This is a genomic window from Streptomyces sp. A 4/2, from assembly GCF_940670765.1.
Classification (GTDB): Bacteria; Actinomycetota; Actinomycetes; order Streptomycetales; family Streptomycetaceae; genus Streptomyces.
The window spans coordinates 56,782-172,124 of sequence record NZ_CALNVW010000050.1; the positions used below are offsets into that span (position 1 = coordinate 56,782).

Sequence of the window (115,343 nt, forward strand, 5' to 3'; positions counted from 1 at the left end):
CCGCGCCCGCCGAGGCGACCTCGTGAGCGCCGCACCCGAGCAGCCGGTCGTCGGCCGGCTGTCCTTCCTCGACCGGTACCTCGCCGTGTGGATTCTCGCCGCGATGGCTCTCGGCCTCGGTCTCGGCCGCGTCGTGCCCGGTCTCGGGGACGCGCTCGCCGAGGTCACCGTGACCGGTGTATCGCTGCCCATCGCGCTCGGCCTGCTCGTGATGATGTACCCGGTCCTCGCCAAGGTGCGTTACGACCGGCTCGACACCGTCACCCGCGACCGGCGCCTCCTGCTGCCCTCGCTACTGCTGAACTGGATCGTCGGCCCGGCGCTCATGTTCGCGTTGGCGTGGCTGTTCCTGCCCGACCTGCCCGAGTACCGCACGGGCCTGATCATCGTGGGGCTGGCGCGGTGTATCGCCATGGTGATCATCTGGAACGACTTGGCCTGCGGTGACCGCGAGGCCGCCGCCGTACTGGTGGCGCTGAACTCGGTGTTCCAGGTCATCGCGTTCTCGGCCCTCGGCTGGTTCTACCTGTCCGTGCTGCCCGGCTGGCTCGGTCTCGAACAGGCCGGCCTCGACGTGTCCGTGTGGGAGATCACCCGGAGCGTGCTGATCTTCCTGGGCATCCCGCTCGCCGCCGGGTACCTCACGCGCCGGATCGGCGAGAAGGTCAAGGGCCGTACCTGGTACGAGGCGCGGCTGATCCCGCGGATCGGGCCGTTCGCGCTGTACGGGCTGCTGTTCACGATCGTTGTGCTGTTCGCGCTGCAGGGCGACGCGATCACCTCTCAGCCGCTCGACGTCGTCCGCATCGCACTGCCGCTGCTCGTGTACTTCGCGGTCATGTGGGCCGGTTCGATGGCGGTCGGCCGCGCCGTGGGACTCGGCCACCCACGCGCGACGACGCTCGCCTTCACCGCCGCGGGCAACAACTTCGAGCTGGCGATCGCGGTGGCCATCGCCACGTTCGGCGCCACTTCCGGTCAGGCCCTCGCAGGCGTGGTCGGACCACTCATCGAGGTGCCGGTGCTGATCGGCCTCGTCCACGTCGCGCTGTACGCCCGCCGCTACTTCACCGCCCCCGCACCTCTGACCGGGGAGGACCCCGCCCATGTCTGACGCCGCTCCGCCCTCCGTACTGTTCGTCTGCGTCCACAACGCCGGCCGCTCCCAGATGGCCGCCGCGTTCCTCACCCACCTCGCGGGCGACCGCGTAGAGGTACGGTCCGCCGGGTCCGCCCCCGCCGACGCGGTGAACCCGTCCGTCGTCGAGGCGATGGCCGAGGTGGGCGTCGACGTCTCGGCCGAGGTGCCGAAAGTGCTCACCGTCGAGGCCGTACAGGCGTCCGACGTCGTGATCACGATGGGCTGCGGCGACGCCTGCCCCGTCTTCCCCGGAAAGCAGTACCTCGACTGGCAGTTGCCCGACCCCGCCGGGCAGGGCGTCCGAGCCGTACGCCCCATCCGTGACGAGATCAGGGCGAGGATCGAAGCGCTGATCGCACACGTGCTGGGTTCTCAGGGCACGGCACCCCCGTCGGCCGACAGGGCGCGAAACGGCAGGGCGCGAAACGGCGGGGCGTGAAACGGCGGGGCGTGAACGGCGCGGCCCGTGTCAGGATGCCAGGCATGTCCGGTCGCGCGCTGAGCTTCGGAGTGATGGCGGAAGCCTACGAACGGTTCCGGCCGGGATATCCCGTGGAACTCTTCGACATGGTGACGGCCTACGCGGCTCAGCCGGTTCGAACTGCCCTTGAAATTGGCGCGGGGACCGGCAAGGCGACCCGCCTGTTCGCCCAGCAGGGCGTCACGGTCACCGCGACCGAGCCCGACGGGGCCATGCTCGCCGAACTGCGCAAGCATGTGCCGGCAGGCGTCAGGACGGTGCGAGCCGCCTTCGAGGACGTGCCACCGGGCGAGAGGTACGAACTGGTCTATGCGGCAGCAGCGTTGCACTGGACCGCCCCGGAGAGCCGGTGGTCGCACATGGCCTCACTGCTCGAACCGGGCGGGGTGTTCGCCTCGTTCGCCGGGCCGGTCCAGCTGGCCGACCCGGCCGTGGAGGAAGCCGTCCGCACTGCACGGGCGCCGTTCCTGGACAGCGACGAGGTCCCGTCCCCGGACGGGACACCTCCGGGGCATCACCTGCAGTGGCCGGGTACGGAGCTGCAACGGTCCGAGTGGTTCACCGACGTCCAACAGTCCGTGATCGAACGGCACTTGACGATGAGTGCGCGCGACTTCGTCGGCCACCTCTCGACCGTCTCGGCCTACCTCGTGCTGCCCGCCCCGGTGCAGGAACAGGTATTCAGCGAGATCCTTCAGGTCCTTCCCGGGGCGGTCGAGCTCGCCGCCGACATCACCGTCCATCTCGCGCGTCGGCGTGACGAGCCGTAACACCCGGAACACCGCTTGCCGGACACCGGGTCACGGCCCCGGACGGCGAGCACCCTGGCGACGGCGGCCGGGACGGCTGCCGTCGCCACGGGTGTCCTGACGGATCAGCCCTTTCCGGCGGTAGCGATCCGGCCGGCGTAGCGCTGCGTCCAGGTGGTGTCGGTGTCGACGGTGACGACCACGTCGTAACGGCCCTCCTGCGTCGGCCACATGACGACCTTCGTCTTGCCGTGGGCCACGGTGACCTTCTGGGTCCGGCCGAGGTAGTCGTTGGCGGTGAGCGTGTAGTGCACCGGCTTGGTGCCGTCGTTGTGCAGCGTGAGTCTCACCTGCGCCTCGCGCTTGGCGCCCTCACTCCTCAGCAGGTCGACCTCCGCGCGCGGGAGCCCACCGCCCTTGTTGCCGGCGGGCGCGACCTGGCCGGCGAAGGAGCGGACGAAGCCGTCGTTGGAGTAGATCGAGAAGGCGTACTTTCCGTCGGTGGCCTTGGTGTCCCAGGTGTGGTCGCGCGGCTTGCGCGCGGTGACGGTGTACGGCGTGTTGGAGAACGCCTGGTACTTGTCGGGGAACACCTGGAAGCTCAGGGCCTTGTCGTTCGGGCCGCCGGTCAGCGTCATCCGCGCGGTGACCGTCCCCGATGCGTGGTCCTCCGAGAGCGTCGCGTGCGGATGGAAGCTCAGCGGGCGGGGCTTCATGTGGTCGGCGGCGACCGGCTGCGCGTGCTCGGCGAGCGGGTCCGGGAAGTCGGCCGGTCCGGGTTGCGGGTGGGTGAAGTCGAGTGCGCTGGTCAGATCGCCCGCGATCGAGCGCCGCCAGTCGCTGATGTTGGGGCAGCGGAACGGCTTGCCGAGGTGGGCCGCCCACGTCTCCAGGAACGTGATCGTCGAGGTGTGGTCGAACACCTCCGAGGCGACGTACCCGCCGCGGGTCCACGGCGAGACCAGCAGCATCGGTACCCGCGCACCGAGGCCGAGCGGGTAGTCACCGGCGTACTCGCGGGCCGTGCCCGGCTCGGGCCACGGCGGCAGCACGTGGTCGAACTTCCCGTCGTTCTCGTCGTAGTTGAGAATGAAGAGGGTGTGGTTCCAGATGTCGGGGTTGCTCTGCAGGCTGTCGAGCACCTTCTTGACGTAGCGCTCGCCGTGCCGGGTGTCCGCGCCCGGGTGCTCGGACCAGCCGTACGGCGCCACGAGCCAGGAGACCGCCGGCAGGGGGTGTTCCGCACCCGGCTGGCAGGCGTCATGGAAGTTCTTGAGGACCGCGTCGAGGTTCTCGTCGGAGTCGTCGTCCGGCGTGGTGGCGCCCGCGTAGTACGTGGCGTTGGCACGCCAGATCAGCCCGGTGCCGGGCTTCAGCTTCGGGTCGTCGGCGCTCAGTCCCTCCGGCTCGAACCCCTTGAAGTACTTCAGCTCGTTGTCGCCGTAGTCGCCGATCCAGGAGCTGATGTACCCCTGCCGCCCGTTGCCGCTGTTGTCGGAGTAGAGCCGCCAGTCGATGCCGGCCTGCTGGAGCTGCTCGGCCACCGTGATCCAGGAACGGGAGTAGTTGGACTCATCGGTGTTGCCGGTCTCGCTGTTGGCGGTGCCGCTCCACAGGTACTTCCGGTTGGGGTCGGTCGGCCCGAATTCAGAGCAGAAGTTCTGGTCGGCGACGGTGTACTGGGCGGCGACGGAGTGGTAGAAGCCCATGTAGTCGTCGCTGTGGTAGTTCATGCAACTGGCGCCGCTGTGCTGCGCCCACAGATCCCACTTGCGATGCTCGACATCGCCCCAGGCTCCGTGGTCGTTGCCCCAGGCGCCGTCATCGGCCTGCGGGGTGACGATCGTGCCGTCGCTGTTCTTCTGCTGGAAGACGGTGGTGCCGTCCTGGAAGCGCAGCGCCTGCTTGTCGTTGAAGCCGCGTATGCCGGGGAACGTGCCGAAGTAGTGGTCGAAGGACCGGTTCTCCTGCATGAGGATCACCACATGCTTCAGGTCCGATATATCGCCCTTGAAGCCCTTCGGTACGACATACCTCGGCTGCTTCGGAGCGGCGTACGCGCCGCCCGCGCCGGCGGTCGCGCCGAACACCAGCGCCCCGGCAGCGATCCCGCCGCCCTGGAGGAACCGGCGACGGGAGGCGCCGGTGGCCGTGTCGGTCTTGTCGCCGAGCCCGGACTCGGGTGCCGGAGTGATCGGATCGGGGTCCATGGAAAGCTCCTCGCGCAGATAAGCACAGGTATGCATAGGTATGCACAGATAGGGACGGGTACCGCAGCCTGCTCATCGAAGCGAGTGAACACCAACTCCGTGTAAACACCAACCAAACGGTGATCAGGCTGATCAACTTCAGGCTTGCCAGCTTCTGCTGCCCTTATCCCGGCAATCGAACCCGCCTTGCGGCGCCGGGACATCGACATGCGACACGGTTCCGTCGGCCTCGGGCGGCGTGGGTTCCGGCAACCTCAAATGAAGCTCTGAATCTGCCGCCCGGTGGATTCACCGCGCCCCTCCGGGGTCATCAGCCCCGCACGGGCCGGAACCGCGGGGGCGGCGGAGGGGGACACCATGGGGCAGCTGGGGATCGGCATCGGATGGCGGCCGGAGATCGCCGGGGCGGTGGAGGGGCTGCCCGGGATCGACTGGGTCGAGGTGGTCGCGGAGAACATCTGCCCCGGTCATCTCCCCGACTCGCTGCGGCGACTGCGCGAGCGCGGGGTGACCGTGGTGCCGCACGGGGTGTCACTGGGCATCGGCGGCGCCGGGCGGCCCGCCGATGACCGGCTGGACGCGCTGGCCGAGCGGGCCCTGTTCCTGGGGTCGCCGCTGGTCACCGAGCACCTCGCGTTCGTCAGGGCCGGGGGTCCGCTGACCGCGTCCACCGAGCTGGAAGCGGGACATCTGCTACCGGTCCCCCGTACCTGGGACGCGCTGCACGTGCTGTGCGAGAACGTCCGCATCGCCCAGGACTCGCTGCCCGTCCCGCTCGCCCTGGAGAACATCGCCGCGCTGATCTCCTGGCCGGGCGAGGAGCTGACGGAGGGCCAGTTCCTGGCCGAGCTGGTGGAGCGTACCGGCGTCCGCCTGCTGATCGACGTGGCCAATCTCCACACCAACCACGTCAACCGCGGCGAGGACCCGGCGACCGCCCTGGACGAGCTGCCGGTGGAGGCCATCGCGTACGTCCATGTCGCGGGCGGTGTGGAGAAGGACGGCGTCTGGCACGACACCCACGCCCACCCGGTGACCGGGCCGGTCCTGGACGTACTGGCGCAGCTCCGCGCCCGGGTGGACCCGCCCGGCGTGCTGCTGGAGCGGGACGACGACTTCCCGCCGGCGGAGGCACTGGCGGGTGAACTGGACGCGATCCGGAGGACTCTGACGGTCCGGCACCTCACGGCCGACGCCGGGCGGACCCCCCGGGCCCCCTCCCCCGCTCCGCGCCCGCCCGCGGCCCCGACGACCTCCGACACCACCCGCACCCGTCAGCGGCTCGCCCTGGCCGAGACCTCCTTGCTGTCCGCGCTGGTCGCGGGTACCCCCGCGCCCGAGGGGTTCGACGCCGGCCGGCTCGGCGTCCAGAGCCGGTCCCTGGCCGCCAAGCGCGCCGATGTCGTGTCGAAGGTCGCCCCGGAGCTGCCCGTCCTGCTCGGCACCGGCTACCGGAGCGCGTTCCTCGCGTATGCCAAGTCCCGTCCGATGAGCGGCGGTTACCGCCGTGACGCGCTGGACTTCGCCGAGCAGCTGCTCCGCGCGGGGCAGCCCGCCGATGCCGCCGCCCGGCGCCGTCTCAGCCTCTGGTGGCAGGACCGGGCGGCCCCGCACCCCCCGACCAGGGCCGGCCGCATCGCGCGCGCTGTGCGCACCCGGTTCAGGGGCCGTCCCGCGCATCGGGGTCAATGAGTCCGACACCGTCGGACGGTCCTTTACAACGCCAACTGCCGCACCAAGTATCCCTTTTGTTCAGTAGCCGCACGAAGGGACACCGATGAAGGCAGTCGCGCTGTACGGAACCGCCGGGGTTCTGGTCCTGTCCGGCCTGTCCGCGCTGGGCGCCGCGCCGCCGGGCGACGTCGGTACGGACACCGCCGCCACCGCAGAGGCCGCGGGCACCGCGGTCGCCGCCGCGCGGGCGGCGGCGACCGGGATCACCTTCGGCGCCTGCCCGAAGCCGGAGGGGCTGCCCGCCGCCGTGAAGTGCGGCACCGTGCGGGTCCCGCTGGACTACGCGGACCCCTACGGGAAACAGATCTCCCTGACCGTCAGTCACGCGCACGCCACCGGCAAGCCCGCCGACCGCCAGGGCGCCCTGATCTACAACCCCGGCGGCCCCGGCGCCTCCAGCATGTACTTCCCGATGGCGACCGCCGTCACCGCGTGGAAGCCGCTCGCCGCCGCCTACGACCTGGTGGGCTACGCCCCGCGCGGGGTCGGCCGCTCGGCGCCGCTGTCCTGCGAGGATCCCGCCACGAACGCCGAGGAACCGACAGCGGCGCCGATCCATCCCTCGGAAGCGTTCAAGCGGAAGAAGATCGCGCAGGCGAAGGCGTACGCGGCGGGCTGCGCCCGCAAGGCGGGCCCGGCGCTGCGGCAGTACAACTCGCTGAACAACGCACGGGACCTGGACGTCCTGCGGGCGGCGCTCGGCGAGCGGAAGATCACCTTCATGGGCGCGTCCTACGGCACCTACTTCGGCGCGCTGTACGCGACGCTCTTCCCCTCGCACGTCCGCCGGATGGTCTTCGACTCGGCGGTCGACCCGGACCCCCAGCAGATCTGGTACGGCAACAACCTCGCGCAGTCGCTCGCGTTCGAGAGCCGGTGGGCGGACTTCCGTACCTGGGTGGCGAAGCACGACAAGACGTACCACCTGGGCGCCAACGAGTCGGATGTGCTGGCCAGTTACGAGACGGCGCGCGCCCGGCTCACGGACAAGCCCGCGGGCTCCACCGTCGGTCCCGCGCAGCTTCAGGCCGCGTATCTCCAGGCGGGCTACTACGACGACGTGTGGCCGGCCGACGCCTACGCGCTCTCGCAGTACCTGAAGGGCAACGCGAAGCCGTTGATCAAGCTGGCCGCACCGGACCGCGCGGCGGCGAAGGAGAACGAGAACGGCACCGCCGTCTACACGGCGGTCGAGTGCAACGACGCCCCCTGGCCGACGGACTGGCGGGTCTGGGACGCCGACAACACCGCGCTCGCCCGGCGGGCGCCGTTCGAGACGTGGGACAACGCCTGGATGAATCTGCCGTGCGCCTACTGGCAGGCACCGCAGCAGCAGCCGCTCGACGTCCGTACCGCGGAGGGCGCGCTGCCCCCGACGCTGATCCTGGCCGCCGAGCGGGACGCGGCCACCCCGTACCCGGGGGCGCTCGAACTCCAGCGGAGGCTTCGGGGGTCGGTGCTGGTCACCGAGCGGGACGCGGGTACGCACGGCATCGGCGGTGGCCGCAACACGTGCGTCAACAGGTACCTGGACGACTATCTGCTGACGGGACGGACGCCGGTGCGGCGCGCTTCGTGCGCGCCGCACCCGCAACCGGACCCGGTGTCGCTGGAGAAGCGGACGCTGCCGCAGCCGCGGCCCGCTCTCTGATCTTCCGGGTCATGGAGAGCCGGGTTCACCCCGGGGCTCGTCCGGCCGGTCGGTCGGCCGGACAGCTCCTAGGCGAGCCCGGCCACCAGATCGGCGACCGACTTGCGCCGGCCGGTGTAGAAGGGGACCTCCTCGCGTACGTGCATACGCGTCTCGGAGCCCCGCAGGTGACGCATCAGGTCGACGATGCGGTACAGCTCGTCGGCCTCGAAGGCCAGCAGCCACTCGTAGTCACCGAGCGAGAACGAGGCGACGGTGTTGGCGCGTACGTCCGGGAAGCCCCGGGCCATCTTCCCGTGCTCCGCGAGCATCCTGCGACGGTCCTCGTCGGGCAGCAGGTACCAGTCGTAGGAGCGGACGAAGGGGTAGACCGAGACGTAGTCGCGGGGCGTCTCGTCGGCGAGGAACGCCGGGATGTGCGACTTGTTGAACTCGGCGGGGCGGTGCAGCGCCATGTTCGACCAGACCGGCACCAGCGCCCGGCCGAGGCGGGTGCGGCGGAAGAGGTTGTACGCGGACTGGAGCTCGTCCGCGGTCTCCGCGTGCCACCAGACCATCACGTCGGCGTCCGCGCGCAGCCCGGAGACGTCGTACGTACCGCGGACGGTGATGTCCTTGGCCGCGAGCTGGTCGAACAGCTCCTGGACCTCGTCGGCGACAGCGGCGCGGTCCGTGTCGCCGGGCAGCACGTCGCGCAGCTTGAAGACGGACCACAGCGTGTAGCGCACGACCTCGTTGAGGTCCTTGGCCTTCTTGCCCGCGTTCGGGGCCTTGGGGGACTTCACGGTCTCCGGAGCATCAGTCATGCGGCTATTGTCCCGCGCCGCTCGCGGTGCCCGACGCCAGGGTTGCTGTGATCTCGTTCGCAGCCCGCTCGGCGCTCGCGATGCAGGCCGGAATGCCCACACCGTCGTAGGCCGCACCGCAGATCCGCAGGGACGGCAGCCCGGCGACGGCGTCCCGCACGCGAGCGACCCGGGCCAAGTGCCCGACCGGGTACTGCGGCAGTCCGTCGATCCACCGGGTCACCACGGTGGCCACCGGCTTCGCGGTGAGTCCGGTCGCCTCGCCCAGGTCGCTCAGCGACAGGTCGACCAGGTCCGCGTCCTCACGGTGCAGATGTTCCTCGTCGCCGTAGCGCCCGAGCGAGGTGCGCAGCACGGCCAGCTCCGGGTCGGCGTCGGACCAGGCCCACTTCTGGCTGGAGAAGGTGGACGCCTTGATGGTGTGGCCGTCCACGGGCGGTACGAGGAAGCCGGAACCCTCGGGGAGGTCCAGCTCCGTACGGCGGAAGGCGAGGGTCACCAGCGACATCGAGGCGTACTCGACGGCGGCCAGTTCGGTGGAGGCGGCCGGTGACTCGTCGGCGAGCAGCGCGGACGCGGCCCAGGCAGGGACCGCGAGGACCACGGCGTCGGCGTCGAGTGGGCCCTCGTCGGTACGCAGCCGCCAGCCCCCCTCCGTACGCCTCAGCTCGTGCACCTGCTGGTGCAGCCGGATGTCACCGCCGCGGGCGCGGACCGCGTCGGCGACGGCGAGCGGGAGGGTGCCGATGCCGCCGTCGATTCCCATGAAGACCGGTGCCGTCGAGGGTGTGGCCCGCTGCTGCAGGGCGCGCACCGCGGCGCCGAGGGTGGCGTGTTCGCGTGCCGCCGCGTGGAGCGCGGGAACCGCGGCCCGCATGGAGGTGCGGTAGACGTCGCCCGCGTAGACGCCGCCGAGGAGCGGTTCGACGAGGCGGTCGACGACCTCGCGGCCCATCCGGGCGGCCACGTACGTACCGAGTGCGATGTCCTCGCCGACCTCGGTGGGCGGCAGTTCGCTGTCCTGGCCGATCCGGCGCAGGCCCTCGGCGGAGAGGACGTCGCCGAGCCCGGCGGCGTCGGCGGGGACGCCCATCACATGGCCCTTGGGCATCGGCGTCAGCACGCCCCGGTTCCAGAGGCGGGCGCTGCTGGTGGCGGGCGGCTGGAGCGCCGCGTCGAGACCCACCTCACGGGCCAGGGCCACGGCTTCGGGGCGCCGGGCGAGCATCGATTCGGCGCCGAGGTCGACGCGTACGCCTTCGATCTCGCCCGTGTGGAGCTTGCCGCCGACCCGGCCCGAGCCTTCCAGGACCGTCACCCGGGCTCCGGTGGCGAGCAGCCGGTGCGCTGCGGCGAGACCCGAGATCCCGCCTCCGATGACGACGACATGAGCCGTACGCGTGTCCGCATTCATGCCCCTACTCTCTCAAACCCGTTCCGAGGCCCGAACGTGACCGCTTCGGAACCGCAATCGGGCAACCCGCCAGGCCTCCCCGGACGTCAAACCGTCACCGTCCAGCGTCATGTCCCCGGGGGGAACGTCCATGCGTGCAGCCAGAGCCCTTGCGGCTCTCCTTCTCACCACATCGGTCGCCGTCGCGGGGTGCGGAGCGGCCGGTGACAGCGGCGGCAAGTCGGCCGCCGCCGCCCACCCCGCCGTGCAGCCGGCCGAAGGCAGTGGCGCCGCCGGTTCGGGCTCCGGGTCGGGTTCGGGTTCCGGTTCCGGTTCCGGTTCCGGTTCCGCTGCGAAGCAGTCGGGCGGCAAGGCACCGTCGGCCGTGCAGAACAAGATCGTCCGAACCGCCGAACTCACCGTGGAGGTCAAGGACACCGAGAAGGCCCTCGACCACGCCCGCACCGCGGCCGAGGACGCCGGAGGCTTCGTCGGAAGCGAGTCCACCGAACGGACCGCGGACGGCCTGGTGCGCTCGACCCTCGTGCTGCGCGTCCCGCAGAGCGCGTACGACGAGGTCCTGGCCGGACTCCAGGGCTCGGGCAAGCTGCTCGACCGCAAGGCGGACGCCAAGGACGTCACCAGCGATGTCGTCGATGTCGAGAGCCGGATCGCCTCGCAGCGGGCGAGCGTGGCCCGCGTCCGCACCCTGATGAAGCAGGCGTCCCAGCTCAGTGACGTGGTCTCGCTGGAGGGTGAACTGAGCACGCGGGAAGCCGCGTTGGAGTCGCTGCTGGCCGAGCAGGCGTCGCTCAAGGACCGCACCGACCTGGCGACCATCACCCTGCGGCTGTCCGAACCCGCGGCCCCGCAGGACGACAGCGGGAAGACGGCGGAGAAGGACGGCGGCCCGTCCTTCCTGGGCGCCCTGGCCGGTGGCTGGGACGCGTTCGTGGCGGTGGTGAGGTGGATCGCGATCGTGATCGCCGCGGTGGCCCCGTTCGCCGCCGTGGCCGCGCTGGGTTACGCGGTCTGGCGGCTGCTGCGCCGGAGGCTTCCGGAGCGGGGCGCCTGGCGCCCCGTGTCGTGGGGGAAGGCGCCGTGGCGGAAGGTGTCGCCGCAGAGGGCGCCGTCGGGGCAGATGCCGACCGGGCAGGTGTCGCCGGGAGAGGTAGCGCCGCCCGCACACGTACCGTCCCAGGAGGAAGCGCGGCACGAGCAGGAGTGACCCGATCGGTACGGGAGGAACGCAATGGCAGCGGAACGACTGGTGGTCATCGGCGGTGACGCGGCGGGCATGTCCGCCGCGTCCCAGGCCCGCAGGCTCAAGGGCCCGGCGGAGCTGGGGATCACCGTCTTCGAGCGCGGCCACTTCACGTCCTTCTCCGCGTGCGGAATTCCGTACTGGGTGGGCGGTGAGGTCGGCGAGCGGGACGACCTGATCGCCCGGACACCCGAGGAACACCGCGCCCGCGCCATCGACCTGCGGATGCGCACCGAGGTGACGGAGATCGACGTCGCCGGACGACGGGTGCACGCCCGCGACCTGGAAACCGGCGACGGCGCCTGGACCCCGTACGACAAGCTCGTCGTCGCCACGGGCGCCCGGCCGGTGCGGCCCCCGCTGCCCGGCATCGACGCGCCTGGGGTGCACGGGGTGCAGACGCTCGACGACGGCCAGTCCCTCATCGACGACCTGCACCGGACCGAGGGCGGCCGGGCGGTGATCGTCGGCGCGGGGTACATCGGCGTGGAGATGGCCGAGGCGCTGCTGCACCGCGGCTACCAGGTGACCGTCCTGACGCGCGGCGCCCAGCCGATGGCCACCCTCGACCCGGACATGGGGCGGCTCGTCCACCGGGCGATGGACGGCCTGGGCATCACCACCGTGACCGGGGCCGAGGTCACCGGGATCCGCACGGGCGCCGACGGCCGGGTACGGGCGGTCGTCACCGACGCGGCCGAGTACCCGGCGGACGTCGTGGTCCTGGGCATCGGCGTGGAGCCGCAGACCGCGCTCGCGGGCGCGGCGGGGCTCCCGCTGGGCGCGTACGGCGGGCTGCTCACCGATCTGTCGATGCGGGTACGCGGTCACGACAACATCTGGGCGGGCGGCGACTGCGTCGAGGTGCTCGACCTGGTCGCGGGCCGGATGCGGCACATCGCGCTCGGCACCCACGCCAACAAGCAGGGCCAGGTCATCGGTTCGAACGTGGGCGGCGGGTACGGGACGTTCCCCGGGGTCGTCGGTACCGCGGTGAGCAAGGTCTGCGATCTGGAGATCGCCAGGACCGGGCTGCGCGAGAAGGACGCGCGCGCGGCCGGACTGCAGTTCGTCACCGCGACGATCGAGTCGACGAACAGCGCGGGCTACTACCCCGACGCGGCGCTGATGACGGTGAAGATGCTCGCCGAGCGGCGCTCCGGGAAGCTGCTCGGTGTGCAGATCGTGGGGCGTGAGGGCGCGGCGAAGCGGGTGGACATCGCGGCGGTGGCACTCACCGCGGGGATGACGGTGGAACAGATGGTCTCGCTCGACCTGGGGTACGCGCCGCCGTTCTCACCGGTGTGGGATCCGGTGCTCGTCGCCGCGCGCAAGACGGTGGCGGCGGTGCGGAAGGCGGGCCTGTAGGCCTGCGCCCGGCCTGCGGCGGGTTCGTATGGTCGAGCCCGCCGCAGGCCGGGGTGTGTCAGCGCTCCGTGCGGGTGTGGACGTACTCCACCAGGCGGCTCAGCGCGTCCGGGTCGGTCGTGGGCGGGACCCCGTGGCCGAGGTTGAAGATGTGGCCCTCCAGCCCTGCGGCTGCGGCCAGCACCTCGTCCGTCTTGGCCTCCACGGCCTCCGGCGTGGCGAACAGCACGGCCGGGTCCAGGTTGCCCTGGAGCGCGCGGCCGGGGCCCACGCGACGGGCCGCCTCGTCCAGCGGGACCCGCCAGTCGACGCCCACGACGTCCGCGCCCGCCTCGCCCATCAGCCCGAGCAGTTCGCCCGTGCCGACACCGAAGTGGATGCGCGGGACCCCGTACGGGGCGACCGCGTCGAAGACCTTCGCCGACGCGGACATCACCGAGCGCCGGTAGTCGGCGGGGGCCAGCGCGCCCACCCATGAGTCGAAGAGCTGGACGGCGCTCGCGCCCGCCTCGATCTGGATCTTGAGGAAGGCGGCGGTGATCTCGGCGAGCCGGTCGAGGAGGTCGGCCCACAGCTGCGGGTCGCCGTACATCAGGGCCTTGGTGTGCTCGTGGTTACGGGAGGGGCCGCCCTCGATGAGGTAGCTCGCGAGCGTGAACGGCGCACCCGCGAAGCCGATGAGCGGGGTGGACCCCAGCTCCGCGGTCAGCAGGCCCATCGCCTCGGTGACGTACCAGACGTCCGCCGGCTCCAGATCGCGCAGCTGCGCGAGATCGGCGCGGGTACGGATAGGCCGGGCGATGACGGGACCGACGCCCGGCTTGATGTCGAGGTCGATCCCGATGGCCTTGAGCGGTACGACGATGTCGCTGAAGTAGACGGCGGCGTCCACCTTGTGGCGGCGCACCGGCTGGAGCGTGATCTCGGTGACCAGGTCGGGCCGCATGCACGAGTCCAGCATCGCCGTCCCCTCGCGCACCTTCTTGTACTCGGGGAGTGAGCGTCCGGCTTGCCGCATGAACCAGACCGGCGTGTGCGGAACCGGCTCGCGTCGGCACGCCTTGAGGAAAGCCGAGTCTGCGGCGGGATTTGTCTGCTTCTGGGCGCCCGTGGGGCGGTCGTTGGCACTCACGTCGAGAAGTTTCGCATGTGCGGGGGAAGCGGTTGCCCCGGGCCGGGTGTCCTTCCCTGCACGGGAGGCTCGTTCCGCCTAGTGTTCCCCGCATGGCTGCGGCTCAGGGACGATTTTCAGATGGCGCTGACGGTACGAACAGTGCGGAGACGGACTCCGTCCCGCCCGCGTTCCGGGAGGCGGTCGAGGCGTTGCAGTCGGCCCGTCTGCGGCCGGAGATGGAGATCGACCCGACCAAGGCCCCACGCCGCCTCGCTCCGTACGCGTACGCCCTGGAGGCCGCGGTCGTCGAGAACGACAACGATCTGGCGGACGGCAGGCTCGTCCTGCTCCACGACCCTGCCGGGCACGACGCCTGGCAGGGTTCCTTCCGGCTGGTGACGCTCGTACGGGCGGAGCTGGAGCCGGAGATGGCAGCGGACCCGCTGCTGCCCGAGGTCAGCTGGTCCTGGCTGACGGGCGCGCTGCACGGGCGCGGGCTGTCGTACGGGGAGCCGAGCGGCACGGTGACCCGCGCGGGTTCGCACTACTTCGGCGGCCTCGCGGAGCGCAAACCGGCGACGCAGATCGAGATCCGGGCCTCCTGGACACCGAGCGAAGGCCGGGGCGGGGTGCCCGACACCGCGGCGCATCTGGCCGCCTGGTGCGATCTGCTGTGCCAGATCGCGGGGCTGCCGCCGGTCGGCCCGCCGGACGCCGCGGTGGTCTCCCTGCCGCAGCGGCGCGGACCCCGGGTGCAGTAACCGTGCGGGCGTCTTCTCCGCACGCGCGGCACCCGGCACGCGTCACGGGTCACGGGCCACCGCGGAGAGCGCCGCGAGCCGCAGCAAGGCTGTCATACGGCAACAAATCCGGCGCAGATGAAGCCGCAATTGGGCCACGAACAGAACCTCCGCGGACACGACCATCTTTCGAATGATCGAGCGCGCGTCCTATTTGCCCGAATTGTTACTCACTAAATCGTGATCATTCTCTAAAGCCGGGCGGGTTTGCTGCCGAAGAAGTCTGTGACCCTTCAAGCACGGTTCGCCCCGGCTCCTTCCCCCGGCCGGCACCGTTCCGCACCTTCCCAGGAGGCCTGGTGTCCGTTCTCCTCGAGCAGCCCGCAAGCCTGGTCGCCTACCGCCCGAACAAGCCGACGGCCATGGTCGTCGTGGCCGACCCGCGCGTCCGCTCCACCGTCACCCGCCATCTGTGGGCGCTCGGAGTCCGTGACGTCATCGAGGCGTCGTCCATCGCGGAGGCCCGTCCCCGCGTCGGTAAACCACGTGACATCTGCGTGGCCGACGTCCACCTGCCCGACGGTTCCGGGCTGACCTTGTTGTCCGAAACCCGGGCCGCAGGCTGGCCCAACGGCCTGGCACTCTCCGCCGCCGACGACATCGGCGCCGTACGCAACGCCCTCGCGGGCGGCGTCAAGGGATATGTCGTCACCGGCACCCGTAACAACGTCGGTCACCCGACCCGGCCCGGCGCCGCACCCATCGGCGCCGCCCGGATGCAGCGCCGCCCCCCGGGCACCCCGAGCCACCCGGGTGGTTACCGCGAGCTCTCCGGCCGCGAGGTCGAAGTGCTGCGGCTGGTCGCCGAAGGTCAGTCCAACAAGGCCATCGGTGTCTCCATGGGGCTCTCCGCCCTGACCGTGAAGAGCCACCTCGCCCGGATCGCGCGCAAGCTCGGCACGGGCGACCGGGCCGGAATGGTCGCGGTGGCCCTCCGTACCGGAATCATCCACTGACTCAAATACGCCCCCTCAGCACCCGTCGACGGATCGTTCCGTCGACGGGTGCTGTGTGTTCACCGATACCCTTGACGAGTGACCGACGCTCAAGAGACCGCAGCAGAGACAGCACTGCGAACCACCGGGGGCGCTCCCCCGGACGACGTCGAACAGGCGCCGATTCCCTTGCTGGAGCCCCGCGAGGGCATTCCTCCGGTGATTGCCACCGATGAAGCACTGGCCGATGTCGTCGCGGCCTTCGCGGCGGGCACCGGCCCGGTGGCCGTCGACGCCGAGCGGGCGTCCGGCTACCGCTACGGGCAGCGCGCCTATCTCGTGCAGCTGCGCCGCGAGGGCGCGGGCAGCGCACTGATCGACCCGGTCGGCTGCCCCGATCTCTCCGGCCTCGGCGCGGCCGTCGCCGACGCCGAGTGGGTGCTGCACGCCGCGACCCAGGACCTTCCGTGTCTGCGGGAAATAGGCATGGTTCCCACCCGGATCTTCGACACGGAGCTGGCCGGACGGCTGGCCGGGTTCCCCCGGGTCGGCCTCGGCGCGATGGTGGAGAGCGTCCTGGGCTTCACTCTGGAGAAGGGGCACTCCGCGGTCGACTGGTCGACCCGCCCGCTGCCCGAGCCGTGGCTGCGCTACGCCGCGCTCGATGTCGAGTTGCTGGTGGATCTGCGGGACGCGCTGGAGAAGGAGCTCGACCGGCAGGGCAAGCTGGGCTGGGCGATGGAGGAGTTCGACGCCATCGCGTCGGCGCCGCCCGCGCCGCCCCGCAAGGACCCGTGGCGCCGCACCTCCGGGATGCACAAGGTCCGCAGGCGCCGTCAGATGGCCGTCGTACGGGAGCTCTGGACCGCCCGCGACAAGATCGCGCAACGGCGTGACGTGTCGCCGGGGAAGGTGCTCGGCGACGGCGCGATCGTCGAGGCGGCCCTCGCTCTCCCGGTGAACGTCCAGGGGCTGACGGCGCTGACCGGATTCGGTCACCGCATGGGCAAGCGTCAGCTCGAACAGTGGCAGGCGGCGGTCGACCGGGCGAAGGCGCTCCCCGACATCGAGCTCCCGCAGCCCGGCCAGCAGGTGGCGGGGCCGCCGCCGCCCCGCGCCTGGGCGGACAAGAACCCGGCAGCCGCGGCCCGTCTCTCCGCGGCCCGTGCGGCCGTGTCGGCTCTCGCCGAAGAGCTGAACATGCCCCAGGAGAACCTGATGACGCCGGACACCGTGCGCCGGGTCTGCTGGGAGCCGCCCCGGGAGCGGACGGAGGACAAGATCTCAGCCGTTCTTTCGGAGCTGGGCGCCCGGCGCTGGCAGGTCGAGCAGGTGGCGCCGCTGCTGGTGAGCGCGCTTCAGGACGCTCCGCAGCAGAGCTGACGAACCGGGCCTGCGGCGCCGTCGCCGCAGGCCCGAAGTCCCGGACCGCATCCCTGACACACTGCACCGGCTCCGGGCCGTGGGCCGTACCGGGCTCGTTCGGCAACGCTTCCTTGCGATCATTGATTGACATGTGCACGCCATCGAATGACGGCCGGGGGCGGCGGGCCGATGCCGCTCACGGGCACGGCCCGGCGGGCGACGGCGCCACTGGACGGCGCTCCGTGCCCATGTGACCTTCGACGCTCCCGCCCCAAGGACTGGGCAGCATGGTTACCCGTGGGTAGCATGACCTTGTGCAGCGCGCCCCGGCGTGCCCGCGCAGCAGCAGTGCCACCCCGCACCCTGGAGGAGAGCCATCGTGCCTCGTACCATCCGGGACGTCGTCTTCGTCGACGGCGTCCGCACCCCGTTCGGCAAGGCGGGCCCCAAGGGCATCTACCACGAGACCCGCGCCGACGATCTCGTCGTGAAGGCGATCCGGGAGCTGCTGCGCCGCAACCCGGATCTGGACCCCGCGAAGATCGACGAGGTGGCCATCGCGGCGACCACGCAGATCGGCGACCAGGGGCTCACCCTGGGCCGTACCGCGGGCATCCTCGCCGGGCTGCCGCAGTCCGTTCCCGGCTTCTCGGTCGACCGGATGTGCGCGGGCGCGATGACCGCCGTGACGGCGACCGCGGGCTCGATCGCCTTCGGCGCGTACGACATCGTCCTCGCGGGCGGCGTCGAGCACATGGGGCGCCACCCCATGGGTGAGGGCGTCGACCCGAACCCCCGGTTCGTCTCCGAGAAACTGGTCGACGAGTCCGCCCTGTTCATGGGCATGACCGCGGAGAACCTGCACGACCGCTACCCCACGATCACCAAGCAGCGCGCCGACGAGTACGCCGTGCGCTCTCAGGAGAAGGCCGCCAAGGCGTACGCCAACGGCAAGATCCAGCAGGACCTGGTGCCGGTCTCCGTACGCCGCACCAACCCGGAGGCCGGGGAGACCGGTTGGGGTCTGGCCACCGCCGACGAGCCGATGCGCCCCGGTACCACTCTGGAGTCGCTCGCCGGTCTCAAGACTCCGTTCCGTGCGCACGGCCGGGTCACGGCCGGGAACGCCGCCGGCCTCAACGACGGTGCCACCGCGTCGCTCCTCGCGTCCGAGGAGACCGCGCGCGAGCTGGGCCTGCCGGTCAGGATGCGGCTCGTCTCGTACGCCTACGCGGGCGTCGAGCCCGAGGTGATGGGTTACGGCCCGATCCCGTCGACCGAGAAGGCGCTCGCCAAGGCGGGGCTGTCCATCGACGACATCGGCCTCTTCGAGATCAACGAGGCGTTCGCGGTCCAGGTGCTGGCGTTCCTGGAGCACTACGGCATCGCCGACGACGACGCCCGCGTCAACCAGTACGGCGGCGCGATCGCCTTCGGTCACCCCCTCGCGTCCTCCGGTGTGCGTCTGATGACGCAGCTGGCGCGGCAGTTCGAGGAGCAGCCGCACGTCCGCTACGGCCTGACCACCATGTGTGTCGGCTTCGGCATGGGCGCCTCGGTCATCTGGGAGAACCCTCACTTCGACACCACTGCCGGAGGCACCAAGTGAGCACCACCACCTCTGAGCTCCTGAAGGGCGCGGCCGAGCTGTTCCCCGGCGAGGTCGTCACCCAGGCGCACGTACGCCACCTCGATCTGCCGGGCGGCGCGGGCAGGTTCGCCCTGATCACGCTCGACAACGGCCTGGACCACACCAAGCCGACGACCTTCGGACCGCAGTCGCTGGCGAATCTCGACGCCGCCGTCGACCAGGTCGAGAAGGAGGCCGCCGAAGGAGCGATCGTCGGTGTCGGCATCACCGGCAAGCCGTTCATCTTCGCGGTCGGCGCCGACCTCAAGGGCGTCGAGCTGCTGACGAACCACGCGGACGCGCTCGCCATCGGCAAGGGCGGCCACGAGGTCTTCAAGCGGCTGTCCGGACTCGCGGTGCCCACCTTCGCGTACTACAACGGCGCGGCCATGGGCGGCGGGGTGGAGGTCGGTCTGCACTGCGCGTACCGCACGGTGTCCGCGTCCCTGCCCGCCTTCTCGCTGCCCGAGGTCTTCCTGGGTCTCGTACCGGGCTGGGGCGGCTGTGTACTGCTGCCGAACCTGATCGGTGCGGACCGCGCGGTCTCGGTCATCATCGAGAACTCCCTCAACCAGAACCGCCAGTTGAAGGGCAAGCAGGTCCACGAGCTCGGGATCGCCGACGCGATCTTCGAGGGCGCCGACTTCCTGGAGCAGTCGCTGATCTGGACCTCCGCCGTCCTGCGGGGCGAGATCGAGGTCGTACGTCCGGAGATCGACCGCGGCGATGCCTGGGACCAGGCCGTCGCCCGCGGCAAGGCGATCGCCGACTCCAAGGTGCACGGCGCCGCCCCGGCCGCGTACCGCGCGCTGGACATCATCGGGGCCGCCAGGAACGGTGACCTGCAGCAGGGCTTCGACGCCGAGGACCAGGCACTCGCGGACCTGATCATGGGCGGCGAGCTGCGCTCCGGGATCTACGCCTTCAACTTGGTGCAGAAGCGCGCCAAGCGCCCGGCCGGCGCCCCGGACAAGAACCTGGCCCGCCCGGTCACCAAGGTCGGCGTGGTCGGCGCCGGGCTGATGGCCTCGCAGCTGGCGCTGCTCTTCCTGCGCCGCCTGGAGGTCCCGGTCGTCCTCACCGACATCGACCAGGAGCGTGTCGACAAGGGTGTGGGCTATGTGCACGCCGAGATCGACAAGCTGCTGCTGAAGTCCCGCATCAACCAGGACAAGGCGAACCGTCTGAAGGCCCTGGTCTCCGGTGTGCTCGACAAGGCCGAGGGCTTCTCGGACGCCGACTTCGTCATCGAGGCGGTCTTCGAGGAGATCGGCGTCAAGCAGCAGGTGTTCGCCGAGGTCGAGGCGGTCGCTCCGGCGCACGCGATCCTCGCCACCAACACCTCCTCGCTCTCGGTGTCCGAGATGGCGTCGAAGCTGAAGCACCCCGAGCGGGTCGTCGGCTTCCACTTCTTCAACCCGGTCGCGATCCTCCCGCTGCTGGAGATCGTGCGCGGCGAGCAGACCGACGACGCCGCGCTGGCCACGGCCTTCGGTGTCGCGCGGAAGCTGAAGAAGACCGCGGTACTGGTGAAGGACGCCCCGGCGTTCGTCGTCAACCGCATCCTCACCCGCTTCATGGGCGAGATCCAGAACGTCATCGACGAGGGCACCCCGGTCGCGGTCGCCGAGAAGGCCGTGGAGCCCCTCGGCCTGCCGATGTCCCCGCTGGTGCTGCTGGAGCTGGTAGGCCCGGCCATCGGTCTGCACGTCTCCGAGACCCTGCACCGCGCCTTCCCCGAGCGCTTCACGGTCTCCGGGAACCTGGCCGCCGTGGTCGAGGCGGGCAAGCGCGGCTTCTACGTCTACGATTCCGGCAAGCCGGAGCTGGACCCGGAGGTCGCCGCTCTCCTCAAGCAGGGCGATTCGGTCCTCTCCGAGGAGCAGACCCGCGACCGGGTCCTGGACGCGGTGGCGCAGGAGATCGGCCTGATGCTGGACGAGGGTGTCGTGGCAGAGGCGCAGGACATCGACCTCTGCCTGATCACCGGTGCGGGCTGGCCCTTCCACCTGGGCGGCATCACCCCGTACCTGGACCGCGAAGGTGTCTCGGAGCGGGTGAACGGCAAGAAGTTCCTCGCGCAGGGCGTGGCGAGCGTCCCGGCGTAACCTGTCCGACCGAGGCGAAGACGCCCGTCCGCACCCCTGGACCTGTCCGGGTGCGGGCGGGCGTTCGTCGCTCCCCACAGGGTCAGGAACGGCAGGCACGGAAGCAATGGTGGACAACGGGAGGCGCGGCGTCAGCCGCAGGACGCTGCTGATCGCGGGCGGAGCCGGGGCCGCGGCGGTCGCCACGGGTGGTGTGCTGGCCACCACCCGGGACCCGCGCCCGCCGGTGTCACATCTGCGGAAGCGGCGCGCGGCGGGGGACTTCGTCATCGCGTCACCGTCGCGCGTGCTCGGCCGCACCGCCCTGTACGACACCACGGGCGCCCAGTCCTTCGCCTTCGACGACGCCCACGGCCATCTCTACACGGTCCAGCAGGTGCAGGACGGTCTGCGGCTGCCCGGCGAACCGCGGGCCGTCCGGTACGCCGACCGGCTCCGCCGCGGTGACATGTGCGTATCGAAACTGTCCCTGGCAGGGGCACTTCTCGGCCATATGTATCTGCGTGGGTTCGGGCACGGGATATCCATGGGCGTCGAACCCTCCGGAGCCGGGGTCCAGCTGTGGGTGGAGTCCCGGGCGCACCCGGAGACCGGGTACGGGCGCGCGGTGGCGCGGGTGCCGTTCACCGACGGCACGGTGCTCGACAGCGATTCGCCCGCCGTACGCCATCACACCCCGCTGCCGGGGACCGTGCGCAACCATCCCGCGCTGGATCTCGTGGGCCGCCGGGTGCTGATCAGCCACTGGGCGGGCAAGCACCACCGTTACGCGGTCTACGGCATGGACGACTTCCTCGCGGGACGCTACGAGCCCCTGTACACGATGCGCGAGACGGCCCGTCACAAGGGCGAAGCCCTTCAGGGCTGCGCTCTCCATGGGGACTACATCTACCAACTCACCGGAAATCCCTACACCGATGGGAGCGGGAGCAATCCTCCCGAATCCGGGGGAAATACTTTTGCCTCCGCCATCGCCCTCGGAACCGGAAAGACAGCGGGCCGCCGGCGGATCACCGCCGCCCCTTCCCTCCCATTCCGCGAGCCGGAGGGAATAGCCGTCCAGCTCTCGCCGACCCCCCGGCTGTGCACGGGTTTCTCGACGAAGACAGCCGGACGCAGAGAGCTGAGTGTGTACGGCTTCACGGAATGACCGCACCGCGTGTCATCAGTAACACGTAATCAGCGACCGTTGATCAGCGTTACGTGATCGACCGATCACCTTGCGTGGCGTTCCGGTGAAATCCCCCACGGGAGATCACGTCCCAGCAATGACCGCATAACTGTTGCGCATCCAGATGCGGAGGATTTCACTTTTCTCTCATTGAAAGTTCACTCAAGAGCACATCAATGACTAAGATGCACCGGGTACTTCACACATTCCCCACAGCTTTCGCTGCCTGCCCGCCCCAACCGTGCGCAGCCGCCGATGTGATGAGGCCCCGCACCACCAGCACGACACCCCCCCCCCCAACGCCGGCCGAACGCCGGGCATCGCACGACGCCGCGTCGAAGGAGGGCCTCACCGGCCATGGGCAAGCAACACCGTCAGGCTCTGCTGGGGATTCTCATATCGACCGCGCTGGTGGCCTCCTTCGTGGCCATGATGGCGGCCGTGGTGATCCCGTCACTGCCGCTCTTCGTGGGCGCCGCGGCCGTCAGCTATCTGGCGGACCTGCTCCTGCACACCGCCCAGTCGTCGACGCTGGACCGGCTGAGGGACTCACGGTTCGGCCTCACCATGCGGTTCCTGATCCGGCAGTTCCTGCTGCTGGCGCTGTGCGGCTCGATCGCCGACATCGACTCGTTCGTCGTGAAGATCACCACGGTGGGGCTGCTGCTGCTCTTCGTTCTCCAACTGGCGTACGGCGGTGTGCTGAAGCATGTGCGCAGCACCAGGGCCGCCCTGCCCTTCACCACCCGCGGCCTCGATCTGGACGCGCTGGACATCCGGCGCATGCCCCATCCGTTCCTGATGTCCAAGCATGTCCGCAAGATGCTGCACCTCGATCTCCCGCTGGTGGGCGGTGCGCTGGCCACGATGGCCACCGACGACTGGCGGTACGTGAGCTTCGGCGGAATCATCACCGTCTGGGTCGCCTGTGTGGCACTGCTCGTCGTCATGCCCGGTGCGCGGAACGCACTCGTCCTGCCCTCCGCCGACGAGGCCATCGACGAACTGAACCGTCAGCTCACCGTCTACCGGCCGCAGGTCGCCCTCTACTTCACCTTCGCCGCGGTCTCCCGTGACTTCATGTACCAGGTGAACATGTGGCTGGAGTCGCTGGAATCGCTGGATCTGCGGCCGATCATCGTGCTGCGCGAGCGGGCCACTCTGCGGTTCCTGGACGCCACTTCGGTCCCGGTGATCTGTCTGCCCAAGGCCGAGTACCTGGCGCGCGTGGAGATGCCCGAGCTGCGGGTGACGCTGTACCCGGGCAACGCGGGCAAGAACGTCCACATGCTCCAGCGGGCCGAGGTGAAGCACGTGTTCATCGGGCACGGCGACAGCGACAAGCTGGCCAGCAGCAACCGCGTCAGCAAGGTCTTCGACGAGATCTGGGTGGCCGGACGGGCCGGACGCGACCGCTACGAACGCATCAAGCACGCCGTCAACGCCCACGAGATCGTCGAGGTGGGACGTCCTCAGCTGATGCCCCTGCACCGGTGGACGGGCGCGGTCAGCAACAAGATCCCCACCGTGGTCTACGCCCCCACCTGGGAGGGCTGGACCGACGACGCCTGCTACACCTCGGTCATTCCGGCCGGTGAGAAGCTGGTCCGCACCCTGCTCGCGCACGAGCGGCAGATCCGGGTCATCTACAAACCGCACCCGCTGACCGGCACCCGCTCCCCCGCCGCCGCGGCGGCGCACCGGCGCATCATCTCTCTGCTGCAGGCGGACAACGCCGAGCGGTTCGGCCGCAAGCTCATGGACTCCAGGAGTTCGGCCCGCAAGCTGGCCCGTATCGACCAGCGCATCGCGCAGCTGTCGGAGCGCGGCGTCCGGTCCAAGTTCCCCGATCTCACCGAGGAGGAGCGCACCGCGCGCATCCGCCGCAGCCGCAACCAGGCGGGCGCCCTGTACTGGAGCGCCATCCCGGACGAGGCACACCATGTGGTGACCGAGCGGGTGCCGTCGCTGTACGAGTGCTTCAACCACTCCGACCTGCTGATCGGTGACATGTCCAGTGTGGTCTCGGACTTCGTGGCGACCCGCAAGCCGTACGCGATCTTCAACCTGGACGGTCTCCCGGACGACGAGTTCAGGAACGAGCAGCGCACCGCGTACGCGTCCTACCTCCTCGACGCGGAGTGCAACGGCCTCGACGAAGCGCTGCACGCGCTGCTCTTCCCGGAACGCGACGTGATGGCGCCGTACCGCGAGCAGCTGAAGGAGTATCTGCTCGGCCCCGACTACCCGCCGTCCATCGTGCGGTTCAACGACGCGGCGAACAGTCTCTACGCCCGGGGGCTCCAGGACTTCCCGGTCGAGTACCCGGAAGTGCCGCAGCTCATGGCGTAACGACCCGCACACCCCGGTCACCCAGCAGGAGGCAGGAACCCTTGTCCCAGCACGCATCACGCCGTCGCACCGTCGCTGTCGTCCTCGCCGGTGGCACCGGGGAGCGGGTCGGACTGTCGATCCCCAAGCAGTTACTGAAGATCGCGGGGAAGTCGATCCTCGAACACACCCTGTGGGCCTTCGAGAACGCTCCCGACGTCGACGACGTACTCGTCATGATGGCCCCCGACCACACCGCGGCGGCCGAGCGGATCGTCGCGCGGGCCGGGCTGCGCAAGGTGGTGAAGGTCGTGGCGGGCGGCGCGACGCGCAGTGCGACGACGCGCCTCGCGATCGAGGCGGCCGGAGCGCTTCCCACCGCGGGCGAGGACTGCAACCTGCTGCTCCACGACGCGGTGCGCCCGCTGGTCTCGCAGCGCGTGATCAAGGAGTGCGTCGGGGCGCTGGACCGCTACCGGGCCGTCGACGTCGCGATCCCCTCGTCGGACACGGTCGTCGTCACCCGTACCCACGGCGGTGACGGGGAGTTCGTGACCGCGATCCCCGACCGTTCACGGCTGCGTCGCGGACAGACCCCGCAGGGCTTCCGGCTCTCGACCATCCGCCGGGCCCACGAACTGGCCGCGGCCGACCCGGCCTTCCACGCGACCGACGACTGCGCGGTCGTGCTGACCTATCTGCCGGACGTCCCCGTCCATGTGGTGCGGGGCGACGAGTCCAATACGAAGGTCACCGACCCCGTCGACGTGTTCATCGCCGACAAGCTCTTCCAGCTGGCCACCTCGACCACCCCCGACGAGGGCAGCGAGGAGTTCTACCGGGAGCGCCTGGCGGGCAGGACCCTGCTGGTCTTCGGCGGCTCCTACGGCATCGGCGCCGACATCGCCCGGCTCGCCGAGGGGTACGGTGCCCGGGTCCACGCGCTGGGCCGCTCCACCACGGGCACCCATGTCGAGCGGCCCGACCAGGTCGACGACGCGTTCGCGCGCGCCTACGCCGAGACCGGGCGCATCGACTACGTGGTGAACACCGCCGGGGTCCTGCGCATCGGCCGGCTCGACGAGACCGGCGACGACGCCGTCCGCGAGGCGTTCGAGGTCAACTACCTCGCGCCGGTGAACATCGCCCGCACCGCGTTCAAGTACCTCAGCGAATCGCGCGGACAACTACTGCTGTTCACCTCCAGCAGCTACACGCGCGGGCGGGCCGAGTACAGCCTCTACTCCTCGACCAAGGCCGCCATGGTCAATCTGACCCAGGCGCTCGCCGACGAATGGGCGGCCGACGGGGTGCGGGTCAACTGCGTCAACCCGGAACGCACCGCTACCCCCATGCGCACCAGGGCCTTCGGCCGGGAACCCGAGGGTTCGCTGCTCACCTCGGAGTCGGTCGCCCGCAGTTCGCTGGACGTGCTGCTCTCCGGGATGACGGGCCATGTCATCGACGTACGCCGGCAGGACCCGACGGCCGGAGCCGACGGGCGGGCCTGGTGAACGCCGGGCCGGCGCACGCCGGTGACCTCCCGGACGTCACGGTCGTCGTGCGGGCGAGCGACCACGCCGCCACCCTCCCTGCGTGCCTCGACTCGCTCGCCCGGCAGACGGTCGGCGCCCACCGGCTGGAGGTGATCGCGATCGACGACGGTTCGCTCGACGACAGCGGTCCCCTGCTCGCCCGCGCCACCCGGACCTTCCCCGGACGGCTCCGTACCGGTCAGCAGCCCCGGGGCATGGGGCCCGCGGCGGCCCGCAACCTCGGTCTGAGCCGCGCGACGGGACGGTACGTCATCTTCCTGGAGGGCGCGGACCGGCTGGCGCACGACGCCCTCGACCGGATGGTCGCGGCGGCTGACCGCAGCGAGGCCGATGTGGTGCTCGGCAAACCGGAGAGCACCGGGCGGCACTCGGTGGCGACGTCGATGTTCCGGACGGACCAGGACCACGCCGACCTCTACCGCTCGCGGGTCTACTGGTCACTCACCCCGGACAAGCTGTTCCGGACCGCCCTGGTGCGGCGGTGCGGGCTGCAGTTCCCCACCGACATGGTCATCGGTGACGACCAGGCCTTCACCGCGGCGGCCTATGTCGCCGCTCGGAACATCGCCGTGGTGGCGGACCGCACCTGTGTGCTCAAGGGGCCGTCGGCCGCGGCCCCGGTGACACCGGTACAGCGGGTGGCGCTGGCCGCCCGGATGATGGCGCTGGTCACCGCACTCGTACCGGCCGGGCCGGAGCAGGACCGGCTGCTCTCCCGCCATCTGGAGGCCGAACTGGGACGCGCCACCGGCCCGCTGCTGCTCGCCACGGACGATCCGGCGGAACGGGAGCGGACCGCGCGGGCCGCGTCGGACGTGCTGCGCGCCCGGCTCACCCCGGGGGCGCTGGCGCTCCTCGCCCGGCCGCTGGCCGTCCGTCTGGCGCTCCTGTCGTCCGGCCGGTTCGCCGAGGCCGAGCAGATGGCCGGGTACGAGGCGCAGAAGCCGCCCGCGCCGAAGAAGACGGTGGAGAACGGCCGGGTCTACACGACTCTGCCGTTCTTCCGGGACCCGAGGACGCCGCTGCCCGACGCGTTGTTCGACATCACGGACAGGATGACGGTGACCCACCGGCTGACCCGGCTCCGGTGGGCGGACGCGGTCCTGTGCCTCGACGGGTTCGCCTTCTTCGAGCAGCTCTCCACGCGCGACCGGGCCACTCATGTGGTGTTCCGCGAGCCGGTGACGGGGGCCGAGGCGCGGGTCCCGGTGACCGCGCGCCGGGACGAGGAGCTGGTCAACGCCAAGGGGAAGAGCCGGGCCATGGGGCGTTTCTCGGCCCGCGCCGACCTGGCCGGGCTCTGCGGCGGGCAGCCACCCGCCCCCGGTGTCTGGGAGGTCTGGCTGTCGGTGAGTTTCGAGGGCGTCACCCAAGAGGTACGGCTGGGCCGCAAGCGCTCCGCCGACGTGGACGTCACCGGCCGGCTGCCGGTGGTCGTCGCGCCCTCGCCGCACTCCCCGGACCACGAACTGGCCGCCACCCTCTTCTACACGCCCGAAGGTGACCTCTCGCTCCAGCTCGCCGAGCGGCGTCCGCTGCCCGTGGCGCGGTGAACGGCCCTGTCCGGGGACGGACCGCCCGGTCCGTCCCCGGGCTCGGGGACGGACCGGGCGGTCCGGGTGGCCGGTCAGCCCACCCGGCTCCACGGCCCGAACGCCAGACCCTGCCCACCGCTGTCCTGACGTGCCAGCAGGATCCGCCCCTGCCCGTCGAGGGCGGCGACCACGATGCGGCCCGCACCGTCCACGGCCACCTGCGGCGCGTGGGCTTCCTCCCCGCCCAGGGAGGCCCACCAGGTGCCGTACCCCTCGTTCTCCGTGACGTACGCGGTGACCTCGATGCCACCGTGCGCACCGGTCTGGGCGAGCACCGTGCAGTCGAAGTCGCCGACGCGCGCGCGGGCGACGCCCGGCCGCCCGCTGCCCCCGGCTCCCCCGGCCGTCAGCAGACCGTTGTCCTGCGCCCCGCGCCCCTGCGGGCGCCAGGCCACGAGGGAGGAGTCCCCGGGGTAGCGCCAGAAGTACGTGGCCCGCTTGGGGCCCGTCTCCAGGGCTGTCGGGGTGGCGCCCGCGACCGGGGTGCCGATCCGGTCCCACAACTCGAACCGGCCCTTCTCGACACCGACCCAGCGGTCCACCCGGTCGGGGCCCACGCCGAGGATCTCCAGCTTGCCGCCCCTGGGCATGACGGCGGTGAGGTCGCCGGTGTACGGATCGGGCGACACGGTCTTCCAACCGCCCCAGGCGCCCGCGGCGTTACGGCTGCGCCGCAGGATCCCGCCGGTACGCAGCGAGACGATCACATGGACCGTGCCGGAGACCTGGTTGGCGACGATGACCGGCCCGGCGACCAGGGGGTCGCCGGCCGGGCCGTCGGGGGCGGTCGGGACGCCCAGGCTCCGCCAGTCCGTCACCCCGCGTCCGGTCTGGAACTGCGTGGCGAAGGCGACCTCGGGCGCGCCCGTGCCCAGCTGCCGGAGCGCGGCGAAGTGCACGTACCCCTCACTGGTCTGCGCCATGTCGACCCGGCCGCACCAGCCGGGGGTACCGATCAAGTCCGGTCCCGGCCAGGGGCCTTGGCCCGACGGCGGCTCCGTCCAGCGGTGCAGCCCGTCCCGGGCCGGGGCGTACGCCGTCAGCCGTCCGTCGTGCCCCTTGAAGAGCCAACTGCCCGCCGGTACGGACCGCGCCGGACCGTGCGGGGCGGGCGCCGCGTCGGCACCGGCCCCCCGCCTCCTGCCTCCGCCGGACTCCGCTGCCCTGCTGCCGCTCCTGTCCCGGTTCACGACTCCGTGCCGCCCTTCCGTGGCTCCACATGTCCTGTGCGGCGTTCGCGGGTACTCAGCGGTGCACTCGGGAGCACGGAACACACGTCTACAGCTCAGGAGTTTGTCATACCGGTCACGGTTTGTTCACCAAACAACCTCTGAATTCCCACCGATCGAAAGGTTTGTCTATTATTCGCTGAGACCCGAGGCTGACAGCTGGGCCGGTACCCCTCGACCGCCCGATTCCCCTCGCGCGCAATCCAAAGCGTTCCGACGGAAGGGCCCGACGAGCAGTGACGTACCAGCAAGACACCACACCACCCGGCGACCGGCCCGCACCGTCCCGTCGCGCACCCAAGCGCGGCAGGACCAAGAAGCGAAGCCCCCTGAAGATCATCCTGCTCACCCTGGTCGTCCTGCTGCTCGCCGCGGGCGGCACCGTCTGGTGGCTGTACAGCAACCTCGACGGCAACATCAAGGGTGTCGACATCAACAGGGCCCTCGGCAAGGACCGTCCCGAGAAGCTGCCCACCAGCGGACAGAACCTGCTGGTGCTCGGTTCCGACTCGCGCGCCGGGGCGAACGGCAAGATCGCGGGCGGCGACGTCAGCGGCGCCCGTTCCGACACCGCGCTGGTGATCCACATACCCGAGGGACGGTCCAGGGCGACCGCGGTGAGCATCCCGCGCGACACCCTGGTGACCCGACCGGAGTGCACCAAGTCGGACGGGTCCACGGTGCAGAGCGCGAACCGGGTGATGTTCAACTCGGTCTACTCGCAGGTCGGTCCGGCCTGTGTGGTGAAGACCGTGGAGAAGATGTCCGCGGTCCGGATCGACCACTACATGGAGATCGACTTCGCGGGCTTCAAGGGCCTGGTCGACGCGATCGGCGGGGTCACGGTCAATGTCCCCGAGGACATCCACGACGGGGCGAGCGGCCTCGACCTCAAAGCCGGTCCGCAGAAGCTGGACGGCACCCAGTCGCTGGCCTTCGTACGGACCAGGCACGGCATCGGGGACGGCAGCGACCTCGGCCGGATCGGGCTCCAGCAGCAGTTCCTGCTCGACCTGCTCGGCGAGGTGCAGAAGCAGGACATGCTGAGCAGCCCCACCAAGACGTACAAGATCGCCAACTCCGCGACGAAGTCGCTGACCACCGACTCGCAGCTGGCCTCCCTGACCTCGCTGGCCCAGTTCGCCCGCAGCATGAAGGGCGTCAACCCGGACACCATGGAGACGATCATGCTCCCGGTGTCGTACGACAAGGTCGACCCCAACCGGGTGGTGGCGGCCGAGCCGCAGGCCACGCAGTTGTGGAAGGCGATCCGCACCGACACGGCGGTACCGGCCTCGGCCAAGAAGTCCCCGGCCCACGGCGGCTGACCTGGTTTCCGGGCGGCGGCGTGGCCCTGCGGCCGTACCGCCGCCCGGTCCGTGCGGACTGACTGGACCGACCGGACCGACCGGAATTTCCGAGCCGCCGGGACTCCCCGGTCCGTCCGGAATCTCACAGCGCCGGGACTCCCCGGACCGTCCGGAATCTCCGAGCCGCCGGGATTCCCCGGACCGCCCGGATCAAGCGGGCTCCCCGGACCGTCCCGACCGGTGCGGAATCAGCCGGTCAGGCCTGGGTCCAGGCCGCGAGTGCCAGCCCCGGTTCCGCCTTCTGCCGCGCCACCCGCAGCGTGCCGTCCACGGCGATCACCGCGAGAACCACCCGGCCCGCCGCGTCCACGGCGAGGGCAGGTGCGCCCAGCGAGGCCTCGCCGGTCTCCGTCCACCACAGCCCGTCCGCCTCACCCTCGGTGGGGCAGGCGGCGATGGCCGGACGGCCGTTGCGGCCCCGGTAGGCCAGCACCGTGCAGTCGTACCCTTCGACACCGGTACGCAGCACGGCCACCGGCCCGCCGTCCGGCGCCCCGCCCAGCTCCAGGGGTTCGGCGCCCGCACGGTGGCCCATCACCCCGGCGCCGCCGGAGTCGCACCAGTAGTACGTGGCACGGCCTTCCGCCGTGCACACCCCGGTGGCGGACCCCGCAGCCGGGGTGGCGGAGACCGGGTCCCCCACGGTGAAGTCGCCGCCCGGCTCCTCCTGGGCCCAGTGCAGCACGTGCTTCTCCGCGGGCGCCAGCACCTCGACGTGGTCGGCCGGGGCGACCGCGGCGGGCGTCCCGTCCAGCAGCCGGCTGCCCTTCAGGTCCTTCCACCCCTCCCACTTGCCGGACTTGCCCTGCCGGCGCATGGTCAGGCCGCGGCCCGCGTTGCGCACGAAGACATGGACCCGGCCGTCGGCGCCGACCACCGCCGCCGGGGCGCCGGTCCTGCGGGCGCGGTCGGCGTCCTTGTAGGGGTTCCCGAGGGAGTGCCACGGTCCGAACGGACGGCCCGTCTGGTACTGCGTCGTATGCATCACCTCGACCCCGCGGGCGCCGTCGCGCCGGGCCAGCAGATGGACATAGCCGTCCGGGCCCTGTGCCAGGGTCATGTGGGTGAGATCGGGGGCCGCGACGAAGTCCGGCCCGGACCAGTCGGGGCCGCCCGGCTGCTGCTCGGTCCAGCGCAGAAAGCCGCCGTCCGCGGGGGCGTACGCGCTGAGGCTGCCGTCCTTGCCCCGCAGCAGCCAGCAGCTCGTGGCCGGACCTGTGGCCTGTACGGAACGCGACGACATGGCTGGCTGCCAGCCTTCCCTCAACCGGTCATACTTCTGGCCGAGAATAACATTCTGGCTGGTGAGGGCCGATAGCACCCGGCCCCTCCACCGCGGCCTACCGTGCCCCGCGCTGTTCCATCCGGCTGTTCCCGCGCCCGTACGCGAAGTACACGACCGCGCCGATCACCATCCAGATGCCGAACCGCAGCCAGGTCTCGGCGGGCAGATTCAGCATCAGCCAGAACGAGGCCAGCATCGACAGGATCGGCACCAGCGGCACCAGCGGTGTCCGGAACGCACGCGGCAGGTCCGGGCGCTTCCTGCGCAGGATCATGACCCCGGCGGCGACCGTGACGAAGGCGAACAGCGTCCCGATGTTGACCAGTTCGGCGAGTTCGTTGATCGAGGTGAAGCCCGCGACCACCGCGACGATCACGCCGAGCAGGATCGTGGAGCGGTAGGGCGTACCGAACTTCGGGTGCACCCGGGAGAAGAACTGCGGCAGCAGCCCGTCCCGGCTCATGGCGAAGAAGACCCGGCTCTGGCCGAGCAGCAGGATCATGCAGACGGAGGTGAGTCCGACGGCCGCCCCGAAACTGATCAGGCCCGCCCAGAAGGGGTGTCCGACCGCCTTGAAGGCATCGGCGAGCGGGGCGTCGGTGGACAGTTGGGTGTACTTCTGCATACCGGTGACGACGATCGAGACGGCCACGTACAGCACGGTGCAGATGATCAGCGAACCGAGGATGCCGCGCGGTACGTCCCGCTGCGGGTTGCGGGTCTCCTCGGCCGCGGTGGCGACGATGTCGAAGCCGATGAAGGCGAAGAAGACGACCGCGGCGGCGGTGAAGATGCCCATCACGCCGAAGGAACCGGGCGTGAACCCGAACATCAGCTGGACCAGCGGGGCCTTGAGGCCGCTGTCACCCGAGCTGTGCACGGAGGGCGGGATGAAGGGGTGGTAGTTGGAGCCGGTGATGTAGAAGGCGCCCACGACGATCACCAGCAGGACGACGGTGACCTTGATGGCGACCACGATCGTCGTCACCCGCGAGGAGAGCTTCATACCGGCGACCAGAATGCCGGTCAGGACGAGCACGAGGAGGGCCGCCAGCAGATCGAAGCCGAACTTCCCGCCGTGCGTCCCGGTCAGGAACCGGGGCAGGTTCAGCCCCGCGGTGTCCATCAGCGAACGCATGTATCCGGACCAGCCGACGGCCACCACCGCACAGCCCAGGGCCAGTTCGAGGATGAGGTCCCAGCCGATGATCCAGGCGGGCAGCTCCCCGAGCGAGGCGTACGAGAAGGTGTACGCGGAGCCCGCCACCGGGACCGTCGACGCGAACTCCGCGTAACAGAGGGCCGCGAGAGCGCAGACGACACCGGCCACGACGAAGGACAGTGCCACGGCGGGGCCCGCGGTCTGTTTGGCGATCAGGCCGGTCAGTACGAAGATGCCCGTACCGATCACGACACCGACGCCGAAGACCGTCAGATCGAGCGCGGACAGCGACTTCTTGAGCGTGTGCTCCGGTTCCTCCGTGTCCTGGATGGACTGCTCCACGGATTTCGTCCGGAAGAGACTGCTGCTCACGGGCGTACCTCCACGCTTGTCGTCCTTGCATGATCAGGAGCGCGTGTGTCCGTGTACCCGGCAGCGAGCCTTTTTCACACGAATGAGCCGGTGGGACCACCCGTACAGGCTTGGTCCCACCGGCTCATCGGTGGCGCGAGGTGCTGCTGTGCCGTGTGATCAGTCGCGGGCGGGCTCCGCAGCGGCGGACTCGCTCTCGTAACGGCCGTCGATCTTCGCCACCAGGCCGGTGACCTGGCGGGCGATGTCCGGGGCGGTCAGCCCGATCTCGGCCATGACCTCCTTGCGGGACGCGTGGTCGAGGAAGCGCGGCGGGATACCGAAGTCCCGCAGCGGTACGTCGACGCCGGCGTCCCGCAGGGCCTGGGCAACGGCCGAACCGACGCCTCCGGCACGGCTGTTGTCCTCGACCGTGACGACCACCCGGTGCTGCTCGGCGAGCGGGGCGAGTGCCTCGTCGACGGGCTTCACCCAGCGCGGGTCGACGACCGTCGTCGTGATGCCCTGCTTGTTGAGCAGTTCGGCGATCTCCAGGCACATCGGGGCCAGCGCGCCGATGGAGACCAGCAGGACGTCCGGCCGGTCCGTACCGGCCTTGCGCAGCACATCCATGCCGCCGATCTTGCCCACGGCGGGGACGGCCGGACCGACCACGCCCTTGGAGTAGCGCACGACGGTCGGCGCGTCCTCGACCTGGACGGCCTCGCGCAGCTGGGCGCGGACCTGCTCGGCGTCGCGGGGCGCGGCGATCCGCAGGGTGGGGACGCACTGGAGGATGGACATGTCCCACATGCCGTTGTGCGAGGCACCGTCCGTGCCGGTGACACCGGCCCGGTCCAGGACGAAGGTGACACCGCACTTGTGCAGGGCAACATCCATCAGCACCTGGTCGAAGGCGCGGTTGAGGAAGGTCGCGTAGACGGCGAAGACCGGGTGCAGTCCGCCGGTCGCGAGACCGGCGGCGGACACCGCGGCGTGCTGCTCGGCGATCCCGACGTCGTACACCCGGTCCGGGAATGCCTTCTCGAACTTCTCCAGGCCGAGCGGCTGGAGCATGGCCGCAGTGATCGCGACGATGTCGGAGCGCTCGTGGCCGAGTTTGACCATCTCCTCGCCGAAGACCGAGGTCCAGTCCAGGCCTGCCGCGGCGATGGGCAGACCGGTGTCGGGGTGGATCGGGCCGATGCCGTGGAAGTGGTCGGCCTCGTCCTGCTCTGCGGGCTTGTAACCACGGCCCTTCTCGGTGATGCAGTGCACGATGACCGGTCCGCCGAAGCCCTTGGCCCGCTCCAGCGCGGACTCCAGTGCCTCGATGTCGTGACCGTCGATCGGGCCCACGTACTTCAGGCCGAGGTCCTCGAACATGCCCTGCGGGGCGATGAAGTCCTTGAGGCCCTTCTTCGCGCCGTGCAGCGTCTCGTACAGCGGCTTCCCGACGACGGGGGTGCGCCCCAGGAGGTCCTTGCCGCGGGCCAGGAAACGCTCGTAGCCGTCGGTCGTGCGGAGCGTGGCCAGGTGATTGGCCATCCCGCCGATGGTGGGCGCGTAGGAGCGCTCGTTGTCGTTGACGACGATCACCAGCGGGCGGTCCTTGGCGGCGGCGATGTTGTTCAGCGCCTCCCAGGCCATTCCGCCGGTCAGCGCGCCGTCACCGATCACCGCGACGACATGGTCGTCCTTCTTGAGGATCTCGTTGGCCTTGGCGAGGCCGTCGGCCCAGCCGAGAACCGTCGAGGCGTGCGAATTCTCGATGATGTCGTGGTCGGACTCGGCTCGCGAGGGGTAGCCGGACAGGCCGCCCTTGCCTTTGAGCTTCGAGAAGTCCTGACGGCCGGTGAGCAGCTTGTGCACATAGCTCTGGTGACCGGTGTCGAAGAGCACCCGGTCCTTGGGGGAATCGAAGACGCGGTGCAGGGCGATCGTCAGCTCGACGACACCCAGGTTCGGGCCGAGATGGCCACCGGTCTTGGACACGGCGTCGACGAGGAAGGTCCGGATCTCTCCGGCCAGCTGTTCCAGCTGCTCCGGGCCCAGCCGGTCCAGATCGCGCGGTCCCGTGATGCGGGTCAGCAGCGCCACCCGTGCCTCCTTGCGTTCGAACTGTGATCGAGCTTTGCCAGGTCTGCTGAGTCTAATGTTCCATCCGGGGCGGTCGGCATCGGGCGGTGCGTTCTACGTCACCCGTTCGGAGTAGTAGTACGCACGGACGCCCGGCACCGGAACGCTTCCGGGCCGGGCGCCTGTCGCGTCTGCACTATGCGCGGCCTGCGGACTTCTGGGTCTTGCGGGTCACCGCGTCGATCACGACGGTGGCCAGCAGGACGCCACCGGTGATCATGTACTGGATGGGTGAGGCGATGCCCTCCAGCGACAGGCCGTACTGGATCGAGACGATCACCAGCACGCCGAGCAGCGCGTTCCAGGTACGGCCACGGCCGCCGAAGAGGCTGGTGCCACCGATGACGGCGGCGGCGATCGCGTTCATCAGCAGGTCACCACTGCCGGCGCCCTGGTTGGCGGTGGCGATCTTGGAGGCGAGGAAGAGCCCGCCGATCGCGGCGAACGTACCGGCGACGGCGAAGACCGAGATCCGGATCATCGTGACGTTGATACCGGCACGACGGGACGCCTCGACGGATCCGCCGAGCGCGAAGATCTTGCGGCCGTACGTGGTGCGGCGGAGCAGGAAGTCCGTGCCGACCAGGACCACCAGGAAGATCATGACGGCGAGCGGCATGCCCTTGTACTGGTTGTACATGTACGCCACCGCGAAGGCCACGACCGCCAGCGCCCCGGTGCGCAGCAGGATCTCGCTGAGCGGCCGGGACGGCACCCCTGCGGCCTCGCGGCGCCGGGCGTCGAGGAACGACGAGAGGAAGAAGACCACCACGCCGAGCAGGGCGAAGCCGTACGCGACGGCCACGTCGGCGAAGTAGTAGCCGGTGATGTTGGCGATGGGGCCGTCACCGGGCAGGTTGATCGTGCCGTTGTCGCCGAGGATCTGGAGCATGAAGCCGTTCCAGAACAGCAGACCGGCCAGGGTCACGGCGAACGCCGGGACGCCGATGCGGGCGAAGAAGAAGCCGTGGATCGCACCGGCGACCGTGCCGGTGAGGATGGACAGCAGCAGCGCCAGCCACTGGTTCATCCCGTGTGTGACGTTCAGCACGGCGAAGGCCGCGCTGGCCACGCCGCTGACCGAGCCGACCGAGAGGTCGATCTCACCGAGCAGCAGGACGAAGACGATACCGACGGCGATCATGCCGGTACCGACCATGGTCACCGAGATGTCGGTCAGGTTGCCCGCGGTGAGGAAGCGCGAGTTCACGCTCTGGAAGACCGCGGCGATGACGATCAGGCCGACGATCACCGGGATGGAGCCGAGGTCGCCCGCGCGTATCTTGCGCTTGAACTCGGAGAGGTAACCGGCGAAGCCCTGCTCGCGCACCAGCAGCCGGGGGTCGACCGTGGTCACCGCGGCCGGGGCCGCCGCCTGGGCGTCCGCCGGGCCGGACGCGGTGGAGGTCTTGTCGATGCTCACTTCTGAACCTCCACACTGCGCGACGCACGACGGGTCACGGCGTTGTCCGTGGCGCCCGTGATGGCGGCGATGATTTCTTCCTGCGAGGTGGTCTTCACGTCGAAGACACCGTTGTTGCGGCCGAGGCGGAGCACCGCGACCTTGTCGGCGACCGCCTTGACGTCCGCCATGTTGTGGCTGATGAGCAGCACCGCGTGGCCGCGCTCACGGAGCCGCTCGACCAGGTCGAGCACCTGCGCGGTCTGCTCCACGCCGAGGGCCGCCGTGGGCTCGTCGAGGATGACGAGCTTCGGCTCGCCCAGCATGGAACGCGCGATGGCGACGGTCTGGCGCTGTCCGCCGGAGAGCGAGGCGATCGGGATGCGGACACTGGGGATGCGGATCGAGAGCGTGGTCAGCAACTCCCGTGACCTGCGCTCCATTTCGACCTCGTCGAGGATGCCGCGCTTGCGCAGTTCCCGGCCGAGGTAGAGGTTGCCGACGACATCGATGTTGTCGCAGAGCGAGAGGTCCTGGTAGACGGTCGCGATGCCCAGGTGCTGGGCGTCGTGCGGGCGGTTGATCTGTACCGCCCTGCCCTCCCACTCGATGACGCCGTCATCGATGGGGTGCACCCCGGCGATCGTCTTGACCAGCGTGGACTTCCCGGCTCCGTTGTCGCCCACCAGGGCGAGTACTTCACCGCCGTGGGCCTCAAGCTCTACATCGGTGAGCGCCTGGACGGCACCGAATCGCTTGGAGACCCCACGCAACGCCAGCACGGGCGTAGCGGACACTTGAACCATCTCCTTCGCCGCCTGACCGGCGGGGATGCCACGCTGCCATGAGAGCGCGGTGGCTGAGCAGGGTGTTCCGCCCGGCGCCCGCCCCGTTAGCGGGACGGTGGTGGGGCAAGGCGCCGGACAGGCTTCAGTGGGTCACGAATCCCTTGCGGAGCAGGGGAGTTACTTCAGACCCAGCTTGTCGCACGCGGCCTTGTAGGCCGGGGTGCAGATCTCGCTGACCTTGTAGATGCCGTCCTTGATGACGGTGTCGGTGATGTTCGCCTTGGTCAGCGAGACGACCGGGAGGATCACCGAGGGGATGCCCTTGACGCTGACGGTGTCGACCGTGGTCTTGGCGATCGAGTCGAGCTTCTGGCCCTTGGCGAGCGCGACAGCCATCTCGGCGGCGATCGGACCCTCCTGGATGTACGGCTTGTAGACGCTCATGTACTGCGTCCCGGCCACGATGCGCTGCACACCGGCGAGTTCGGCGTCCTGCCCGGTGACCGGCGGGATCGGCGAGATACCGGCGGCCTTCAGGGCGGTGATGATGCCGCCGGCCATGCCGTCGTTGGCGGAGTAGACGCCGATGACGTTCTTCTTGCCGAGGGCCGTGATCGCGCCCTCCATGTTGGAGTTGGCGTTCTCCGGCTTCCACTCCTTGGTGTCGTACTCCTTGCCGATGTTCACCTTGCCGTCGAGGACGGAGTGAGCGCCCTTCTTGAAGTCGGCAGCGTTCGGGTCGGTGGAGGAGCCGTTCATCATGACGATCTTGCCGGACTTGGCCTTGGTGCCGAGCGCCGTGAGCAGGGCCTCGCCCTGCGTCTTGCCGACGGTCACGTTGTCGAACGAGACGTAGGCGTCGATGGGGCCCTGGGCGAGGCGGTCGAAGGCGACGACGGGGATACCCGCCTCCTTGGCCTTCTTCACCGAGGCCGCGATCGACTTGTAGTCGACGGCGTCCACGATGATGGCGTCCACCCGGTTGGTCACCATGGCGTCCATCTGCTGGCTCTGCGTGTCCGGCTGCTGCTTGGCATTGACGTAAGTGATCTTGCCCTTGCCGTGGGTCAGTTCGTCGACCTTCTTCTCGATCAACGGCTTGTCGAACTTCTCGTAGCGGGCGGTCTGGTTCTCCGGAAGGAGCAGCCCGATGTTGAGGGCGTCGCCCTTCTTCGCGGAGTTCCCGGCCGGCTTGTCCTTGTTCCCGCCGGACTCCTTGGCACTGCCACAAGCGGCGAGAGAGACAGCCATCGCGGTGACGGCCACGGCCACGGCGGCACGACGCATCTGCGTGTTCACTTCAGAAACCTCCCTGACGAGGCCGCGACATTGCGGCCGAGGTGCCTGGAGTCAACTCGGCTGTCAGGCCAGCGTCAAGGAGTAAATCCTTAACGAGATGGCAACGGTGTCATTCCTTCTCTAAGTGAAGACAGGCGTCCCTGTGGGCATCGTGCTGTCCAAAAGACTTGAATCGCCCATTTCACTGAGGACCAGCGCGAGCGCGCCCAGCACCTCGGCCCGGCCGCCCAACGCCCCTGGAAGCACGGAGAGTTGGCGGGCGGCGCTGGGGATCGCGTACCGGCCGACGGACTCCCTGATCGGGCCGAGCACCAGCTCACCGGCCTCCGCGAGGTCGCCGCCGAGCACCACCCTGCTCGGGTTGAGCAGGTTGCAGAGATTGGCGACGCCGCTGCCGATGTGCCGGCCGACGTCCGCGATCACCCTGCGGCAGCCCGGGTCGCCGCCGCGCGCGAGCTGGACGACCCGCTCGATGGTCAGACCGGTGCCGTGGCTGGACTCGAGGAGCGGCAGGACGTACCGGGCGGCCGTGAAGGTCTCCAGGCACCCCCGGTTGCCGCAACGGCACACCGGGCCGGACTCGTCGAGCGTGATGTGCCCGATCTCGCCCGCGGTGCCACCGGGGCCGCGGTAGATCTGCCCGTCGATCACCAGACCGGCTCCGACGCCGCTGGCGACCTTGATGTACGCGAGGTCCCTGACCCCGCGACCGCTCCCCCACACCAGCTCGCCGAGTGCACCCAGATTGGCGTCGTTGTCGACGTACACGGGCACGCCGAGCCGGGCCGCGAATTCGTCGCTCGGGTTGATGCCCGACCAGCCCGGCAGGATCGAGGTGGAGCCGAGCGTGCCCGACTCGACGTCGATCGGTCCCGGCACCCCGAGCCCCACGCCCACGACCTTGTCCGCGCCGATGCCGGTCGCCGTGATCAGCCGGTTCACCAACTCCTCGGCCCGCCCGAAGCCTTCGGCCGACGAGGCGTCCACATCGAGCGGTTCGGACTCCTCGGCGAGGACCTGGTGAGCCAGGTTGCCGACCGCGACGCGCAGATGCGTGTGGCCGAAGTCGACCCCTATGACGATGCCCGCCGAACCGCTGAGCGAGACGCTGCGGGCCCGTCGGCCGCCCGCCGAGGTCGGGGTGACCTCGACCGTGCCGCCGTCCTTCAGTTCGCGAACGATATTGGAAACCGTGGCTGCCGAGAGCCCCGTACTGCGGGCGATCTCCGCCTGGGTGAGCGAGCCCGCCATACGCACCGCGCGTACGACCCGCTCAAGGTTGGCCCGGTGCAGAGACGTCTGCGACCCCGGAGTCTCCATCGACTCATCCACTCCTGCCATTGGTGGACGGCGCGACGGCCGCCCCCGTGCGGGACACCCCTGTCAGGGCCCGCCATATCTCCAACATGTGAACCCTAAGCTGACTCTTTTGGCCTCCCCCCCGTCAAGACCTTGAGCAAGGGGAGAGACAGATGAGCAGCCGGCCCGGCGGGCAGAACAGACGAACCGCCCGACAGCGGATGCTGTCGGGCGGTTCGGGTGAACAGCGGAACAGGAGGCCCTACTTGAGCGCCCCCGCGGTCAGACCGGCGACGACCTGCCGCTGGAAGATGATGTACGCCGCCAGGACCGGCAGCATCGCCATCACCAGTCCGGCGAAGAGGCCGGAGTAGTCGCCCTTGTACCCCTGGCTGGTGGCCAGCTCGACCAGTCCCTGGGCGAGGACCCGCTGCTTCGGGTCGGTGTTCAGCACCGTCGGAAGCAGGTACTGGTTCCACTGGCCCAGGAAGTTGAAGATACCCACGCTGATCAGGCCGGGCTTGGCCATCGGCAGCATCACCTGGAAGAAGGTCCGGGTGTGCGAGGCGCCGTCGAGCGTCGCCGCCTCGGCCACTTCTCCCGGCAGCGTCCGGAAGAACGAGGTGAGGAAGAAGACGGTGAACGGCAGCGAGTAGGCGATGTAGACCAGGATCAGGCCCTGGGTCGTGTTCAGCAGACTCATGTTGTTCATGACGAAGAACAACGGCACCAGCGCCAGGATGATCGGGAAGCTCATCCCTCCGACGAACAGGAAGTAGATGAACCTGTTCCCCGGGAAGTCGAAGCGCGCCAGCACGTAGGCCGCCATGGAGCCGAGCAGCAGGGTGCCGATGAGCGAGCCGCCGACGACCACGATGGTGTGCCCGAAGTACTGACCCATGTGCGCCTGGCCCCAGGCACGGGACCAGTTCTCGAAGTGCAGCCGGTCGGGCAGCTTCCACGGCTCGGCGAGGATGTCGTGGTCGTTCTTGAACGACGACATCACCGCCCACAGCAGCGGAACGACGACCAGGACCGCCCAGATGATGAGCACGCCGTGCGAGAAGACGTTGAGCGTGCCGCCGCCGCTCTCGCCCTTCTTCTTCGCCGGAGCCGCCGCGGGCTTGGTGAGCCGGGCCGGCGTCGGGTCCTCGGCGACCTCGGCCGGAGGGGTGTCAGTGGTCTTCATCTCAGAACTCCAGCCGCTCGCGCCGGCCCAGTCGCATCACGATGGCGGAGAACACCAGGGTGAGCACGAGGAGGGCGACGCCGATCGTTGTCGCGTATCCGGCCTGGCCGTCGCGGAACGCCGTCTGGTAGACGAACAGCGGCAGCACGGTGGTCGATTGGGCGGGGCCACCCGGGCCCACACTCATGATGTTCACCGCGGCGAACGCCTCGGCGCCGAGGGACAGGATGCCCATGTACACCCAGCCCGACTGCACGGTGTCCCAGAGCAGCGGAAGCGTGATCCGGAAGAAGGTCGTGACCCGGCTCGCGCCGTCCAGCAGCGCCGCTTCGTAGAAGTCCTTCGGAATGGATGCCATTCCCGCGGAGAACAGCACCACGAAGAAGCCGACCTGGGACCAGACGAGTACGGCGAAGATGCACCAGAGGGCCAGCTTCGGGTCTCCGAGCCAGTCCGGCTGAATGCTGTCGAGACCGACCGCGTCCAGGGCGCCGTTGAGAATGCCCCCGTCGGGGTTGTAGATGAACCTGAAGAGCAGGGCGACGATCGCGATCGACAGCACCTGCGGGAAGAAGTACGCGATCTTGTAGAACCCGGAACCGCGTACGCCCCCGATGGATACGCCCTTACGGCGCTTGCCACCCACATTCAGCATGAAGGCGAAGAACAGCGCGAGGCCGAGCGTCACCAGCGGCAGCAACAACACGAACAGCACACTGTGTTCCAGGGATTTCCAGAATGTCGGGTCCTGGAGCATCCGGCTGTAGTTGTCGAAGCCCACCATCTTGAAGTCCGGGCTCAGGCCGGTCCAGTCGGTGAACGAGTAATAGATCGACTGAATGAACGGCCATATGACGAAGATTGCATACAACGCCAGTGGGACTATCAAGAATCCCACAATGAACCGGTACTTACCTTGTTGCATGGTTACCGACCCCGATCTTCCGGCGGGTGCCGCCGCTGGTGACGCGTGCTCACTGGTGCTTGTAGTGCTTGATCGACGAGTCCTTGGCGGCTGCGTCGGCGTACTGCTGACACTTCTTGACAGCCTCGGCCGGGGTCATGCGGCCCGCCATCATCTCGCCCAGGACCGAGACGCCGATCTGCTCCTTCTGGAGCTTCACGTACCAGTCCTGGAGCCGCGGGTTGACCACGTTGTCGCCCGCGGCCTTCAGCACGTCGAGGCCCGACTGGAGGGCCGTCGACAGCTCCAGACCGTCGGTGCCACCGTTGAAGGCGGACAGCGACTTCACCGTCTTGGTGAAGTTCTTGGACGAGGCCTCACTGAGCATGATGCGCAGCTGGTCCATGCCCGCCTGCGGGTTCTTCGCGTTCCGCGGCACGATGAAGGGCTCGCCACCGGAGGCCCAGATGGTGCCGTACGGCATCTTGTCCGTGGACTCGTCCAGGCTGGACGGCGCGCCGACCTTCATCTGGAAGTTCTTGGGCGTGGTCTTCGCCGCCTCGTTCTCCACCCAGGAGCCGTTGGGGATGAAGAGCGCCTTGCCACCGGTCCAGGCGGTCTGGGACTGGATGTGGTCGATGCCGGGCGTTCCCTTGAGGATGTAGCCCTTCTGGAACAGCTCGTAGTAGGCATCGAATCCGGCCTTGACGGCGGGGTGCTTCCAGGCGTTGGGCGCCAGGTCGTCGATGTCGTCGAGGACCTGACGGCCGCCGATCTTGGCGATGAAGGGGAAGAGCGAGAACGGCAGGTAGTACGGGTACTTGCCCGCGTACGTCCAGCCCGCGATGCCCTTCTTCTTCGCCTTGGCACAGACGGAGAGCATGGCGTCCCAGGTCTTGGGATACTCGACGTCCAGGTTGTCCAGGGCGGTCTGCGAGTACCAGACGCCGTAGACGGTGTACGCGTAGTTCATGATCCAGCACGGCTGACCGTCGTACTGGCCCATCTCCACGATGCCCGGACGCAGGGTGTCCCGGACCTTCTTGCTCGGGTCGTCGACGGACGGCGCGTCCAGCAGGGGCGTGAGGTCGGTCAGCTGGTTCTTGCCGACCAGGACACCCATGTCCATCTGCTCGGCGCCCGAGTTGTCGATCAGGTCGGGCGGGGTGCCGCCGTTGAAGCGCGGCTGCAGCTCGGACTGGATCTTCTGCGTGGACGAGAAGTGCACCTTCGACTTCGGGTGCGCCTTCGAGTACAGCGTGTTGGCGGCCTTGGCGTACTCGACGCCGAAGCCTCCGTCGAAGACGACCATGTCGAGCGGGGCGGTCTCGTTCACGCCGAGCGGGTTGCTCGCGGTCGTCTTGCCCTTCGCGACCTTCTTGTCGCTGCTGCTGTCGCTGCTCGCGCAGGCAGAGAGGAAGCTCATCGTCGGGACGGTGATCAGGCCGAGAGCGGCCGATCGCTTGATCAGATCACGACGGCCAAGGCCCTCAGTGGTGCGAGCGGAGGTGGATCCCATGCTCAAGTCCTCGCCTTCTACAGGACTCAGGCGGTGTACCGGTCGCCCGTTGAGAATTCGCCTCAGGCGAAGGGCCCCGCCACCGCGGTCAGTTGAAGCTGGGTTGCACTGGCTGCAGGAAGGGAACACTGAGAATTTGGATGAGGATGCCCTGATGCTCCCCCACCCTGTTCCCCACCCCCCCTGGCCCGCTGCCAAAGACACGGCGAAGCGGACGTCGACAGGTATAGTCCACTGACCTTCAACTGGGCAAGATCGAATGCAGGTTTGAACGTCAGTCTTTCCCGAGTTGAGACCTCACAGACATCTGGTGCACTCCGCCCACCAGCCGGGACTTCCCCTTGAGAGCGCGTCCAATTCCGTCCGGTACGCGCGGTCAACACACTTGACGGCACAGCCCACTTGCCTTCCTACTGGACCTTGCGCATCAGAGTGACAACGTTGTCCAAAGCGCATAGGTGAGAGGAAAACCCTCATGCAGACCAGAGCTCGGCACCGGGCAAGATCTACGGCCGCCCTGGTGGCGGCGGCATTCGCGCTCGTCGTGACGGGGCAGGGCGCTGCCGTGGCGCAACCCGCCCAACGTCACGCGTCGGACAAGGAGTTCCACTCCTCGTTCGAAGCGGGCCAGCCACAGCCGGACTGGCGGAATACCGTAGAAACAGGTCCTGACGGCCATAAACGCTCCTCCGGTATCGATGGCACCACCAATGCCGGTATACCGGGCAATGTCATGGATCATGTCATCGGGCTGCGGGCCAGTGACGAGAACGCGGCCAGCGGCGAGGGCAAGGGCAGCCTCGTCGACCTGGATCCGAACACCAAGTGGCTGGCGTTCCACCCGACCGGGTGGGTGGAGTTCGATCTGGACGAAGCGGTGAAGGTCACGACCTACGCGCTGACGTCCGCCAACGACCACTCCGAGCGTGACCCGAAGGACTGGACCCTGCAGGGCTCCACCGACGGCAAGGACTGGAAGACCCTGGACAGCCGGCAGGGCCAGGCCTTCGACCAGCGCTTCCAGACGAAGTCGTACGACGTCGGCGGTGCGGACACCGCCTATGCGCACTACCGGTTCGAGATCTCGGCCAACAACGGCGCTTCGGACGCCACTCAGCTCGCCGATGTTCAATTCTCGAACGGGGACACCAGCACCCCGCCGCCCACCGACATGGTCACCAGGGTGGACAGCGGGCCGCTGACCTCGCCGACCGCCAAGGCCGGGGCCGGGTTCACCGGGACCCATTCGCTGCGCTACTCCGGCACCCAGAAGGGCGAGGGCCACGCCTACTCGTACAACAAGGTCTTCGATGTCAACACCCGGATCGACCGGAACACCGAGCTGGCGTACAAGGTGTTCCCGGAGATGGGGAAGACCGACCTGAACTACCCGTCCACCGATGTGGCGGTCGATCTGGCCTTCACGGACGGCACGTACCTGAGCGACCTGAAGGCCACCGACTCCAACGGCGGGCTGCTGACGCCGCAGGGCCAGGGCGCCGCCAAGCGGCTCTACGTCAACCAGTGGAACACGGTCTCCTCGGACATCGGGACGGTCGCGGCCGGCAAGACCGTCGACCGGATCCTGGTGGCGTACGACTCCCCCAAGGGCCCGGCGACGTTCCGCGGCTGGATCGACGACCTCTCGATCGCGCCCAAGAAGACCGAGAAGCCGTCCGCGCACCTCTCGGACTACGCCCTCACCACCCGTGGCACCAATTCGAGCGGCGGCTACTCCCGCGGCAACAACTTCCCGGCGACCGCCGTCCCCAATGGCTTCAACTTCTGGACGCCGGTCACCGACGCGGGCTCCACGAGCTGGCTCTACAACTATGCGAGCACCAACAACGCCGACAACCTCCCCACGCTCCAGGCCTTCGGCGCCAGCCACGAGCCGAGCCCCTGGATGGGCGACCGGCAGACCTTCCAGCTGATGCCGTCGGTGGCCGCCGGAACCCCGGACGCCGACCGCGGCAAGCGGGCGCTCCCCTTCCAGCACGAGAACGAGGTCGCCAAGCCCCACTACTACGGGGTCACCTTCGAGAACGGCCTCAAGGCGGAGCTGACGCCGACCGACCATGCGGCGATGATGCGGTTCACCTACCCCGGTGACAACGCGAGCATGATCTTCGACAACGTCTCCAACGCGGGCGGTCTGACCCTCGACCCGAAGACCGGGACCTTCAGCGGGTACTCGGACGTCAAGAGCGGCGGCTCCACCGGAGCGACCCGGATGTTCGTGTACGGCTCCTTCGACACCCCGGTCACCGCGAGCTCGCGGCTCACCGGCGGGGGCGGCGACGACGTCACCGGCTACATGCGCTTCAAGCCGGGCAAGAACCGCACGGTCACCCTGCGCCTGGCGACCTCCCTGATCAGCGTGGACCAGGCGAAGGACAACCTGTCCCAGGAGCTGCCCGCCTCGGCCACCTTCGCGAAGACCGAGGCGAAGGCCCAGGCGCAGTGGGACAAGATCCTCGGCAAGATCGAGGTGCAGGGCGCCAGTCACGACCAGCTGACCTCGCTCTACTCCTCCATGTACCGGCTGTACCTCTACCCGAACTCCGGTTCCGAGAAGGTCGGTTCGAAGATCGAGTACGCGAGTCCGTTCTCGCCCAAGGCCGGTGAGAACACCCCGACCCACACGGGCGCGAAGGTCGTGGACGGTTCGGTGTACGTCAACAACGGCTTCTGGGACACCTACCGGACGACCTGGCCCGCGTACTCCTTCCTCACCCCGAAGAAGGCGGGTGAGATGGTCGACGGCTTCGTCCAGCAGTACAAGGACGGCGGCTGGATCTCCCGTTGGTCCTCCCCGGGCTACTCCGACCTGATGACCGGCACCAGCTCGGACGTGGCGTTCGCGGACGCCTATGTGAAGGGCGTGAAGTTCGACGCGAAGGCGGCGTACGAAGCAGCGCTGAAGAACGCCACCGTCGTACCTCCGAGTTCAGGAGTTGGACGTAAGGGAATGGCCACGGCGCCGTTCGTCGGCTACGCGGACACGAACACCAACGAGGGCATGTCCTGGTCGATGGAGGGATACGTCAACGACTACGGCATCGCGCAGATGGGCCAGGCGCTCTACAAGAAGACGCACGAGGCCCACTACAAGGAGGAGTCCGAGTACTTCCTCAACCGGGCGCAGAACTACGTGAAGCTCTTCGACCCGGAGGTCGACTTCTTCCAGGGCAAGGACGCGCAGGGCAACTGGCGGCTCCCGGCCGACAAGTACGACCCGCGGGTCTGGGGCTACGACTACACCGAGACCGACGGCTGGGGCTACGCCTTCACCGCCCCGCAGGACTCGCACGGTCTGGCCAATCTGTACGGCGGCCAGGCGGGCCTGGCGAAGAAGCTGGACACCTACTTCTCGACGCCCGAGACCGCGGGTCCCGACACCACCGGTTCGTACGGCGGTGTCATCCATGAGATGACCGAGGCCCGTGACGTCCGGATGGGACAGTACGGCCACAGCAACCAGGTGGCCCACCACGTCACCTACATGTACGACGCGGCCGGTCAGCCCTGGAAGACGCAGGAGAAGGTCCGCGAGGTGCTCAGCCGCCTCTACGTCGGCAGTGACATCGGCCAGGGCTACCTCGGCGACGAGGACAACGGCGAGCAGTCGGCCTGGTACATCTTCTCCTCGCTGGGCTTCTACCCGCTGGTGATGGGCAGCGGTGAATTCGCTGTCGGATCACCGCAGTTCACCAAGGCCACCGTGCACCTGGACAACGGCCGGGACCTGGTGGTGAAGGCGCCGAAGAACAGCGCGAAGAACATCTACGTGCAGGGCCTGAAGGTGAACGGCAAGTCCTGGAACTCGACCGCGCTGCCGAGTGACGTCCTGGAGCAGGGCGGGACCCTGGACTTCGCGATGGGCTCGCAGCCGTCGCGCTGGGGCACCGGCAAGAACGACGCCCCGGTCTCCATCGCCAAGGACGACAAGGTGCCTTCGCCGCGTGAGGACGTGATCAGTGGTCCGGGGGCGCTCTTCGACAACACCTCGGCCACGGACGCCTCGTTCACGTCGGTCGACCTGCCCGTGAAGTCGGCGACCCGGCCGGTCCAGTACACCCTCACCTCGTCGGACAGGGCGAAGGCGCCGAAGGCGTGGGTGCTCCAGGGCTCCGACGACGGCACGAAGTGGACCCAGCTGGACGAGCGGTCGGGCGAGTCCTTCGCCTGGGACAAGCAGACCCGGGTCTTCAGCGTGGCCCACCCGGGCACGTACAAGAAGTACCGCCTGGTGAGCGCGGACACGGCCACCCTCGCGGAGGTGGAGCTGCTGTCCTGACACGACGGTCGGTCTCCACTGCGGGGGCGGGTACGGGATTTCCGTATCCGCCCCCGCGGCCGTTCCGTATCCGCCCCCGCGGCCGTTCCGGGGCCGCGGGACCGCGGCTGGACACGCCTCTGGAAACAATCGCGCCGATGCCGTATTAGTAGTGTCAGAAAACAAATCAAGTCGGCCGGCCGGTGACGCCGTCGGCCGAGCCGGTGTCGACCAGAGGCAGACCATGTCGGACCGTTTCACCCCCACCCCCGCGGACAGGTTCACCTTCGGACTCTGGACCGTCGGCTGGAAGGGCAACGACCCCTTCGGCGACGCCACCCGCCCCGCACTCGATCCCGTGGAGTCCGTGGAGCGCCTCGCGGAACTGGGCGCCCACGGCGTGACCTTCCACGACGACGACCTGATCCCGTTCGGCGCCCCGGAGTCCGAGCGGGCGGCGCTCGTCACCCGCTTCAAGGAGGCCCTGGACCGCACCGGTCTCAAGGTCCCGATGGCCACCACGAACCTGTTCACGCATCCGGTCTTCAAGGACGGCGGCTTCACCGCGAACGACCGCGACGTCCGCCGGTTCGCGCTGCGCAAGGTCATCCGCAACATCGATCTCGCTGCCGAACTGGGTGCCCGGACCTATGTCGCCTGGGGCGGCCGTGAGGGCGCGGAGTCGGGAGCCGCGAAGGACGTCCGGGTGGCGCTCGACCGGATGAAGGAAGCCTTCGACCTGCTCGGTGAGTACGTCGTCGACCAGGGCTACGACCTGCGCTTCGCCATCGAACCCAAGCCGAACGAGCCGCGTGGCGACATCCTGCTCCCCACCGTCGGGCACGCCCTGGCCTTCATCGAGCGCCTGGAACGCCCCGAGATGTACGGCGTGAACCCGGAGGTCGGCCATGAGCAGATGGCCGGACTGAACTTCCCGCACTCCATCGCCCAGGCCATCTGGGCGGGCAAGCTCTTCCACATCGACCTGAACGGCCAGTCCGGCATCAAGTACGACCAGGACCTGCGCTTCGGCGCCGGTGATCTGCGCCAGGCGTTCTGGCTGGTGGACCTGTTGGAGAGCGCGGGCTACGAGGGGCCGCGTCACTTCGACTTCAAGCCGGTCCGCACGGACGGCTTCGACGGGGTCTGGGAATCCGCGAAGAACTGCATGCGCAACTACCTGATCCTCCGGGAGCGCGCGCTGGCGTTCCGCGCCGATCCGGAGGTGCGCGAGGCGCTGGCCGCCTCGCGGCTGGACGAGCTCGCGCTGCCGACCGCTGCCGACGGGGTCAAGGGGCTGCTCGCGGACCGTTCCGCGTACGAGGACTTCGACGTGGCGGAAGCGGCGCAGCGCTCGATGGCCTTCGAGGCGCTCGACCAGCTCGCCATGGAGCATCTGCTCGGCGTCCGCTGACGCTCGACCGGAGTGCCTGTGCACCACGAAGGGCCGCACCTCCCGTGACGGGAGGTGCGGCCCTCGCTGTCGCTGCCGGACCCTACTTGCGGATCAGGTTCCGGAGCACGAACTGCATGATGCCGCCGTTGCGGTAGTAGTCCGCCTCACCGGGGGTGTCGATACGGACGACCGCGTCGAACTCGACGCCGGTGTCCGTGGTCACCTTGACCGTGCGGGGCGTGACGCCCTTGTTCAGCTCCGTCACGCCGGTGAAGGAGAAGGTCTCCTGGCCGGTGAGACCGTACGTCTCGGCGGTCTCGCCCTCCGGGAACTGGAGCGGCAGGACGCCCATGCCGATGAGGTTCGAGCGGTGGATGCGCTCGTACGACTCGGCGATGACGGCCTTGACGCCGAGCAGCGCGGTGCCCTTGGCCGCCCAGTCGCGGGACGAGCCCGAGCCGTACTCCTTGCCCGCCAGGACGGTGAGCGGAACGCCCGCGGCCTGGTAGTTCTGCGAGGCGTCGTAGATGAACGACACCGGGCCGTCCGGCTGGGTGAAGTCGCGGGTGAAGCCGCCCTCGGTGCCCGGCGCGATCTGGTTGCGCAGGCGGATGTTCGCGAAGGTGCCGCGGATCATGACCTCGTGGTTGCCCCGTCGCGAGCCGTACGAGTTGAAGTCACGGCGCTCGACGCCGTGCTTCGTCAGGTACTTGCCGGCCGGGGTGTCGGCCTTGATGGCGCTGGCCGGGGAGATGTGGTCGGTCGTGACCGAGTCGCCCAGCTTGGCGAGGACGCGGGCACCCGTGATGTCCTCGACCGGGGTCGTCTCCATCGTCATGCCCTCGAAGTACGGGGGCTTCCTGACGTAGGTGGACTGCGGGTCCCACTCGAAGGTGTTGCCGGTCGGGATCGACAGGGCCTGCCACTGGGCGTCGCCCGCGAAGACGTCCTCGTAGGACTTGCTGAACATGTCCTCGCCGATGGTGTTCGCCACCACGTCGTTGACCTCGGCCTCGGTCGGCCAGATGTCCTTGAGGTAGACCGCGTTGCCGTCCTGGTCGGTGCCCAGGGAGTCCTTGGTGATGTCCACCTTCATGGAGCCCGCGATGGCGTACGCGACGACCAGCGGCGGGGAGGCCAGGTAGTTCATCTTGACGTCGGGGTTGATGCGACCCTCGAAGTTACGGTTGCCCGAGAGCACCGAGGTCACGGCCAGGTCGTGCTCGTTGACCGCCTTGGAGACCTCTTCCGGCAGCGGGCCGGAGTTGCCGATGCAGGTGGTGCAGCCGTAACCGACGAGGTTGAAGCCGACCTTGTCGAGGTAGGGGGTCAGGCCCGCCTTGTCGAAGTAGTCGGTGACGACCTTCGAGCCCGGCGCGAGGGTGGTCTTGACCCACGGCTTGCGGGTCAGGCCCTTCTCGACGGCCTTCTTCGCCACGAGCGCCGCGGCCACCATGACGTACGGGTTCGAGGTGTTGGTGCAGGAGGTGATCGCGGCGACGGTGACGGCGCCGTGGTCGATCTCGTACGTCGAACCGTCGGGGGCCGTGACGATGGTCGGGCGGCTCGGCACGCCGTTGTGGGCGGCCGGGGCGTCGGAGGCCGGGAAGGACTCCTTGCCCGACTCCTCGTCCTCGGAGACGTAGTTGCGGACGTCCTGCGCGAACTGCGCCTTGGCGTTGGCGAGGACGATGCGGTCCTGCGGGCGCTTCGGGCCGGCGATGGACGGGACGACCGTGGCGAGGTCGAGCTCCAGCTTCTCGGAGAAGTCGGGCTCGGCGGCCGGGTCGAGCCAGAGGCCCTGCTCCTTGGAGTACGCCTCGACGAGCGCGACCTGCTTCTCGTCACGGCCGGTCAGGCGCAGGTACTTCAGCGTCTCGTCGTCGATCGGGAAGATCGCGGCGGTGGAGCCGAACTCCGGCGACATGTTGCCGATGGTGGCGCGGTTCGCCAGCGAGGTGGCGGCGACGCCCTCGCCGTAGAACTCGACGAACTTGCCGACGACGCCGTGCTTGCGCAGCATCTCGGTGATCGTGAGGACCAGGTCGGTGGCGGTGGTGCCGGCGTTCAGCTCACCGGTCAGCTTGAAGCCGACGACGCGCGGGATGAGCATCGAGACCGGCTGGCCCAGCATCGCGGCCTCGGCCTCGATGCCTCCGACGCCCCAGCCCAGCACACCGAGGCCGTTGACCATGGTGGTGTGCGAGTCGGTGCCGACGAGGGTGTCGGGGTACGCCTGGCCGTTGCGGACCATGACGGTGCGGGCCAGGTGCTCGATGTTGACCTGGTGGACGATGCCGGTGCCCGGGGGGACGACCTTGAACTCGTCGAAGGCGGTCTGGCCCCAGCGCAGGAACTGGTAGCGCTCCTTGTTGCGGCCGTACTCCAGCTCGACGTTCTGCGCGAAGGAGTCCGACGTACCGAACTTGTCGGCGATGACGGAGTGATCGATGACCAGCTCGGCCGGGGCCAGCGGGTTGATCTTCTCGGCGTCACCCCCGAGCTCCTTGACGGCCTCGCGCATGGTCGCGAGGTCCACCACGCAGGGCACACCGGTGAAGTCCTGCATGATCACGCGGGCCGGCGTGAACTGGATCTCCTGGCTCGGCTGAGCCTGCGAGTCCCAGCCGCCGAGCGCCCGGATGTGGTCGGCGGTGATGTTCGCGCCGTCCTCGGTACGCAGCAGGTTCTCCAGCAGCACCTTCAGGCTGTAAGGGAGGCGCGCGGAGCCCTCGACCTTGTCCAGCTTGAAAATCTCGTACGACTCGTCGCCCACGCGCAGCGTGCTGCGGGCGTCGAAGCTGTTCGCCGACACGACAGTCTCCTTCATCAATGTGCGCGTACTACCGCGCCGCGCCTCATGTGCGGCCGGCGCCGCATGGTGCCACCTACGGCTGCTCGGCCGTCCGCTGTGATAAGGATTAGTTAGGTAACCCTTACCGAGTGGCGGCTGCGATACGCCTCGGCAGATATCTCGATGTCGAGATAACTCTAGTACACGACCGCACGGAGGTCATGCGGGGACCACGCTGACCTCTGCCATCCGATCGAGGCGTTCGACAGCGAACCCAGTCGTTCCGGCTTCCTTGCCGGCGAACCTGGTCGTACGCGGGGACGCACCGGGGGTGCTGGGTGGCCGTACCGGTCGGGATGGATCTTGCGGAGCCGCCTCCGCCTCCCGGAGACTCAGAACGACACGGTGAGGGCGATGACGACGATGTTGGCGATGAGGTACAAGCCCGTCGCGATGACGAAAGTGCGGTTGTTGAAGCGCCGCGCCGCCGGTTCGGCCATGGGATCGGTCAACAGCTTCATGACGTAGGTGGTGCTGGCGACACCGACCAGTACGTAGAGCAGGCTCATGAAGTGGATTTCTTCGACCAGCGTCACGTTCAGGAAGGTGCCCAGCGCCTCGTCGACCGCCCGCAGGTTGAGCATGATCGTGAAGAGCGCGGTACCGAGAATCCCGAGCCGTGCGACCATGGCGACCTCGTTGTCCTTCGACCAGATCAGAAACGAGATCAGGGCGACCAGGAGAGCCACATATACCGGCAGGATCTGCTTACCGAAACTCGTGAGGTCCACTCGGGTGAGCTTGAACTCGATCACCAGCTGGGAGTAGTGACTGCTGCCTCCTTGTTTGAGCCGGGGATCGCCGAAGCTCGTCCTGTAGGACGCGTCACCGACACCGATCCGGAATCGCGTGATCTTGAAGTCGCCGGGATGGATCCCGGGGTTGTACGTGGAGTTCTTCGCATCCGCCCGGTAGACGAACCGTGACTTGTCCAGTTTGTTTTCCTCGACCCGGATCCGGACGACCTGTTTGTCGAACGGGAAGTCCGTCAGGTTCAGGGTCTGCCGGAAGGTCCCGGCCACTTTGACCTGAGTCCAGTACTCGTTGTCCACCTTCTCGCTGGAAGGCGCGGTCAGCGTCGTCTTCGTCGCGTTGGTGAATTCGAGACGCTGGACAGCGGCAAGGTCCTTGCGTGGGCATACGCTCCACAGCCACAGGTCCGCGTTCACGGTGCTCTCGACCGGATTCACCGCGTAGAGGTCGGTGACGTAAGCCCCGACCCTGCAACTGGGCACGGCCGCAGCGGCGGGCGTGACGATGATCAGCGTGCTCAGCACCGCAGCGACCGCTGCGAGCAGGGCGGTCGCTCCCGACGGGAGCCCGGCCAGGAAGTCACGTCGGCCGTTCGCTGGCCCGCCGTACGAACGGGGCATACCTGCGAGCCTCCAAGGACGCCGGCGGGAGCAGCAGGAACTGCCTCAGGGGAGCGTTTCCACGCGGACCTTAACCCGGCGGCCGAGGCAAGGTCGCGATCAGAGCGGCCCACCCCGCAGACCGGCTCAGATGCACCCGTTCGGCCCATGTCCAGGGCCTCGGCGCGGCTGTCGACCACGCAGGCGGCATGCTCATGACCGCCCAGGCGGCGCCCTCTGTGTGGACAGGTGGCGGGCGTTGCGTGCGGTTTCGTCTCACCTGAGTATCCGAAACCGCCTGTCTCATCCCATCCAGTCCCCGCGGGTCGGCGGAGATGCGGACGACTGACTTCATCGAGAGCATCAACCTGGTTCTGCCGCCCCTGGCCGAGCAGCAGGTGACCGGGATTCAACTTCCCCCTGCTCACGTCGGCCCGCTCGATCCGGTTCCGGTGCGCCGTTCGGTTGCCGGGCCGTGGCTGCGCGCCGTGGCTGCGCGGGTGTCAGCAGCGCGGCGAGCCGGTGGGTCTCCGCGAGGTAGCGGTCGTAGGGGAAGCCGGCCTGCAGGAGGGCGGTGCGGAGTTCTTCCTCCAGGGGCTTGCCCTCGACCAGGAAGGCGTCCTGGCCCGTCGGGGTGAGGGTGACCAGGCGTCGGCGTCGGTGGGCGGGGTCGACGCTGATCGTCACGTACCCCTGCGCCTCCAGCGGGCGCAGGGAGCGGCTGATGGCCGGGTCGGACAGGGTCAGGGCCTCGGCGAGCTGGTGCTGGGTGGCGGGTTGGATCTCCTCAAGGGTGCCCAGTAGTCGCAGTTGACTGTGGGAGAGGCGCTGGTTCGGGTCGGCGCGGCGCCGGGCCGCCTCGCCCATCAGCATGACCACGCGGTACAGGAGCTCTGCCAGTCCTTCGTCCATACGTCCACCCTACCTGATACTTGCATGGTTAATATTAACCATGCAACACTCAGATTCATGGACAACCTCCCGTACGCCGTTCAGACCACGTTTCCGCTTCTCTTCATGCTGGTACCCGCCCTCGGAGCGCTGCTGAGCTGCCGTCGCCGCGGTCCGGGCCGGTCGGCGGCGGAGATCTGGCAGCGCTGGTGGTCGGTCGGCGCCCTTGGCGTCGGAAGCCTGTGGATCACGATCTCGTTCCTGGCGATCCCGAAGGGCATGGCCGACACCATCGGCTTCGCCACCTCGCCGTTCCAGTTCGAGATCGCCTTCGCCAACCTCGGCCTCGCCGTGCTGGGCTTCCGCGGCGCGTCCGCATCGCCCCGCGAGCGACTCACGAGCGGGTTGGCCGCCGCCGCGTTCCTGTGGGGAGCCACGATCGGCCACGTCTACCAATGGTTCGCCAACGGCGACCACGCCGCCGGAAACACGGGTGGCATCCTGGCCAACGACGTCCTCATTCCCGCCGTCTTGATCGCCCTGGCCGCCCGGGACGTCCGCCGCGCCGGCTCGGGCCGCGGCCACACCGCCCGCCCGGCCGCCTGACCACGGCGGCCCACCCGCCCGGCAGCGGAGCCCGCGACGATGCGAAAGGCCGGCTTCGATCGGCCAATGTTCCTCCCGGGACCGGGGCTTGAGACCGCATCCCGGCCGTCTCCGCGCGGGGTCGTCGGCCTGATTGACTGGTCGCATGAACAGGGACTTAGGCGCACCCCGGCCCGACCAGGCGGCGTACATGCTGCGCATGGCCGGAACGGGGCGTACGTACAAGGAGCAGCTGCTCGCCCTCCTCGATGTCCGGGCCGGCCAGACCGCGCTGGATGTCGGATGCGGGCCCGGCGCCGACCTCGGCGACTTCTCCCGGCTGGTCGGTGCGGGCGGCAGGGTGATCGGGGTCGACCGCGACCCGGCCATGGTGGCCGAAGCGCGGCGCCGGGCGAGCGGGCCGGCGCCCGTCGAGATCCGGGAGGGTGACGCACATGCGCTGCCGGTGGAGCCGGGGAGCGTGGACCGGGCCAGGATCGACCGCGTACTGATGCATGTCGACGATCCGGCCGCCGCGCTCGGCGCGTTGCACCGCGCGGTCCGTCCGGGCGGGCTCGTGGGGCTCGCCGAGCCCGACTGGGACACCCTGGTCGTCGACGCGGACGACCTCGAAACCGGTCGGGCCTTCACCCGCTTCACCACCACGGTCGCCGTCCGCAACGCCACGATCGGGCGCCGTCTCGCCCGCCTCGCCGAGGAAGCCGGGTTCACGGTGCTGACCGTGCTGGCGAACACCCCGGTACTGCGGGACCCGGAAGTCGCCGACTACGCCCTGGGGCTCGGCCGCAACACCCGGAAGGCCATCGACGCCGGCCACATCGACGAGGACCGCGGCACGCGCTGGTTCGAGTCGCTGAGCCAGGGGCCTTTCCTCGCCTCCTGCACGGTGTTCACGGTGATCTGTTCGCGCGGCGTCACTCCAATGGCCGACCCCGATGAAGCGTCATCTCATATCTGAGATAGCGTTCCCGTATGGCAGACGACTACCTCGTACGCATCGGCAAGCTCATCCGTGACGCCCGTCAGCACCGGGGCTGGACACAGACTCAGCTTGCCGATGCGCTCTCCACCAGCCAGAGTGCTGTGAACCGCATCGAACGCGGTAACCAGAACATCAGCCTTGAGATGATCGCCCGTATCGGCGAGGCACTTGACAGTGAGATCGTCTCGCTGGGCTATGCCGGGCCGATGCATCTGCGCGTGGTCGGCGGACGCCGGCTCTCCGGCTCGATCGACGTCAAGACGAGCAAGAACGCCTGTGTGGCGCTGCTTTGCGCGTCGCTGCTCAACAAGGGACGCACGGTGCTGCGGCGGGTGGCGCGCATCGAAGAGGTGTTCCGGCTCCTGGAGGTGCTCAACTCCATCGGGGTGCGCACCCGTTGGATCAACGAGGGCAAGGACCTGGAGATCGTTCCCGGCGCCGAGCTGGACATGGCGGCGATCGACGCGACGGCTGCCCGCCGTACCCGCTCGATCATCATGTTCCTCGGCCCGCTGCTGCACCGCCTGGACAGCTTCAAGCTGCCGTACGCCGGAGGCTGCGACCTCGGTACGCGCACGATCGAGCCCCATATGATCGCGCTGCGCCGCTTCGGGCTGGACATCACTGCGACCGAGGGGCTCTACCACGCCCGGGTGGAGCGGGGAGCGACCCCCGACCGCCCGATCGTGCTGACCGAGCGCGGGGACACGGTCACCGAGAACGCGCTGCTCGCGGCTGCCCGCAGCGGCGGGGTGACGGTGATCCGCAACGCGTCCTCCAACTACATGGTCCAGGACCTGTGTTTCTTCCTGGAGGCCCTGGGCGTGGAGGTCGAGGGCATCGGCACCACGACGCTGACGGTGCACGGAATGCCGCACATCGACGTGGACGTCGACTACTCCCCCTCCGAGGACCCGGTCGAGGCGATGAGCCTGCTGGCCGCCGCCGTGGTCACGGAGTCGGAGCTGACGATCCGCCGGGTGCCCGTCGAGTTCATGGAGATCGAGCTCGCGGTACTGGAGGAGATGGGCCTCGACCACGACCGCAGTGGCGAGTACCCGGCGGACAACGGCCGGACGCGGCTGGTGGACCTCACGGTGCGCCCGTCCAAGCTGGAAGCTCCGATCGACAAGATCCACCCGATGCCCTTCCCCGGGTTGAACATCGACAACGTGCCGTTCTTCGCGGCCATCGCGGCGGTCGCCCAGGGCCAGACCCTGATCCACGACTGGGTCTACGACAACCGCGCCATCTATCTGACCGACCTCAACCGGCTGGGCGGCAGGCTGCAACTCCTCGACCCGCACCGGGTGCTGGTCGAGGGCCCGACCCGCTGGCGGGCGGCCGAGATGATGTGCCCGCCCGCACTGCGTCCCGCGGTGGTGGTGCTGCTGGCGATGATGGCCGCCGAGGGCACGTCGGTGCTGCGCAATGTGTACGTGATCAACCGCGGGTACGAGGAGCTGGCCGAGCGGCTCAACTCCGTCGGGGCGCAGATCGAGACGTTCAGGGACATCTGACCCACCCGTCCCCCAACAGGGCAGCACCCACCGCATCCTGAACCGTGCCGGGCCGGTCGCACCTCGCGACCGGCCCGGCACGGTCATGTCCGGCCTCGGCCCTCGCGGATTCCTCCCGCGACGCCCGGACCCCATCGCGGACAATCGACCCGAAGAATTCCCAACCATGATCAATCGGGCACGTCCGGCAAATAGCCAACACCCCGCATGACCCCAAATGGGCCCCTTGCTGAATTTCCGTCAGATGCCAGATTGATAACGCTTCCCCAGGAACGGCACCCCGTTCCGTGGTGCTAAGATCATCGCACTTGCCTGGCTGTCCCAAACCAGCTATGGCAAATTAATCGCGCAGCGCGTCGGCCCAGAATTCCGCCACCCCGGGGGGAACTATGCCATCAGCCGGGCCTTTCAAGGCAGTCGGGCAGGAGTACGCGCGCGACCGATCCCGTATGTCTGAGGCCACGAGCGAACTCGACCGCACCCCCGAGACATTCAGCACCCGGCGGCCCAGCCACCCGAAGAGAGCCTTATGACTCAGTACTTCCAGGATCCAGCACTCTGGGCTTTGATAGCTGGCACTCCTGTCGCCGCAACCGCGATCGTTCGCGGCAGAAAGTCGCTTTCCCAGATGCGACAGGAAAAGCAGGAACTCCGAACTCACTATGCCGCTCTGGAAGACCATTACGCGGAGTCCGTCGAGGAGGCGAAGGAGCGGGCCGAAGAAGCCACCAAGACCGCTCTGAAATCCGCCATGCGGACGCTCCAGGGCCTCGCGAGTGAGCAGCAGCTCGCCATTTCCAAGCTTCAGGGGAAATACGGCGAGTTGCAGATCCTGCAGGACCTGCTCGACATCGACCACATGAACTCGCAGTTCGCGCGACGGGCCCAGTCCATCGCCGTTCTCTGCGACGGCTGGCTCGGCCGCCAGCGTACGGATGCGTCGCTCTACGACGTGGTCCGCAGCGCCAAGGGCCGCATCCGGCACTTCACGCGTGTCGAGATCCGGACCCAGAGCCATTTCGCGATCGTCAGCCGGGCCGTCGAGCCCGTCGCGCTCACACTCGCGGAACTGCTCGACAACGCCACGAGTTACTCGGCGCCGGAAACGATGATCGAGATCAACATCCGCCCGGTACCCAAGGGCGTCTGCATCATCGTCGACGATGCCGGTGTCGGTATGAACGAGGAAGAGAAGAGCCGTGCGGCCAAGCTTCTCTCCAGCGAACGTTCCCCCGGCGTCTCGGGGCTGGGCAACCCGCCGCAGTTCGGATTCACCGTGATCGGTGTGCTCGCCGCCCGGTACGGATTCAGCGTGTCCGTGGACACCACCTCGCCGTACGGCGGTGTGCGTGCGGTCGTGCTGCTTCCCGATGAGCTCCTCACGGCCATGCCGGAGCCCGCCCCCCAGCCCGAGGCAAAGGAGATTCCCACCGTGGCCGCGTCTTCCCCGATGCCGCCCGAAGAGGATTCGGCGGCTCGCTCGACCACGTTCGGCGGCCTGCCGAAGCGCAGCCGAAGGGGTGCGATATCCATCGTGCCGACAGCCGACAGCGAGGAAACCCCGGTCCGCTCCACCGAGCAGATCGCATCCGTGATGGGGGCGTTCCAGCGAGGGACGCAATCCGGACGCCGTTCCACCAGTGCACGCAGCGAAGGGCATGAGACTCAGTGAATTACGACCTTTCATGGATGCTTGACAGTGCCCTGGAAGTCCCCGAGGCGCGGCACGCGATTCTCGTCTCCGCGGACGGACTGCTCATGGCCCGCTCGAAGGACGTCGGCAAGGACCACGGCGACACCGTCGCCGCCGCGATGAGCGGCATGCAGTCCTTGAGCCGTACGGTGGCCGACTTCTGCGGCGGCCCCCCGAGCAACCGGCCGCAGTGGCGTCAGACGCTGGTCGAGTTCGAGCACGGCTGGGTCTTCCTGATCTCTGCCGGCGAAGGCGCCTACCTCGCCGTCTCGGCTTCCCCCGAGGTCGACATGGCGGAGATAACCTTCCGGATGCAGCAGCTCGTCGGCCAGCTCGGCAAGGCGCTCACCAGTCCCCCGCGCGAGATTGCCGACACCCGCGCATGACGACGCCAGTGGATCCGGAACAGGGACCGGAAGCCCCGCAATTAGTGCGGCCGTACGTCATCACCAACGGGCGCAGCCTGCTGGACGACCACGAGCTGTCCTTGATCACGCTGGTCACGGTGGCCGAGGACAGTCCCCGAAGCGATCACCTCGACCCGGAGAAGCGCCGTCTCGTCGAGCTGTGCTCGGGCGGCTATCTCGCGGTCGCCGAGATCGCCGGACACAGCCAGCTGCCCGTGGGAATCATCAGAATCCTGCTCGCCGACCTCACGGAGGCGGGATATCTCTACACACGCAAACCCATCCCACGTGCGGAGCGGGTCGAACGCCACATACTCGAGGAGGTGCTGAATGGCCTACAAGCCCGTTTCGGATGACGGTGTCTATCTGCGCGATTCAGTGCGGACCGCGGCGAAGATCCTTGTGGTCGGCCATTTCGCCGTGGGAAAGACAACGTTCATCGGGACCATGTCGGAGATCCCACCGCTGCGGACCGAAGAAGTAATGACGCGGGCCGGCGAGGAGATCGACGACCTCAAGGGCACGCGCGGTAAGACCACGACGACCGTGGCCATGGACTTCGGCCGCCTCACGCTCAGCGAGAACCTGGTCCTCTATCTCTTCGGGACACCCGGTCAGCAGCGCTTCGTCCAGGTGTGGGAAGACATGTCCCGGGGCGCGCTCGGGGCATTGGTGCTGGTCGACCCCGAGCGCCTGGAGGAGTCGTTCCCGGTGATGGACCTGGTCGAGCAGTACGGAATTCCGTACACCATCGCCGTCAACCGTTTCGACCTCAAGCCGAATCACGAGGATGCGGAGATCCGGGAGGCGCTCGACCTGCTGCCCGAGACCCCGCTCGTGAATTGTGATGCGCGCGATCAGCGCTCGTCGGCGAATGCCCTGATCGTTCTCGTCCGCTATCTTCAGTCGCGCCTTTCCTAGGAGTTCGGCATGCAGTACCATTCGGAAGCTCAGGCACCGCCGCCTGGCTGCCCGGCACACAACAGCGGAAAAAGCGTCCCCTTGCACGGGTCCGAATTCGCTGCCGCTCCCGACGCCTTCTACGAGCACATGCGGGCGTACGGCACAGCCGCTCCGGTCGAGCTGTCCCCCGGTGTGGAGGCCTCGCTGGTCACGGACTACGCTTCGGCGCTCCATGTCCTGCAGAACCCCGACGTGTTCGCCCGGGACTCGCGTCGCTGGCGGGCCCTGAACGAGGGTCAGGTGCCGCTGGACAGCCCGGTCCTGCCGATGATGGCGTACCGGCCGAACTGTCTGTTCACCGACGGCACCGAGCACTTGAGGCTGCGTCAGGCGGTGACGGACTCGCTGTCCCGGATCGACACGCACCGGGTGAGCCGGCACGTGGACCGCGTCGCGCGGTACCTCATCGCACAGTTCAGTACGCGTGGCCGGGCCGATCTGATCGCCGAGTACGCCCAGTTGGTTCCGCTGCTGGTCTTCAACGACCTCTTCGGCTGCCCCGCGGAGATCGGCGACCGGCTGGTCTACGGGATCTCCTGCCTCTTCGACGGGGTGGACGTCGAGAAGGCCAACGAGATCCTGACGGAGTCCCTGTTCGAACTGGTCGCGCTGAAGCGTGCCCAGCCGGGTGAGGACATCACCTCCTGGCTGATGCAGCACGAGGCGGGGCTGTCGGACGAGGAGATGATCCACCAGCTGGTCATGCTCATCGGGGCCGGCACCGAACCCACCCAGAACATCATCGCCAATGCGCTGCGGCTGCTGCTGTCCGACGACAAGTACTCCGGCGGTCACCACTCGGCGGGTCTGCTGGTCGAGGACGCCATCAACGACGTGCTCTGGAACGGACCGCCGATAGCCAACTACGCGGCGCACTACCCGCTGTACGACGTCGACCTCTCGGGAACCACCCTGCGGGCCGGCGAGCCCGTCCTGATCAGCTTCGCGGCAGCGAACAGCGATCCGGCTCTCGCCATGAGCCGTCAGTCGCTCAGCAAGGGAGCCCATCTCGCCTGGGGCGCGGGCGTGCACGCCTGCCCGGCGAAGGACCCGGCGCTGCTGATCTCCGTGCTGGCGATCGAGAAGCTGCTCAACACCCTGCCGGACATCGATCTGGCCGTGCCCGCCGACAATCTCACCTGGCGGCCGGGCCCGTTCCACCGGGCACTCAACACCCTGCCCGCCCGTTTTACCCCGGAACGGAAAGAAAGGGGTCTGTCCGCGTCTTACGCGCCGGGCAACCGGGCCCCTGGAATCGCTCCCGCCCAAAACCCCCCGAAGAAGCCGGAGAAGGGTAGCTGGTGGAGTGGATTCCTGAGCTGGCGCAAGGTGTGACATCCACAACACCTTCAGTGACTTTACCGTCGCATGAACGTTCAAGCGTACGGGTAGACAGGGTTGGCAAATCTTATGTGTCTCTTGAAACAAGGAGTCGCTGTGGAGCTTTCTCTGGCTACCCCGCCTGTTGACAGGCGCGCTGTTGTTTCCCTGTTCTCGCGTATCCGAACTTCAGCAGGACAGGCGAATCCGTTCCCTTTTTACACAGACCTCAGGGCGATGGGTGATGTCTTCCCAGCCCCCTGGGGCGGCTATCTCGTCACCCCTTACCACCTGTGTGACCAGGTACTGAGGGACAGGTCCTGGACCGTTCCGGGCAGCGAGTGGCGGACTCGGCAGGAGGACGCCACTCGCTGGAGCGCGCCCGCTTCTCTTCAAATGGGCGACACGCTCCCCATGCTTAATCCGCCCGATCACACGCGAATGCGGCGGTCTATGGGAAATATGTTCGACCGAAAATCCCTGGAGATCATGCGGGAATCGGTCGACCGAATAACCGAGCGATTGCTCGATCAACTCACTGATGAATTGAAGGACGGTGACGCAGATTTCTGCGCGCTTGTCAGTGAGGAATTGCCGGTCATGGTGATAGGGGAATGGCTCGGCCTGCCGCCGACCGATTTCCCTCTTATGCGTTCGCTCACGCACGACCAGGTATTCACCCAGGAATTGTTCCCGTCCCGGAGTCAGCTCGCGCTCTCCGATGCCGCGACCAGCCGTTTGCGGGAGTATTTCACCGCCCTGGTCCAGGAACGCCGCAAGAACCCCGGGGACGATCCCGTCTCGACCTGGATCCGCACCTGGGACGAGCTGGAACCCGACCGCGCAGCCGCCGACGAGGCCGTCTACTCCCTCGCGCTCTTCGTGGTCCTGGCAGGTCTGGAAACCACCTCCCACCTGCTCTCCACCATGGTCTGGCTGCTCCTTGAGCACCCCCGCCAGCTGGACTGGCTGCGCACGCACCCCCAGCACCTGCCCGGCGCGATCGACGAAGTGCTGCGCTACGACCCGCCGATCCACATGATCAGCCGGATCGCCCCCGAGGACACCTATCTCGGCGATGTACTCATTCGCAAGGACGAGATGGTGCAGCTGATGGTGGGCACCGCCCACCATGATCCGGAAAAGCACGATGCCCCTGATCTGTTCAACATCCACCGCAAGGCGTCGCACCTCAGCTTCGGCGGCGGAATTCACTACTGCATGGGTGCGCCACTCGCCCGGCTCGAAGCCACCTCGTTGCTGACCGGACTGCTGAATCGGCTTCCGGATCTTCAGGTCAGCGGCACCCCCGTCTGGTCGCCGCGCGTCGCTTTCCGCCGACTCAGCGAACTGCGGGTCGTCCGTTCATGACGTCGTAGGACCCCTCTTCCCCCCACAGGACTTGGAATGCCTCGTCGCGCCCACCGGCCGCGCATATGCCATGGGCCAATGAATCCAGTGAACAAGGAAAAGAAACCAGCATCGTGGAAGACTTCAAGACCCTGCGTGTCACGCACGAGGGCCCCGTACTGAATGTGGAGCTGAGCAGCCCCGAGACGGGCAACGCGATCTCCGGACTCGTCCTCGACGAACTCCTCGCCGTACTCGACGCGTTGCACGACGACCCGAGCATCCGGGTTCTGGTCCTCTCCGGTGCCGGGGACGACTTCTGCCTGGGCGGCGAACGCAAGGAATTCGCGACGCTGCTCGCCACTGATCCCGGCGGGGCGGGTCTGCACGCCCTCGGCAACAAGGCCCGCCGGGTCTGCGACGCTCTCGCGACGGCCAACGCCGTGACCATCGCCCGGCTGCACGGCGGGGTGATCGGTGCCGGCATCGGGCTCGCGGTCTTCTGCGACCTGCGGGTGGGGGCGGACAGCTGCCGGTTCCGGATGCCCGAGCTGGCGCTCGGAGTGCCGCCGGCCTGGGGTGGCGTCCTGCCGCGGCTGCTGAGCGAGGCGGGCGCGGCCCGGGTCCGGGAACTGATCCTGACCGCGGACAACTTCGACGCCGCGAAGGCGGTCGAGCTGTCCATCCTCCACAAGGCGGTCCCCGAGAGCGAGCTGGACGCCACCGTCACCCGGTGGATCAAACCGCTGGTCCGCCGCTCCCCCGCAGCCCTGCGCAGCGCGAAGGTCATGCTCAACGCGTACGCGGGTGCCAGCAGGCTGGCCGACGCCTCGTTCTTCGACGCGGAGCTGCTGACGTCGTCGGTGGCCGCGCGGCTCCGCTGAGCCACGGGCCGGGCGCCCGACCGTGCCGGGGTGTACGGCCGGGCGCCTGGTGTCAACCGGTGGTGGCGATGAATTCCCGCAGAGCGGCGGTCAGTTGCTCCGGCTGGTCCTCGGCGATCAGCGTGCAGCTGTCCTCGATCTCCAGCAGCCTTCCCTGCGGCAGCAGTTCGGCGAGCCGTCGCCCGTGGGCCCGGGGCATCATCCGGTCCTCGGCCGCCCAGACGACCAGGGCGGGCTTGTCGAACGTCCGCAGCCCCTCGGCGGCTTCGAGCAGTTCCGTCTTCCGCACGCCCAGGTTGTAGCGCCGGAAGTCCGCGCGGATGGCCTTGTCGGTGAGCAGCGGGCGGAGCCAGCCGTCCACGATCTCGTCGGGGACGGGCCGTTTGGTGAGTGCTCCGAGGCCGACGGGGAGTCGGCGCATCGGCTTGACCGCGAGCGTACGGGCGAGGAGGGAAATACCTCCCGGCACCCGGCAGGCCCACCCGATCAGCTTGCCCGGGACGCCCGGCGGGTAGTTGTCGAAGGCTTCGCAGGAGGTCAGGACCAGCCGGGCGAGCCGTTCGGGGTGTCGCGCGGCGACGCTCTGGGCCCGGCCGCAGTCGTTCTCCACCAGGGTCACGTCCCGCAGGTCCAGCCGGTCGAGGAACTCCACGACGAGTTCGGCCACCGAGTCGGGGGTGAGCGGGACGTCGGGGCGCATCGGGATGCGGTGGGAGCCGTACGGCAGGGTCGGCGCGAGCACCCGGTGGCCGGGGCGCAGGCCGGCGATCACCTTGCGCCAGACGGTGGAGTCGTGGACGAGTCCGTGGAGCAGGACGACGACGGGTCCGGGGCCGCCGGTGTCCTCGTAGCTGACGGTGCCTGCGGTGAGCTCGATATCGGGCATGTCAGGACAGTACGGCGACGCCGTCGATCTCCACCACCGTGTGCTCGTCCCAGAGGCGGGTGGCGCCGATCACCGCCATGGCCGGGTAGTCGCGTCCGGCCAACTCGCGCCAGATGCGGCCCAGTTCGGCGGAGTGGGTCCGGTAGTCGGCGATGTCGGTGGCGTACACGGTGACCCGCGCCAGGTCCGCGGGGGCGCCGCCGGCCGCGTGCAGGGCGGTGAGGAGATTCGACAGGGCCAGCCGGAACTGGGCCGGGAGGGTGGCACCGGTGACCTTGCCGTCGCCGTCCAGCGCGGTCTGTCCCGCCAGGAAGACCAGCCGGGTCCCGGTGGCGGCGACGGCGTGCGAGAAGCCGGTGGGCGGCGAGAGCTGCGGCGGGTTGACGCGGTCGAGACTCATCCGTACAGCTCCTTGGCGATGATGGTGCGCTGGACCTCGGTGGCACCTTCGTAGATCCGTGGGGCACGGACCTCGCGGTAGAGGTGTTCGAGGAGGTGGCCGCGCTGGAGGGCGCGGGCGCCGTGCAGTTGGACGGCGGTGTCCACGACGTACTGGGCGGTCTCGGTGGCGAAGAGCTTGGCCATCGCGGAGTGCCTGGCGATGCCGGGGGCGCCGGTGTCGTACGCGGAGGCCGCGGCGTACACCAGCAGCCGGGCCGCTTCGGTACGGGTGGCCATCTCGGCGACCTGGTGGGCGACCGCCTGGAGGTCCTTCAGCGGGCCGCCGAACGCGGAGCGCCGGGAGGTGTGGTAGCGGGTCGCGTCCAGCGCCGCCCGTGCCATGCCGACGGCGAAGGCGCCGACGCTGGGACGGAAGAGGTTCAGGGTGTTCATGGCGACCCGGAAGCCCCGGTCGGGCTCGCCCAGGACGTCCGCGGGCCCGACCGGGACGTCGGCGAAGTCCAGGGCGCCGATCGGGTGCGGGGACAGCATGTCCAGTGCGGTGCCCGTCAGTCCGGGACGGTCGGCGGGTACCAGGAACGCGGTGACTCCACGGGCCCCGGCGCCCTCGGTCGTGCGGGCGAAGACCGTGTAGAAGTCGGCCTCCGGGGCGTTGGAGATCCAGCACTTCTCCCCGGACAGCCGCCACCCCCCGCCGTCGGGCACGGCCTTCAGCGCGAGGGCCGCCGCATCCGATCCCGCGCCGGGCTCGCTCAGCGCGAAAGCGGCGACGGCGCGGCCCGCGATCACCTCGGGGAGCAGCCTCGCGCGCTGCCGCTCGGTGCCCGCCTGGACGAGCGGATACGTCCCCAGCCCCTGGAGGGCGAGGGCGGTCTCCGCCTCGGTGCAGCCGTACGCCAGGGACTCCCGCAGCAGGCAGAGGTCCAGCGCCCCGGCACTGAACAGCCGCTCCAGCAGGCCGAGTTCACCGAGGGCGGCGATCAGGGGGCGGTTGACCCGGCCCGGCTCGCCCGCCGCGGCGAGCGGCGCGAACCGCTCCGCCGCGAGTGTGCGCAGCTCGGCGCACCACGTCTGCTGATCCTGGTCCAGCGCGAATGCGCCCATCGACGATCCCCTCTATCGTGAACCGTTGACTGTCGTCACACAAACGATACGCTCCATGGGCGACCAGGGAGGCGATCCCGTCATGGAGCTGAAGACCTCAGCGCACGTCGACACCTTTCCCCGCGAACAGCTGCCGCCCGCCGATCAGTGGCCGGAGCTGCTCCTCGACTCTCCGGAGCTGTCCGACCCGCCCTGCCCGGACCGGCTCAACTGCGCCACGGAACTGCTCGACCGGACCATCGAGCGCTTCGGCGCCGACCGCCCCGTCTTCCGCACCGGGGACGGCGAGCTGTGGACGTACGGGGAACTCCAGGCCGAGGTCGGGCGTATCGCGCATGTCCTCACCTCGGACCTCGGGGTCGTGCCGGGCAACCGGGTGCTGCTGCGCGGACCCACCACGCCGCGTCTCGCCGCCTGCTGGCTCGCGGTGCTGAAGGCGGGCGCGGTGGCGGTGACGGTGCTGGCCACCCAGCGGGCGCACGAGCTGGCCACGATGTGCGACATCGCCCGCATCAGCCATGCGCTGTGCGACATCCGGTCCGTGGGCGATCTGGAGAAGGCGGAGGTTCCGGGGCTGCGGATCACCACGTACGGCGGTGACGGCCCGGAGGATCTGCTGCGGCTGGCCGCCACCAGACCGGCGGTGTATCCGGCCGTCGAGACCTCGTCGGACGATGTCGCGCTGATCGCGTTCACCTCGGGAACGACGGGGCGGCCCAAGGGCTGTATGCACTTCCACCGTGACGTCCTGGCCGTCGCGGACACGTTCTCCCGGCACGTCCTGGAACCCCGCCCCGACGACGTCTTCGCGGGCAGCCCGCCGCTCGGCTTCACCTTCGGCCTGGGCGGTCTGGTGATCTTCCCGATGCGGGCGGGGGCTTCGGCACTGCTGCTCGAACAGTCCGGCCCCCGGCAGCTGCTGCCCGCGCTCGCCGAGCACCGGGTGTCGGTGCTGTTCACCGCGCCGACCGCGTACCGCACGATGCTGGACCGGCTGGGACCTGCCGGGGACGCGTACGACATCTCCGCCCTGCGGCGCTGTGTCTCGGCCGGTGAGAACCTTCCCGCGGCGACCTGGCGCGCCTGGCACGAACGGACCGGGCTGCGGATCATCAACGGCATCGGCGCGACGGAGCTGTTGCACATCTTCGTCTCGGCTGCGGACGAGGCGATCCGTCCGGGGACCACGGGGGTGGCGGTTCCCGGCTGGCAGGCCCGGGTGGTGGACCGGTCGGGGCGGCCGGTCGCCGACGGTGAGCCGGGGCTGCTCGCGGTCCGCGGCCCGGTGGGCTGCCGCTATCTCTCCGACGAGCGGCAGTCGGAGTACGTCAGGGACGGCTGGAACCTGACCGGCGACACCTATGTGCGGGATCCGGACGGCTACTTCCGCTACGTGGCCCGCGCCGACGACATGATCATTTCTGCCGGGTACAACATCGCGGGCCCCGAGGTCGAGGACGCGCTGCTGCGGCATCCCGACGTCCTGGAGGCGGCGGTGGTCGGGCGGCCGGACGCACGGCGGGGACAGGTGGTGGTGGCGTACGCGGTGCTGCGGGACGGCGCGGTACGGGACGCCGGGGCGCTGCGCGAGTTCGTGAAGTCCGAGCTGGCTCCGCACAAGTGCCCCCGGGAGGTGGTGTTCCTGGTCGCGCTGCCACGGACCGCGACGGGGAAACTCCAGAGGTTCCGGCTGCGGGAGTGACGCGGGGCTCCCCTCCCCGGCCCCGGAAATCGCGTGCCCCGCATGCCCGGCATCCTCCACCATGTGGCCCATGGCCTGGACCTTCACGCACGACCTCGACGCCTTCCTGACCATCGCGGCACCCTCGGCCTCCGACCGGCCTGCCGAAAACACCCTCGTGCTCAGCATCACCGCCGCTCTGCACCGCCACGGCCCGCACTTCTACGGCGACGAACCGCCGCTCTTCGGCTGGTGGCGATCCCCCGACGACGTGGTGGACGGCACCGTGGTGTGGACTCCACCGCATGCCGTACAGGTCGGGGCGGTCCCCGACGAGGCCGTCGCGCCGCTCGCCGAGGCGTTCGGGGAGCTGGGGGTGTTCGGCGAGCTGGGGGTGACGGCCGTCAATGCGATGCGGTCCGTCGCCGATGCGCTCACCTCGGGCTGGCCGGACCGGGTCACCACCGGCGAGCAACGGCTGTACCGGCTGGCGGAGTTGATCCTGCCGTCGCCCGCCCCGCCGGGCCGGGCCCGTGTCGCCACGGCCGGTGACCGGGGACTGTTGGTCGAGTGGTACCGCGCCTTCGGCCGGGAAACCGGTCAGCCGGTGGACCGGGTGGAGAGCACGGTGGACGACCGGCTCTCGTACGGCGGGCTGACCCTCTGGGAGTCCGGGGGCGTCCCCGTGTCGCTGGCCGGGGCGACCCGCCCCGGCGCGGGCACGGTCCGGGTCGCCCCCGTGTACACCCCGCCGGAGCTGCGCGGTCGCGGCTACGGGGCAGCGGTCACCGCGCACCTCAGCGGCGCGGCCCGGGACGCAGGCGCGGGTGAGGTGCTGCTCTTCACCGATCTGGCCAACCCGACCAGCAACGGCCTGTATCAGCGCATCGGTTACCGGCCGGTGGCCGACCGTGTCGTCGTCGCCAGGGCGCTCAGCCGAGTCTGAGCCGCGGCTTCGGGTCGTCCGTCCTGCCCGTCCGTGGGGCGCGGCTGCCCGCCCGGTACGGGAGGGGCCAGGGCGCGCCGGGGCCCGCGTAGCCCTGTTCCGCGGCGGCGTGCAGTGTCCACTGCGGGTCGTAGAGGTGGGGGCGGGCCAGCGCGCACAGGTCCGTACGGCCCGCCAGGAGCAGGGAGTTGACGTCGTCCCAGGAGGAGATCGCGCCCACCGCGACGACCGGGACGCCGAGTTCGTTGCGGATGCGGTCGGCGTACGGCGTCTGGTACGAGCGGCCGAATGCGGGCTGCTCGTCGGGGACGACCTGGCCCGTCGAGACGTCGATCGCGTCCGCGCCGTGAGCGGCGAAGGCACGGGCGATGGCCACCGCCTCGTCGGGTGTCGTCCCGCCGGGGGCCCAGTCGGCGGCGGAGACGCGGACGGTCATCGGCCGGTCGGACGGCCAGACGTCCCGTACCGCGTCGAAGATCTCCAGCGGGAAGCGCAGCCGGTCCTGGAGCGGGCCTCCGTAGGCGTCGGTGCGCCGGTTGGTGAGCGGGGAGAGGAAGCCGGAGAGCAAGTAGCCGTGGGCGCAGTGCAGTTCGAGCAGGTCGAAACCGCACTCCGCGGCGCGGCGGGCCGACGCGGTGAACTGCTCGCGGATCCGGGCGAGCCCGGCCCGGTCCAGCTGCGCGGGGACCTGGCTGACGCCCGGCCGGTACGGGAGCGGGGACGCGGCCGACAGCGGCCAGTTGCCGCCGTCCGGGAGAGGCTCGTCCATGCCGTCCCACATCAGCCGGGTGGAACCCTTGCGGCCCGAGTGGCCGAGCTGGATCCCGATGGCCGTGCCGGGTGATTGGTCGTGGACGAATGCGGTGATCCGCTGCCAGGCCGTGGCCTGTTCGGCGGTGTAGAGGCCGGTGCAGCCGGGGGTGATCCGGCCCTCCGGACTCACGCACACCATCTCGGTCATGACCAGTGCGGCCCCGCCGAGCGCGCGGGCGCCGAGGTGGACGAGGTGGAAGTCGCCCGGGTTGCCATCCACGGCGGAGTACATGTCCATGGGCGAGACGACGACGCGGTTGCGCAGTTCGAGAGCGCGCAGCCGCAGCGGGGTGAACATCGGGGGTGTGCCGTCGGGGCAGCCGAAGTCCCGCTCGACGGCGTCCGTGAACGCGGCGTCGCGCAGCCGCAGGTTGTCGTGGGTGACCCGCCGGCTGCGGGTCAGGAGGTTGAAGGCGAACTGGCGTGGTGGCTGGCCGAGATACATCTCCAGCTGCTCGAACCACTCCAGGCTGGCGCGGGCCGCGCGCTGGGTGGAGGCCACCACGGGGCGGCGTTCGCTCTCGTACGCGGCGAGGGCGGCCGGGAGGTCGGGCTGCTCCTCGATACTGGCGGCCAGTGCGAGCGCGTCCTCGACGGCGAGTTTGGTGCCGGAGCCGATGGAGAAGTGCGCGGTGTGGGCGGCGTCGCCGATGAGGACGGTGTTCCCGTGCGACCAGCGGTCGTTGACGACGGTACGGAAGGCCGTCCAGGAGGAGTTGTTGCCGGTGAGCGGGCGTCCGCCGAGCGCCTCGGTGAAGATCGCGGCGCAGCGTTCGGTGGACTCCCGCTCGTCGCAGGAGTCGAGACCGGCGGCCCGCCAGACCTCCTCGCGCATCTCGACGATGACGGTGGAGGCGTCCGGCCCGTACGGGTAGCCGTGCAGCTGCATCACCCCGTGCTCGGTCTCGGCGATCTCGAAGCGGAAGGCGTCGAAGGCGAACGGCGCGGAGAGCCAGATGTAGCGGCAGCGGTGCGTGGTGACACGGGGGGCGAAGACGTCGGCGTACGCCTGGCGGGTGGCGCTGTGCACACCGTCGGCGGCCACCACCAGGTCGTACCCGGCGGCCAGTTCGGCGGGGGGCGGCGCCTCTTCCCGGAAGCGGATGTCCACGCCCAGGGAGCGGCAGCGCCGGTGCAGGATCTCCAGCAGTCGGCGCCTGCCGAGCGCCGCGAAGCCGTGGCCGCCGGAGGTCAGTGTGGTGCCGCGGTGGACGATGTCGATGTCGTCCCACCGCACGAACGCGTCCTGGAGCGCCCGGTGGACGACCGGGTCGGCGTGTGCGATGCCGCCGAGGGTCTCGTCGGAGAGGACGACGCCGAAGCCGAAGGTGTCGTCGGGGGCGTTGCGCTCCCAGACGGTGACCGAGCGGGCCGGGTCGAGCCGTTTGAGCAGCGTGGCGGCGTAGAGGCCGCCGGGACCGCCGCCGACGACCGCGACCCGCAGCGGCTGGGCGGCCGGTCGTTTCTGCGGCTGCGGCTGCGGCTGCGGCTGCGGCTGCGGCTGCGGCTGCGGGGCCACCGTTACCTGCCCTGCCATTTCGGGGGCCGCTTCTCGGTGAACGCGGCGTGGAATTCGGCGTAGTCCTCGCCGTTCATGAGCAGCGCCTGGGTGGCGGCGTCCAGCTCGACGGCGGCGGCGAGCGGCATGTCCAGCTCGGCCGTGAGCAGCGCCTTGGTCTGCGCGTACGCCAGCGCCGGCCCCTCGGCGAGGCGGCGGGCCAGCGCGGCGGCCCGTTCGTCGGCCCGGCCCTCCTCCGCCAGCTCGCTGATCAGTCCGATCCGCTCGGCCTCGGGAGCGCGGACGGGCTCCCCCAGCATCAGCAGCCGGGTGGCGTGCCCGAGGCCGACGACGCGTGGCAGCAGGTAGGCCGCGCCCATGTCGCCGCCGGACAGGCCGACCCGGGTGAAGAGGAAGGCGAAGCGGGCGGACGGGTCGGCCACCCGGAAGTCGGCGGCCAGCGCGAGGACCGCGCCGGCGCCCGCGGCGACCCCGTGCACGGCGGCGATCACCGGGAAAGGACACTCGCGCAGCGCCCGTACGACCTGTCCCGTCATCCGGTTGAAGTCCAGCAGCTGGGCGGTGTCCATGGCCAGGGTCGCGCCGATGATCTCGTCGACATCGCCGCCGGAACAGAAGCCGCGGCCTTCGCCTGCGAGGACGAGCGCCCGTACGGATCGCTCACGGGACAGTTCGGCGAGCAGGTCACGCAGATCGGCGTAGCCGCCGAAGGTGAGGGCGTTGAGTTTCTCCGGTCGCGCGAGAGTGACGGTAGCCACCCCGTCCTGCCTGGTCAGGCGCAGATGGCGCCACTTGTCCACACGGGGGGCTGAGCCGGAAAAGGGGCTCATGAGGGCGGCCTCCTTCGGTCGGTGGGCCCGTCCGGAGGCCGGGCGGAGACCCGGTGGAAGGGCTACCTGTTCGCACAAATTATCACTCCCCCGTGACTACCGTCACGAGTACGCGATAGACAAGATGGAGGCGACCCTGGCAGAAGGTCCCGCCGAAATGTGACGCAGGTCCCATTTCCTCCCGGCTGCTTCCTCTACTCGCCACGCCTCTCGGTTCGTATCGTTTAAACCAGGACGACCCCTCCCACACCGAACGGAACATCAGCCGTGCCGGACATCTCGCACCCCGCCTCGTGGCGCATCGCGCTGCCGCACACCGCGGCAGCCGCGCCCATAGCGCGGGCGCTGATCCGTACGGTGTTCGCGGACATCGAGGGCGAGGAGGCGGCGGACAGCGACACGGTCGAACTCCTCACCACCGAGCTGGTCGCCAACGCCGTGGAACACACCGACGGCAGCGAACCCATCGAGCTGGTCGTCGAGATCCTGCGCGCGGGCTGCCAGGTCGAGGTCCACGACCGCGATCCGGTACCGCCGGGCGAACTCACCCGGACGCCGCCGGTCGCGCCGCCGGACCCCTGGCAGGAACACGGCCGCGGTCTGCTGCTCATCCGTACGCTCAGCTCGTCCTACGGCCACCGGCCCACCGAGCACGGCAAGGCCGTCTGGTTCACGCTGCCGGCCGCCCCGCGGAACTGAGATCGCCCGGCAGCCGCGAGTTGCGGCGCCCGTAAGCGGCGTACACCGCGGCCCCCACCACCAGGAACACCGCGAACTGCACCCAGGTCCGCCAGCCGGTCCCGTACATCAGGTAGACGCAGAAGCCGACACCCAGCAGCGGGCTCACGGGGAACAGCGGCACCCGGAAGGTGCGCGGGAGCGCGGGGTGGCTGCGGCGCAGCGCGATCACGGCGATGTTCACCGCGACCATGGTCGCCAGCGCCCCGATGGTCGTCAGGTTCACCACGACGTCCAGCGAGGAGAAGGCCGCCGGGATCGCGACGACGGTCGCGACGATCCAGGTGTTGGCGATGGGTGTCGAGGTCTTCGCGGAGACCCGCTCGAAGACTCCCGGCACCAGCCCGTCGCGGGACATCGCCATCAGGATGCGGGTCTGGCCGTACATGACCGCGAGCACCACCGACGCGATGGCGACGACCGCGCCGAACGCCACGATTCCGCCGCCGACCGCCGATCCGGTGACCTGGTCGACGATCAGGGAGAGCGCGGCGGGCCGGTCGGCGACGGCGGGTGCGCCGAAGGCCCCGATGGCGGCGAGGGCGACCGCGCAGTACAGCACGGTGACGATGCCGATGCACACCATGATCGCGACCGGGATGTTGCGCCGGGGATTCCTGACCTCCTCACCGGCCGTGGTGATCGCGTCGAAGCCGATGTACGAGAAGAAGGCGATCGAGGCACCGGACGTGATGCCGCCGACGCCGTGGGAGGCGAACGGCACGAGGTGGCCGTGCCGGAACGCGGTGAAGGCGATGGCGCAGAAGACCAGCAGGATGCCGATCTTCAGCACGGCCATCGCGGCCGTCGCACCGGCGCTCTCCCGGATGCCGCGCACCAGCAGCAGGGCCGCGAGCGCGATCACCACCACGGCGGGAAGGTTGATCACCCCACCGTCGCCGGGGCCCTTGGAGAGCACGGCGGGCAACTGATGGCCGATGACACTGTTCAGCAGTTCGTTGAGGTACTGGCTCCAGCCGACGGCGACCGCGCTCACCGAGATGCCGTACTCCAGCAGCAGGCACCAGCCGACGAGGAAGGCGGCGCGCTCGCCGAGTGTGGCGTACGCGAAGGAGTACGAGCTGCCCGACACCGGAATGGCGCCGCCGAGTTCGGCGAAGGAGAACGCCGTGAAGACACAGGTGATCGCGGCGAGCGCGAAGGAGACGATGACGGCGGGGCCCGCTTTCGCCACGGTGTCCGACAGGCCGACGAAGATGCCGGTCCCCACGATGGCGCCGACGCCGAAGCACACCAGCTGGAAGAGGCCCATGCTGCGCCGGAGGCCGTGCCCCTCCAGGTCCGCGCCGGATTCGGCGATGAGCATTTCGGGGGGCTTGATTCGCAGTCCTGACGGACCCATGGATGCGGTTCTTTCTCTGGACTTTCCTACGGCGGACGTACACACGGCGGTCCGCACACGACGGACGGCACACAGCGAAGTGGGGTTCGGGCGTGCGAGCCCGAACCCCACCAATACGCGCCACAATATCTGCCGAACCGTACATTCACCCCATTGGGGGCATGTGCCTTCTTACTGCCGCTCACTGCCCGCGAGCGTGGCGACCATGACCGCCTTGATGGTGTGCATCCGGTTCTCGGCCTCGTCGAACACGACCGAGTGCGCGGACTCGAAGACCTCGTCGGTGACTTCCAGCTCGGTCAGCCCGTACTGCTCGTGGATCTCGCGGCCGACCTTGGTGCCGAGGTCGTGGAAGGCGGGCAGGCAGTGCAGGAACTTCACCTGCGGGTTGCCGGTGGCGCGCAGCACGTCCATCGTCACGGCGTACGGGGCCAGCGCGGCGATGCGCTCCGCCCAGATCTCCTTCGGCTCCCCCATCGAGACCCAGACGTCGGTGACGACGAAGTCGCACCCCTGGACGCCCTCGTCGATGTCCTCGGTGAGGGTGACGGTCCCGCCACTGGTTTCGGCCAGCTCGCGGGCCCGCGTCACGACGTCCTCGGCGGGCCAGTAGGCGCGGGGGGCGACGATCCGCACGTCCAGGCCCAGCAGCGCGCCGGTGACCAGGTAGGAGTTGCCCATGTTGAAGCGGGCGTCACCGAGGTAGGCGAAGGCGATCTGCTCCAGTGGCTTGTCGCTGTGCTCGGTCATGGTGAGCACGTCGGCGAGCATCTGGGTCGGGTGCCAGTCGTCGGTGAGCCCGTTGTAGACGGGGACCCCGGCGTACGCGGCGAGCTCCTCGACATGGGGCTGACTGTCCCCGCGGTACTCGATGGCGTCGAACATCCGGCCGAGGACCCGCGCGGTGTCCTTGAACGACTCCTTGTGCCCGATCTGCGAGCCGGAGGGGTCGAGGTACGTCGTCGACGCACCCTGGTCGGCCGCCGCGACCTCGAAGGCGCAGCGCGTCCTGGTCGAGGTCTTCTCGAAGATCAGGGCGACATTCCTGCCGCGCAGCCGCTGCACTTCGGTGCCTGTCTTCTTGGCGGCCTTGAGCTCGGCGGCCAGCTCGATCAGACTGCGGAATTCCTCCGCGGTGAAGTCCAGTTCCTTGAGGAAATGGCGGCCTGCGAGGTCTATCGCCATGGTGGCTGCTCCTGGGGCGCGAGTAGGGGACAGTGGAAGTCTATGCGTTCGAACGCATCACTATACGGCATCCCGTACGACCGGACAGCTCATGCACCGCGGCCCGCCCCGGCCCCGCCCCAGCTCGCTGCCCGGGATCTCGATGACTTCGATCCCCTGTTTGCGCAGATGGGAATTGGTGGTGAAGTTCCGCTCGTACGCGACGACCACCCCCGGCTCGACGGCGAGGACGTTGCAGCCGTCGTCCCACTGCTCGCGCTCCGCCGCGTGGACGTCCTGGGTCGCGGTCAGCACCCGGATACCGCTCAGCCCGAGGGCCGCCGCGATGGCACGGTGCATCTGCTCCGGCGGATGGTCGGTGACTTTCAGGTCGCGCTCGGTGTCGCCCGGCTCGATCGTGTACGAGCGGAGCATGCCGAGCCCCGCGTACTGCGTGAAGGTGTCCGCGTCGACCATGGTCATCACCGTGTCCAGGTGCATGAACGCCCGCCGCTTGGGCATGTCGAGGGCCACGATCGTCGTCGCCGAACCGGCCGCGAAGAGGCCGCGGGCCAGCATCTCCACCGCCTGCGGGGTGGTGCGCTCGCTCATTCCGATCAGGACGGCGCCGTTGCCGATGACCAGGACGTCGCCGCCCTCGATCGTCGAGGGGTAGTCGACCTGCCCCTGCGACCAGTGGTGGAAGGCACCGGACCCGGTGAACAGCGGGTGGTGGCGGTAGATCGCCTCGAAGTGGACGGTCTCCCGCTGTCTGGCCGGCCAGCGCATCGCGTTGATGGAGACGCCGTCGTAGATCCACGCGGACGTGTCGCGGGTGAAGAGGTGGTTGGGCAGCGGGTCGAGCAGGAAGTCGTCCAGGTCCATGACGTGGAAGCGGACGGAGACCGGTTCCACGTGGCGCTCCAGGAACTCCCGCTTGGTCATCCCGCCGACCAGGGCCTCGACGAGTTCCCCGGCGGGCAGCTCGTCGAAGGCCGCCCGCAGATGGCCGGTGGCGAGCGGGCCGTACTCCTTCTCGTCGAAGACCCGGTCCAGGACGAGGGTGCGGGCCTCGGGCACCTCCAACGACTCGCGCAGCAGGTCACCGAAGAGGTGCACCTCGATGCCCCGGTCGCGGAGCACGGCGGCGAAACCGTCGTGCTCCTGGCGGGCCCGGCGCACCCACAGCACGTCGTCGAAGAGCAGTGCGTCCTTGTTGGTGGGCGTGAGCCGCTTCAGCTCCAGATCGGGCCGGTGGAGGATGACGCGGCGCAGCGGCCCGGTCTCGGAGTCGACATGGAATCCCATGCCCCCATCCTGTCCCCGGGCCGCTGCGCCCACCCCCTGAACGAATCGGTTCAGAGCCGCGGGTCGACCGGCTCCGACTCCAGTGCCAGAACCGCGAAGACCGCCTCGTGGATCCGCCAGAGCGGTTCGCCGTCGGCGAGCCGGTCCAGCGCCTCCAGGCCGAGTGCGTACTCGCGCAGCGCGAGCGAGCGCTTGTGGCCGAGGAAGCGACCGCGCAGCCTGGCCAGGTTGTCCGGGTGGGTGTACTCGGGGCCGTAGATGATCCGCAGGTACTCCCGTCCGCGGACCTTGATGCCGGGCTGGACCAGTCGCCCCTTTCCGTCGCGCGCGAGCGCCTGGAGCGGCTTGACGACCATGCCCTCGCCGCCGCGCCCGGTCATCTCCAGCCACCAGTGGATACCGGACCGCACGGACTCCTCGTCGCCGGTGTCGACGATCAGCCGACGCGTGGTCCGCAGGAGTCCGCTCTGGTCGTGCTCCACCAGCCGGTCCAGCCAGGCGAGCTGCTCGTCGTGCGGTACGGCGGCGAGCGAGCGGCCCTGCACGGCGAGGAGCTGGAAGGGGGCGAGACGTACGCCGTCCAGGCCGTCCGTCGTCCAGCAGTACCGCCGGTACGCCTCGGTGAACGCGACCGCGTCGTCGGACCGTCGGCGCTGCGCCGCGAGCAGCCCCTCGACCTCGATGCCACGGGCGGCAGCCGCTTCGAGCGCCCCGATGACGCCGGGGAACACGGCTCGGGAGGCGGCGCCCACCGCCGCGTACTGCTTGCGCAGCAGGCCGGTGGCCTTGAGCGACCAGGGCATCAGTTCCGCGTCGAGCAGCAGCCAGTCGGTGGCGAGTTCGTCCCAGAGTCCGGCGTCGGTGACGGCGGTGCGCAGCCGGTCCAGGATCTCTTCGGTGACTGCGGGGTCGTCGAAGAAGGGGCGGCCGGTACGGGTGTGCAGCGATCCCGTCGGACCCGACACCCCGAAGCGCTCGCGCGCCGCCTCGGCGTCCCGGCAGACGAGCGCCACCGCGCGCGAACCCATGTGCTTCTCCTCGCACACGACTCGCCCGACACTGTCCGACCTGTACTGCGCGAAGGCTTCGGCGGGGTGCTCCAGATAGCCGTCGAGGTGCGAGGTGCCGGTGGGCGACATGGTCGGCGGGAGGTAGGCGAGCAGCCGGGGGTCGACCGCGAACCGGCTCATGACCTCCAGTGCCGCCGCCGCGTTCTCCTCGCGCACGGCGACCCGGCCGGTGTGCCGGGTCTCCACGACCCGTCGGCCGCTGACGTCGGCGAGGTCGAGCGGCCGGCCGTCGTGGCCGCCGGGCGCCTCGGTGGTGAGGGGCCTGGACGGCTCGTACCAGACCTGCTCGGCCGGTACGTCGACCAGCTCGCGCTCGGGCCAGCGCAGCGCGGTCATCCGCCCGCCGAACACGGCGCCGGTGTCCAGGCAGATGGTGTTGTTGATCCAGCTGGTACTGGGGACAGGCGTGTGGCCGTAGACGACAGCGGCCCGGCCCCGGTAGTCCTCGGCCCACGGGTAGCGCACGGGCAGGCCGAACTCGTCGGTCTCGCCGGTCGTGTCCCCGTACAGGGCGTGCGAGCGGACCCGGCCGGAGGTGCGGCCGTGGTACTTCTCGGGCAGCCCGGCGTGGCAGACGACGAGCTTGCCGCCGTCCAGGACGTAATGGCTGACCAGTCCGTCGATGAACTTCCTCACCTGCTCGCGGAAGTCCGGGTCCCTGGCGTCCTCCTTCTCCAACTGCTCGATCGTCTCGGCGAGTCCGTGACTGTGCTGGACCTTCCTGCCCTTGAGGTAACGGCCGAGCTTGTTCTCGTGGTTCCCGGGCACGCAGAGGGCATTGCCCCCGTCGACCATCGACATGACGCGGCGCAGCACACCAGGGCTGTCCGGGCCACGGTCCACCAGGTCACCGACGAAGACGGCGGTCCGGCCGTCGGGGTGCACGCCGTCGGTGTACCCGAGTTCGGTGAGCAGGGTCTCCAGCTCGGAGCTGCAGCCGTGGATGTCGCCGATGATGTCGAAGGGGCCGGTGAGGTGGGTGAGGTCGTTGTAGCGCTTCTCCAGGACGACTTCTGCCGCATCGGCCTCCTCGGCGCTGCGCAGGATGTGCACCTTGCGGAAGCCCTCACGCTCCAGCCCGCGCAGGGAACGGCGCAGTTCGCGGCGGTGGCGCTGGATGACGTGGCGGGGCATGCCGGCCCGGTCGGGGCGGGCGGCGTTGCGCTCGGCGCAGACCTCCTCGGGCAGGTCGAGGACGATCGCGATGGGCAGGACGTCGTACTCGCGTGCCAGCTGGACGAGTTGCCTGCGGCTCTCCGACTGCACGTTGGTCGCGTCCACGACGGTCAGCCGTCCGGCGGCCAGCCGCTTCCCGGCGATGTAGTGGAGGACGTCGAAGGCGTCGCGGCTGGCGCTCTGGTCGTTCTCGTCGTCGGCGACGAGGCCCCGGCAGAAGTCGGACGAGATGATCTCGGTGGGCTTGAAGTGCTGGTGCGCGAAGGTGGACTTGCCGGATCCGGTGGCGCCGACGAGGACCACGAGGGAGAGGTCGGTCACCGGAAGAGTGCGCTTGCCGGTGCCGGTGGTGCTGATGCTGCTGGTACTGGTGCTGCTGGTGCCTTCGGTTCTGCTCATGCCGCCTTCGCCTCCTTCACGGTCGTGCCCTTGTCCGTCGCGTCCTTGCCCTTCGTTTCCTGCACGGACTTGTCCCTTGCCGCCTTGGTGAAGACCGCCATCTGGGTCGGCGGTCCGACCTCGGGGTCGTCCGGGCCCACCGGCAGGAACTCCACGTCGTACCCGTGTCGTTCACCGACCGTTCCCGCCCAGTCGCGGAACTCCTCGCGGGTCCACTCGAAGCGGTGGTCACCATGGCGGACATGTCCTGCGGGCAGGGTCTCCCAGCGCACGTTGTACTCGACGTTCGGCGTGGTCACCAGCACCGTCTGCGGCCTGGCCGCGCCGAACACCGCGTACTCCAGAGCGGGCAGCCGCTCGGGGTCGACATGCTCGACGACCTCGCTGAGCACCGCGGCGTCGTAGCGCTTGAGCCGCTTGTCCGTGTACGCGAGGGAGCCCTGCATCAGCTTCACCCGCCCCGCCAACCGCTCGCCCATCTGCTCCAGGCGGAGCCTGCGGGACGCGATGTTCAGCGCGCGCATGGACACGTCGACGCCGACGATCTCCGTGAAACGGACGTCCTTCAGCAGCTCCTGGACCAACTGGCCCTGGCCGCACCCCAGGTCGAGCACCCGGGTCGCGCCGGACGTGCGCAGCACTTCCATGATCACCTCGCGCCGCCGGGCGGCGAGCGGGACCGGCTTCTCCTCGGTGTCCGTGGTCTCGTCGACGGCGTTGTCGATCGTCTCGACCTCGGTGTCGTCGGCCTCCGCGAGGCGCACCAGTTCCAGGGCCTCCCTCGCCTGCCGGGTCAGTCCCCAGCGATGGGACAGGTAGCGGCTGGTGATCAGGTTCTGCTCGGGGTGCTCGGCCAGCCAGCCCTCGCCCGCGCGCAGCAGCTTGTCGACCTCGTCGGGCGCCACCCAGTAGTGCTTGGCGTCGTCGAGCACGGGCAGCAGGACGTACAACTGCCGCAGGGCGTCGGCGAGCCGCAGTTCACCTTCCAGTACGAGCTTGACGTACCGCGATTCGCCCCAGTCCGGGAACTTCTCGTCCAGGGCGATCGGTTCGGCCTTCACGGTCTCCCAGCCGAGCGGGCCGAAGAGCTTGTGCACCAGTTCGGGGCCGCCGCGCGCGGGGAGCGCGGGCACCTCGATACGCAGCGGCAGCGGGCTCGCGGCCCGCTCCGGCATGGCCTTGCAGTCGCCGCGCAGGGCGCTCTTGAAGACGGTGGTCATGGCGACGGACAGCAGCGAGGAGGCGGCGTACGGGCGGTCGTTGACGTACTGCGCGAGCGCCGAATCGGGCGCGCCGCCACGTCCCTTGCCTTTCCCCCGCCGTACGAGTACCACCGGATCCACCTCCAGCAGCAGCGCCGCGGTGCAGCGCTCGGCGGTGGCCTCGGGGTAGAGGACGTGCGCCGTGCCGTGGGAGGTGGAGAACATCTGCGCCTTGTCGGGATGCTTGTGCAGCAGAAATCCGAGGTCGGTGGCAGGACGCTCTGGGGTGCCGGTGGTACTGATCGTCAGGAACACAGGTCCGATTATCGTCCGCCCCGTGCACCCCGACCAGAGGTTTTCACCCCCCGTGGTTACGGTCCGCGGGGAAGGTCCGGACGCCCCGGGCCCGGCAGAGACCGGCCGGACAGGGGCCCAGAGTCTTCCGTTTGGATCAGGCCGGGCTCGCGTGGTCCGGCCCGATCCAAACGAGAGGCCCTAGTTCAGCTGGGACAGGACCTGCGAGGAGATCAGCTCCAAGTGGTCCAGGTCGTCGAGATTGAGGACCTGGAGGTAGATGCGCGACGCCCCGATCGCGCCGTACCTCCCGATCTTGTCGACGACCTCGGCGGGCGAACCGCCCAGACCGTTCGCCTTGACGTCCGCCGTGTCACGCCCGATGGCGTCCGCCCGCCGCGCCACCTCCGCGTCGTCCTTGCCGACGCAGACGACCAGGGCGGTGGAGTACACCAGGTCGTCCGCCCTTCCTGCTGTCGCGGCGGCCTCCTTGACCCGCCCGAACTGCCGCTCGCTGTCCTCGACCGAGGCGAACGGGATGTTGAACTCATCGGCGTACTGCGCGGCCAGCCGGGGTGTACGGGTCGCTCCGTGCCCCCCGATCAGCACGGGCACCTTGGCCTGGGCCGGCTTGGGCAGCGCGGGCGAGTCGGCGAGCTGGTAGTACGTACCGTCGTAGCTGAAGGTGTCGCCCACCTCGGTGCCCCAGAGCCCGGTGATGATCGCCAGCTGCTCCTCCAGGCGGCCGAACTTCTCCTTGGGGAACGGGATCCCGTACGCCCGGTGTTCCTCCTCGAACCAGCCCGCGCCCAGGCCCAGTTCGACCCGGCCACCGGACATCTGGTCGACCTGGGCCACCTGGATCGCCAGGACGCCGGGCAGCCGGAACGTGCCCGCGGTCATCAGCGTCCCGAGGCGGATCCGCTTGGTCTCGCGGGCAAGACCCGCCAGCGTGATCCAGGCGTCGGTCGGTCCGGGAAGACCGTCCCCGGACCCCATCCGCAGATAGTGGTCCGAGCGGTAGAACGCATCGAAACCGAGGTCCTCGGTGGCCTTGGCGACGGTCAGCAGGGTGTCATAACTCGCCCCTTGCTGGGGCTCGGTGAAGATTCGAAGATCCATGCATCCATCCTGCACCTTCGAAGGGCCGCGGACCGCCCCCGCACCGCCCGCCGCCCGCCGCCCGCCGCCCGCCGCCCAGGACACGACCGGGACCGGTTCCGGTCAGTGCCACGCTCTCTCCCCGTCCCGCTCGTCCAGCCTGCGCAGCATCCCGCTCACCCGGTCACCCGATTCGTCCGCCGCGTCCATCGCCTCGATGCACTGCCAGTAGACCCCCTCCTCCTCCGTGCCACAGGCGACGCCGACCAGGGCGATCCCCACCTCCCCGAGGAGCACGCCCAGCGCGGTCAACGCCTCGCGCACATCCGATACTTCCGACAGCTGCGCGGCACGTATCAGCCCGCCGCGCAGTGCCGGCACTTCGAGCGCCCCGCAGCCACGGCCGCCGGACTCACCCAGCGCCCGCGCCTCGGCCCGCAACTCCTGCGGGCCTCTCAACGCCAGGTGTCCGCCCACGGCCTGGGCGAGCGCCTGCGCCTGCCACGCCTCCACCATGGTGTCCAGTTCCGGCACGCTCTGCGCCAGAGCGTCCCGACTGATCGCAATGAGTCGCACCCCATCCATCCGCGTCCCCGTTCCTCAGACTTTCCCTCTCCCCTTTCATTACCCAGCGTGAGGGCAGTAGGACCGTAAAGCCAGGGGAATTCGGAAATCTGTGGACTCAAGGCGCATTGTTGATAACTCACTCACTCCGGAGAGTGACGATGCGGGGTGTCCTTTACTGAAAGACCCACCGGGAAGCGTGTCTCATTTCGGTCAATTTTGTCGGAAAGTGCCGCAAGAGCATCGATCCCCAGCACCTCGCAGAACTGCAGCACATAGGCCAGGACATCGGCGACCTCGTCCACCACCCGGTGTGCCGAAGCGGTCTCCTCCATCACCCGGGCCGACTGCTCCGGGGTCAGCCACTGGAAGATCTCGACCAGCTCGGCCGCCTCCACGCTCAGCGCCGACGCCAGATTCTTCGGCGTGTGGTACTGCTGCCAGTCCCGCGCCGCGGCGAACTCGGCCAGCCGACGCTGCAATCCCGCTACATCCAGTTCCGTCACGCGCTCAGGTCTACCACTGCGACGCCTTCCGCCCCACAGGCCCATCCCGCGTCCAGAGCCGTCCCCACCAGCCGGACACGGCCCCGCGCGCAGACCGCCGCCGCCAGGGAGGTCAGCTCCCGGATCTGCCGCCCGTCCAGACAGCGGTCGAATCCGTCGGCCAGGACCGTGAGCGACTGCATCGTGGACGGAACCTCGCCCGCGGCCCCCGCAGCGAGCACTCCGGGCCCCGTCAGCATCACCAGCGCGAGGGCCAGATAGCGCAGCTCGCCCTCGCCCAGTCCCCCCGCCGGTGCGACCGTCCCGCGGCCCCGGCCGAGCACCATCCGCACGGTCCCGTCCGTCAACTGCTCGGCGGCCAGCTCCTCCACGGGCCCCGAGCATCCCGCACGCGCCGCCGCCGCCAGCTGCCTGTGCCCGTCCCCGCACTCGGACCGGGTGCGGTGCAGCACCGCGGCGAGGTTGTCACAGCCGCTCCGCAACCGGTCGTCCGTCACCACCGAAGGGTCCCGCATCCACTGCGGCTGGGGGTCACAGGCGAAGACCGTGCGGAGCGCCACCACCATCTGCTCGGCGGCGGCCAGCACCTTCAGCTGCCCGACGGTCTTGCCCGCCACGCGCAACGGCAACAGCGCGGTACCCAGCCGGTCGTCGGGCAGCGGAGCGCGGGTCACCGGGACCGAACCCGCCGTGTGCCAGGCGGCCTGTACGGTACGGCGCGCCGGATCGCGCAGCGCCGTGGACAGCAGTAACTCCCCGCCGGCGGTGAGGCGTTCACCGACGATACGCAGCGCGGGCTGTGCCTGGACCGCGAGATCGAGCCGCACGGGACCGGCCGGGCCGTCGGCGGTGCAGCCGATCCGGAATCCCCGTCTGCCCTGCTCGTCAGCCCCGGCCCACTCGGGTACGCACCCGGCCGGATCTCCGAAGACCGCGCCGAGTTCCTCCCCCGCACCGAGACGCGCGAGCGCCTCGTACGCCTGGAGCGCGCTCGACTTGCCGCTCCCGCTCGCTCCGGTGAACAGGGTCAGCGGGGCGAGCGGGAAGACGGCACTCCGGTGCGACTTGAAGGCGGAGAGCCGCAGTTCGGTGACGGCGGGGCGGGTGTGCTTCAGGTCCATGGTCCGGACCGTATGCACCCTCCACGGTGGCGAACCGTTCCGTCTCTCCTACCTTCCTACGATCGGGGGACCGCAGCCGCAGCGATCCCTTCGACCTCCATGCCGACCGGAGCCAGCAGGAAGACGTTCTTGTCGACCCGGTGCATCCCGCTGCCGAGACCGAAGACCACACCACTGGTGAAGTCCAGGATGCGCTTGGCCACGTCGGTCTCCGCCGCCGTCAGATCCAGCAGCACGGGAACCTGGGCGATGAGGTGCTCGGCGACTTCCCGGGCGTCCGAGAAGATCTGCACCCGCAGCACGACGAGCCGCCGCTGCTCGGACGCCTGGTCGTTGGGGATGGTTTCGTGATCGATCCGCGACGGCCATTCGTTACGGCCACGCAGCGGTACTACCTGGGCAAGCCCCTCCCACTGTTCATCGGTGACGTCGTACCTGTCGTACCTGCTCACCGGACCACCTCGGCTGGGCTTTCTATCTGCATCAGCCAATTCTGACCCTCCTCACCCGTTCGGCCCAACTCCGACACGGGCGAGTCCCTTGATCAGGTCCCGGTGTGAGCACACTCACCGCGCCGCGGCGGCCTCCACGGCGTCGGCCACCGCACCGAAGAACCGGGCGTGCGCGCGGGCGGTGCCGGGGGATTCCGGGTTCCACGGCATCACCCGGGCACCGGCCCCGATACGCTGCCAGCCCTCGACCGCACGCAGCGTGTCGAGTGGCGCGGCATTGGCGCGGACGTCGGCGAGCACGATGTCGGGGCGCAGCTCCGCCGCCTCCGACCAGCTGACGGTGGCCCAGTTCGCCCCGCCGCCCTCCGGTGGCCGCACGGTCCGGACACCGCACTCCGTCAGCGCGCGCAGATCGGGCCAGGCGGTGGGGCGGGCCAGGTGCACCTGGTCGGGCCCGGCCGGCGAGAGTGCCAGTACCCGCGGCCCGGACGGTGCGCCCGCCACCGTACGGAGCCGGTCCCGCGCGGCGTCCAGCAGCCGCTGCCCCTCCCCGTCACCGGCGGCCCCCAGCGAGCGGGCCAGGGCGCCGAACCGCTCCCGGATCTCACTCAGGGTGCGCGCCTGTCCGACATCGACGACCACGACCGGTACCCGCTCCTCCAGATGTTTGGCGGCGTCCGGGTCCAGCCCGTACACCTGACCGCCGCCGTAGCTGACGGCCACGACGAGGTCCGGCCCGCCGGTCAGCAGGGTGTCCACGTCCAGGGCGCTGCCCGCCCCCAGATAGCCGATGCCGTCCAGGGGCAGCGAACCCGCTTTCACCGGGTCGGCCGTGGAACCGTCGTGGAACGAGCCGAATATCGCGGCCGGGGCTATGCCGTGGTCCCACAGGGTGGCTCCGGCCTGGATGTACGCCGTCACCTTCGAGGGCGTCCGCCCGGCTGTCGACAGCTGTCCACGGTCGTCGGAAAATTGCCAGGCCGGCTGTTCCATGACGTTTCGCGCCCCCTCCGGGTCCGCGCCGTCCGGACACCCGGACGCCGCACACCTGTACCTGCCCAGCCCGCGGGCGGGACATTCGGCGCCCACAGCCGATCGGCCCGGAATCGCACCAGGACCGCACCAGGACCGCACCAGGACCGCACCAGGACCGCACCAGGACCGCACCAGGAATCGTGCCGGAACCGCCCGCGTTGCCCGGTCGCGGGTATGCCGGGAGAATGGCGGTATGCAGAGACTGTCCCTGGAAGCTCTGGCCCGCCAGCAGATCGAACTCGCCGCCGCGGCCGGTGGCGGCCACACCGCGGACACCGTCTACGGCGGCCACGAGAAGGTTCTGCGCCAGACAGTGATCGGCATGACCCTGGGCGCCCAGCTCGCCGAGCACGAGAACCCCGGCGAGGCGACCGTACAGGTGCTGCGCGGGCGGGTGCGGCTGACGGCGGGCGACCTCGCCTGGGAAGGCCGGGAGGGCGACTTGATCATCGTGCCCGACAGCCGTCATCGGGTTGACGCCCTGGAGGATTCCGCGATCCTGCTGACCGTGGCCAAGCTGCTCTGACGGTCACCGAGGAGTTCCGACAGACCTCGGCGATTCCGCCCGACGGCACCAAGCCGTAACCTCGTCGGGCGGGAGTTCGACCTACAGGGGACGGGGCGGCGATCCATGGGGCACGCGGGCGACGACGGAACAACATTTGCACCCGAAGCAGCTCTGCGGGCAGGCCCGTTGGGCAGGCTGCCGGCGGTCGTCAGGGGTGGGGTGACCATCGCGCTGCTCATCGTTGTGGCCGCAGTCGGGGCCGTCTTCCTGCCGGTTTCGGCGACCGTCGACCCGGCGGAACCCGGCACCGTCTACACCTACCCCAGGCAGGTGCACTGCGGGTCGGTCGTGCGCCCGGCGGGTGACGATGCGCTGGCCGACGACACCCACGATGCGGCGGCATGCGGCTCCGCACGGGTGCAGCGCCTGGGCTGGATCGGGGTGGGGCTCGGCGGTGCGTTCGCCGTCCTGCTCTTCACCCTGCTGATGGGCGACGGTATGTCCGGACCGCCGGAGGCCGCTTCGCCGGAGACCGGGCGGATGCCCGAAGAGTCAGAAGAGGCAGAAGGGCCCCAAGAGACCGAAGAGCCAGGAGGCAAGGATGGGCCCGAAGTGCCGCACAGGAGCGCGTAGTTCCGGACCGCGCACTGTGTCGAGCCACAGCTCCGGTCACGGCGCCAGGTCAGCCTTCAGCGACCGGCACCGGTGCCTGACCGGTACAGCTCCGCCACGAGAAAGGCCAGATCGAGCGCGCCGGAGTGGCTGAGGCCGGGGGCCGCGGGCGCATCGGTGACGGTGCCCGCGCCCGAATCCGTACCGGTCAACTCGACGTGGATTCCGCCCGGATGGGTACCCAGGGCCCGGTGCACGTCGAAGAAGGCCGTCACCCGGTCGCGCACCGCGTCGAAGCGGCTGCTCGCACCGCCACGGGGCGCGTCCGATGCCGTGTCGTGCACGGGGTCGCAGATCCAGGTGACCAGATGGCCCTCCGCGGTGACCTTCTCGATCAGCGCGGACAGCCTGTCGCTCCCGGGCCCACCGCCCATGCGGACGAGGAAGGTCAGCCGTCCCGGCTCGCGCGCCGGATCGAGCCGGTCCAACCGGTCCAGCGCCTCGTCGTGGCCGCTGTCGGGGCCGAGTACGACGCCCAGCGGATTGCTGATCGTGGCGGCGTGGTCGACACGTGCCGGGTCGAGTTCTTCTGCGCCCGTCCCCGTGCCCGCCCTCGTCCCCGTACCGAGCCCGACGAAGTGGCCCGCGGTGTTGTACAGCCGCCCGGTGTCCGCGTCGGCCCGGGTGAGCGCGGAATCGTAGTCCGGTAACAGGCCCTCGTGGGAGGCGAAGAGCTCCACCGTGCGCAGCGGTTCGGGCGCGGTGCCGCAGGCCCGCATGAACGTGAGCGCGCGCCCGATCTGTGTGGTCAGTGACTCGTAGGAGGCGCCGCAGGGCGAGTTGGCGACGAAGTCGAGGTTCCAGTCGTGGACCCGGCGCAGATCGGCGTACCCGCCGGCGGCGAAGGCCCGGACCAGGTTCAGGGTGGCCGCGGCGGACCGGTAGCCGCTCACCGGGTTGCCGGCCGGTCCGGCGATCCGGCTGATCTTGACCACGGGCAGGGACGTGGCGTAGGTCAGCAGGGCGGACATCTGGAGCAGAGTCCTCAGCCGGTGACGGATCGTGTCGCCGGTCGCGCCGTCGAACGTTGCCGGGCGGGCTCCGCACTGGAGCACGAAGCCCTCACCGCGAGCGGCCTGCGCCAGCCGCCGCTTGAGCAGTTCACACTCCGCGGCGAGCACCAGGGGCGGGCACGAGCGCAGCTCGGCGGTGGCCTCGCGCACGGGATCGGGTCCCGGCGGCCGGCTCTCCGCCGTACGGATCACCCTGGTCTCGATGTCGGTCATTTCCACCCACCAGCTACCTGACCCCGCGTGTGTCCGACCCGTCCTTCTGCTTTCTCCGAGAAGACGGACCATAATGCGTGATCACACTCGGTGGCCCGGGTTACGGCGAGTCACTATAAGAAGTGCCAGAGGCGGGGGACTTACCCGTTGGCGCAGCCCTCGGACACGCCGGAGATACGGCTCGGCACGGGGTCCCGCGCGGGTGGTGGAATTGCACCTTTTCGTACCGGTGGTTCACCCAGTTGTCGCCCGACGGGACAGTTGGATAGGATCTTGACGCACCGCGAAGAGACCATGCAGTCTTTATGAAATCCTTTGGCATTGGGTCGGTTGAGAAAATGACACAGGGAATGGTAGTCCGGTTCGACGAGGCCAGAGGATACGGCTTCATCGCACCGGACGACGGCGGGGACGATGTATTCGTCCATGCCAACGAGTTGAGTGAGCGCGGCGCCTCCATCGGCTTCGGTACCCGGGTCGAATTCAGCGTTCTCGACGGCGGTCGCGGCCCGAAGGCGTACGGCGTCCATGTCGTCGACACGGCGCCGCCGGGCACCGGCACCGCTGTCGCCGACCGGTCCGGTGACAGCACGGGCCCGGCCGACGCGGCGCCCGGCGGACCGGTCCCGACAGCCGGCGACCAGCCTTCCGCCGTCCGGGGCGAGGGGATCGCCGACGGGCTCTGCGAGGTGTTCTCGAAGGGCGAGTTCACCCGGCACGTCACCGAACTGCTGCTGGCGAACGGCCCCGACCTCACCGGGAAACAGGTCCTCGCCCTCCGCGCGGCCCTGGTGGACTTCGCCTCCCAGCGCGGTTGGGTCGACTGACACACGCGAGCACGGGGCCGACGGTTCGCCCGCCGGCCCCTCCGTTCCCGTCGGACAGCGATCGGACAGCGATCGGACAGCGCTCAGTCAGCAACGGGCCGGGGCACCCGCAGCCGGGTCACACGGACCCGGCGAGCGTCAGCCGGTAGCCCGATCCCTCGACCGCTTCGAGCCGGTGCGGCGCGCCGAGGCGCTGACTCAGTGACGCGACACAGCGGTGGACCGACTCGTGCAGCGTCGTCCTCTTGGCCCGCAGGATCTCGTCGGCGAGCTGCTCGAAGCAGAGCGTCTCGCCGGGCCGCCTGGCGAGCGCGGCCAGGATGCTGAACTCCTCGTCGGACAGCTCGGTCGGGTATCCGTTGATCAGCACGACCCGCTCCCACAGGTCGATCCGCACCGGACCGGCCAGGATGAGATCCCCGGGTGCGGCGCTGCCCGCCGCCGGCTCCGGCGGTTGCCGTCGCCTCATCACCGCCCGTACCCGGGCCAGCAGTTCGGCCAGGTTGTACGGCTTGACCAGGTAGTCGTCGGCGCCCAGGTCGAGCCCCCGCACCCGTGAGGCGTGGTCCGAACGGGCCGTGGTCACGAGGAGCGGAACCGAACTCCTCGCCCGGATCGCGCTGCACAGCGCGAACCCGTCGCAGTCCGGCAGGTCGATGTCGAGGAGAATCGCATCCGGGTGGCTGTCGAGCAGGTCGATCGCGGCCTTGCCGGTACCGGCGCAGACCGCCTCCAGCCCCTGCTGGGTCAGCGCGGCCTCCAGCGCGGCCGACACCCGGGCGTTGTCCTCCACTACCAGGAATTTCAAGACGCCCGCCCCCCGACCGTTCTGCGTCTGCGCTCCTCGTGTGCGTCCTGGCGGCCGTCGCCCCGGGTGCGCTCGGACCCGTTCCGATCGGCACGGATGTACTCCGGGAGCACGGTGGGCGGCCAGCAGCCGATGCTGAACATACCCATCGAGTACGCCTTCGCGGCGAGCGCGGTCCGGTTGGGCACCTTGAACTGCCGCAGCAGGATGCTCACGTGGTACTCGATGCCCTGACGGCTCAGGAACAGCTTGGCCGCGAGCCGTACGGTCGGGTCGCCCGCGGCGACCCCTTCGAGGACCCGCGCCGTGAGGGGCGTCAGCTTCCGCTGGGCGCCGATGAGCACCTGCTGGTCGTCGGACTTCTCGGGCGTGAACTGCACCATGATCATCTTGACCTTGCCGGCGTCGTCGTCGACCGGGAAGGCGCTCAGCTTTCCGGCGAGCGCGGTGTCGTTGAACCACATCGCGATGGACTGCCCCACCAGGCGTGCGTGGTGCCCCTGCACGAGCCTGCCGAACTGGCGCATCAGGTACTGCCGGACGCTCGGGTGGAGGAACTCGGCGAAGCTGCGCTCACAGATGTCGTCGTGGTGCCGGCCGCACTGCCCGCTGAACGCCCCGTTAACGGCCCTCACACGCAGCGTCGGATCAAGAATCGCGAGCCCGATCCCGGACCGCTCGAAGAACGACAGCACCACGTCGCCGTATTCGTCGCTGCGGATCTCCGCGTCGAAGAGAGATGAATCCGCAGGGCGAGAAGTATCGATGGAATTTGTCGACTGCCGAGGTATGAGTGCCACATCGGGCGACAAAGGAAATGGTGAATTTACGGTTGGATCCGGAGTCGAATAAAATTCGGCTCCCTCTCGAATGTCGCTGTCCGTGCCATTCTCTGTGAAGATCATCTACGCCACACCTTCCCCGTTGCGTTTACCGGCGGGCGTCGGGAGCGTAAGCACGGCGGGCCCAGGGGGTCAATGCATCACTGTGACGCGAGTTAACACTGTGGTCGCCCCTGCGGGGTTCGGAGAGCGGGCGGTGCGTGGAGCCGGGACCGACTGCCGTAACCCTGCGGACACCGCCCCCCTGCCCGAAGTCGACGTGCGGGACTTGGCGCCCGCGGCGGACGCGGGTCGGCAGGTACGGAAAGAGGGGATCGGGCCGTCCCGGATAGCCGGTTGGTGCACCGATCGGCTACCGAAGCACCGGACCGCAGCACGGCCGACGGGCCCGGGAACCGCACCGAGGGGTCGAGCCGGTGCAAACGTCCTGCACAGCGCCACTTCCTGTGGTCGAAGACGACCGACAGCGACCGGTGGAACACTCCCCGTGGGCGGATTCTCACCGACCGTACCAGAACCGGAGTACGTTGCCTCCGGCATTGCCAGGGGCGCGTGTCCGCCTCGACCGAGGCTCAACTCACCTTGTAGTGAACGGAGATGAGGTCCTTCGTACCGGCTCACTGGGCGCGGTACAGATCCTCCGGCCGGACTCCCCAGCCGTACGCCGTCGCACCCGCGATCCGGCGCACCACCGGGATCAGTTCCGCCCGGCTGGACACACCCAGCCGTCGGTAGAGCCTCGTCAGGCACTTCTCCACAGCGCGCCGGGTGACATCGAGTTCATCGGCGACGCCCTGATTGGTGCGGCCCAGCGACACCAGTCCGGCGACCCGGCGCTCGGTGACGCTCAGCCAGTCGGTGCCCAGCAGGCCGACCCCGCGCGACTCGCCCTGCCCCGGCTCCGCCCAGCACTTCAGCAGTGAGGTGCCCACCGTGTCGGCGATCCCGTCCGCCTCGGTGAAGAGGTCACGGAAGCCAGGCCGTCCCGCGGCGCGCAGCCGGGTGCCGTACGCCATCAGCGCCCGCCCCAGCTCCAGGGTGTTGGAGCTCTCCCTCAGTACGGCGACCGATTCGGCCAGCAGGGACAGCGCGTACCGGCCGGGAACGAGCGTCCCCCACACCCGCAGGGCCCGGCCCAGGGTCGCCGACGCCCCCCACATGCGGGCCCGGTCGCACTCCTCGGCGATGAGCTCGCGCGCCGTCTCGGTCTCCCCGAGCCGCAGCAGGGCGGGCGCGGCCCAGTACGCCATCGGGAAGAGCGAGGGGTTGTGCCAGCCCGCCGCGGCAGCCCGGCGTGCGCCGTCGACCAGTTCGGCCACCAGGCCGGGCAGTTCGGACATCGGCGCGGTCTGGGCGCGCAGTGCCAGCAGCCCGACGTGCAGGACGGGCATCCCGGCGTCGCGCTGGTCCGCGCACGCGGCCTGCACCTCGCCGATCAGCCAGGGGTCGCGGGTGTCGACCGCCACCGACATCAGACCGAGTACGGACAGCCAGTCGTTGGTTCCGAGCACGACCGAACCGGGGCCGCAGGCGTCCCGCGCGTCCGACCAGGCGTCCGCGAGGAGACCCGTGTGCTGGGCCGCCATCGCCCGCCAGCAGAGCATTCTGGTCCGCTGCCGTTCGTCGCCGCGCCCGCGTGCCGTCTCCAGCGCCATGTCCAGCCAGCTGCGGACGGGTTCGCCCGCCCCGGCCGCCGTGCCGGACGCGATCATCAGTGAGGTCGCCGCGTACCCGGAGGCGGACGAGGCGGGCTCGCGGTCCAGCATCCGCCCCACCAGCGTGGCCACTTCGCCCGCCGGGAGCTGTCCGCCGACGGTCCCGCCGAAGGTGAGGACGGCGACGAGTTCGCGGCCCGCGGAGGTCCCGAGGTCGGCCTGCGGCCCCAGTTCCCGCAGTCGCGCGACCGCGTCGGCCGACGCGGTGGGACTGCCGAGTCCGGCCAGCCGGGCACGGGCTTCGAGCCGGGCCGCCAGGTCAGCGGTGCCGGGGTCCGGCGTCCCCGAGCCGGCCAACGCCGCGCGGGCGCACTCGATCGCCTCGTGCGCGGCGGGCGACGCAGCCGCGGACAGGGTCAGCGGCACGCAGGCCGCGACCGCCGCGCGTTCCCGGGCGGACCCGAGCAGCGGCGCCGCCTGGGCGAGGTGTCGCAGCATCGCGGAGGTGTCGAAGTCCTGTTCCGCATCGGCCAGCGCGGCCAGGTATCCGCCGCGCCGGGGGCTGTCGAGCGGGAATTCGCGCAGCGCCCTGCGCAGGTAGCGGATCGCGCGGTAGTGGTCGCCCCTCCCGCGTGCGTCATCGGCTGCCTCGTGCAGGATCCGGGCGGCATGGGCGTGCACACCCGGGCCGACCTCCAGCAGGTGTCCTGCCACTTCCTCGGCCGGGTGGCCGGACGCGTGGAGGAACGTGGCGGCGCGCCGGTGCAGATCGTCGCAGGCCGCGAGGGAGTAGCTGTCCTCGGCGATCTCCCGTACGCACTCCCACAGCACCTCCGGTCCGTATCCGTCGGCGGACCAGCCGAGTCTGCGCAACGCCCGTTCGGCAGCGGCCTGTTCGGCGGGGTCCAGCCGGGCGAGGCGGGCGATGAGCTGCCCCTCCGCGGGGCCGCCGAGGAGCGCCGCGCAGTAGGCGTAGCGGCGCACCGGCTCCGGGTGGCCGCTCAGCGCGGCGGCGACCCGGCCGCGCAGGCTCCACGGCGCGGGCCTGGCGAGGGCGGCGGCGAGCAGGTGGGGGTGTGCGGGCCGCCGTATCCCGGCCAGGCGTTGGCACAGGGAGTCGAGGAGCGCGGGATTGCCGCCCGCGGCCCGCGCCCACGCCCGGCTCCCCTCGTCGGAGAGGAGGACGGACCGCTGCCCGAGGAAGGCCCTGGCGCCGTCCGCGGTGAGCGGTCCGAGCCGGATGACACGATCGGCGGCGTTCAGCATGTCCTGCACGGCGGGCAGTTCGGCCTCGGCCTCGCCGTCGCAGACCGTCACCAGCACGAGCAGTCCGGCCGGGCCCGTTGCCGTATCGGCGAACAGCCGCGCCAGCCAGTCCAGTGATGCCTCGTCGGCCCACTGCAGGTCGTCCACCAGGATCGCGACGGCGGTGTGCGCGGGGGCGCGGCCGGACGCCGACAACGCGTCCCCGAGGACCGCGCCCGGTACGCATCCGTCCAGCGCCGCGCCGCACGGGGTCCGCGGCGGGGACCAAAGCGGCTCGCCGTCGTCCGCGCCGATCGCGCTTGCGAGGACCTGCCGGGCTACGCCGGACGCGACCCCGTGCTCCAGCCGTCCGGCTGCGGCCCGCAGGACGACGAGCCCCTGCCCGTCCGCCAGTTCGGCGGCCGAGTCGAGGAACGCCGAGCGGCCCGCGCCCGGTGTCCCGGTGACCGCCACGAGTCTTCGGCCACCGGCCAGGACCGGCGCCGTCGCCGCGCCGACTGCGGCGAGGTCCTCCGCCCGGTCGTGGAGCAACGCGGGTGCCTCCGTCGTGTACACGGCCGTCCTCCGCCACGGCCGAAGGCGGGAACGGGAACCGTTCGGCGCCGGGCCGGAAGGAGAGCGGCATCGGTGGTCGAGCGAATGTTGAACGAGACAATACAGTCGACCGACTACAGCGGAACGTCGGGCAGCCGCACGGGATCCGCCCGCTCCACGTCGTGCGATCCGCCCCGTGCCAGGGTGCCGTCAGGACTTCTGAGGACCTTCTGAGAACGGGGCGTCGCTCGCGCACCGGATGTCCGAACTCGGCGGTTTCCACCGGCAGATGGAACCTGGTGTCCACCTCGCTGCCGTACGTTTGTCCGACCTGGGTTCACAGTTTCGTCGTACTGTAAGAATCATGAGCTCGATCCGGTCAGAGCACGACTACGCCTGGACGCCGACCGCGGCCCAGAGACACGGCCTGCCCGATACCGACCTCCTCGGGAGAGCGTGGCGGACGAGCCGGCCACTCGTCCGCGTTCCCGCCGGACCGTCCTCCGCACGCTGCGTCGTCACGCTCGGCTCGCACGCCCCGGCGCCGGTGGACAAGATCGTCCGGCGTATCTGCGGCAGTTACGGGGAGACGGCGACGCTGCGTCGCTTCAGATGCCTCCCGCACGGCATCGGCGCCGAGTACTCCGTACTCCGGGGGCTGTTCGGGGAGCAGAGCGATGCCTGGGCACGGGCCCACCGGACGCCGTCCGAAGCACTCGCCCATGTACACGGGCTCGTCGAGCGGGCGCCTCTGGTGCTGGCCCTGGTCGATGCCCAGTGGTGCGACGCCGGTACGCTCCGCTGGATCGACCAGCTGATGCGCCGTCTGCCCGGTCGGCCGCTGACGGTCCTGCTGTCGTCGTCGCACCGCGCGCTCGGCGCCGCCGACGCGACGTTCCACGAGATCACGACCCGGGACTACTGCACGGTCGCCGAGGTCGCCGACTTCCTGACGGCCGGGGCGGGCCAGGCGGCGAGCCCCGACTACGACGACCTCGTACGGCACGACCCGCACCTGCTGCACGTGGCGCGGGCCGCCGCCGTGCTGCGCAGCACCGACACCGACCTGGTCGGCGCCCTCACCCGTCTCCCCGCGCGGCTGGTCGGCAAGGCGCTGAAGGCCGCACGGAGCACCGGGATGATTCCCGAGCCGATGCCGCCGATGGGGGTGTCGCACCCCGTCGACGCCCTGCTCGCCGAGCTGCCCGAGGCCGAGAGCGAGCGGATGCACGCACAGGCCGCCGCGATCCTCAACGACGCGGCCCGGCCGGTCGGGCAGGTGGCCGACCTCCTGCTGGCGCAGTCGACCCTGGACCGGCCCTGGATGGTCTCCCTCCTGAAGGAGGCCACCGCGTCCGTGTGGCCGAACAGCCCGGCGGACGCGGTGCGTTACCTGTCGCGGTTGCGTCGCCTCGACCCCGACGACGTGTCGACGCGCGTCGACCTCGCCACGGCGCTGCTCGACACCGACCCCCTCGCGGCGCTGGACCAGCTCGGCAGGCCGCTGCCGCGCACCGCGGGGCCGGCCGCCGAGGACCGCACGGTGGTACTGCTCGGACTCATCGCGCTGATGACGGGTGAACGCCCGGACACCCCGCACGCGTTGGACGAGATCCTCGGTGATCTGCGCACCGGGGTCGGCACCGGACCGCTCAGCGCCCGCTGCGCGCCCCGGGCACCCCGGCCGGGCGCCGTACGGACACACACCGGGCCGGCGGAACAGGCCGGGCCGCCGGTGGCCGACCACGCGCTCCGCGCAGGGCCACGGCCCGCCACGCCGCCGGCCACCGCCGCGCCGGGACGGCTCGCACTGGCCACCCGGGCACTGCGCGACGCACTGCGCGGCACCACGTTGCAGGACACGGTCGACGATGCCCACCAGGTGCTCCGCTGCGACCAGCCGCGCAGCGCCTGGGCGACGGTCGCCGCGGCGCGGGCCCTGAGCCTGGCCGACCACACGGCCTCCGCGCTCGACCATCTGGGCCGGGCCGTCGCCGAGAGCCGCCACCGCGAAGAGGTGTGGGCGGAGTGCCATGCCCGTTCGGTACAGGGCTGGATCCTGCTCCGCACCGGCGAGTTGGCCGAAGCCGTGGCCCAGGCCCAGGCCGCGCTGCGGATCGCGGAGGCACACGGCTGGGAGACGCAGACGGCTCTCCCGCTGACCACTCTGGCGATGGCCATGCTGGCCAGGTCGGACACCGACGGTGCGGAGAGGACGCTGCGCAGACTCGACGGCAGGCGGACCGACGGCTCGGTCGGGGAACACCGCCGTCTGATGGCGGCGGCCCTGATCCAGCGCAGGCGTGGCCGGCCCGAGGAGGCACTGGAGCTGCTGGATGCCTGCGGAACGAGCCTGGAGTCGGCGGGTGTCGGCAATCCGGTGTTCACCACCTGGTGGGTGGCGAGCACCGATCTGCTCATGCGGCTCGGCCGTGCGGACGAAGCCGCCGACCGGGCCGAACGGGGACGGCAGTTGGCGGAGCGGTGGCCCACCGGGCGCAGTATCGGCCTGAGCCTGCTCGCGTCGGGGATGGTCGCCACCGGGTCCGCCCGTGCGGAGCTGCTCGCCGAGAGCGTACGGACCCTGGCGACCAGCCCGGACCGGCCGTACCACGTGCTCGCCGAACTGCGCCTCGGCTGCGCCCTGCTCGAACTGGGCGACAAGAAGGCCGCGCGCGCCCATCTGCACGCGGCACGGACCCGGGCGACCCAGCACGGTCTGCTGGTCCTGGCCGGTCACGCCCGTGCCGCGCTGGCGACGGCAGGTGGCCGGGCACCGGCCGTGGGGCGCCTCTCCCAGGGCGTCCTCACCGCCGCCGAACGGCCGGTGGCGGAGCTCGCGGCGACCGGCGCGACGAACCGCGAGATCGCCGACGCCCTCTGTCTGACGGTGCGCACCGTCGAGTACCACCTGACGAACGCCTACCGGAAGCTGGGTGTGACGGGCCGGACGGATCTCGCGGAGCGGCTCGATCCGGACAGCGCGCGGACACCGCCGAGAGCGCTCGGCGATCCGCGATGAGCCCGCAGCACCGGGCCCCCGGCCCGGCGGACCCGGACGGGGACCGGGTCCGGCTGGTGGAGAGGGCGGCGGAGTCGGCGGCCCTGCGGGAAGCCGTGCGGCAGGTGGCGGGCGGGGGGTCGGCCACCGTGGTCGTGCACGGCCCGCCGGGCACCGGCCGCAGCGCCCTGCTCACCGAGGCCGCGGAACTCGCCCGGGATGCCCGGCTCCAGGTCATCACGGTGAGGTGCGCACCCGCCGACCGCGCACGCCGGTACGGGATCGCCGGGGACGTCGTCACCGCGGTGCGAGGCGCCGGTGCGCGATCGGCCGGGGAACCGTCCGGGCCACAGCCACCGCTGGCACTCCTCGTCGACGACACCCAGTGGGCCGACCCGCACTCGCAGCGGTGGGCCCACGCGCTGACCCGTCGCCCGGTGGACCGCCCCCTGCTCCTGGTCCTCACCGGTCACGGCCCGGTGCTGCCGACGGTGCGCGCGGCGGCACGGTACGAGCTGGCGCTGCGCCCGCTGAGCCGCAACGGGGTGCGCACCCTGCTCATCGAGGCGTACGGCGAGCGTTCCTACCGCCCGCTCGTCCCGGCGGCCGTCGCCGCGACCGGCGGCAACCCCGCGGTGCTGCGGGCCACGCTCCACCGCTGTCCGGCCCCGGCCCCGGCGGCCGGTGAACTGGGCGCGGTGGCCGACCAGGTGGGCAGGGACCAGGTACGACGGGCGCTGGCCGCACTCCCCGCGCAGCTGATCGCGCTCCTGCGGGCGAGCGCGGTGGGGAGCGGTGACCTCTCCTTCCGGCAGGTGTACGAGATCGCCGAGGTCCCGTCGTCCTGCGAGCGGGCCCGCGCGGAGCTGGCACACACCGGGCTGCTGGACGATCCGGCCCGGCCCCGGCTGCGCGACCCGCTCATGGCCGACCGGATCCTCGGCCTGATGGACGGCGCCGAGCGGCGTGAACTGTACGTCCGCGCGGTCCGGCTGGGGCGCCGCGACGGGGCACCGGCCCCGGTCCTCGGGCGGCTCGTGTCGCACACCCGGCTGACCGAGGCGTGGGTGCCCCGGATACTGCACGCGGCGGGCGCACACGCCCGCCGGTCCGGTGACCCCGGAGGTGCGGTCGCGCTCCTCGAACGCGCCGTGGACCGCGGGGCCACCGGCGCACTGCGGGCCGAGGTGCTGCTGGAACTCGCCATGGCACAGACCTATGTGCGGCCGGAGGCCGCCGACCGCGGATTCCACCGGGTGCTTGCCGAGGTGACCGAGCCGGAACTGTCCGGGCCCCGGCTCATCGCAGCCGATGTCCTGGCGCTGCGCGGCGGTGGCCGGGCCGCGGCGTGCGCGCTCGCTTCGGCGGGCGGCCGGGACACGGTGCCGGAGGCCGAGCGGCGCACGCTGCTCGGCCTGCACGGTCTGTCGGCCGCCGAACAGCCCACGGCCGGGCAGGCGTTCGCGCCCACCGGTCCCGTCGCGCCCGGCGGTGCCCGCACGGAACCCGCCCCGCCGCCGACCGATCCGGCGCAGGCCGCTGCCGCCGCCTGGCGCCGCTGCGCCCTCGGGACCGAACCGCACGAAGCGCGCCGTCTCGCCGCGGTGGCGCTCACCCGGGCAGCCGTCGCCGCCGGGCCCCTGGCACCCGGACTGGCCGCGGTCCGGGTGATGGCGGTCGCCGAGGACATGGACGCCGCACGCGCCGGTCTCGACCTGATCGAGGCCGAGGCCAGGCGGCGCGGGGTACGCCCCGCTGTCGGTCTGGCCATGCTGACCCGCGCCGAACTCGCCCTGCGCTGCGGAGATCTGCCCCGTGCGCGGGCCCGGCTCGCCGAGACCGTGATCGAGGTGCCCGGCGCCCACTGGCACCCCAGGGAGTTGCCCCGGCTGACCGCGCTGGGGGTGCTCGTCGACCTGGAGTCGGGCCTCGTCGACCGCGCCGAGTCCGCTCTCGCGGCGCCGCTCCCCGACGGGCACGAGTACAGCCTCGGCTGGACCGAGCTGCTGTTCGCGAGGGGCCTGCTGGAACTGTGCACCGGCCGGACCTCCGAGGCCACGACCCATCTGCGCGAGTGCGGCCGGCTGCTGCTCAACGCGGGGTGCACCAACCCCGCCGTCATGCCCTGGCGCTCCCATCTGGCCCTGGCGCAGGCGGCCACCGACCCGGAATCCGCCACCCGGTTACTCGCCGACGAGCTGGCCACGGCGCGCGCCTGGGGGGCGTCGGGCACCGTCGGCGCGGTCTATCTCCGGACCGCTCTCGCGCTGCCGGGACCTGCGGCGGCCAGACATCTGCGGAACGCCGTACGGGTGCTGGCTGGCTCCCCCGCCCGCGCCCGGTACGCCCAGGCGAAGGTGGAGCTGGCCGCGGTACTGCTGGACGACGGACAGCCGGCGAACGGCCGCCGCATGCTGCGCGAGGCGATGGAGACGCTACGGGTGGGCGGCGGGCGCCCGACGCCCCGCGCGGACGAGGTGGCCGCACGGTACGCGGCGCTCGCCCGCACCGCACAGGTCCGCCTGACGGCGGCGCAGCTCCGGGTCGCGCTGTTCGCCGCCGAAGGCTTGCCGAACAAGGCGATCGCCCAGGCCCTGTCCATCTCCCTGCGCGCGGTGGAGCTCCATCTGACCAACAGCTACCGGGCGTTGGGGATCAGCGGCCGGGCCGATCTGGCCGCCGCGCTGGGACTCGGCGACGGCGGCACCCCCACCGGATGAAGCCCCCGGGCGGGCCGGTCCTCGGCGGCCCGGTCAGCCCGTACGGTCCTCGCGCCGACCGGCTGCGACCCGGCCCGCGATGCCACGGAATCCCGCGTCGGCGCCGACCAGTCCTTCCCGCAGGGCCACGGCGACGGCCTGGGTCCGGTTGGGGCAGTTCAGCTTCGACAGCACGATGGCCACCAGCCGCTTGGCGCTGTGTTCGGAGAACGCCAGCGCCTGCCCGATCTGTTTGTTGCTCCGCCCCTCGACGAGGAGTTCCAGCACGTGCTGCTCGCGCGCGGTCAGCAGTACGGCCGCCACACCGGCCATGGGGGTGACGTCGCCCTTGCGGGTCCGCTGCGCCGCCCGCGCCGTCGGCTCCATCACGAACCGTTCACCGCTCGCCAGCCGTTTGAGCGCGCAGCTCAGCCCGTCGGTGGTCAGGGCGTCCTGGTCCAGGATGCCGTCGCACGGCACGACCATCCCGGCAGCGGCCCGGTCCATCTCGGCCCCGGGGAGGACCAGCACCACCAGGATGCCGTTCTCACGGGCGACCGCGGCGAGTTCGGCGGTCCACGCGTCCTCGCCGTGGCCCGATCCGTTCACGGACCACAGGATCAGCACATGGCAGGAGAGGATGAGCAACTGGATGGCGTCCTCGCGCGCCTCCGCCGCGAACTCCTCGGGTTCGAACACCGCGTAGCCGTCGACGCCCACGGCCTGTTCGAGCATCTGGGCAAGGCCGGTCCGGACCACTTCACTCGTGGCAACGACGGCGGCCTTCAGTATTCCCGAGGCGTTCATGTCCTGCTCCCCCGCTCATCCCACTGCCCTCGCGGACCATGATCTTGCACAGTAGGCGATTTCCGGCCCCGAGATGAGGGGCACCTGTTATTCGCCCCGCCGTACACACGGAGTTCATGTACTGACAGCGCGTCAGGGGGCTGGTTCCCGAAGCCGGAAATGAGACGAGGTGTCAGTCGGTACCGGCGGAAGATCAGCCCCTGGCGCGTGCCTCGATGTAGTCCGCGGCGAGCGAGGGGCCATCGGTGGCGCGCAGGTCGTCGCTGAGCGAGCGGACCCGTGTACGTACCCCTTCGTCCGAAGCGAGGGTGGCCACGGCCGTGCGGAGCCGCTCGGCCGTGACCTCGGCGGGCGGCAGGTGCACGCCGAGGCCCAGCTCCGCCAGGCGCGAGGCGATGAGCCGCTGTTCGGGCATGTGGGGCAGTGCGACGACCGGCGTACCGAAGTACATCGACTCCATGACGCTGTTCATGCCCGCGTGGGACACGAACACGTCGGCCCGTTCCAGTACGGCGAGTTGAGGCACCCAGCGCATCAGCTGGATGTTGTCCGGTACCTCGCCGAGACCACCGAGGTCGAACTGCTCGCCCACCGACATGACCACGTGCCACGGCGTCCCGGTGAACGCCTCCACACAGGTGCGGACGAACGCGTCCTGGTGGTCGTAGCTGAAGCTGCCCATCGACACCAGGACCACCGGCCGGTCCGGCGCGGGCGGCTGCCACTCCGGCTCCGTGGCCCGGCTGCCGATGCACGTGCCGACGAACGCGAACCGGTCGTCGAAGGTCTCCTGGGCGGGCTGGAACCGGCGCGGCAGGAACACCAGGTTCGCTCCGTCCGCCGGGGCGTTGAACTCCTCCAGCGTCATGCCGTCGAGACCGTGTTCCGCCCAGAGCTGCCCCTGCTTCACGAAGAAGTCGATGATCGCCGGGTGGCTCCCGTCGATCTCGTCGGCGTACATCGCGCCGATCTGCTGGGTGAGTGAGTAGTGCTCGTTCGAGGCGAAGGTGGCGAACAGCTCGATCGCGGGCCGTTTCCACTTGCGGGCGAGCACGCGCCCCGCGGCGAAGGTGCTGACGTCGTAGAGCAGCACGTCCGGTACGTCCTCGGCGAACCCGGCCTCGTAGAGCGGCACGGTGGCGATGGCCTCGTCGATGGAGCGGACCGGCTCGTGCGCCAGATAGTCCGCGTCCACCGTGTCGGGCAGCTTGCGCGAGGCGAGCCACGACTCGTAGCGCAGTACGTCCGCACCCGCCCCGGCGGCCAGCGGCGCGAAGCGCTCGTTGGTCGCGAACGTCACCCGGTGACCGCGCCGCACGAGCTCGGCGACGATCGGAAGGGTGGTGTTGATGTGTCCGAATGCGGGAAACGGCAGAAACGCCACGTGGAGTTCCGACATGGCCGCAGCATGTCAGCACCCACCGCCCGCCGACCGGCCGCGCCGGTCAACTCTGGGGAAATCACCAGGCGGTTCGTGCACCCGCCGCCGCGGTTGCGGGAAACACCCGGACTCCGGCTCTTGTCCTGGATCCGGGTGCGGGCGTCGTGCTGGGTTGGGGGCCCACGGCCCCGGCCCCACCACCCCGGCCCCGACGGAGAGCGAGACGTTCCGTGACCCAATCAGCAGGGCACGCCGATGTGCGAGTGCCCGGCGGACACATGAGCCCCGGCCTGGAGGTCTTCTCCCGAGGGTGGCCCGACCAGGCACCCGACACGGTCTGCGGCTGGGGCTCCAGCGAGCCTCACACCCAGCTCGTCCGCAAGGAACTCGTGAACATCCTCGAAACGTACGAGGTGACCACGTTGAACGACGCCGGCTGCGGCGACCTCGCGTGGATGAGCACGCTCGACCTCGGAGGGGTCGACTACACCGGGTACGACGTCCACGAGCGCGACTCCTGGCCCGAGTTGCGGCGCCGCGGGTTCCGGCTCGAAGTCGTCGACATCACGGTGGACGAACCGCGCCCGGCCGACCTGCTGATCTGCCGGGACGTCTTCATCCATCTGCCGAACGACATGATCCTGGCCGCGCTCGAACGGTTCAGGAAGTCCTGCCGGCTGCTGCTCACCACCAGTTACACCAGCGATCCCGGCGTGGCACGGGGCGAGTTCACCAATTCCGACCGGATGGACGCGCCGAGCCTGCTGCACGCGAAGCTCGACCTCGCGCTGCCGCCGTTCGGCCTGGGGACGCCGCTGGAGCGCATCCCCGAGGACTCGCCGAACAAGTACCTCGGCCTGTGGGACATGTCGGCCGCCCCGGCGGCAGGAGCCACCCGATGACCACACCAGCCACACCGACTACCCCGGCCACACCGCTGACGCTCGCCCACTCGCCGTGTCCCAACGACACCTTCGTCTTCCACGCGTGGACGTCGGGGCTGCTGCCGGGGGCGGTCCCGCCCGAGGTCACCCTCGCCGACATCGACGTCACCAACTCACTCGCCGAGAAAGGCGAGTTGGACGTGCTGAAGATCTCCTACGCGGCACTGCCCCGGGTGCTCGACCGGTATGCGCTGCTGCCCTGCGGCGGCGCACTCGGGCACGGCTGCGGGCCGCTGGTGCTCACCCGGGGAGTCCGCGACCCTGCGGACCTGGACGGCGGGACCGTCGCGATCCCCACGGAGCACTCCACCGCGTATCTGCTGTTCCGGCTGTGGGCCGAGCGGGCACTGCCCGGCGGCAGCGTACGGACCGTGGTGATGCCGTTCCACGAGATCATGCCGGCGGTCCGGGACGGCAGCGTGGACGCCGGACTGGTCATCCACGAGGCGCGGTTCACCTTCCACACGTACGGACTGCACCGCGTCGTCGACCTCGGCGAGGCGTGGGAGGCCCGCACCGGGCTGCCCATCCCGCTCGGGGCCATCGTGGCCCGCAGGGATCTGGGTGCGGAGCGTCTGGCCGGGATCGCCGACGCGATCCGTGGTTCGGTCCGGTACGCCTGGGCGGATCCGGGTGCGTCCCGGGAGTACGTGCGCGCCCATGCGCAGGAGATGGAGACCGAGGTGCTGGACCAGCACATCGGTCTCTACGTCAACGCGTACACCGAGGACCTCGGTGAGTCGGGCTACCAGGCGGTCCGCTCGCTGCTGGGCCTGGCCGCGAGGACGGGCGCGGTTCCGGCGCTCGCTCCGGGGGCACTCGATCTGCCCGCCGTACACGGGAGCGGTTCCGCCGGCGCGGTCTGAACGGACCGGTGGGCCACGCGGGCACCGGCCTGCACCTGGTGCCGTGGCTGCGTGGCCCACCGGATCCGCCCGGCCGCCGGTCTGTTCCCATCGGCGGCCCGTTCCCACCGGCGGCCCGTTCCCACCGGCGGCCGGGCTCAGTTCGGGCCGGACATGAGCGACTCCAGCCGGTCGGCGACGCCGGGCGCTCCCGGCGCCGTCCGCACGGAACGGCTCATCTCCCGAGCGCGCCGCCCGGCGTCCGGATCGGCGGCCACCTCCTCGACGGCGGCCCGCAGCCCGTCGGCGTCGAGATCACCGGGGTGGAGCCACTGCCCCATGCCCAGGTCCCTCACCTGACGGGCAGTGGCGTGCTGGTCCCACTGCTGCGGCACCACCACGACGGGGACGCCCTGGTGGGCCGCCTCCATCAGGCTTCCGACACCGCCCTGGCAGACGAACACGGTGGCGTGTTCGAGCACCGCGAGATGCGGGATCCACTGATGTGCCTCGACGTTGGGCGGCAGCATCCCCAGCTCCGCCGGGTCCACTCCCCCGCCGAGCGTCATCACCACGTGCCAGGGCGTGTCCGCGAACGCCTTCGCGCACGTCCGGAAGAAGTCCGGGTGCTGGTTGGCGGTGGTACCGAGCGAGACCAGCAGCAGCGGTCCGGCGCCCGCCGGAGGTGTCCACCGCCCGCTGAAGTCCGACGCGCGCAGGCAGGGTCCGGCAAAGAGGTACTCGTCGCCGAAGGTGTCGCCCCGCATCTGGAACTCACGGGTGACGAAGGAGATGTCGAGCACCGCGTCGTCGCCGCTGGCCGGTCCGGTGGAGAGCAGGTCGCCCACCCCGGCCGCCGTGATACGGGCGGCGAGTTCGCCCCCCAGCTCGGCCAGCCGCGGATCGCCCGGATCGGGCGGGGTGTGCGTGGGATCGGCCTCGGTGCCGTTCTGCGGCACGTGACTGTTGGTGCCGAACCCCGCGTACGTCCGTACGGTCGGCACACCGTACTTCCGGCTCAGCACGGCGGCCGTGTCGGAGGCGAGCGCGTCGTGCACGATCAGGTCGGGCGGATCGTCGGCCACGCTGCCCAGCGCGGTCTCCAGGGGCGCGAAGCTCTCCCGCAGGAACGCGACCATCATGGTCGTCGCGGTCTCCTCCCCGCTCAGGGAGGCGGGGAACACCGAGGAGTACGGAACGACCCGCGCACCGGTCTCGGCGACCCGGTCGGCGAGCCGGTCGGCCACGACGTAGGTGACGCGATGTCCGCGCCGGATCAGCTCCTCGACCATGCCGAGGGAGGCCTTGAGGTGGCTGTACGCGGGGAAGCCGAACCAGAGGATGTGCCGGGACACGGGCGCTTCGGACACCGTCACTTCGGACCTCGGCACTTCGGACAGGGGCACTTCAGGCAGGGGCACTTCAGGCAGGGCCGCTTCAGGCAGGGGCGCCGTGGACCGCGGCTCGCTAGGCAGGGACATGAGCGCTCCTCGCGTCGTGGACCGCCGACGGCCCGGCCGGGTCCGCGGCGCCCGCCCGGCGGACCACCGATTCGAGCAGCGTCGCCTGGCGCACGGCGTCCGTGCCGTGCCGCCGGTGCCCCGACGGGTCGGCGCAGGCCTCGGCGAAGGTGGTGACCGCGCCGAGGAACTGGTCGGCGGCGGGCAGCACACGCTCCTCCCTGGAGTCCGCGCGGTGCAGCCGGATCACCGGCCGCGTCGTGGGGGGCGGGGTGAAGGCCCAGTCCACCTCGATCCGGCCCTCGCTGCCCCACACCGCGTACGTGTTGCGGTAGGCGTGGGTCAGCCCGAAGTCGCACTGGGCGGTGAGCCCGGCGCTGTCGGCCAGCAGCACCGAGCCGGAGACGTCGACCCCGCTGTCCGGGTCGTACCGCAGTCGCGCGCCCAGCACACCGATGCCGTCGCCGAGGTGGAGCTGGGCGAGCCGGACGGGGTAGCAGCCGGTCTCCCGCAGCGCGCCGCCCGCGAGTTCACGGCTGTACCTGATGAGTCCGGAGTCGGCCCGCGGGATTCCGAACGAGGCGCTGACCACCTGGGGTTCCCCGATGACGCCGTCGGCGATCAGTTCGCGCACCCGGTCGTGCTGGGGGTGCCCGAGGAAGGCGAAGTTCTCCATGAACGCGAGCCCCGCGGTCTCCGCCGTCCGCACCAGTGCGGTGGCCGCTGCCGCACTGGTGGTCAGCGACTTCTCCACCAGGACGTGCTTACCGGCGCGCAGGGCGGCCTCGGCCCACTCCTCGTGCAGGGCGTTCGGCAGCGGAATGTAGACGGCAGCCACGTCCTCACGCGCGAGCAGCCGCTCGTACCCGGTCACGGCCTCGCAGTCGAAGGCGTCGGCGAAGGCCCGCGCCTTCTCCGGGGTGCGGCTCGCGACGGCCACCAGCCGCAGCCCGGCGCAGCGTCGGATGGCCGGTACGGTGCGCCGCCAGGCGATGTCGGCGGCGCCGAGCACCGCGATGCCGACAGGCTCGATGTCAGACATGTCCCCCCACGGGGTTTCGGTGGCCGACCGGGCCAGGCTTCGGCCGGACCGTTCCCCGGCCGGACCACGCCTCTGGCCGGCGTGATGTGCGGCCCATCCTGGACCGCCGTGGTCACCGTGGCACCGGCCGTGCCCGGAGTCTGCGACTTTCCCCAGAGTGCGGCACCAGGCACGGCGTCCGCCCAGGTCATCGGGGGTCGCGACACTAGGGTTCGGCTCACCCCCGGGCCCGCGGCGGCCGGCCCGGGGACCAGCCACCGGAGGTCTCCCGTGCGCGTGCTGTTCTCCGTGTCGTCCTGGCCCACCCACTACGCCGCGGCCGTACCGCTGGGCTGGGCCCTGCAGGCGGGCGGGCGCGAGGTGCGGGTGCTGTGCCCGCCCTCGCAGTCCGGGCCGGTCACCCGGGCAGGTCTGCTGCCGGTGCCGGTGCTCGACGGCATGGACGTGGCGGTGCACAACCGGATGAGTTACGTACGGGAGGCGCTGCGCGGCGAGTGGGCGTACCCCTGGCTGCCCCTCCACCCGCTGACCGGTGCCCCGATGTCGGCGCTCGGTGACTTCGACCTCGCGGAGTACCGGCGGACCGTCGAGCCGCAGTACGCGCGCCGCTCCGCCCACGGGCACGACGAGGCGGTCCGGTTCGCCCGGCGCTGGCGCCCCGATGCCGTGGTGCACGACCCGGTGAGTACCGAAGGGCTGCTCGCCGCACGGGTGTTGGGCATCCCGGCGGCGCTCGCCCTGTGGGGCCCGGTCGGCACGCACGAGGACCGCGGTCTCGACATCCTGCCGCAGGACCTCGGCCATTCCTTCGAGCGGTACGGCTGTGCGCCCTTCGGCGCCGATGCGATCGAGTACGTCATCGACCCCTGTCCGTCCGCGCTCCGGCCGCCCGTGCGCGGTGAGCGGCTGCCGGTGCGCTTCGTCCCGTACAACGGCGGTGGGGTGGCTCCGGAGTGGCTGGGCGCGGCGGGCCGGACCCGGCCCCGGATCGCGGTGACCTGGTCCACCGCGCTCACCTCGATGTCCGGTCCGCGCTCCTACCTGCTGCCGCGGATCGTCGAGGCGCTCAGCGGTCTCGACGCCGAGCTGGTCCTCACCGCGACCAGGGACGACGTGGCGGCGCTCGGTGACGTACCGCCGGACGTCCGGGTGCTGGAGCGCTGTCCGCTGCGGCTGCTGCTCGACCACTGCGACCTGGTGGTGCACCACGGAGGCGCGGGCAGCACGATGACCGCGCTGGCCGCCGGGGTGCCGCAGCTGGCGATCACCTTCGCCACCGAGCAGACCCGCGTCGCGGAACGGCTGACCGGCGCCGGGGCCGGGCTCCGGCTGTCCGGGCATCCGGCGGACGCGGAGTCCATCCGTGCGGCGGCCGTGGAACTGCTCGGCGAGCCGCGCTACCTGAAGGCAGCGGCCGGGCTGCGCGAGGACAACCTCCGGCGACCGACACCCGTCGAACTCGCGGCCCGGATGGAGGAGTTGGCACGCGGCTGACTCCCCGGCCGGACGGGGAGCGAGCAGGCGCCCGCCCGCCCGCCTCCCATCTGTTCAGCTCAGTGCGGCTTGGCGACGAACTCCCGGAGGGAGGCGACCATGTAGTCGACCATCTCGCCGGTGATCCCCGGGTACACACCGATCCAGAACGTCCGGTCGGTGATGATGTCGCTGTTGGTCAGCTCGCCACTGACCCGGTACGTCTCGTGGCGGTACGCGGGGTGCCGGGTGAGGTTGCCCGCGAACAGCAGCCGGGTGCCGATCCTGCGCGCCGTCAGGAAGTCCACCAGCTCCGGGCGGCTGAAGGGCGCGTCGTCGGTGAGGGTGATGACGAAGCCGAACCAGCTCGGGTCGCTGCCGGGGGTGGCCTCGGGCAGCAGCAGCCCCGGCACCCCGTCGAGGCCGTCGCGCAGCCGCTGCCAGTTGCGCTTGCGGGCCGCGACGAAATCGGGGAGCTTGGCGAGCTGTGTCAGACCGAGGGCCGCCTGGATGTCGGTGGCCTTCAGGTTGTAGCCGACGTGCGAGAAGATGTATTTGTGGTCGTACCCGTGCGGCAGGTCGCCCATCTGGTAGTTGAAGCGCTTGAGGCACTTGTTGTCCTCGCCCGGCTCGCACCAGCAGTCCCGTCCCCAGTCCCGCATCGACTCGGTGATCCGGGCCAGCTCCAGGGTGTTGGTGAGGACACAGCCGCCCTCACCGGTGGTGAGGTGGTGGGCCGGGTAGAAGCTCACGGTGGCGTAGTCACCGAAGGTGCCGGTGTTGCGGCCCTGGTACGTGGAGAGCACCGCGTCGCAGTTGTCCTCGATGAGGAACAGGTCGTGCTGCGCTGCCAGTTCGGCGACCTCGGCGACCGGGAAGGGGTTGCCCAGGGTGTGCGCCAGCATGATGACCTTGGTGCGCGGGGTGAGCGCCGCCTCGATCCGCTCGACCGTCGTGTTGTACGTCGCCAGGTCCACGTCCACGAAGACGGGCACCAGACCGCACTGGATGATCGGGTTGACCGTGGTGGGGAAGCCCGCCGCCACGGTGATCACCTCGTCGCCCGGCCGCAGTCTGCGGTCCTCCAGCTCCGGCACCGCCAGCGAGGAGAGCGCGAGGAGGTTGGCGGACGATCCCGAGTTGGTCAGGTGTGCCTTGCGGACACCGATGGTCCTGGCGAACTTCCGCTCGAAGAGCAGCGCCTGGGCACCGGACGCGATCCGCATCTCCAGGGCCTGTTCCACGAGCGCGGCACGGTCGTCCTCGTCGAGGACCGCACCCGACGGCAGGATCGGTGTGACCCCGGGAACGAACTCGCTCCCGGCCGAGGCCCGGTCACGGTGAAGCTTGCGGGTCTGCTCCAGTATGGACTGCACATCGGGGTCAGCCATGAATGCTCTCTCCGTCCACTGCGAGGGTCGTAAGGGGTACGCCGGGGCCGTCGGCGGGTGGGGCGACGCTGTCCCACAGGGCCCGCAGCGCGTCCGCCGGCGTCCGCGCCGGGGACCATCCCAGCTCCCGCAGCGCCAGGCCGATGTCGAGCGGCTGCTCTCCGGTCCCGGCGTCGCGGCGTACGGTCGGCGCCGGGGTGCGGACGACCGCGGCGGTCGAGCCCGCGATCCGGATCAGCGCGTCCACGGCGTCGGTCAGTGCGACTCCGGTACCCGCGCCGATGTTGACGACCGGCGGGACCTCCGGCGCGTCCGCCGCGGCCAGTACGGCGTCGGCGACGTCCCGGACATCGATGAGGTCCCGCACCCCGTAGATCGGCGGAAGCTTCAACTCACCTGGTTGTTCAGCGAGTTGCAGGGCCAGCCCGCCGAGCAGGCTGTGCCGTGAGGCGTAGGGGCCGACCGAGACGGTGACCCGCAGGACGACGGCGTCGATACGGCCGTCCCGGACGGCGCCGGTGACGGTGCGGGTTCCGGCGAGTTTGGTCCTGGCGTACCCGCTGGCCGGGGCGCACGGGGCGGACTCCGACAGGGCGGTGTGCCCGGGGACGCTGCCGTACTCGTAGGACGAGCCGATGTGCACCAGCCTGACCGGTCCCGGCAGGGCCGCCACCGCCGACACCAGACGCCCGACCAGCGTCACATTGCCCTCGGTGAGTTCCTCGTCGGTGACGTCCCACAGGGCACCCGCGGCATTGACCACCAGGGTGGGCCGCAGGCGTGCCAGCGCCTCGGTGAGCGTGGCGGCGTCCGCCCGTACGGCGTCGATCCGGAGCGTTCCGCAGCCGGGGGGCGCCGCGGCGGCCCGGCGCACCACGGCGGTCACCGCCCAGCCCGCGGCCCGCAGCACCGTACAGACATGGCGGCCGACGAATCCGGCGCCACCGAGCACGACGGCGACGGGCGGCGCCGGGCCGTCGTTCCCCACTGCGCGCATGGGCAGCCTCTCTGGCTCGCTGGACACTCGGACCCTCACTGGACAACCGGGGCTCGCGGACCCCGGGGCCCGTCGCTCACTATTCACACGGATCGCCTTCCCGGGCACCCGCGTCCCCCCTTGCCGGACCGAACTCTGGGTGTTTCCCCCGACTCCGCGGGCCACCGCCCCCGTCGGCCGGGGAGCGGACGAACCTGGACCCGCACCGGATCACCCGTCCACCCAGGAGTCCACCGTGCGCGTGCTGTTCGCGACCATCCCCGAGAAGTCCCATCTCTTCTGTCTGACCCCGCTCGCCTGGGCCGCGCGGGCCGCCGGTCACGAGGTCCGTGTCGCCAGTACCGCGGAGTTCGTCGACGTCATCGCCCGTACCGGCATGACCGCGGTGGCGGTGGGCAGCAACGACGGCATCAGCGCGGCGATGAGCGCGAACCGCGAGACGCAGCAGTGGGACTCGGTCAACTGGAGTGAGCTCGATCCGCCGAACCCCACCTACCAGGAGGAGTTCGACCGCGCCCAGCTCGGGGCGTACGGGTGCGCGATGTACAACGAGCCGATGATCGACGACCTGGTGGCGTTCGCCCGGGACTGGCGGCCCGATCTCGTCGTCTGGGATCCGCTGACCTACGCGGGGCCGATCGCCGCGGGCGTGGCGGGTGCCGCGCACGTGCGGTCGCTGTGCTTCGCCGACGTGTGGGTGAAGAAGCGCCAGCTGTTCCTGAAGCTCGCCGCCGAGGCCCCGGCCGACGAACGGGCCAGGGACCCGCTGGGCGGCTGGCTCACCGAGCGCACGGAGCAGTTCGGAGGTACCTACTCCCCCGAGTCGACCACCGGTCAGCTGACCCTGGACCCGCTGCCCGACAGCCTCGCCATCGACACCGGGGTGGCGCGGGCCCCGGTGCGCTTCGTGCCGTACAACGGTCCCGCGGTGGTGCCCGCCTGGCTGCGGACGCCGCCGGAACGCCCCCGGATCTGTCTGAGTCTCGGCGCGTCGAACACCGAGCGCTACGGCGGTGACTACGTGTCGAAGTCCGACATCCTGGAGTCCCTGGCGGAGCTGGACGCCGAGGTGGTGGCCGCGCTGCTGCCCTCGCAGGTAAGGGAGTTGGGGGCGCTGCCGGCGAACGTCCGGGTGGTGGAGTCCGTGCCGCTGCACGCGCTGCTGCCGAGCTGTTCGGTGCTGATCCACCACGGCGGTTTCGGCAGCTACGCCAACGCGCTGGTCCACGGCGTCCCGCAGCTCACCGTCACCACCCCGGTGGCCGATCAGATCTACCGCGGGGCCGGTCTGGAGAGCCAGGGCGCGGGGCTGCTGCTCGAAAGCGCCAGCGCCACGGCGGGGCAGGTGCGGGAGAGGACCGCGCGGATCCTGTCCGACGCGGCCTTCCAGGAGAACTCCGACCGGCTGCGCGAGGAGGCGCTGGCGCGTCCGGCACCGGCCGATGTGATTCCGGTACTGGAGAAGCTGGTCGCCGAGCGCCGGACCGATCCCTGGACGGTCTGACGCGGCAGGCTCCGGCTGCCCCTGTCCCCGGGCCGGGTCAGGGATCGACCGGGCCCGGGATCACTGCTCCTGGGCCGGGACGACACCCGCCTCGTGCGCGATCAGTCCGGCCTGGGTGCGGTTCGCGCAGCTCAGCTTGTCGAGCATCCGTGACACATAGCCCTTGATCGTCGCCTCGGAGAGGTGGAGCCGGGCCGCGATCCGCGCGTTGGACAGGCCCTCGCCGAGGCAGGCGAGCACCTCGGTCTCCCGCTCGGTCAGCGTCGCGACGAGCTGCCGGGCCCGGTCCCGCGCGGACGAGGTGTCCGTCGACGCGGCGACCAGCCTGCGGGCCGCCACCGCGGACAGCACGGTGTGGCCCTCGGCGGCCACCCGTACCAGTCCTATCAGGTCCTCCGGCGGGGTGGACTTGACCAGGAAGCCCGCCGCACCGGCCCGCAGCGCGCGCATCACGTACTGGTCGGCGTCGAACGTCGTCAGCACCACGATGGGCGGCGGGTCGGGGAGCCGGCCGATGCGTTCGATCGCGGTGAGCCCGTCGACGCCCGGCATCCGCAGGTCCATCAGTACGACGTCCGGCCTGCTGCGTACCACCGCGTCGACACCGGCCGCCCCGTCGTGCGCCTCGTCGACGACTTCGATGTCGGGGGCGGAGCCGAGGATCGTGCGCAGGAACACGCAGACCATCGGCTCGTCGTCCACCACCACTACCCGGATCATGACTCACACCGCCGATTCCGCAGTAGGTACGTAGGCGGGCAGGGTCGCCGCGAGGCAGAACCCGCCGTCCGGCGCGGGTCCGGCGCGCAGGGTGCCGTGGACCAGTTCGATGCGCTGCCTGAGGTTGACGATGCCGAGGCCGGACCCGGTCTCGACCAGGGCGCTGCTGGGTCTGCCGGTGGGGGGCGTGTTGTGGATCGTGACCCGCAACTGGGCCTCCTCGTACTCGACGCGCACGGTGACCCGCGCGCCGGGCGCGTGTTTGCGTACGTTGGTCAGCGCCTCCCGCACGATGCGGTACGCGGTACGGCCGACGACCGGCGAGGCGAGCGACCGGTCGCCCTCCTCGACCAGTTCGGTGGGTATGCCGACCGCGGCCGACTCGGCGATGAGCGTGGTGAATCCGTCCGCCGACGGTGTGGTGTCCTCCTCCGGGGCGGTGCGCAGAATGCCCACCAGGTCCCGGAGTTCGTCCAGTGCCTGGCAGCCCGCGGCGCGCAGTTCCTCCGTGGCCCGCCGGGTCGCTTCGTCGCGCGCCGTCATCTGCAGTGCACCGGCCTGGAGCACCATCAGACTCACCCGGTGGGTGACCACGTCGTGCATCTCCCCCGCCAGCCGGGCCCGTTCCTCGTCGCGGGCCTGCTCGGCGAGCAGATGGTGTTCCCGCTCGGCCCGCTCGGCCCGCTCGGTCAGCGCGAGCACCAGGCGGCGTCGGGCGTCCAGGTACAGGCCGAGCAGCGGCCCGGACACGGTGCGGAGCAGGCCGATCGTGATGATGGTGGCCGTGGGCTGCCAGACCCGCGCGACGATGAGCGTGAACCCGGTCAGAGCGACGAACGCGGTCCGGCGGCTCGTCCCGTAGAACAGCGGCCCGGTGGCGGCGAGCGCCGTCGCGTAGGGCGCCCACACGTTGCCGGGGCGGGCCGGGGTCAGCGCGTGCGCCGGGGAGATCAGCAGCGTCACGGCCAGGGTGAACGCGCCGAGCACAGCGACGACCGTCAGCGGGGCGCGGCGGCGCAGGACGAGTGAGCCGCAGGCGAGGGCCTGCACCCCCAGTAACACCTCGGCGAGCGGCCCCGGGTGGTCCGGCCACCAGGTCGCGCCGGCGAGCGTGGCCCCGGTGTCGAGCAGTACGAAGAAGACCGCGATCACCACGTCCACGGCGACCCGGTGCCGACGGTGCCAGCGCTCTTCTCTCACGCGGCACACGTTATGCCACGCGCGGGTCCGCGGGGTGTGCCTCCGCCGACAAGCAGACCCCCGGCCGGGGCGCAACCTACGAAAGTCGCATCCCGCCCCGTACGACCGGACGTTCGTCTCCTTCACGACCGACCGGCGGCCCTGCTGTTCGCCGTCCGGACGCCGTGTAATGGGTGCATGGAAACGAACCGGGGCAACGGGGCCGCGACTCCCCAGCTGGGCCGCTACGAGATCGACACCAGCAGTTCGGTCATCAAGTTCAGGACCAAGCACATGTTCGGTCTCGGCTCGGTGCTCGGCACCTTCGCGATCCGCGGCGGGACGGTCGATGTCGCCGAACCGCTCGGGGAGTCGAGCGTCCGCGTCGAGATCGACACGGCCAGCTTCGAGACGGGGACCGAGAAGCGGGACTCGACCGTACGGTCGAAGACCTTCCTCGACACCGGCCGCTATCCGACGATGACCTTCGTCTCCGAGAGCGTCGACGCCACCGGCATCACCGGGCAGCTGACCGTGCGCGAGGTGACCAGGCCGGTCACCCTGGCGATCCAGGAGTCGCGGACCGCCCCCGGTGCGTTCAGCGCCGTGGCCACGACGCGGATCGACCGGCTGGAGTTCGGGGTGACCGGGTCCCGCGGGATGACCGGGCGCTACCTCGATCTGACGCTGGAGATCCAGTGCACACGCACCTGAGACCGTCGCACGTCCGCCGCCACCCGCACCCGGGCCGGGTCGCGCATGTCTAGCGCGGTGGTGGTCGAGGACCTGCACAAGACGTACGGCACGCTGCGGGCCGTGCACGGGGTGAGCTTCTCCGTCGAGCACGGGGAGATATTCGCGCTGCTCGGCCGCAACGGCGCCGGGAAGACCACCACGATGGAGATCCTGGAGGGCTTCCGCACCCGGGACAGCGGTCGCGCCGAGGTGCTGGGGCTCGATCCGGGTGACACCTCCACGGAACGGGCTCTGCGCGAGCGGATCGGCCTGGTGCTCCAGGACATCGCCGTGGAACCGTATCTGACGGTCCGTGAGACGATCGCGCGCAATGCGGGGTACTACCCGTCGCCGCGTGACGTCGCCGAAGTGATCACGCTGGTCGACCTCGCCGGTCAGGAGAACCGCAAGGTCAGAGCGCTGTCCGGCGGTCAGAAGCGGCGCCTGGACCTGGCGCTCGGCATCATCGGCAACCCGGGCGTGCTCTTCCTCGACGAGCCGACGACGGGCTTCGACCCGAACGCGCGCCGGGGTGCCTGGCAGCTCGTACGCGATCTGCGCGACGCCGGGATGACCATCGTGCTCACCACGCACTACATGGAAGAGGCCCAGGAGCTGGCGGACCGGGTGGCGGTGATCTCCAAGGGCGAGATCGTGGCCGAGGGGACGCCGGAGACGCTCGGCGGCCGGGACACCGCCAAGGCCCGGATCAGCTTCGCCCTGCCCGAGGGGTGCGCGCTCTCCGACCTCCCGGTCGACGCCGCACCCGCGCACGGGATGTCCGAGCCCGCACACGGGCTGATCGTGGTCGAGTCCGCCGAACCGACGCGGACGCTGCACCAGTTGACCGGCTGGGCCCTCGACCGGGGCACGGTCCTCGACCGGCTGTCGGTCGACCGGCCGAGCCTGGAGGACGTCTATCTGCATCTGACGGACCAGGGCGCAGGCGCACCGGAACACACACTGGAGAGGAGCGCACGGTGAGTACCGTCACCGCCGCTGCCGACGTCCGCCGGTCCCCGCACCGTGACTGGGCGTTGCTGTGGCACCAGATCCGCTACGAGCAGCTCACCTTCTGGCGTAATCCGCAGAGCGCGTTCTTCACCTTCCTCTTCCCGGTCGTGGTCATCGCGATCTTCGGTGCGCTGTTCGGCGCCGTGGGCAGCAGTGACTTCTTCTACGGGCGGTCGGCGCTCCAGTACTACGTCTCCACCGTCGCCGCGGTCTCCGTACTGGGCGCCTGTTACAGCCAGTTGGCGATCGTGCTGTCGACCCGCAGGCAGAACGGCATCCTCAAGCGCGTGCGGGCGACGCCCCT

Annotated in this window: 92 protein-coding genes (2 of these 92 only partly in view); 46 read left to right on the top strand and 46 right to left on the bottom strand. The window is 70.1% G+C overall.

Annotated features, from left to right (window positions below; translation table 11 throughout):
* The 5 genes in view from NBY69_RS33040 to NBY69_RS37745 are tightly spaced (at most 44 nt apart) and all read left to right on the top strand, a layout consistent with a single transcriptional unit that may run on beyond the window.
* Positions 1-26, top strand: the 3' portion of a protein-coding gene (locus NBY69_RS33040; protein ID WP_250305649.1) for a helix-turn-helix transcriptional regulator. 376 nt of this gene lie to the left of the window's left edge; only the last 26 of its 402 coding nucleotides appear in the window; its start codon lies beyond the left edge, outside the window; its stop codon occupies positions 24-26.
* On the top strand, positions 23-1,114 hold the full coding sequence (arsB, locus tag NBY69_RS33045) for an ACR3 family arsenite efflux transporter (protein WP_284349993.1): 1,092 nt from the start codon (positions 23-25) through the stop codon (positions 1,112-1,114). The genes NBY69_RS33040 and arsB overlap by 4 nt, the downstream gene beginning before the upstream one ends.
* Complete coding sequence (locus NBY69_RS33050; protein ID WP_250305650.1) at positions 1,107-1,580, top strand: arsenate reductase ArsC; 474 nt, start codon at positions 1,107-1,109, stop codon at positions 1,578-1,580. Before arsB ends, NBY69_RS33050 begins: the two co-directional genes overlap by 8 nt.
* Before the next feature lie 44 nt (positions 1,581-1,624).
* Positions 1,625-2,392, top strand: a complete 768-nt coding sequence (locus NBY69_RS33055; protein ID WP_250305651.1) for a trans-aconitate 2-methyltransferase — start codon at positions 1,625-1,627, stop codon at positions 2,390-2,392.
* 15 nt (positions 2,393-2,407) lie between these two features.
* Positions 2,408-2,533, top strand: coding sequence for a hypothetical protein (locus tag NBY69_RS37745; protein WP_374211368.1), 126 nt, complete (start codon positions 2,408-2,410; stop codon positions 2,531-2,533).
* Here NBY69_RS37745 and NBY69_RS33060 read toward each other — a convergent pair.
* Entirely contained in the window at positions 2,497-4,581 is a 2,085-nt protein-coding gene (locus tag NBY69_RS33060) for an alkaline phosphatase family protein (RefSeq protein WP_250305652.1), read from the bottom strand. The genes NBY69_RS37745 and NBY69_RS33060 overlap by 37 nt on opposite strands.
* Before the next feature lie 357 nt (positions 4,582-4,938).
* On the opposite strand from NBY69_RS33060, the gene NBY69_RS33065 reads away from it, so the two are divergent.
* Together NBY69_RS33065 and NBY69_RS33070 are read left to right on the top strand one after the other, a co-directional pair.
* Complete coding sequence (locus NBY69_RS33065; RefSeq protein WP_250305653.1) at positions 4,939-6,273, top strand: DUF692 domain-containing protein; 1,335 nt, start codon at positions 4,939-4,941, stop codon at positions 6,271-6,273.
* A gap of 85 nt (positions 6,274-6,358) precedes the next feature.
* Positions 6,359-7,966 (top strand): alpha/beta hydrolase, encoded by a 1,608-nt coding sequence (locus NBY69_RS33070; RefSeq protein ID WP_250305654.1) that lies wholly within the window; start codon positions 6,359-6,361, stop codon positions 7,964-7,966.
* A gap of 68 nt (positions 7,967-8,034) precedes the next feature.
* Here the strand turns inward: NBY69_RS33070 and hemQ are convergent, their stop codons facing one another.
* Both hemQ and hemG read right to left on the bottom strand, forming a co-directional pair.
* Positions 8,035-8,772: a hydrogen peroxide-dependent heme synthase gene (hemQ, locus tag NBY69_RS33075; protein ID WP_250305655.1), complete on the bottom strand. Its 738-nt coding sequence runs from the start codon at positions 8,770-8,772 to the stop codon at positions 8,035-8,037.
* A gap of 4 nt (positions 8,773-8,776) precedes the next feature.
* Positions 8,777-10,186, bottom strand: coding sequence for a protoporphyrinogen oxidase (gene hemG / locus NBY69_RS33080; RefSeq protein WP_250305656.1), 1,410 nt, complete (start codon positions 10,184-10,186; stop codon positions 8,777-8,779).
* Between the two features lie 130 nt (positions 10,187-10,316).
* On the opposite strand from hemG, the gene NBY69_RS33085 reads away from it, so the two are divergent.
* Positions 10,317-11,393 carry a DUF4349 domain-containing protein gene (locus NBY69_RS33085; protein WP_250305657.1) on the top strand — a complete coding sequence of 359 codons (1,077 nt, stop codon included), beginning with the start codon at positions 10,317-10,319 and terminating at the stop codon, positions 11,391-11,393.
* A gap of 24 nt (positions 11,394-11,417) precedes the next feature.
* The gene (locus tag NBY69_RS33090) at positions 11,418-12,797 is read left to right on the top strand and encodes an FAD-dependent oxidoreductase (RefSeq protein WP_250305658.1); all 1,380 of its coding nucleotides are present in this window, start codon (positions 11,418-11,420) and stop codon (positions 12,795-12,797) included.
* 58 nt (positions 12,798-12,855) lie between these two features.
* On the opposite strand, the gene hemE is transcribed toward NBY69_RS33090, so the two are convergent.
* Entirely contained in the window at positions 12,856-13,929 is a 1,074-nt protein-coding gene (hemE, locus tag NBY69_RS33095) for a uroporphyrinogen decarboxylase (RefSeq protein ID WP_250305659.1), read from the bottom strand.
* Between the two features lie 92 nt (positions 13,930-14,021).
* On the opposite strand from hemE, the gene NBY69_RS33100 reads away from it, so the two are divergent.
* The 9 genes from NBY69_RS33100 (at position 14,022) to NBY69_RS33140 (ending at position 27,360) form a co-directional block, all read left to right on the top strand.
* Positions 14,022-14,672, top strand: coding sequence for a DUF3000 domain-containing protein (locus NBY69_RS33100; RefSeq protein ID WP_250305660.1), 651 nt, complete (start codon positions 14,022-14,024; stop codon positions 14,670-14,672).
* 338 nt (positions 14,673-15,010) lie between these two features.
* Positions 15,011-15,667, top strand: a complete 657-nt coding sequence (locus NBY69_RS33105; RefSeq protein WP_250305661.1) for a response regulator transcription factor — start codon at positions 15,011-15,013, stop codon at positions 15,665-15,667.
* Positions 15,668-15,745: 78 nt separating this feature from the next.
* Positions 15,746-17,029, top strand: a complete 1,284-nt coding sequence (locus NBY69_RS33110) for a ribonuclease D (protein WP_250305662.1) — start codon at positions 15,746-15,748, stop codon at positions 17,027-17,029.
* Positions 17,030-17,390: 361 nt separating this feature from the next.
* Entirely contained in the window at positions 17,391-18,620 is a 1,230-nt protein-coding gene (locus NBY69_RS33115) for an acetyl-CoA C-acyltransferase (protein ID WP_250305663.1), read from the top strand.
* Positions 18,617-20,749: a 3-hydroxyacyl-CoA dehydrogenase NAD-binding domain-containing protein gene (locus NBY69_RS33120; RefSeq protein WP_250305664.1), complete on the top strand. Its 2,133-nt coding sequence runs from the start codon at positions 18,617-18,619 to the stop codon at positions 20,747-20,749. The genes NBY69_RS33115 and NBY69_RS33120 overlap by 4 nt, the downstream gene beginning before the upstream one ends.
* A gap of 106 nt (positions 20,750-20,855) precedes the next feature.
* Entirely contained in the window at positions 20,856-21,899 is a 1,044-nt protein-coding gene (locus NBY69_RS33125) for a signaling protein (RefSeq protein WP_250305665.1), read from the top strand.
* Positions 21,900-22,277: 378 nt separating this feature from the next.
* On the top strand, positions 22,278-24,272 hold the full coding sequence (locus tag NBY69_RS33130; protein WP_250305666.1) for a hypothetical protein: 1,995 nt from the start codon (positions 22,278-22,280) through the stop codon (positions 24,270-24,272).
* A gap of 41 nt (positions 24,273-24,313) precedes the next feature.
* The gene (locus NBY69_RS33135) at positions 24,314-25,765 is read left to right on the top strand and encodes a bifunctional cytidylyltransferase/SDR family oxidoreductase (protein WP_250305667.1); all 1,452 of its coding nucleotides are present in this window, start codon (positions 24,314-24,316) and stop codon (positions 25,763-25,765) included.
* Complete coding sequence (locus NBY69_RS33140; RefSeq protein WP_250305668.1) at positions 25,762-27,360, top strand: glycosyltransferase family A protein; 1,599 nt, start codon at positions 25,762-25,764, stop codon at positions 27,358-27,360. The genes NBY69_RS33135 and NBY69_RS33140 overlap by 4 nt, the downstream gene beginning before the upstream one ends.
* 74 nt (positions 27,361-27,434) lie before the next feature.
* Here NBY69_RS33140 and NBY69_RS33145 read toward each other — a convergent pair whose 3' ends face one another.
* Positions 27,435-28,592 carry a hypothetical protein gene (locus NBY69_RS33145; RefSeq protein ID WP_250305669.1) on the bottom strand — a complete coding sequence of 386 codons (1,158 nt, stop codon included), beginning with the start codon at positions 28,590-28,592 and terminating at the stop codon, positions 27,435-27,437.
* 275 nt (positions 28,593-28,867) lie between these two features.
* Here NBY69_RS33145 and NBY69_RS33150 point away from each other — a divergent pair, with 275 nt between their 5' ends.
* Positions 28,868-29,959 carry an LCP family protein gene (locus NBY69_RS33150; protein WP_250305670.1) on the top strand — a complete coding sequence of 364 codons (1,092 nt, stop codon included), beginning with the start codon at positions 28,868-28,870 and terminating at the stop codon, positions 29,957-29,959.
* 238 nt (positions 29,960-30,197) lie between these two features.
* Here the strand turns inward: NBY69_RS33150 and NBY69_RS33155 are convergent, their stop codons facing one another.
* From NBY69_RS33155 to ngcE, 10 genes are all read right to left on the bottom strand, one after another.
* On the bottom strand, positions 30,198-31,244 hold the full coding sequence (locus tag NBY69_RS33155) for a hypothetical protein (protein WP_250305671.1): 1,047 nt from the start codon (positions 31,242-31,244) through the stop codon (positions 30,198-30,200).
* Positions 31,245-31,341: 97 nt separating this feature from the next.
* Positions 31,342-32,820 (bottom strand): amino acid permease, encoded by a 1,479-nt coding sequence (locus NBY69_RS33160; protein WP_250305672.1) that lies wholly within the window; start codon positions 32,818-32,820, stop codon positions 31,342-31,344.
* A 159-nt stretch (positions 32,821-32,979) separates the two neighbouring features.
* A complete protein-coding gene (gene dxs / locus NBY69_RS33165; protein ID WP_250305673.1) occupies positions 32,980-34,899 on the bottom strand; it encodes a 1-deoxy-D-xylulose-5-phosphate synthase in 1,920 nt (639 codons plus the stop codon).
* 175 nt (positions 34,900-35,074) lie between these two features.
* A complete protein-coding gene (locus tag NBY69_RS33170) occupies positions 35,075-36,361 on the bottom strand; it encodes a sugar ABC transporter permease (protein WP_250305674.1) in 1,287 nt (428 codons plus the stop codon).
* A complete protein-coding gene (locus NBY69_RS33175) occupies positions 36,358-37,146 on the bottom strand; it encodes an ATP-binding cassette domain-containing protein (protein WP_250305675.1) in 789 nt (262 codons plus the stop codon). Before NBY69_RS33175 ends, NBY69_RS33170 begins: the two co-directional genes overlap by 4 nt.
* A 159-nt stretch (positions 37,147-37,305) precedes the next feature.
* Positions 37,306-38,415 carry a sugar ABC transporter substrate-binding protein gene (locus tag NBY69_RS33180; protein ID WP_250305743.1) on the bottom strand — a complete coding sequence of 370 codons (1,110 nt, stop codon included), beginning with the start codon at positions 38,413-38,415 and terminating at the stop codon, positions 37,306-37,308.
* A 132-nt stretch (positions 38,416-38,547) separates the two neighbouring features.
* Positions 38,548-39,747: an ROK family transcriptional regulator gene (locus tag NBY69_RS33185; protein ID WP_250305676.1), complete on the bottom strand. Its 1,200-nt coding sequence runs from the start codon at positions 39,745-39,747 to the stop codon at positions 38,548-38,550.
* 241 nt (positions 39,748-39,988) lie between these two features.
* Entirely contained in the window at positions 39,989-40,915 is a 927-nt protein-coding gene (locus NBY69_RS33190; protein WP_250305677.1) for a carbohydrate ABC transporter permease, read from the bottom strand.
* Position 40,916: 1 nt separating this feature from the next.
* Positions 40,917-41,840, bottom strand: a complete 924-nt coding sequence (locus NBY69_RS33195) for a carbohydrate ABC transporter permease (RefSeq protein ID WP_250305678.1) — start codon at positions 41,838-41,840, stop codon at positions 40,917-40,919.
* A 49-nt stretch (positions 41,841-41,889) separates the two neighbouring features.
* Positions 41,890-43,338 carry an N-acetylglucosamine/diacetylchitobiose ABC transporter substrate-binding protein gene (gene ngcE / locus NBY69_RS33200; protein ID WP_250305679.1) on the bottom strand — a complete coding sequence of 483 codons (1,449 nt, stop codon included), beginning with the start codon at positions 43,336-43,338 and terminating at the stop codon, positions 41,890-41,892.
* 475 nt (positions 43,339-43,813) lie between these two features.
* Here ngcE and NBY69_RS33205 point away from each other — a divergent pair, with 475 nt between their 5' ends.
* Both NBY69_RS33205 and xylA read left to right on the top strand, forming a co-directional pair.
* Positions 43,814-47,638, top strand: coding sequence for a GH92 family glycosyl hydrolase (locus NBY69_RS33205; protein WP_250305680.1), 3,825 nt, complete (start codon positions 43,814-43,816; stop codon positions 47,636-47,638).
* A gap of 223 nt (positions 47,639-47,861) precedes the next feature.
* Positions 47,862-49,031 (top strand): xylose isomerase, encoded by a 1,170-nt coding sequence (gene xylA, locus NBY69_RS33210; protein WP_250305681.1) that lies wholly within the window; start codon positions 47,862-47,864, stop codon positions 49,029-49,031.
* Positions 49,032-49,113: 82 nt separating this feature from the next.
* Here the strand turns inward: xylA and acnA are convergent, their stop codons facing one another.
* The 3 genes from acnA to NBY69_RS33225 form a co-directional block, all read right to left on the bottom strand.
* On the bottom strand, positions 49,114-51,828 hold the full coding sequence (gene acnA, locus NBY69_RS33215; protein ID WP_284350008.1) for an aconitate hydratase AcnA: 2,715 nt from the start codon (positions 51,826-51,828) through the stop codon (positions 49,114-49,116).
* A 371-nt stretch (positions 51,829-52,199) separates the two neighbouring features.
* Positions 52,200-53,240 (bottom strand): hypothetical protein, encoded by a 1,041-nt coding sequence (locus tag NBY69_RS33220; RefSeq protein ID WP_250305683.1) that lies wholly within the window; start codon positions 53,238-53,240, stop codon positions 52,200-52,202.
* 342 nt (positions 53,241-53,582) lie between these two features.
* The gene (locus NBY69_RS33225) at positions 53,583-54,131 is read right to left on the bottom strand and encodes a MarR family winged helix-turn-helix transcriptional regulator (protein ID WP_250305684.1); all 549 of its coding nucleotides are present in this window, start codon (positions 54,129-54,131) and stop codon (positions 53,583-53,585) included.
* Positions 54,132-54,188: 57 nt separating this feature from the next.
* Between NBY69_RS33225 and NBY69_RS33230 the strand changes: the two genes are divergently transcribed.
* The 10 genes from NBY69_RS33230 (at position 54,189) to NBY69_RS33275 (ending at position 63,835) form a co-directional block, all read left to right on the top strand.
* Positions 54,189-54,716: a DUF6790 family protein gene (locus NBY69_RS33230; protein WP_250305685.1), complete on the top strand. Its 528-nt coding sequence runs from the start codon at positions 54,189-54,191 to the stop codon at positions 54,714-54,716.
* A gap of 145 nt (positions 54,717-54,861) precedes the next feature.
* Positions 54,862-55,674 (top strand): methyltransferase domain-containing protein, encoded by an 813-nt coding sequence (locus NBY69_RS33235; RefSeq protein WP_250305686.1) that lies wholly within the window; start codon positions 54,862-54,864, stop codon positions 55,672-55,674.
* 14 nt (positions 55,675-55,688) lie between these two features.
* Positions 55,689-57,218: a UDP-N-acetylglucosamine 1-carboxyvinyltransferase gene (locus NBY69_RS33240; RefSeq protein ID WP_250305687.1), complete on the top strand. Its 1,530-nt coding sequence runs from the start codon at positions 55,689-55,691 to the stop codon at positions 57,216-57,218.
* A gap of 529 nt (positions 57,219-57,747) precedes the next feature.
* Positions 57,748-58,890, top strand: coding sequence for an ATP-binding protein (locus tag NBY69_RS33245; RefSeq protein WP_250305688.1), 1,143 nt, complete (start codon positions 57,748-57,750; stop codon positions 58,888-58,890).
* Positions 58,887-59,297 (top strand): roadblock/LC7 domain-containing protein, encoded by a 411-nt coding sequence (locus NBY69_RS33250; protein ID WP_250305689.1) that lies wholly within the window; start codon positions 58,887-58,889, stop codon positions 59,295-59,297. The genes NBY69_RS33245 and NBY69_RS33250 overlap by 4 nt, the downstream gene beginning before the upstream one ends.
* Entirely contained in the window at positions 59,294-59,674 is a 381-nt protein-coding gene (locus NBY69_RS33255; RefSeq protein WP_250305690.1) for a DUF742 domain-containing protein, read from the top strand. Before NBY69_RS33250 ends, NBY69_RS33255 begins: the two co-directional genes overlap by 4 nt.
* The gene (locus NBY69_RS33260; protein ID WP_250305691.1) at positions 59,649-60,239 is read left to right on the top strand and encodes an ATP/GTP-binding protein; all 591 of its coding nucleotides are present in this window, start codon (positions 59,649-59,651) and stop codon (positions 60,237-60,239) included. The genes NBY69_RS33255 and NBY69_RS33260 overlap by 26 nt, the downstream gene beginning before the upstream one ends.
* A 9-nt stretch (positions 60,240-60,248) precedes the next feature.
* Positions 60,249-61,616 (top strand): cytochrome P450, encoded by a 1,368-nt coding sequence (locus NBY69_RS33265; RefSeq protein ID WP_250305692.1) that lies wholly within the window; start codon positions 60,249-60,251, stop codon positions 61,614-61,616.
* A gap of 447 nt (positions 61,617-62,063) precedes the next feature.
* A complete protein-coding gene (locus NBY69_RS33270) occupies positions 62,064-62,972 on the top strand; it encodes a cytochrome P450 (RefSeq protein ID WP_308409517.1) in 909 nt (302 codons plus the stop codon).
* Positions 62,973-63,082: 110 nt separating this feature from the next.
* Positions 63,083-63,835, top strand: coding sequence for an enoyl-CoA hydratase/isomerase family protein (locus NBY69_RS33275; RefSeq protein ID WP_250305744.1), 753 nt, complete (start codon positions 63,083-63,085; stop codon positions 63,833-63,835).
* Positions 63,836-63,887: 52 nt separating this feature from the next.
* Here the strand turns inward: NBY69_RS33275 and NBY69_RS33280 are convergent, their stop codons facing one another.
* Genes NBY69_RS33280 through NBY69_RS33290 form a run of 3 tightly spaced genes read right to left on the bottom strand, consistent with a single transcriptional unit; the run spans position 63,888 to position 66,227 of the window.
* Positions 63,888-64,721: an alpha/beta fold hydrolase gene (locus NBY69_RS33280; RefSeq protein ID WP_250305694.1), complete on the bottom strand. Its 834-nt coding sequence runs from the start codon at positions 64,719-64,721 to the stop codon at positions 63,888-63,890.
* A gap of 1 nt (position 64,722) precedes the next feature.
* A complete protein-coding gene (locus NBY69_RS33285) occupies positions 64,723-65,121 on the bottom strand; it encodes a RidA family protein (protein ID WP_250305695.1) in 399 nt (132 codons plus the stop codon).
* A complete protein-coding gene (locus tag NBY69_RS33290) occupies positions 65,118-66,227 on the bottom strand; it encodes an acyl-CoA dehydrogenase family protein (RefSeq protein ID WP_250305696.1) in 1,110 nt (369 codons plus the stop codon). The genes NBY69_RS33285 and NBY69_RS33290 overlap by 4 nt, the downstream gene beginning before the upstream one ends.
* Before the next feature lie 82 nt (positions 66,228-66,309).
* Here NBY69_RS33290 and NBY69_RS33295 point away from each other — a divergent pair, with 82 nt between their 5' ends.
* Both NBY69_RS33295 and NBY69_RS33300 read left to right on the top strand, forming a co-directional pair.
* Positions 66,310-67,929 carry an AMP-binding protein gene (locus NBY69_RS33295; protein WP_284350037.1) on the top strand — a complete coding sequence of 540 codons (1,620 nt, stop codon included), beginning with the start codon at positions 66,310-66,312 and terminating at the stop codon, positions 67,927-67,929.
* 70 nt (positions 67,930-67,999) lie between these two features.
* Positions 68,000-68,854, top strand: coding sequence for a GNAT family N-acetyltransferase (locus NBY69_RS33300; protein WP_250305698.1), 855 nt, complete (start codon positions 68,000-68,002; stop codon positions 68,852-68,854).
* Here the strand turns inward: NBY69_RS33300 and NBY69_RS33305 are convergent.
* Both NBY69_RS33305 and NBY69_RS33310 read right to left on the bottom strand, forming a co-directional pair.
* A complete protein-coding gene (locus NBY69_RS33305; RefSeq protein WP_250305699.1) occupies positions 68,841-71,204 on the bottom strand; it encodes a bifunctional salicylyl-CoA 5-hydroxylase/oxidoreductase in 2,364 nt (787 codons plus the stop codon). The two genes, NBY69_RS33300 and NBY69_RS33305, sit on opposite strands and share 14 nt — an antisense overlap.
* Positions 71,189-72,016 carry an enoyl-CoA hydratase family protein gene (locus NBY69_RS33310; protein ID WP_250305700.1) on the bottom strand — a complete coding sequence of 276 codons (828 nt, stop codon included), beginning with the start codon at positions 72,014-72,016 and terminating at the stop codon, positions 71,189-71,191. The genes NBY69_RS33305 and NBY69_RS33310 overlap by 16 nt, the downstream gene beginning before the upstream one ends.
* 267 nt (positions 72,017-72,283) lie before the next feature.
* Between NBY69_RS33310 and NBY69_RS33315 the strand changes: the two genes are divergently transcribed.
* Positions 72,284-72,715 (top strand): ATP-binding protein, encoded by a 432-nt coding sequence (locus NBY69_RS33315; RefSeq protein WP_250305701.1) that lies wholly within the window; start codon positions 72,284-72,286, stop codon positions 72,713-72,715.
* On the opposite strand, the gene NBY69_RS33320 is transcribed toward NBY69_RS33315, so the two are convergent.
* From NBY69_RS33320 to NBY69_RS33370, 11 genes are all read right to left on the bottom strand, one after another.
* Positions 72,687-74,117 (bottom strand): amino acid permease, encoded by a 1,431-nt coding sequence (locus NBY69_RS33320; RefSeq protein WP_250305702.1) that lies wholly within the window; start codon positions 74,115-74,117, stop codon positions 72,687-72,689. The genes NBY69_RS33315 and NBY69_RS33320 overlap by 29 nt on opposite strands.
* A gap of 171 nt (positions 74,118-74,288) precedes the next feature.
* Positions 74,289-75,302: an ornithine carbamoyltransferase gene (gene argF, locus NBY69_RS33325; RefSeq protein ID WP_250305703.1), complete on the bottom strand. Its 1,014-nt coding sequence runs from the start codon at positions 75,300-75,302 to the stop codon at positions 74,289-74,291.
* Positions 75,303-75,362: 60 nt separating this feature from the next.
* Positions 75,363-76,589 (bottom strand): arginine deiminase, encoded by a 1,227-nt coding sequence (locus NBY69_RS33330; protein ID WP_250305704.1) that lies wholly within the window; start codon positions 76,587-76,589, stop codon positions 75,363-75,365.
* Between the two features lie 50 nt (positions 76,590-76,639).
* Entirely contained in the window at positions 76,640-79,234 is a 2,595-nt protein-coding gene (locus NBY69_RS33335) for a polynucleotide kinase-phosphatase (RefSeq protein WP_250305705.1), read from the bottom strand.
* Complete coding sequence (locus NBY69_RS33340) at positions 79,231-80,751, bottom strand: 3' terminal RNA ribose 2'-O-methyltransferase Hen1 (protein WP_250305706.1); 1,521 nt, start codon at positions 80,749-80,751, stop codon at positions 79,231-79,233. The genes NBY69_RS33335 and NBY69_RS33340 overlap by 4 nt, the downstream gene beginning before the upstream one ends.
* 180 nt (positions 80,752-80,931) lie before the next feature.
* On the bottom strand, positions 80,932-81,852 hold the full coding sequence (locus NBY69_RS33345; protein WP_250305707.1) for an LLM class F420-dependent oxidoreductase: 921 nt from the start codon (positions 81,850-81,852) through the stop codon (positions 80,932-80,934).
* A gap of 102 nt (positions 81,853-81,954) precedes the next feature.
* Positions 81,955-82,416: a DUF6099 family protein gene (locus tag NBY69_RS33350; protein WP_250305708.1), complete on the bottom strand. Its 462-nt coding sequence runs from the start codon at positions 82,414-82,416 to the stop codon at positions 81,955-81,957.
* Positions 82,417-82,538: 122 nt separating this feature from the next.
* Positions 82,539-82,901, bottom strand: a complete 363-nt coding sequence (locus tag NBY69_RS33355; RefSeq protein WP_250305709.1) for a nucleotide pyrophosphohydrolase — start codon at positions 82,899-82,901, stop codon at positions 82,539-82,541.
* Positions 82,898-84,022, bottom strand: coding sequence for an AAA family ATPase (locus NBY69_RS33360; RefSeq protein ID WP_250305710.1), 1,125 nt, complete (start codon positions 84,020-84,022; stop codon positions 82,898-82,900). Before NBY69_RS33360 ends, NBY69_RS33355 begins: the two co-directional genes overlap by 4 nt.
* Positions 84,023-84,078: 56 nt before the next feature.
* Positions 84,079-84,474, bottom strand: a complete 396-nt coding sequence (locus NBY69_RS33365; RefSeq protein ID WP_250305711.1) for a cell division protein SepF — start codon at positions 84,472-84,474, stop codon at positions 84,079-84,081.
* 114 nt (positions 84,475-84,588) lie between these two features.
* Positions 84,589-85,467, bottom strand: a complete 879-nt coding sequence (locus NBY69_RS33370; protein ID WP_250305712.1) for an ABC transporter substrate-binding protein — start codon at positions 85,465-85,467, stop codon at positions 84,589-84,591.
* Between the two features lie 235 nt (positions 85,468-85,702).
* Here NBY69_RS33370 and NBY69_RS33375 point away from each other — a divergent pair, with 235 nt between their 5' ends.
* Complete coding sequence (locus NBY69_RS33375) at positions 85,703-86,035, top strand: cupin domain-containing protein (RefSeq protein WP_250305713.1); 333 nt, start codon at positions 85,703-85,705, stop codon at positions 86,033-86,035.
* Positions 86,036-86,236: 201 nt separating this feature from the next.
* Positions 86,237-86,650, top strand: a complete 414-nt coding sequence (locus NBY69_RS33380; protein ID WP_250305714.1) for a hypothetical protein — start codon at positions 86,237-86,239, stop codon at positions 86,648-86,650.
* Between the two features lie 56 nt (positions 86,651-86,706).
* On the opposite strand, the gene NBY69_RS33385 is transcribed toward NBY69_RS33380, so the two are convergent.
* Positions 86,707-87,915, bottom strand: coding sequence for a 3-deoxy-7-phosphoheptulonate synthase (locus tag NBY69_RS33385; RefSeq protein ID WP_250305715.1), 1,209 nt, complete (start codon positions 87,913-87,915; stop codon positions 86,707-86,709).
* Between the two features lie 338 nt (positions 87,916-88,253).
* On the opposite strand from NBY69_RS33385, the gene NBY69_RS33390 reads away from it, so the two are divergent.
* Complete coding sequence (locus NBY69_RS33390; RefSeq protein ID WP_250305716.1) at positions 88,254-88,742, top strand: cold-shock protein; 489 nt, start codon at positions 88,254-88,256, stop codon at positions 88,740-88,742.
* 118 nt (positions 88,743-88,860) lie between these two features.
* On the opposite strand, the gene NBY69_RS33395 is transcribed toward NBY69_RS33390, so the two are convergent.
* The 3 genes from NBY69_RS33395 to NBY69_RS33405 form a co-directional block, all read right to left on the bottom strand.
* A complete protein-coding gene (locus NBY69_RS33395; protein ID WP_250305717.1) occupies positions 88,861-89,550 on the bottom strand; it encodes a response regulator transcription factor in 690 nt (229 codons plus the stop codon).
* A complete protein-coding gene (locus NBY69_RS33400; RefSeq protein WP_250305718.1) occupies positions 89,547-90,455 on the bottom strand; it encodes a PAS domain-containing protein in 909 nt (302 codons plus the stop codon). Before NBY69_RS33400 ends, NBY69_RS33395 begins: the two co-directional genes overlap by 4 nt.
* Positions 90,456-91,009: 554 nt before the next feature.
* The gene (locus NBY69_RS33405) at positions 91,010-93,868 is read right to left on the bottom strand and encodes an AAA family ATPase (protein WP_250305719.1); all 2,859 of its coding nucleotides are present in this window, start codon (positions 93,866-93,868) and stop codon (positions 91,010-91,012) included.
* 343 nt (positions 93,869-94,211) lie between these two features.
* Here NBY69_RS33405 and NBY69_RS33410 point away from each other — a divergent pair, with 343 nt between their 5' ends.
* Together NBY69_RS33410 and NBY69_RS33415 are read left to right on the top strand one after the other, a co-directional pair.
* On the top strand, positions 94,212-96,869 hold the full coding sequence (locus NBY69_RS33410) for a LuxR family transcriptional regulator (protein WP_250305720.1): 2,658 nt from the start codon (positions 94,212-94,214) through the stop codon (positions 96,867-96,869).
* Positions 96,866-99,568 carry an AAA family ATPase gene (locus NBY69_RS33415; protein WP_250305721.1) on the top strand — a complete coding sequence of 901 codons (2,703 nt, stop codon included), beginning with the start codon at positions 96,866-96,868 and terminating at the stop codon, positions 99,566-99,568. Before NBY69_RS33410 ends, NBY69_RS33415 begins: the two co-directional genes overlap by 4 nt.
* Positions 99,569-99,601: 33 nt before the next feature.
* Here the strand turns inward: NBY69_RS33415 and NBY69_RS33420 are convergent, their stop codons facing one another.
* Together NBY69_RS33420 and NBY69_RS33425 are read right to left on the bottom strand one after the other, a co-directional pair.
* Positions 99,602-100,354 carry a response regulator transcription factor gene (locus tag NBY69_RS33420; protein ID WP_250305722.1) on the bottom strand — a complete coding sequence of 251 codons (753 nt, stop codon included), beginning with the start codon at positions 100,352-100,354 and terminating at the stop codon, positions 99,602-99,604.
* 193 nt (positions 100,355-100,547) lie between these two features.
* A complete protein-coding gene (locus tag NBY69_RS33425; RefSeq protein ID WP_250305723.1) occupies positions 100,548-101,753 on the bottom strand; it encodes a macrolide family glycosyltransferase in 1,206 nt (401 codons plus the stop codon).
* 212 nt (positions 101,754-101,965) lie between these two features.
* Between NBY69_RS33425 and NBY69_RS33430 the strand changes: the two genes are divergently transcribed.
* Together NBY69_RS33430 and NBY69_RS33435 are read left to right on the top strand one after the other, a co-directional pair.
* The gene (locus tag NBY69_RS33430) at positions 101,966-102,637 is read left to right on the top strand and encodes a class I SAM-dependent methyltransferase (RefSeq protein WP_250305724.1); all 672 of its coding nucleotides are present in this window, start codon (positions 101,966-101,968) and stop codon (positions 102,635-102,637) included.
* Positions 102,634-103,545 (top strand): 1,4-dihydroxy-6-naphthoate synthase, encoded by a 912-nt coding sequence (locus NBY69_RS33435; protein WP_250305725.1) that lies wholly within the window; start codon positions 102,634-102,636, stop codon positions 103,543-103,545. The genes NBY69_RS33430 and NBY69_RS33435 overlap by 4 nt, the downstream gene beginning before the upstream one ends.
* Positions 103,546-103,682: 137 nt before the next feature.
* Here NBY69_RS33435 and NBY69_RS33440 read toward each other — a convergent pair whose 3' ends face one another.
* Together NBY69_RS33440 and NBY69_RS33445 are read right to left on the bottom strand one after the other, a co-directional pair.
* A complete protein-coding gene (locus NBY69_RS33440; protein WP_250305726.1) occupies positions 103,683-104,894 on the bottom strand; it encodes a macrolide family glycosyltransferase in 1,212 nt (403 codons plus the stop codon).
* 97 nt (positions 104,895-104,991) lie between these two features.
* Entirely contained in the window at positions 104,992-106,026 is a 1,035-nt protein-coding gene (locus NBY69_RS33445) for a Gfo/Idh/MocA family protein (protein WP_250305727.1), read from the bottom strand.
* A 270-nt stretch (positions 106,027-106,296) separates the two neighbouring features.
* On the opposite strand from NBY69_RS33445, the gene NBY69_RS33450 reads away from it, so the two are divergent.
* Positions 106,297-107,520 (top strand): nucleotide disphospho-sugar-binding domain-containing protein, encoded by a 1,224-nt coding sequence (locus tag NBY69_RS33450; RefSeq protein WP_250305728.1) that lies wholly within the window; start codon positions 106,297-106,299, stop codon positions 107,518-107,520.
* A 59-nt stretch (positions 107,521-107,579) separates the two neighbouring features.
* Here the strand turns inward: NBY69_RS33450 and rfbH are convergent, their stop codons facing one another.
* Both rfbH and NBY69_RS33460 read right to left on the bottom strand, forming a co-directional pair.
* Positions 107,580-108,890, bottom strand: coding sequence for a lipopolysaccharide biosynthesis protein RfbH (gene rfbH, locus NBY69_RS33455; RefSeq protein WP_250305729.1), 1,311 nt, complete (start codon positions 108,888-108,890; stop codon positions 107,580-107,582).
* Positions 108,883-109,887, bottom strand: coding sequence for an NAD(P)-dependent oxidoreductase (locus NBY69_RS33460; RefSeq protein WP_250305730.1), 1,005 nt, complete (start codon positions 109,885-109,887; stop codon positions 108,883-108,885). Before NBY69_RS33460 ends, rfbH begins: the two co-directional genes overlap by 8 nt.
* Positions 109,888-110,122: 235 nt before the next feature.
* Between NBY69_RS33460 and NBY69_RS33465 the strand changes: the two genes are divergently transcribed.
* Positions 110,123-111,391: an activator-dependent family glycosyltransferase gene (locus NBY69_RS33465; RefSeq protein WP_250305731.1), complete on the top strand. Its 1,269-nt coding sequence runs from the start codon at positions 110,123-110,125 to the stop codon at positions 111,389-111,391.
* A 60-nt stretch (positions 111,392-111,451) separates the two neighbouring features.
* Here NBY69_RS33465 and NBY69_RS33470 read toward each other — a convergent pair whose 3' ends face one another.
* Together NBY69_RS33470 and NBY69_RS33475 are read right to left on the bottom strand one after the other, a co-directional pair.
* Positions 111,452-112,111 carry a response regulator transcription factor gene (locus NBY69_RS33470; RefSeq protein ID WP_250305732.1) on the bottom strand — a complete coding sequence of 220 codons (660 nt, stop codon included), beginning with the start codon at positions 112,109-112,111 and terminating at the stop codon, positions 111,452-111,454.
* Positions 112,112-112,114: 3 nt separating this feature from the next.
* Positions 112,115-113,311, bottom strand: coding sequence for a sensor histidine kinase (locus tag NBY69_RS33475; protein WP_250305733.1), 1,197 nt, complete (start codon positions 113,309-113,311; stop codon positions 112,115-112,117).
* A gap of 177 nt (positions 113,312-113,488) precedes the next feature.
* On the opposite strand from NBY69_RS33475, the gene NBY69_RS33480 reads away from it, so the two are divergent.
* The 3 genes in view from NBY69_RS33480 to NBY69_RS33490 are tightly spaced (at most 45 nt apart) and all read left to right on the top strand, a layout consistent with a single transcriptional unit that may run on beyond the window.
* Entirely contained in the window at positions 113,489-114,004 is a 516-nt protein-coding gene (locus NBY69_RS33480; RefSeq protein WP_250305734.1) for a YceI family protein, read from the top strand.
* A gap of 45 nt (positions 114,005-114,049) precedes the next feature.
* The gene (locus NBY69_RS33485; protein WP_250305735.1) at positions 114,050-115,009 is read left to right on the top strand and encodes an ABC transporter ATP-binding protein; all 960 of its coding nucleotides are present in this window, start codon (positions 114,050-114,052) and stop codon (positions 115,007-115,009) included.
* Positions 115,006-115,343 carry the beginning of an ABC transporter permease gene (locus NBY69_RS33490; RefSeq protein ID WP_250305736.1) on the top strand. The gene runs 466 nt beyond the window's last position, so only the first 338 of its 804 coding nucleotides appear in the window; the start codon lies at positions 115,006-115,008; the stop codon falls past the right edge of the window. The genes NBY69_RS33485 and NBY69_RS33490 overlap by 4 nt, the downstream gene beginning before the upstream one ends.

Bases quoted from the DNA above. Each gene is read 5' to 3' on its own strand.
- NBY69_RS33310 (WP_250305700.1), bottom strand. From the start codon at position 72,016: ATGAGCCCCTTTTCCGGCTCAGCCCCCCGTGTGGACAAGTGGCGCCAT.
- NBY69_RS33195 (WP_250305678.1), bottom strand. From the start codon at position 41,840: ATGCAACAAGGTAAGTACCGGTTCATTGTGGGATTCTTGATAGTCCCA.
- NBY69_RS33285 (WP_250305695.1), bottom strand. From the start codon at position 65,121: ATGAGTCTCGACCGCGTCAACCCGCCGCAGCTCTCGCCGCCCACCGGC.
- NBY69_RS33155 (WP_250305671.1), bottom strand. From the start codon at position 31,244: ATGTCGTCGCGTTCCGTACAGGCCACAGGTCCGGCCACGAGCTGCTGG.
- NBY69_RS33470 (WP_250305732.1), bottom strand. From the start codon at position 112,111: ATGATCCGGGTAGTGGTGGTGGACGACGAGCCGATGGTCTGCGTGTTC.
- NBY69_RS33070 (WP_250305654.1), top strand. From the start codon at position 6,359: ATGAAGGCAGTCGCGCTGTACGGAACCGCCGGGGTTCTGGTCCTGTCC.
- NBY69_RS33370 (WP_250305712.1), bottom strand. From the start codon at position 85,467: ATGGAACAGCCGGCCTGGCAATTTTCCGACGACCGTGGACAGCTGTCG.
- hemQ (WP_250305655.1), bottom strand. From the start codon at position 8,772: ATGACTGATGCTCCGGAGACCGTGAAGTCCCCCAAGGCCCCGAACGCG.
- NBY69_RS33480 (WP_250305734.1), top strand. From the start codon at position 113,489: ATGGAAACGAACCGGGGCAACGGGGCCGCGACTCCCCAGCTGGGCCGC.
- NBY69_RS33240 (WP_250305687.1), top strand. From the start codon at position 55,689: ATGGCAGACGACTACCTCGTACGCATCGGCAAGCTCATCCGTGACGCC.
- NBY69_RS33175 (WP_250305675.1), bottom strand. From the start codon at position 37,146: ATGGTTCAAGTGTCCGCTACGCCCGTGCTGGCGTTGCGTGGGGTCTCC.
- NBY69_RS33410 (WP_250305720.1), top strand. From the start codon at position 94,212: ATGAGCTCGATCCGGTCAGAGCACGACTACGCCTGGACGCCGACCGCG.
- NBY69_RS33385 (WP_250305715.1), bottom strand. From the start codon at position 87,915: ATGACCGACATCGAGACCAGGGTGATCCGTACGGCGGAGAGCCGGCCG.
- xylA (WP_250305681.1), top strand. From the start codon at position 47,862: ATGTCGGACCGTTTCACCCCCACCCCCGCGGACAGGTTCACCTTCGGA.
- NBY69_RS33255 (WP_250305690.1), top strand. From the start codon at position 59,294: ATGACGACGCCAGTGGATCCGGAACAGGGACCGGAAGCCCCGCAATTA.
- NBY69_RS33230 (WP_250305685.1), top strand. From the start codon at position 54,189: ATGGACAACCTCCCGTACGCCGTTCAGACCACGTTTCCGCTTCTCTTC.
- NBY69_RS33180 (WP_250305743.1), bottom strand. From the start codon at position 38,415: ATGCGTCGTGCCGCCGTGGCCGTGGCCGTCACCGCGATGGCTGTCTCT.
- ngcE (WP_250305679.1), bottom strand. From the start codon at position 43,338: ATGGGATCCACCTCCGCTCGCACCACTGAGGGCCTTGGCCGTCGTGAT.
- NBY69_RS33260 (WP_250305691.1), top strand. From the start codon at position 59,649: ATGGCCTACAAGCCCGTTTCGGATGACGGTGTCTATCTGCGCGATTCA.
- NBY69_RS33185 (WP_250305676.1), bottom strand. From the start codon at position 39,747: ATGGAGACTCCGGGGTCGCAGACGTCTCTGCACCGGGCCAACCTTGAG.
- NBY69_RS33330 (WP_250305704.1), bottom strand. From the start codon at position 76,589: ATGGGATTCCATGTCGACTCCGAGACCGGGCCGCTGCGCCGCGTCATC.
- NBY69_RS33205 (WP_250305680.1), top strand. From the start codon at position 43,814: ATGCAGACCAGAGCTCGGCACCGGGCAAGATCTACGGCCGCCCTGGTG.
- NBY69_RS33280 (WP_250305694.1), bottom strand. From the start codon at position 64,721: ATGCCCGATATCGAGCTCACCGCAGGCACCGTCAGCTACGAGGACACC.
- NBY69_RS33290 (WP_250305696.1), bottom strand. From the start codon at position 66,227: ATGGGCGCATTCGCGCTGGACCAGGATCAGCAGACGTGGTGCGCCGAG.
- NBY69_RS33245 (WP_250305688.1), top strand. From the start codon at position 57,748: ATGACTCAGTACTTCCAGGATCCAGCACTCTGGGCTTTGATAGCTGGC.
- NBY69_RS33445 (WP_250305727.1), bottom strand. From the start codon at position 106,026: ATGTCTGACATCGAGCCTGTCGGCATCGCGGTGCTCGGCGCCGCCGAC.
- NBY69_RS33485 (WP_250305735.1), top strand. From the start codon at position 114,050: ATGTCTAGCGCGGTGGTGGTCGAGGACCTGCACAAGACGTACGGCACG.
- NBY69_RS33415 (WP_250305721.1), top strand. From the start codon at position 96,866: ATGAGCCCGCAGCACCGGGCCCCCGGCCCGGCGGACCCGGACGGGGAC.
- NBY69_RS33335 (WP_250305705.1), bottom strand. From the start codon at position 79,234: ATGAGCAGAACCGAAGGCACCAGCAGCACCAGTACCAGCAGCATCAGC.
- NBY69_RS33305 (WP_250305699.1), bottom strand. From the start codon at position 71,204: ATGGCAGGGCAGGTAACGGTGGCCCCGCAGCCGCAGCCGCAGCCGCAG.
- NBY69_RS33235 (WP_250305686.1), top strand. From the start codon at position 54,862: ATGAACAGGGACTTAGGCGCACCCCGGCCCGACCAGGCGGCGTACATG.
- NBY69_RS33375 (WP_250305713.1), top strand. From the start codon at position 85,703: ATGCAGAGACTGTCCCTGGAAGCTCTGGCCCGCCAGCAGATCGAACTC.
- NBY69_RS33055 (WP_250305651.1), top strand. From the start codon at position 1,625: ATGTCCGGTCGCGCGCTGAGCTTCGGAGTGATGGCGGAAGCCTACGAA.
- NBY69_RS33360 (WP_250305710.1), bottom strand. From the start codon at position 84,022: ATGGACCTGAAGCACACCCGCCCCGCCGTCACCGAACTGCGGCTCTCC.
- NBY69_RS33425 (WP_250305723.1), bottom strand. From the start codon at position 101,753: ATGTCGGAACTCCACGTGGCGTTTCTGCCGTTTCCCGCATTCGGACAC.
- NBY69_RS33350 (WP_250305708.1), bottom strand. From the start codon at position 82,416: ATGGATGGGGTGCGACTCATTGCGATCAGTCGGGACGCTCTGGCGCAG.
- NBY69_RS33300 (WP_250305698.1), top strand. From the start codon at position 68,000: ATGGCCTGGACCTTCACGCACGACCTCGACGCCTTCCTGACCATCGCG.
- NBY69_RS33420 (WP_250305722.1), bottom strand. From the start codon at position 100,354: ATGAACGCCTCGGGAATACTGAAGGCCGCCGTCGTTGCCACGAGTGAA.
- NBY69_RS33435 (WP_250305725.1), top strand. From the start codon at position 102,634: ATGACCACACCAGCCACACCGACTACCCCGGCCACACCGCTGACGCTC.
- NBY69_RS33460 (WP_250305730.1), bottom strand. From the start codon at position 109,887: ATGCGCGCAGTGGGGAACGACGGCCCGGCGCCGCCCGTCGCCGTCGTG.
- NBY69_RS33220 (WP_250305683.1), bottom strand. From the start codon at position 53,240: ATGCCCCGTTCGTACGGCGGGCCAGCGAACGGCCGACGTGACTTCCTG.
- NBY69_RS33065 (WP_250305653.1), top strand. From the start codon at position 4,939: ATGGGGCAGCTGGGGATCGGCATCGGATGGCGGCCGGAGATCGCCGGG.
- NBY69_RS33295 (WP_284350037.1), top strand. From the start codon at position 66,310: ATGGAGCTGAAGACCTCAGCGCACGTCGACACCTTTCCCCGCGAACAG.
- NBY69_RS33130 (WP_250305666.1), top strand. From the start codon at position 22,278: ATGGGCAAGCAACACCGTCAGGCTCTGCTGGGGATTCTCATATCGACC.
- NBY69_RS33190 (WP_250305677.1), bottom strand. From the start codon at position 40,915: ATGAAGACCACTGACACCCCTCCGGCCGAGGTCGCCGAGGACCCGACG.
- NBY69_RS33085 (WP_250305657.1), top strand. From the start codon at position 10,317: ATGCGTGCAGCCAGAGCCCTTGCGGCTCTCCTTCTCACCACATCGGTC.
- NBY69_RS33265 (WP_250305692.1), top strand. From the start codon at position 60,249: ATGCAGTACCATTCGGAAGCTCAGGCACCGCCGCCTGGCTGCCCGGCA.
- NBY69_RS33345 (WP_250305707.1), bottom strand. From the start codon at position 81,852: ATGGATCTTCGAATCTTCACCGAGCCCCAGCAAGGGGCGAGTTATGAC.
- argF (WP_250305703.1), bottom strand. From the start codon at position 75,302: ATGGCGATAGACCTCGCAGGCCGCCATTTCCTCAAGGAACTGGACTTC.
- NBY69_RS33320 (WP_250305702.1), bottom strand. From the start codon at position 74,117: ATGGGTCCGTCAGGACTGCGAATCAAGCCCCCCGAAATGCTCATCGCC.
- NBY69_RS33125 (WP_250305665.1), top strand. From the start codon at position 20,856: ATGGTGGACAACGGGAGGCGCGGCGTCAGCCGCAGGACGCTGCTGATC.
- NBY69_RS33400 (WP_250305718.1), bottom strand. From the start codon at position 90,455: ATGATCTTCACAGAGAATGGCACGGACAGCGACATTCGAGAGGGAGCC.
- NBY69_RS33090 (WP_250305658.1), top strand. From the start codon at position 11,418: ATGGCAGCGGAACGACTGGTGGTCATCGGCGGTGACGCGGCGGGCATG.
- NBY69_RS33225 (WP_250305684.1), bottom strand. From the start codon at position 54,131: ATGGACGAAGGACTGGCAGAGCTCCTGTACCGCGTGGTCATGCTGATG.
- hemG (WP_250305656.1), bottom strand. From the start codon at position 10,186: ATGAATGCGGACACGCGTACGGCTCATGTCGTCGTCATCGGAGGCGGG.
- NBY69_RS33390 (WP_250305716.1), top strand. From the start codon at position 88,254: ATGACACAGGGAATGGTAGTCCGGTTCGACGAGGCCAGAGGATACGGC.
- NBY69_RS33060 (WP_250305652.1), bottom strand. From the start codon at position 4,581: ATGGACCCCGATCCGATCACTCCGGCACCCGAGTCCGGGCTCGGCGAC.
- NBY69_RS33270 (WP_308409517.1), top strand. From the start codon at position 62,064: ATGTTCGACCGAAAATCCCTGGAGATCATGCGGGAATCGGTCGACCGA.
- NBY69_RS33050 (WP_250305650.1), top strand. From the start codon at position 1,107: ATGTCTGACGCCGCTCCGCCCTCCGTACTGTTCGTCTGCGTCCACAAC.
- rfbH (WP_250305729.1), bottom strand. From the start codon at position 108,890: ATGGCTGACCCCGATGTGCAGTCCATACTGGAGCAGACCCGCAAGCTT.
- NBY69_RS33100 (WP_250305660.1), top strand. From the start codon at position 14,022: ATGGCTGCGGCTCAGGGACGATTTTCAGATGGCGCTGACGGTACGAAC.